We start from the raw sequence: 97,497 nt of genomic DNA on the forward strand, positions 1-97,497 counted from the left end.
GCAGCGGCACCACCAGGCCCACCAGTGGCCGCACACCGTCGTCTAGCTAGGCGTCCGCTACCGCCGGCGGGCGTCAGAGCCGCGGAGGGCCGACGCCCGGAAGCGGCTGCAGCAGCGTGGCGCGGACGACGGCCGCCACCGGCGGCGCCGGCGGGACCAGAAGGACAAGACGTGGTGGTCGAAGCCCCACTAGCAGTAGGAGCCGCTGCCGTTCGAGAGCTGGGAGCTCTGGCTCTAGATAGTCGTCCCGTAGCCGATGAAGGCCTAGGGGCTCCGCCAGACCGAGAGCCACGACGTTGACGACGACCACCAGCGGCGGGACCGTGAGTGGGCCTAAGACCGGCCCGCCGTCGCAGGCCGCGAGTCGCTGGCGCCGACCGGCGGCCGGGCGGGCCTGTGGACCGGCGAGGCCACGCGGCACCGGCGGCAGCAGCAGACCCGGGACCGGACCGACCGCTGCGGCTAGCAGAGCGACGACGACGCGAGCGACGCCGGGCCGCCGGCTACCAGGGACCGGCCGATGGCCGACGACGAGCCGCTCCGCTGGCCCGTCAGGCCCCGGCCGAGCGAGACCATGAGCCACTGGTCGCGGCAGCGGCGGTACCGCTAGCGCGACTGCCACCCGTGGCACCGCCGCCACTGGGACCACGCGCAGGCGCCTCGCCACCCGCGCGAGCGGCGGCCTGACAGCTAGGACGGCGACCCGTAGTCGCGCCAGTGCGAGCCGAAGCCGATACACGACGAGCTGATAGATCTCGGTCTCGAGGGTCGAGAGCTTGCCGTCGCCGAGGATGACGATCACCCCGAAGCTGGTGGTGCAGAACAGGAAGACCAGGGCGGCCGCGGCGGCCACCGCCGGCAGCAGGCGCGGTGCGACGACGTCGGCGAAGGCCCGCAGCCGGGAGGCGCCGAGACTGCGGGCGGCCGCCATCGCCTGCGGATCGATCTGCTGCCACACGCCGGTGACCACCCGGACCACCACGGCGACGTTGAGGAAGACGTGGGCGAGCAGGACGGCGCCGAGCCCGGTGTCCACCGGCAGCGCGGCGAGCGGTCCGTTCAGCAGCGCCCGGAAGGCCACGCCGACGACCACCGTGGGCAGCACGAAGGGCAGGGTGACCAGCACTCGCAGGGCCAGCGCCCCGGGCAGCGCGACGGTGGCGGTGAGCCAGACGATGGGCGCCGCGACCACCACGGCCAGCGCCGCCGACGCTGCCGCCTGGCCGGCGGTGACGGCCAGCAGATGCCAGGCATCGGTGCGCTGCCAGGCGGTGACCGCCGACACGGCGTCGGCGTCGGTGACCGCCCGGTGCGCCAGCGCCGCCAGCGGCGCCAGGAAGAGCAGCGCGGTGAACAGCAGTGGGATCGCCGCTCCGAGTGCCGCGGCCGGACCGCCGCGCCCGGACCGGACCGGCTGCGTCGTCATCGGCGCACGACGGAGCGCCACTCCTTGAGCCACTCTTCACGGTGATCGTTGATGTAATCCGGCGCCATCTTGACCGTGTACCGGGGCGCGGGGGTCTGCTGCCAGCTGCGCGGCAGCGGGATGTCCTTCTGCACCGGGTAGACGTACATCGAGCTCGGCAGCGCCGTCTGCACCGGCGTGCTGAGCAGGAAGTCGACCAGTTTCTTCGCGCCCTCGGTGTTCGCCGCACCGCGCAGCACCCCGACGTACTCGATCTGCGCGAAGCAGCCGGAGAGGATGGCGCTGGTGCCCGGGGTGGCGGCCGGTGAACTGGCGTAGGAGACGACGATCGGCTTGGTTCCGTGCCCCTCACCGGCGGTGAACAGCTGGTTGTAGGCCACCGACCAGCCGGAGACGATCTGAGCCCCGTTGTCCACCAGGGCATTCCAGTAGTCGGGGGCCTTGTCCCCGTAGGTGCCGATGGTCGAGAGCAGAAAGCCCATGCCGGGCGAGCTGGTGGCCGGATCGAGCAGCACGATCCGGTCCTTGTAGGCGGCGTCGCGCAGGTCGTCGAGGCTCTCCGGGGCGGGGATCTGCTCCCGGTCGAACCAGGCGTCGTCGACGTTGACGCACACGTCGCCGTGGTCGACGGCGGTCAGTTCGTTGTGCGATCCCTCGGCGGCCCAGTCGTCGGCCCCGTTCGCGGCCAGGGGCGAGGCGTACGGTTCCAGGGCGCCGGCCTCGATGGGCCGGGCGGCGAAGGTGTTGTCGATGCCGAAGACGGCGTCGCCCTTGGGCTTGCCCGGGGTGAGGGAGACGAGAGCCGAGAGCTGTCCGGCGTCCCCGGACTTGACGATCTTGAGGGTGTAGCCGGTGTCCTTCTCGAACTGGTCGATCAGCGTCGACGGCAGCTCGAAGGAGTCGTGCGTCAGCAGCGTCACCTCCGACGAGCCGTCCGACGAGCCGCTGGTGCAGGCGGCCAGGGGAACGAGCAGCGCACAGGCGGCGGCGAGGCTGAGCAGGCGGCCGGGAAGCTTCATCACGCCCAGAAATCTACCTTGGCCGGTATTGCCCTGGATATGCCCACTGTTTTCACTCTGGTAACAATTACCCCAACTGACTCAGTAGTTTCATCACCTTCTGGTTACACTCGCCACAGTCGACTGTTCGCCTACCGATTGGAAGTCACCGTGCGCTCTGCACGCACTCGCCGCGCCGCGCTGGCCGCCGTCTCGATGACCGCCGCCCTCGCCCTCGTCGCGCCGAACGCCCAGGCCGAACCCGCCGCGCCCGCCGACAACTCCCAGCTGACCCTGGCCGACCTCGGGGTGCCCACCGACGGCTCGGCCCCGAAGGTCGATCCGAACGTCCTCGAATCGCTCGGCGCCTTCGCCCCGGCCCTGATCGGCTCGATCGCCACCCGCGACGAGGACGGGAAGGTGAACACCGACCTGCTGACCCAGGCCCGCCGGCTGGCCGACAATCCCGCGCTGCCCGCCCAGGTCCGCACCACCTGGGAGTCGCTGATCGACTTCCTCGGCGAGCCCGGGGCGACCGAGGCCGCCAAGGTCCACGCCGCCCAGGACGGCGCCACTCCGGCCGCCAAGAAGAAGGACGACGCCCCGGACATCCCGTCCGGGCCGAACAAGCCCCGGATCCAGCAGTTCCTCTACCCCACCATCGGCATCGGCTGCATGCCCGGCGGCAACTCGGTGGGCATGGCCCTGGCGACCGCCGGACCGCAGCAGGCGCCGGCCCCCGGCCCCAAGCGCGGCCAGGCCGGCTACGTCTACACCAGCCTCGGCACCGGCAAGGCACTGAAGAACAGCCAGCGCTCCCTGTGGGTGTCGTGGATCAACATCGACACCGGCCGCACCGGCCAGCAGCGATTGCTGCCGAACGCCAAGATCAACGCCGAGAAGGGGCCGGGCACCTTCACGGCGATCGTCAAGACCGGCCGCGGCCGCGTGGTCTCGACCATCTACGGCGACGTGACCACCAAGACCAAGGGCAAGCGCGTCAGCTGCACCATCGCCCCGACGATCGGTACCGCGATCATCTGATCACCCGCTGAACACCGAACCCCCGTCGCCGCTCCGGCGACGGGGGTTCGTCGTCGGCGCCGTGCAGGAGCACGATCTCATCACATCTCTCGACGACGACTTGAGACTTTTCGCAAAAACTGATCTTCTTTAACATGAGTAACATCAGCCTCATCCACCACAGGAGTTTCGGCACCTCGCCGGGTCCTGCGGCCGGATCGTCTCCAGGGAGTTCGCCGTGAGCACTTCTCGTCGCCGCGCCACCGTCCGCACCGGCCTGATCGGTGTGACCGCCGCACTCGCCGTCTCGGTCGCCGTCCCCGGGCTCAGCGGTATCGCCGCCGCCGACCCGGCCGCCGAGCTCAGCCAGACCCTCTCGGACCTGCCGATCACCGAGATCGACGCCCAGCTGGCCGACGCCGTCCGGCAGGCCAAGGCGATGGGCCTGGACCAGCAGGCCGCGCAGGCGCTCTCGGCGATCCTCTCCGCTCAGGGCCAGCCCGATCTGCAGTCGCTGCTGCAGGGCGGCGTCGATCAGCTCGGCGGCGCCGCACCGGAGGGCACCCCGCAGACCACGGCCCCCAATCCGACGGCGCCCGACGTCCCGCTCGAGCCCAGCCAGGCCGACTCCCCGCTGAACCTGGGCGCCTCCGGCGATGCGCTCGACACTCTGCAGAAGGCCACCGGCGCGCAGCTGCTCACCCCGGCGCTGGCCCCCTTCTGCGCCGAACCCACCGCCGACAATCCGCTGGGGCTGAGCACCGCGAACGTGATCGCCTTCCCGGGCCCGTTCCCCGAGGCGGCACCGGGTAAGAGCTTCCGCGACACCCTCACCGACCTGAACATCCCGCTGCTGTCGGATCTGCTCGACAAGAACTCCGACATCGCCGGCGTCACCGAGGTCCTGAGCGCCGAACAGACCGCGTATGCGCTGGTCCCGCCGGCCGGCACCGCCGACTCCGACTTCCAGGTCGCCTGGTTCAACACCAGCACCCTCAAGGGCGGGCTGGTGCCGCTGACCGCACTGAGCGAGAACACCGACAGCAAGGCCCTCCGGGCCCTGCTCGGCGGCGTGAAGAGCCCCCTGCGCCTGGCCCGGGTCACCACCGAGGACGGATCGGTGCTCAGCGCCGTCTTCGGCACCACCACCACGACCACCGGCCGCAGCTGCTTCTTCCTCCCCGCCCTGGGCATCGTCGACAACCCGGCCTGACCGGCACCGTCTGACCGGCTTCACCTGCCGCGCACCCTCTGACCGCATCACCCCGACCCCCGCCTGACCCGGCCCCACCCGGCCGTTCCCGAGAGAAGACACCGCTATGAACGCCCGGCACCCCCGCCTCCGCACCAGCATGATCGCCGCGACCGCCGTCGCGACACTGATCGCCGGAGCCGTGACCGGCACCCGCGCCTTCGCCGACCCGGAGCAGCCGTCGACCACCGCGACCGCACCGACCGGACAGACGCCGGGCGCCGTGTACGCCAACCAGCCGCTGCCCGACGGCCAGGTGCCCAGCGGGGCCGCCTCCGGCGACAAGTTCAGCTTCTGGACCAACGGCGCCGACGACGCGCTGCACCTGTCGGTGGCCACCCTGCTCACCCCGAAGGGCAAGGCGCCCGCCGGCGGCTGGCCGCTGGTGGTGCGGGCCCAGTCCCCCAACGGGGTGGCCGCCCGCTGCAGCGCGTCCACCGGCACCGACCGCACCGTCGACGATCTGCTCGCGAACGGCACCGCCGTGCTCCGGCCGGAGTACGGCGCGATCGGCGCCAGCGGGTCGCCGCAGTACACCGACTACCGGGTGACCGCCCGCAATCTGCTCGACGCGGTGCAGGCGGGCCGGGTGGTGGCCGAGAACATCTCATCGCGCTGGGCCGTCGCGGGCGACGGTCTGGGCAGCGGTGCGGCGATCGCGCTGGCCCGCCGGGGCGACGGCTGGGAGCCGGCCGGACTGGACTTCCGGGGCGCCGTCGCCACCGCCGTCCCGGTCGGCTTCGACCAGACCCTCGCCGGTCTGAGTCCGCGCTCGGCCTCCGTCCCCGACCAGGTGGTCGCCGACGTGGTGTATGCACTGGCCACCCTGCCCACCGACCAGGTGACGCCGATCCTCTCGTCCACCGGCTCCTCGCTGGTGACCAAGGCCGGCAGCCTCTGCTCGGGCGACCTGCTGCGCGCGGTGCGCGGGGTCTCGCTCGGCGAGCTGGTGACCAAACCGCTGCCGGCGTCGCTGGCCTCGTCGCTGCGCAAGTCGCTGGATCTGCCGACCCGCGGCTTCAGCCGGCCGCTGATGCTCAGCCAGACCCTGACCGACGACTCGGCCGTGGTGACCTCGGCGCTGCGCTACCTCACCGACGCCCAGCTGGCCTCGAACAAGGTGCAGATGAGGACCTACCTGACCGCCGACCCGGCCGACGGTCAGCGGCAGGAGCGCGGCGCCGTCGTCGACTTCACCGACAAGCTCCTGCGCTGACGGGCCGCTCCGCGGCGGCTGCGTTCAGCTCGACTGCGCCGAGCCGCGGCAGCTGGAGTACTGCGCGTTGACCATCGGCACGAAGACCATCGCCCCGATCTTCTGGTGCACGGTGAACCGGACCGGACCGGTGCCCGGATGCAGCACCGCCTGCCATTCGGCCCGTTCGGACCGGCTCGGCACGGTCACCTTCCCGGTCCGCCCGGTCCGTTGGTTGTGCCAGGTCACGGTGGTCCGGACGGTGTAGTCCTGCAGCCCGGGAAACAGCCCCGGGGTCCGCGAGTCGTTGGCGATCAGCTCGATCGCCGGCGCCCGCAGCCCGTCCGACGGGAAGCGGACCTTGTTGTAGACGTCCACAGTGATCGGCAGCCGCGGACCGCCCCACGGATCGGCGCTCGGACAGCGCAGAGTCTTCACATAGTGGCGGAGTCCGTCGCTCGGCCCGACCGGAAGGGCGCCGGCGGTCCCGGCGGCCGCCAGCGTTCCGGTCGCGACGGCGGCGACGGCGATCAGGCTTGTCAGACGGGCAGTGGTGCGCATGGTTGTCGAGTGTGCCACCCGGCCCGGCGCGGCGCGGGCGGTTCGCGCGGGTCAGGTGCGCGGCGTGCGGAACCGGACGATCAGCAGACCGGCGAGTACGGTCACCGCACCGGCCGATGACAGCGTCAGCGCCAGGGAGATGCCCTCCCCGGTGGAGTGGCCGTCGGCGCCGAGATGGGCGGCGAGCACCACCCCGGACAGGGCACTGCCGAACGAGCCGCCGACGGTGCGCAGCACCTGGTTGAAGCTGACCGCGCTGCCGAGCTCCTCGTCGGCCACGCTGCGGGCGATCAGCGCCGGGATCGCCGCATAGGTGGTGCCCACACCGGTACCCACCAGGAACATTCCCAGCAGAATCTCCCAGAGCTCGTCGTAGGCCACCTGCAGGATCAGCGAGGCCGCGGCCACCAGCGCGGCGCCCACCGGCAGCAGTGCGCTCATCTCGAAGCGCCGGGTGAGGCGATGCATCACCCGGTTGGCCAGGAAACTGCCCACGGAGAAGGGCAGCATGACGAAACCCGCCCAGAAGACGGCCAGCCCGATCCCGTAGCCGGTCTCGGTGGGCGCCTGGGCGATGATCGAGCCGATCGACAGCACGATGTACATCACCATGCCCAGCGTGACGGCGATGATGTTGGCGATCAGCGCGTCCGGCCGGCGCAGCACCCGCAGATTGATCAGCGGATGCGGCACCCGCAGTTCGATCAGCGACCAGATCGCCAGCGCCGCGGCGGCCGCGGTGAAGCCGCCGAGGGTCCGGCCGCTCCCCCAGCCCCAGGTGGCGCCTTCGCTCACCGACAGCAGCAACGCCGCCAGCCCCAGGGCCAGCACGGCCGCACCGGGAACGTCGAACGGGGTGCGCGGCGCCCGCTCGTCGGGACCGGCCGGCACGGCGACGAGCACCACGATCAGCGCGCTGACCACGAACAGCGCCGCGAACCAGAAGGCGAACTCGTAGTCCAGCGAGCCGGCGATGATGCCGGTCAGCGGATAGCCCACGCCCATGCCGGTGGCCACGGTCACCGACAGGCTCGCGATGCCCGGGGCCGCCCGGTCCGGCGGCAGATAGCGTTTGGCCAGGGCGATCGTCACCGGCACGATCCCGTAGGTCAGGCCCTGCAGGGCCCGGCCGATCAGGAAGACCGCGAAACTGGTGGCCAGCGCCGCGATCACCGATCCGGCCAGGATGACCAGCAGCGAGCACACCAGCAGCAGCTTCTTGTGCGGGCCGTCGCTGAGCCGGCCCATCACCGGTGTCGCGACCGCCCCGACCAGCAGGTTGACGGTGAGCATCCACTGCGCGGTGCTCACCGAGACGTGCAGTTCCTGCGAGATGGTGGGCACCAGGAGCATGCCCAGCGAGCTGACCACCGCCGTCGACAGGGCCGCATAGACCAGGCACGGCAGCAGCCGTGCAGGTGTGACGCCCGGCCGTCCGGCGACGCGGGATTCCGCGGCGGGATCGGGGTCGTCAGGCATCGCCGGAACTATACCGATCGCGTCGGCGCGCACCTGCGCGGGCCGTGCGCCGGGTTAGCATGACGGGCATGGTGACGCTGCAGATCGCCCAAGACCCGGACGCCGACCGGCTGCTCTCCGCGGATCCGTTCGCCCTGCTGACCGGGATGCTCCTCGATCAGCAGTTCCCGATGGAGCGGGCGTTCGCCGGCCCGGCCAAGATCCTCGAACGGTTCGGCACCCTCGATCCGGCGGCCGTCGCCGACGCCGATCCGGAGTCCTTCGCCGAACTCTGCGCCACGCCGCCGGCGATCCACCGGTACGGGCGGTCGATGGCCGGTCGCATCCAGGCCCTCGCCCGGGTGATCGTCGACGACTACGACGGCGACACCGCGGCGCTGTGGAACACCGCCGGCAGCGGGGACGAGCTGTTCCGCCGGCTGCACGCACTGCCCGGCTTCGGTGAGCAGAAGGCCAAGATCTTCACCGCGCTGCTGGCCAAGCAGCTCGGGGTGACGCCGGACGGCTGGGCGGCCGCGGCCGGCGACTACAGCCTCGACGGGTACCGTTCGGTGGCCGATGTGACCGGCCCGGACTCGCTGCAGAAGGTCCGCGAGTTCAAGAAGGCCGCCAAGGCTGCGGCCAAGAAGTGAGGACCCGGCGATGAGCACTCCTCCGATCGACCCGCGCGAGCTGATCAAACTGCCGGTCCGGCTGGGCTTCGCCACCACCGGCATCGTGCTCGGCACCGTCGAATCGGCGGTCGGCATCGCCCGGATGGCGGTCGGCGGGGTGGAGTCCGAGGTCAACACCGCGATCGGGATCTCCGGCCCCACCGAGGTGGCTTCGGTCCGCGCGCCGATGATGGTGCTGGCCCAGGTGGCCGACCTGCTCAGCCCGGACCGCCCGTTCGGCCGGATCCTGGCGACCGGCGGACCGCTGGACCGGCTGATCGCGCCGGGCGGGGTGATCGACCGGCTCACCGCACCGGACGGGCTGCTCGAGAAGCTCACCGCGGCCGGCGGGCTGCTCGACCAGATGACCGACGACCGGGGCGCGCTGATGCGCATCGCCGCCAAAGACGGGCCCATCGACCGGCTCACCCGGCCGGGCGGGGTCATCGACATGTTCACCCAGAGCGAGGGCATCCTCGACCGGATCACGCGGCCGGGCGGGGCGCTGGATCTGCTGACCGACGAGAACGGCATCCTGATGCGCCTGGCCGCCAAGGACGGCCCGCTCGACCGGCTCACCCGCGACGGCGGGGTGGTGGACCAGTTCACCGAGAGCGAGGGCATCCTCGAGCGGCTCACCTCGCAGGGCGGGATCGTCGACAAGCTCACCGCTCCGGACGGGGTGCTCGAGAAGCTCGCGCAGCCAGGCGGGGTGCTCGACCGGGCGGCCAGCGACGACGGCCTGCTCGACCAGCTGGTCGGCGAGGGCGGGGCCCTCGAGCAGCTGATCGCGCCGGACGGCCCGCTCGACCGCTTCGCCGAGCTGTCCGAGACGCTCGCCTCGCTGCCGCCGAATCTGGCGGCCATGCAGGAGACGGTCGATCACCTCAACGAGGTGGTCGAGCTGCTCAACGCCTCGGTGGCGCCGATCGGCGGTCTCGCCGAGCGGCTGCCCAAGCGGCTCACCCGCGGCGGCGCCGGGGCCCGCGGCGCGTCCACGTCAACGGCCACCGACAATTATCTGCCCTGATCCGGGCGATACGCCGGTGGCCGTCGACGACCCCTCAGGCCTGTAGGCCCAGCTCTGTTCGGCCTAGCTCGGTGCCTTGGCGATGCGGCGCAGCCGCAGGTTGGCGAACTCGCCCAGACCCCAGCGGCCGAGCTCGCGGCCGTAGCCGGAGGCCTTGACCCCGCCGAACGGCAGTCCCGGCAGCGAGGTGCCGTGCTCGTTGACCATCGCCATGCCCACGTCCAGCCGGTCGGCCAGCGCGGTGGCCCGCTCCACGTCCGAGCTCCAGACCGAGCCGGACAGTCCGTAGTCCACATCGTTGGCGAGCTCGATCGCCGCATCGTCGTCGGGCACCGAGTAGACCACCGCCACCGGGCCGAAGATCTCGTCCCGGTAGGCCGCCATCTCGGGTGTGACCCCGGTCAGCACCGCCGGGGCCATGAAGGCGCCCGGGCCGTCGAGCGGCTGTCCGCCCACATGCAGGGTGGCGCCCTGGGCGACCGCCTCCTGCACCTGCTCGATCACCCGGTCGCGGGCGGCCACAGACGACAACGGCCCCACCTCGGTGGCCGGGTCGGTCGGATCGCCGACGGTGATCGCCGAGACCGCTGCGACCAGCCCGGAGACGAAGTCGTCGTAGATGTCCTCGTGGACGATGAACCGCTTGGGCGAATTGCAGGCCTGACCGCAGTTCATCATCCGGCCGCCGGCCGCACCGGCGGCGTGTGCGGCCGGGTCGGGGCTGTCGAGCAGGATGAACGGGTCCGAGCCGCCGAGTTCGAGCACCGACTTCTTCAGGTGGGCGGCGGCGGTCTGCGCGACCGCCGCACCGGCCCGTCCGCTGCCGGTGAGCGAGACGCCCTGCACCCGGCGGTCGGCGATCATGTCGGCGATCTGCTCGTTGCTGGCGTAGATGTTGATGTACGCATCCGACGGCACTCCGGCGCCGTGCGCGATCTCCTCCATCAACTGGGAGGACTGCGCGCAGATCGGTGCGTGCTTGAGGATGATCGTGTTGCCCAGCAACAGATTCGGCGCCGCGAAGCGGGCCACCTGGTAGTAGGGGAAGTTCCACGGCATGATGCCCACCAGGGGTCCGACGGGGCTGCGGGTGACGATCGATTCGGCCGAGCCCTGCGGGTCGAGCACCTCGGTCTCGAGCAGCGCCGGACCGTTCTCGGCGTACCAGTCGTAGATGGCGGCGGTCAGCGCCAGCTCCCCCAGTCCCTGGGCCAGCGGCTTGCCCATCTCGGTGGCGATCACCGCGGCGAGCTCGTCGGCGCGCTCCCGGTAGGCGGCCGCGGTGTCACGGAGCATCCGGACCCGGCTCTCGATCGGCGTGGTGCGCCACTCCCGGTAGGCCGCGTCGGAGCGGGCGAGCACGTCCTGCACCTCGCTGTCGCTCATGGTGGGAAAGGTGCGCTCGACCGCGCCTGTCGTCGGGTTCTCGGTCACATAGCTCGTCATGGCCGCGACCTTACGCGCCGAGAGCTTCCCACAGCAGAGAATTCAGCCGGTCGGCTCCGGCCGTCCGGATCGGATCGCAGGTGATCGCGAGCGTCACCGCATCGCCGATGCCGTGAACCCCGAGGGTGAGGGCGTGGGCGGCCGAGACGGCCGGGAAGCCGGCGGTGAAAAGCACCTCACCACCGCACAGGGTCAGGTCGGCCGGGCCCCGGTCGACCGACGAGACGACGGCGGCCCCGGTCACGGTCGCCGGCGGGGGCGCCGCGGCGCCGAGCCGGATGCCCAGCGCCGCCAGCGGTGCCGGTGTCCACGCGGCGGCGCGACGGGCCTGCACGGCCGACGGCAGCCCGTCCCGGCGGCGGGCGGCGGCCACCTCCCCGGCGATCGCCGCCGCCCGCTCGGCGCGGTCGCCGATCTCCGCATGCAGCGGTATCCCCGCGGTGTGGAAGTTGTTGCGGGCGCGGCGATCCGGTGACCGGCCGACGGCCAGCTCCACCGCCCCGGCCGGCCCGCCGACGTACTCGGGCAGTACCTCGGCCAGGACCGCCAGCGCACCGGCGGTCACCGGTACTCCCCCGCGGCGCAGCACCGCGGCCTCGACGGTGACCGTGCTCAGCTCGCGACGCCCGCTGTCGGGTCCGGCGGCCGGCGAGCCCGCGAGAGCCGGCGGCGGCTCGGCCTGCTCACGCCGTTCGCGGCGCCAGGCGGCTGCGCCCAGCGCCAGAGCGGCGGCCAGCCGGCCGCCCGCGGACAGCAGTCCGGTGACCGGGGCCACCGGTCCGGGTGCGCAGGTCGCCACTCCGGCCGGTGCCGGGGCGGCGCCGCCCAGCAGCGCGCGGGCCAGGTCGGCGGCCCGTCGGCCGTCGGCGAGGGCGTGGCTGACCTGCAGCACCACCACCCGCATCTGCGCAGCGGCGGCCGGGCCGGTGAGCCCCGGATCAGTGAGCCCCGGGGCGGCGGGCACCGGATCGAACAGGTGCAGCCGCCAGCAGGACCGGGTGGCATCGAGCCGGTCGGACATCAGTGCGGCCAGTTCGGCGAGCACCTCGGCGTAGCTGCGTGCGGTGCGGTGCCGGCGGAAGCGGCCGGCGTCGACCGGTGCCGGCATCCAGCGCGGATAGTTCAGCTCGGCGAGCACAGGCGCCACCCGCAGCCCCAGGTCCGGAATCGTCGCGGCCCGGGCGGCGAGCCCGGCCACAGGATCGTCCTGATCGTCCACGACCGCAAAGCAATACAGCAGGAACTGGTCGTTCCCGTGCAGCCGGGACTGCCAGAACATCGCCGCATCGGCGGGTGCCAGCGCGGTCATCGCACTTCCCGGCCGGGCAGTCGGACAGCTCGCATGACGCTCAGGGTAGCGTCAGCCCGGACACGGACAGGAGACCCCGATGACTGAGCAGACCGGAGCGGAGATCGATCCGCGCACCCCCGTTCTCGTCGGTGCCGGGCAGGCCGTCGAACGACTCGGCGACCCCGCCTACGCCGCCCTCGGAGAGGCCGACCTGGCCGCGCAGGCGGTGACCGCCGCGCTGGCCGACACCGGGCTGGCGGCCGCCGACGTCGCCCCGATGATCGATGTGGTGGCCGCGGTCCGCTCGTTCGAGAAGTCCAGTCCGGCCGCCCGATCGCCGCTGGGCCGGCCCGACAACATGCCCCGAGCGGTGGCGGCCCGCACCGGCATGGATCCGCGCCGGGCGATCGAGGAGGTCACCGGTGGGCAGAGTCCGCAGCATCTGGTGACCGAGTTCGCCGGGGCGATCGCGGCCGGCGAGACCGACGCGGTGGTGCTGTGCGGCGCCGAGGTGATGTCGACGGTGCGCGCCGCGCTGGCCGGCGACGGCGAGAAACCCGACTACTCCGAGCAGATCGACGGACAGCTGGAGGACCGCGGCTTCGGGATCGCCGGACTGACCTCCCTGGACGAGGTGCGTCACGGCCTCATTCCGCCGGTCACCCAGTACGCGGTGATCGAGAACGCCCGCCGGCATCGGCTCGGCGAGGATCCGGCCCGGTATGCGCGGGCGATGGGCGAGCTCTTCGCACCGTTCAGCCGGGTCGCGGCCGCCAATCCGTTCTCGGCGGCGCCCACCGCGTACACCGCCGACGAGCTGATCACGGTGACCGAGCAGAACCGCATCGTGGCGGCGCCCTATCCGCGCCGGCTGGTGGCCCGCGACCAGGTGAATCAGGCCGCCGCCGTGGTCCTGATGTCGGCGGGCGCGGCCACCGCCGCCGGCATCGACCGCAGTCGCTGGGTCTTCCTGCACGGCCATGCCGATGCCCGGGAGCAGCCGCTGATGACCCGGCCCGACCTGTCGTGCGGACCGGCCGCGGCCGCCGCGGTGCGCCAGGCCCTGGACATGGCCGGCCTGCGGCTCGACCAGATCTCGGTGCTCGATCTCTACAGCTGCTTCCCGGTCGCGGTATTCAACCTGACCGACGCGCTGGGACTGTCCCCTGACGATCCGCGCGGGCTCACCGTGACCGGCGGGCTGCCGTTCTTCGGCGGTCCCGGCAACAACTATTCGATGCATGCGATCGCCGAGACGGTCCACCGGCTGCGCGATGCCCCGGGCGCGTTCGGGCTGGTGGCGGCGAACGGCGGTGTGCTCAGCAAGCATTCGGTGGGCATCTACTCCACCACCGCCGCCCCGTGGCGCGACTCGTGGTCGGCGGCTCTGCAGGCCCGGCTCGACGCGCGCCCGTCGGTGCCGGTCTGCCACTATCCGGACGGCCCGGCCACTCTCGAATCGTTCACGGTGATCAACCCGGCACGCGACGACCGTTCGGCCGTCGTGATCGGCCGGCTCACCGCCGACGGTTCGCGGTTCATCGCCACCGTCGATGCCGGCGACACCGCCATGTTCGACCTGCTGACCGGCGACGACGACCCGATCGGCACCGGGATCTTCGCGCGATCGTCGACGAGCCACAACACGGCGACCCTGGACGAGGCCACCATGGCCGAACGGCATCCGCTGCCGCGCACCGGTTTCCGGGACGGCTACGAGGATCTGCTGGTGACCCGCAACGGCCGGGTGCTGGAGATCGTCATCAACCGGCCGCAGGCCCGCAATGCGATGCGCCCGCAGACCAACGCCGAACTCGACGAGGTCTTCGACGCCTACTTCGCCGACCCCGAACTGTGGGTGGCGATCCTCACCGGCGCGGGTGACAAGGCCTTCTCGGCCGGCAACGACCTGGCCGCGGGTATGGGGTCGATTGCGGTGCCGGCCAACGGTTTCGCCGGACTCACCTCCCGCCGGGACCTGCCCAAGCCGGTGATCGCCGCCGTCAACGGCTTCGCGCTGGGCGGCGGCCTGGAGGCGGCGCTGGCCTGTCACCTGGTGGTGGCCGACGAGGACGCGAGCTTCGGACTGCCCGAGGTGAAGGTGGGGCTGGCGGCTGCGGCCGGCGGCCTGGTGCGGCTGCCGCGGGCGATCCCGGCGGCGCTGGCCCGGGACATGATCCTCACCGGCCGCCGGATCGATGCCACCGCGGCGCTGCAGGCAGGCCTGATCTCCCGGATCGCACCGTCGGGCACGGTTCTGGAGCTGGCCCGCGAGGTGGCCCAGGAGATTCTGGCGGCCGCACCCACGTCGGTGCGCGCGTCGATCACCGCCATGGCCCGCGCCGACGCCGAACCGGACACCGTCGCCGCCGTACGGGCGGGGCTGTCGGTGCTCGACACGGTGCTGGTGTCCGCGGACACTCGGGAGGGCATGACCGCGTTCCTGGAGAAGCGTCCGCCGCACTGGACCGGTAACTGATCGCGCGGCGGAGCCGCCCGGACCGGGTCAGCCGGCGAGTTTGAGTCCGACCACCCCGGCGACCACCGCACCGATACACAGCAGCCGCACCATCGAGACGGGTTCGGCCCCGCTGACCATCGCGTAGACGACGGTGAGGACGGCGCCGATGCTCACCCACACGGCGTAGGACGTGCTGGTCGGCAGATCCCGCATGGCATAGGCGAGCCCGGCCATGCTGGCGATCAGGGCCAGGATGAAGACGATCGACGGACCGAGCCGGGACAGCCCCTCGGATCGTCCGAGCGCCGTCGCCCAGACCGCTTCGAGAGCGCCGGAGATGATGAGTACGACCCACGACATGATGGACCTCCAGCCACCGTCTTGTCGCGGTCCGGGTACGGCGGGCTCGTCCGGGTGCCGTAGTGCGGCACTGCGGGTCAGTTTATCCGGTGGTGCCGGTCAGCGCGCGGCGAGGGCCTCGGGGATCGGTGTGGAGCCGTCGTTGAACCGGATGGTGCGGCCGATGGTGGTGTCGTCGGCCAGCACCGCGGCGATCACCTGTGCCACGTTGCCGCGGGAGACCTTCCCCGAGGTCTCGGCGGTGGTGTCGATCTGCCCGGAGGGGTCGTCGTCGGTGAGCGTGGACGGGCCGAGAATCGTCCAGTCCAGATCGCTCGCCCGCAGATGCTCGTCGGCGGCCGCCTTGGCTTCGGCGTACGCGAAGAACGAATTGTCCGGTGCCACACCGTGGTTCACCGAGGCTCCGAAGTAGGAGACCATCACATAGCGCCGGACGCCGGCCTTCGCGGCCGCGTCCATGGTGGCGACGGCCGCGTCGTGGTCCACCGCCCGGGTGCGCGCCGGATTGCCGCCGCCGGCACCGGCCGACCAGACCACGGCGTCGTGGCCCGCGATCAGGGCGGCCAGCTCGTCCACCGTCAGGTGTTCGAGGTCGGCGATGAGCGGGTTGCCGCCGGCCGCGCTCACGTCGACCGCGTGGTCGGCATTGCGGATCGCTGCGGTGACCGAGTCGCCGCGCTGCGCGAGCAGGGCCTCCGCCTTCAGCGCGATCTTTCCGTGTCCTCCGAAAACAATGATGCGTGCCATGGCATCCACCCTACGGATCGTCGCGGACCGGTGGTACCGGCCGCCGAAGTCGGTTGCGGCGACGGGATAGGGGGCGCCGGGCGGGAAGGTGCTGCCGGGCGGGAGTCCCGCCCGGCGGGGGTCAGAAGGGTTTGCCGACGCCCGGGCAGTTCTGCTCGGTGTACTCGTTGACGCGCTGGGCGGGACCGGCCACCTTCATCGAGCCCATCAGACTCGAGGTGAGCCCGGCGAGCGGATTGCCGGCGTTCTCGGCAGCGGAGTCGTAGGACTTCGAATACCACTCGTCAAGTGCTTCGACGTCGGTCTTGATGTCGTCCGGGGCCACCGCGGCCGCTTCCTTCCACATCTGACTCAGGTCGCCGAGGGCGGAGAGGGCGGTGACCGATCCGGTCAGGAGGTTCTCGTCGTTGAGCGCCGCATTCATCGACTGCTCGTAGCGGTCTTTGTGCTTCTCCATGACGGCGCAGTACTTGGCGACGGACCGCTCGCTGCCGCCGCCCGAGTCGCAGGCCGTCAGACCCGCCAGCAGCAGCGGCACCGCAGCGAGAAGTGCGGCGCCGCCGGCACGGCGGCCGGGGACCCGACGGGACAGTGGTCGAGGTGCGGCAGTCATGCTCTGGGACGCTAACAGCGCGATCGGCCGCCGACAGTCGCCCGACCGGACGAAATCGGGCAGGTCACCCGATTCCGTCCGGTCGGCTCGACGGCCCCGTCGGGCCCTCACCCGGTTCGCCCGCTACTCAGTTCAGCTTGTACACCGTGGAGTTCCCGACCGTGACGGCCGTGAAGTTCTCGCTCACCCAGGCGGCGATCTCACTGGAGCCGCCCGGGCCGCCCCGGCCGCCGCCGTTGCCGCTGGTGACGTAGTAGCCGATCTTGCCCTCCTTCACCCACTGCTGGAACTGCTTCAGGGTGGGCGACGGGTCGCCGGACCAGCCTCCGATGGCCATGATCGGCTTGCCGGCCTCGAGTTGCAGTCCGGACGCCGACTGCGCACCGTTCACGGCGGCCGCCCAGGTGGTGTCGGTCTTCTTGAGCAGCGCGATCACCTCGTCGTCGACCATTCCGCCGGGACCGCCCATACCGCCGCCGCCCATGCCGCCGGGCATGCCGGAACCGGTCTGTCCGTCGCTCTGGTTGCCGTCGCTCTGGTTGCCGTCGCTCTGGTTGCCGTCGGGGCGGGCGCCGTCGGTCTGGTTGCCGTCGGGGCGGGCGCCACCGGGCCCACCGCCGCCGGGTCCGCCGCCGCCGGGTCCGCCCATGCCCGTACCGGAGCCGGTGATCACCGCGGTGGGGATGGAACCGGTGTGCGTGGTGCCAGCCGTGGCGATCCCGAAGGAGCTGACGGCGATTCCGCCGGCGACCACCAGGGTGGTGGCCAGCGACACCGCGCGCCGGCCGGTGCTGCCGTGGAGCAGGACCAGACCGATCAGGCCGATCACCGTCGCCGCACCGAGCACCCAGCCGAGCACCGGCCAGGCGTAGTCGGTGCGCGCCGCCCGGATCATGCCCCAGCCGGTGGCCGAGATCAGCAGCAGCGCAAGGAAAGCGGTGCCGGTCCAGGTGCGACGGTTGCGCCATCCGGTGATCGCGCCGATACCCACCACGGCGGCGATCGCCGGTGCCAGTGCGACCGTGTAGTACGGGTGCACGATTCCGCCCATGAAGGAGAAGACGATTCCGGTCACCACCAGCCAGGTGCCGAAAACGGTCAGCGCGACGGCGACATCGCGGTCGACGTGGCCGGCGTCGTCGGCCAGCGGGGTGCGCCGCCACTGCCGGAAGGCCTTCACGAAGCCGACGGCCATCGCGGCGACCAGCACCAGCAGTGCGGCTGGCAGCAGCCAGGAGATCTCGTTGCCGAACTCGTTGCTGAACAGCCGCGCCAGACTCGGGTCGCCGCCGAAGGAACCGCCGGTGGAGCCGGAGCCGCCGGGTCCGCCGCCCATGCCGCCGCCGGAGCCGCCGGTGATGCGGGACAGACCGTTGTAGCCCAGGACCAGGTCCATGAAGGTGTTGTCGGTGGAGCCGCCGATGTAGGGACGGGAGTCCTTGGGCCACAGGTCGACCAGTGCCGCGTACCAGCCGGCGGAGACGATCAGGGCGACGGCGGCGATCAGCAGGTCACGGATCCGCTTGAGCCAGCCGGTCTGGGCGAACAGCAGGTAGGCCAGCGCGAAGCCGGGCAGCACCAGCAGGCCCTGGAGCATCTTGGTGAGGAAGGCGAAGCCGAGCGCCACGCCGACCAGGGCGAGCCACTTCCAGGACGCTGCCTGGCAGGCCCGCACGGTGGCGTAGGCGGCCGCGGTCATCAGCAGCACCAGCAGGGCGTCGGGATTGTTGAAGCGGAAGATGAGCACGGCCGCCGGGGTCAGGGCCAGCACGGCGCCGGCCAGCAGCCCGCCGGCGGTCGCCGTGCGATCGCTGCCCGCAGAGAGCAGGACCCGCCGCACGGTGGCGTAGATCAATGCCACCGACAGCACGCCCATGATCGCCTGCGGCATCAGCACCGACCAGGAGGAGAGTCCGAAGATCCGCACGGACAGGCCGGTCACCCACAGGGCGGCCGGCGGCTTGTCGACGGTGATCGAGTTGGCCCAGTCCAGGGAGCCGAAGAGCCACGCCTTCCAGCTCTCCCCGCCGGCCTGGGCGGCCGCCGCATAGAACTCGTTGCCCCAGCCGTTACGGGAGAGGTTCCAGGTGTAGAGCAGAGCGGTGGCGGCCAGCAATGCCAGCAGCGCGCCGTGCCTCGGGGCTATACGGCGGTGCAGCGGCGTGCGCACGGCCTCGTCGGTCTCAGTCATGTCCTCTACGGTGAGCGGTCGGGCTGGCAGTACCACGCCCGGTGGCTGGGAGGTTGCTGTGAACATCCTCCCGGTGCTCCCGGCTGCGGCGCCGGGCGGTCAGAGCCCGCGCCCGGTATGAGTACTCTGCGCAGTATGCAGGCGGGGTCGCGGGTGCGGTGGTTGTGGTGGCTGCTTGCCTACACCGCACTCGCGATCGGCATGATCGGGATCGTGCTGCCGGTGCTGCCGACGGTACCGTTCATTCTGCTGGCGGCGTTCGCGGCGGCCCGCGGCTCGGAGCGCCTGCACCGGCGGCTGCTCGATGATCCTCGTACCGGCCCGATGATCGAGGACTGGAACCGCAACCGGTCCATAGCCCGGCGGGCCAAGGTGATCGCCACCGTCACCATGGTCGTCAGCGCGGTCGTCGTCGTTCTGGTCGCTCCGGCACTGTGGATTCCGCTGGTCGTCATCGCGATCATGCTCACGGTGGGCACCTGGATCTGGCTGCGCCCCGAGTCCTGATCGGCCTCCCCCGCCGGCGCGCTGGACGGCGGTCCGGCAGCTCAGAGTGGATGTCGGAGGTCGGTCGTACTCTGAAACCAAGAAAAATAGTTCGAACATTTAGGCGATATGGGAACAGAACACATCACATCATCGTTGAACTAGTAAGACAGGGCACAGCACTTCGGGGGAGGTGAGCACGCGATGACGACCAGCATCGACGACACCAGCACAATGGTGCTGCCCGACGATCCGATCGCACTCCAAGCCCTGATCACCGCCGCCGCCGCCAAGCAAGCCAAGTTGACCCGCGCCGACTACACCCGCTGCACCGACCGCCAGCTCACCGACCTCACCGAAGACCGCGAACGCGCCCGCCGCCTCATCAGCGCCGCCGACGCACCCCTCCTCGTCGAGATCAGCGACCGCGGCTCGTATCAGCAGGCCGGTGGAGCGAGCCTGGGCGGCTACCTCGTCGGCACCTTGCACCTCTCCGCCGCCGAAGCCCGCCGACGCCGTCTCCTGGCCGAAGCCGTCGGACAGTTCACCTCCATGACCGGCGAACCACTCCCACCACGCTGCCCGACCGCTGCTGCTGCTCTCGCCGACGGCACGATCGGCGCCGACCACGTCACCGAAATCTTCAAAACCATGCAGAAGATCCCGCACGCGGTCGATGCAGACCAACGCGCACGCGCCGAACGGGATCTGACCGCCGCCGCCGTCACGCTGACGCCGGAACAGACCCGGATGGTCGGACACCGACTGCTCTCCCTCCTCGACCCCGACGGCGAACTCGCCGACGACACCGACCGCCAACGCCGACGGTCCGTCACGTTGTCGCCGCAGGACCAGCAATTGATGACCACACTCCGCGGCTCGATCACCCCAGCCCTGCGCAGCCTCCTCGAGGTGGTCCTGACCAAATGGGCCGCACCCGGGATGAACAACCCCGACGACCCCGACAGCCCCACCGGTCCGGTCGACGCCGACGGCTTGGATCCCGAACTCCTCGACGCCGCCCGGCGGCGTGACCTGCGTTCGGCCGGGCAGAGGAATCACGACGCCCTGGTCGCGTTGTGCCGCTTCGCGCTCGGGCATGGGGCGCTCGGCGACCCGTCGCGGTTGCCGGCCGAATTCGTCGTCACCATCGACGAAAAGGATCTGGCCGAGTTGGCCGGGACCGGGTACACCGCCACCGGCACCCACATCCCCATCCCGGACCTGATCGACATGGCCGCCCACGCCACCTGGCACCTCGCCGTCTTCGCCCACCACAGCGCCGAAGTGCTCTACCTCGGCCGGTCACGGTTCGCCAACAAAGCCCAACGCCTCGCAATGTTCGCAAGGGATCGCGGCTGCACCCGACCCGGCTGCACCCGCCCGTTCGCCCAATGCGAAGCCCACCACGCCGACCTCGACTACGCCGACGGCGGCACCACCGACATCAACACCATCGGCGGCGCCTGCGGCGGCGACAACCGCCACGTCAGCACCACACCCGGCCACTGGGAAACCACCATCATCACCGACGGCCCCCACACCGGCCGGGTCGGCTGGCGCATCACCGGCACCGGACACGACTACACCGTCAACCCCATGCACCACATCGGACGCCGCACACCACACAACCCCCACTCACCACCAGAGGGGGCGTGACCTCATCGGAGGTCGACGACGGCGATCGCCTTTCCGAACACCCGGCGACCGTTGTGCACCGCGGTCAGGGCCAGCTCGGCCCGCTTGCGACCGGCGTCGAAGGTCTTGACCTTCCCGCCGAAGGTCACCTCGGCCGGGGCATCCGGCTGCACATAGATCGGGTTGGAGAATCGCGCGCGGTATTCACGGACCGCCGACGGATCGCCCACCAACCGGGTCAGGTAGCTGCCGCCCATCGCCATGGTGAGCATCGCCTGGGCCACCACGGTCTCCAGGCCCGCCCGGCGCGCCATCTCATCGCTGAAGTGGATCGGATTGGGGTCGCCGGCCACACCGGAGTACGCCACCAGGTTGCCGCGGCTGATCTGATACGTACGCTGATCCAGGATCTGGCCGGCCGCAAGGGTTGCAGCGTCGGCCACCGCCGGCCCCGGCGGCAGGTCTTCCAACGGCAGATGCACGGCCGACGGCTCGGGCCCCGCCGTCCTGCCGGGATCGACGGACGGCACCACCAGCATCACCTTCTCCGCGGCGGCCGCGACAGCGGGGTCCGCGGCGCCGGCCCGGGCGAGCAGAGTCACCCACACCTCCTGCAGGACCTCCCCCGATTCGTCCACGAAATCGGTTTTGATCACCAGCTGATCGGCCCGGTCCGACGGCCTGAAGGACTCCAGTCCCGACACCCGCCAGATCCGTGCCCCCACATACATCGGCCGGTGATACACGTTGCGCTGCTCCACGTGCAGTACCTGCGAGAGCGAATACTGCGGCGGGAGCAGCCCGTTCTGGGCCATCGGACCGCCCATCAGCGCCGCGAAGGTCAACGGCACCAGCGGCGCCGGATGCCCGGCCGCCCGCGCCTCCGCCGCATTCCAGCACAGCGGGCTCGCCTCACTCGCCGCCTGCGCGAACTTGCGCGCCTCCTCCCGGCCGATCTGGAAAAAGTCATCCGAGGTGGTCCGGACACCGACGAGGTCCTGCGGATCCACCAGGGAGACAGTCGCGGAGTTCGTCACCGTTGTCGCATTCACCCGATCAATGTGCCACCGGCGGTCCCCGTTCGCCAGGGCAGAGTGACCACTCTCATCTGCGCGTTCGGTCACATCGGCACTGCGCGCCGATAGGACCGATCTCCTTGCCCGCCAACGCCGCCGGGGCGTGAACGCACCCGGGCTCACAGTGCGCGCTTGAGTCCGACGTGGTCGGTCCGGTAGCCGAGCCCGGTGTAGAAGCCGCGGGCCCGCTCCCGCACCTCGTCGGTGGTCACCTGCGCCAGCGTGGCACCGTGCACCCGGCCGTGTTCGTGCGCCCAGTCGAGCATCGCCGTGCCCAGACCCTGCGAACGGTGCCCCGTGGCCACCCGCAGTCCCTCGATCTGCAGCCGGGTGGTGCCTCCGCGGCTCAGTCCGGGCAGCACGGTCAGCTGCATGGTGCCCACCGCGGCGCCCCCGTCGTCGTGCACGATCGCCAGGTAATGCGAGTGGTCCCGGGCCACCGCGTCGAAGGCTGCCTCGTAGGGCCCGTACTCGGCCACCTCCCGGTCGCCGCCCACCTCGTCGTCGGAGAGCAGCGCGACGATGTCGGGGACGTCGGTGCGCACCGCCCGGCGCAGCTGGTACCGCCGGCCGCCGGCGGTCAGCCGCCCGCCCACGGACGATCGTGCGCCCGCCCGCAACCGGGTCACCAGCAGATCCAGCCAGCCGCCGACCGCCTCACGCGCCTGCGCGGTGTCCGGGTAGCGGCACCGCAGGTGCAGGCCGGCGCCGTCGAGAATGAACCACAGCATCACCCCGTTGGTGCGGATCGCCGCCCCCACGTACTGGGCGTCCATGCCGTTCGCGTCCACCCGGACCGGCAGCCGCCGCAGGTCCAGCCACGACACCGCGAACATGCCGGGCGCCTCCGGCATGCCGCCCCACGGGGCGAGGATGTCCTCGAGCGGCCACGAACCGAGTTGCACCGCTTCCCTGACGGCGGCCGCGGCCGCCGCCGGCCCGGGCACCTCGCATTCGATCACCGAATTGGTGATGAACCAGCCGACGCTGTCGTGCCAGCGCTCGTCGTAGCGGCTGTGCACCGGGAACACGGCGCGCAACGGCACCCCGGCGAGCTCGTCGGTCACCTCGGTCATCGTCGAGATCACCAGGGCCAGCGTCGAAACGCCCTCGGAGCGGGCCTGTGCACCGAAGGCGGCGCTGTCGTCGACGTCGAAGACGTCGCGCACCTCGACCCGTTCGAGCTGGTCCTGTGTGGGCCCGAGCGGCAGCGGGAAACGCGGCATCACCTCGCCGCTGTCGGCGAGGACCTCCGCCCAGCGGCGGCGCACCGTCTCCGGCGCCGCCGGGCGATCCCGGAGCGCACGGGTGTGGTCGACGAACGGCGGCACCGGCGCGGCCGGCAGCGAACCGGACAGCGCGGCCCGCAGATCACGCAGAATCACCAGCATCGACCACATGTCGACGTGGGCGTGATCGGAGGCCACCACCACGGTGGGGCCGGTGGCCGTCTCCAGCACGCACAACCGGTGCGCGGGCGCCGAATACGGTGAGCAGGCCTCGTCGAGCACCTGCTGCAACGCCTCGTTGACGGCCTGCCCCGCGGCGACGGGATGTTCGCGCCAACTGCCGGAGCACACCCTCGTCTCACGCAGCCGCGGCTGCCCGTCGTCGCCGAGCGAGAACGCGGTCCGCAGCGTACCGTGACGTCCGACCACCGCCAGCCACGCCTGCGCGAGCGTCTCCCGCGGCACCGGTTCGGGCAACCGGAACGACAGCGCCATCCAGGATCCGGGCCGGGCCCCCGCACCGACGTGCCGACGCTGGTCGAAGGAGATCGGCAGGTCGGGGCCGGTGGGCTCGACGACGAGGTCGTAGCCGTAGAGCCGTCCGAAGTCCAGGCGCAGGTGCGCGACGTTGGTGAGCCGCATGGCGGTAATCTAGCGGCCTAAAATTTCCGCGCTGTTACACGTGAGGAGTCGACGATGAGCCGGTTCGCGGTCCCCGGGGCGGTACTCGACACCGAATTGAGCGACGAGGGCGGGCAGGCCGTGGTGCAGTTGCACGGCCTCACCTCCAGCCGCGCCCGCGACCGGGTCCTGGACCTGGACCTCGGGCTGGGTCTGTCGGGCACCCGGCTGCTGCGCTACGACGCCCGCGGCCACGGCCGCTCCACGGGCCGGCCCGTTCCCGGCGACTACCGCTGGCCCGCCCTCGCCGACGATCTGCTGGCCCTGCTCGACGACCGTTTTCCCGGCGAGCGCGTCTACGGGGTGGGCACGTCGATGGGCTGCGGCACCCTGCTGCACGCGGCCGCCGCCCAGCCCGGCCGGTTCGCGGGGCTCACGCTGCTGCTGCCGCCCACCGCGTGGGAGTCGCGGGTGGCGCAGGCGCAGGACTATCTGGCGTCGGCCGAGTTGGTCGAACGCGAAGGCATCGAGCCGTTCATCGAGGCCGGCCGCGCCGCACCGCAGCCGCCGGCGACGATCGGACGGCCCGAGACGGTGCCGGAGATCTCCGCGGACCTGCTGCCGTCGGTGCTCCGCGGCGCCGCCGCCAGCGACCTGCCCGATCTCGGCGCCCTGACCGGGATCGACGTGCCGGTGCGGATCCTGGCCTGGATCGACGATCGGTCCCATCCGCTCTCCACGGCCCGCGGTCTGGCCGGCGCGCTGCCGCAGGCGCGGCTGACCGTCGCGACGACCCGCGACGACGTGGCCGGCTGGCCGGCGCTGCTGCATCGGGACGTGCTGCAGGTCGGGACCGAACCGACCCGATAGGCTAGCCCACCATGACCACGGGCGCGAGCATCGATGCCGCGCCCGCCGCCGGCCCGGCCGGGCGCAGGCTTCCCGTCGTTCTGGTGGCGCTGGCCGCGCTGGCCGCGCTCGGCGCACTGGCGATCAACGCGGTCATCACCCCGCTGTCGCGTCCCGGCCACCTGTTCTACGTCGCGATCGACGCCGAGGTGTACCGGGCCGGCGCAGAGACTCTCTGGTCCGGCCGGCCGCTCTACGACGCGGCGGTGCTGGTGGTGCCCGACATCGACATGATGTTCACCTATCCGCCGTTCGCCGCGATCGCCTTCCTACCGCTGCTCCTGCTGCCCACGTCGGCGACCTTCGTACTCTTCTACGCCGGGAACGCACTGCTCGCCGCCGGGCTGATCGGGATGTCGCTGCGGCTGCTCGGCTACCGGCGCGACCGCAACTTCTGGGCGTTCACCGTGCTCGGCGCGGTCGGCCTGCTGCTGCTCGAGCCGGTGCGGACCACATTCGCGCTCGGCCAGATCAACCTGCTGCTCGCGGTCCTCGTCGTCGCCGATCTGGGCCGGGCGCGGCGCTGGACCGGGATCGGTGTCGGCCTGGCGGCCGGTATCAAGCTGACCCCGCTCGTCTTCGTGGTGTACCTGCTGGTGGTCCGCCGCTTCCGCGCGGCAGCAGTCGCCGTCGGCACGTTCGCCGGCACCGTACTGCTCGGCCTGGCCGTGATGCCCGGCGACGCCTGGACGTACTGGACCGACAAGGTGCTCAGTTCCGGGCGGATCGGGGTGACCGACGCCTGGTCCAACCAGTCGGTGAACGGCTTCGTATCCCAGCTGCTCCGGATCGCCGACGTGCAGCGCTACCAGGACCCGGCGACCGGGGTGTTCGCGGCGCCCGGCTGGATGTGGCTGCCGCCGGCCCTGGCGGTGGCCGTCGCCGGGCTGTGGGCGGCCGCTCGCGCCCACCGTCGCGGACAGGAGCTGCTGGCGGTGTCGCTGACCGGCATGACCGGCTGCGCCGCCTCCCCGTTCTCCTGGGGGCACCATTGGGTGTGGGTGGTCCCGTTGCTGCTGGTGGCGCTGGACTACGCGGTGCGGCGCGGCCGCTGGTGGGCGTGGGCGGCGCCGCTGACCGTGGCCGCCCTGACCTTCGTCTGGTGGTTCCCCGACGGCCGCGGCGGCCGGCAGTGGGGTCTGTTCATGATTCCGCGGCCCGCCGATCCGGACGGCTGGCACACCGCGGCCATCGTCGTGGGGGCCGGCTGCTATCCGCTGCTGCTGACCGTCGCCTGCGTCGTCCTCGGCGGCCGCGGCGGGCTCAGCCCGGCTGGGCCGCCACCAGCGCCGTCAGCTGCCCGAGCAGGGCGTCCACCTCTCCGTGATGCCGCTCCTCCGGAGTGAACTCGCCATCAGCCCAGTGCACGAACATGTTGAAGTTCACCTCGGCACGCACCACCGGCATGGAGAAGTTCACCACGATCTGCCGCCACTGCTCGATGGCGCGGACCCCGCCGACGGAGCCGTGCCCGACGAAGGCGACCGGCTTGCCCACCCATTCGGCGCCGAGGCTGTCGACGGCGTTCTTGAAGCCGCCGGGCACGCCGTGGTTGTACTCGGGAGTGACGAAGACGAAGCCGTCGAGCGCATCGATCGCCGACGACCAGCGCTACACGCCCGGATCGTCGTAGCTCTTGCCCGCCGCCATCGGATGGACCGGGCTGGTCAGCACCGGAATGTCGTAGTCGGCCAGCTCGATCAGGGAGAACTCGGCGTCGGTGCGCCGTTCGGCGACCTGCTGAACGTAGCCGGCCACCGCGCTGGTGACCCGCTCGGTAGACCCCGAGCGCCAGATACAGCGCCACGACGCCGATGTTCTCCACCAGCGGCAGCGCATCCACCCGCTCCGGGATCGCCGGCGCGCACGGCGCCACCAACGCCCAGGTGGCTCTGGCCTGGTTGTATGCGGCCGGAGAACGGGCCGGCCTGCCGGTGGTGTGGTTGGCGTCCCAGCCGTCGCCCATCCGGCTGGTCTGGTCACCACCGAGCCCCGAGTGGCGATCTCGATCAACGACCCCGATCAGCCGTACCGTTATCTGGAGGTGCGCGGGGTCGTCGAGCGGATCGACGCCGACCCTCGCGGCGCCTTCTTCCTGGAACTGGCCGACCGGTATTCGCTGCCCATCGAGGGGCCTCCCGGCGATGCCGCCCATCGGGTGGTCTACGTGGTGCGGCCGACGGCGACCAGCTACCAGTAGGACGCCCGCCTCGACGCGGCCGCCCCGGCGGCGTTCAGTCCACCGCCACGGTGAACAGATGCCGCTGATCGATCCGCTCGGCCACCCCGGCCACCCGCAGAATGTTCTCGTGGTCGTAGCCGGTCCACCGCTGGCTGCGCTGGCGCTGATACTCCGACCAGGACGGCACGACGAACTGCTCGACGTACTCGCCGGTCGTCTCCCCGCTGCGGTACAACCGCCAGGAGCGTCCGCCGGTGCGCCGCCGGGACCGCGCGAGCGCCTCCATCGCCGTGATGAACGCCGCGGTGTTCTCCGGTTCCACCCGGTAGCGGACGTTCACCTGAACAGGCCCGTCGGAGGGTTCCGGTTCGAAGACGATCGTGGGCACCGGCCAGGTGACGAACAGTGTGCGGTCGAGCCGCGCGGTGAGCGGATGCATCGGGACGACGACCGCGGCCAGCGCGTTGAGCAGCAGCGCACCACCGGCGATGCCCAGCGCCGGCCCCACCCCGATCGCGTCGCCGACCAGACCCCAGGCCAGGGCCCCGGTGCCCTGCAGGCCGGAGAAGACGAGCAGATACATCGACATGCCGCGGGCCCGCACCCACTGCGGCAGGGTCAGTTGCAGCGCCGCATTGAGGGTCGACAGCTGCGCGGTCCAGCCGAAGCCGGCCAGCGCCAGCGGGGCCACCGCGGCGGCGAAGGGCAGGAAGCCGGCGGCCAGCGCACCGCCGGCGAACAGAATCGACGAGCCCACCAGCAGCACCTCGTCGGAGAGCCGGCTGCGGAAGGACGGCAGAATCAGCATGCCCACCACCGCGCCGCCGCCGACCACGCCGAGGACCCCGCCGTATCCGGTCGAGTCGAGGTGGAACCGGGTGCTGGCGACCACCGGCAGCAGCGCCCACACCGCCGAGGCCGGCACGGCGAACAGCGCCGCCCGCAGCAGCAGCCGCCGGACCACCGGGGCCGCGGCCACATAGCGCAGGCCCACCCCCAGCGACATGGCGATGTGCTCGCGTTCGACGTCGGCGGGGCCGGTCGTGCGATGCCAGCTCAGCAGGGCGGCGAGGACCGCGAGGTAGGACGCCGCATTGATGGCGAAGACGGTGCCCGCACCGCCGAAGGAGAACAGGAATCCGGCCAGTGCCGGTCCCACCGCCCGCGCGGTGTTCATGGCCACGCTGCCCAGCGAGGCGGCGTCCGGGATCTGTTCGCGCGGAACCAGTTCCGGCTGGATCGCCTGGAAGGCGGGGGCGCTGAGCGCGGAGCCGGCGCCGAGCAGGAAGGTCAGGCACAGCATGGTCACCGGCGTCAGGTGCCCGCTCCACGCCAGTCCCGCCATCAGACCGGCGACGACGATCGCATAGCCGGTGAGCACGATCAGCAGCCGGCGCACGTTCAGCACGTCGGCGAGCACCCCGGCCAGCAGCGAGAAGATCAGCGTCGGCGCCAGGCTGGCGGTCTGCACCAGCGAGATCACCAGGGCACTCGACCCGGCGTCGACGAGGAACCATTGGGCGCCGACGGTCTGCATCCACAGACCGATGTTGGACACCAGCTGGGCCAGGAAGATGTTCCGGAACGCCGTGATCTTGAGCGGCTCGAGCCCCATCGCCATCAATGGCTCCCGGGACCGCGGTGACGGGGCGGCATGGTCATCGCTCCATCATGACCGACCGCGCGGTTCGTGACGGAGCCGCCGGCACGGCAACCGGTCGAACAGACGATGACTACGGTGGTGTGCAACGCCCTCGAACGAAAGGCCGGCGACCATGGTGATGGCAGACAGAGAAGGGGTGAAGACCGCCTCCGGTCCGGTCACCGCCCTGACGATGCTCGGACTGGTCGGCACCGTCGGCAACGGCCTGGCCCGGCTCCCCTTCGTCCACCCGTTCCGCGGCCCGGGCGGTTTCGCCGACAACCTCGGACAGTCCGCGACCCGGCTCGCGGTGCGCGCCTTCATGGGTTACACCATGTCGCTGCCGATCCCGGAGTTCCGGTCGATGGAGCGCGTGCTGGACCGTCTGTGCCGGGTCGTCATGCCGCCGGTGGTCGGCGGCATCGGCCGGGTCGAGCTCGAGCAGGCCCAGGTGGGCGGCATCGACGGCGTGTGGTGCCGCACCAAGGCCGAGGCGCAGGTGGACGACGACGGGAATCCGGTCGCCACTCAGGGCACCATCCTGTATCTGCACGGCGGCGGCTACATCGGCACCACCCCGATGATGTACGCCGCCTTCGCCGCGGCCCTGGTGCGCATCTCCAACTGCGAGGTCTTCATGGCCGACTACCGGATGGCCCCGGAGTTCCCCTACCCCGCCGGCGTGCTCGACGCCGCCGACGTCTACCAGGCGCTGCTCGACCGGGGCATCCCGCCCGAGCATCTGATCATCGCCGGCGACTCGGGCGGCGGGGGTCTGGCCACCTCCCTCATCCACCATCTGCACGAGCAGGGCCTGCCCCGGCCCGCCGCGATGGCCCTGTTCTCGCCGGAGATCGACCTGGACCTGAATCAGGAGTCGATGACGGCCAACGCCGACACCGACGTCCTGCCGTGGAGCATTCCGGTCGCGCCGTACCTGCACGGCCTGCAGCCCAACGACGACCGGGTGTCGGCCATCTACTCCACTCCCGAGCCGGACTGGTTCCCGCCGACCTTCATCTGCTGGGGCGGCGCCGAGATGTTCCGGGACAGTATCCGCACCTTCGGCGAGCGGCTCGACGAATCCGAGGTCGTTGTCCGGCTGATGGAGGAGGACGGCATGTTCCATGTCTTCCCGATTCTGATGCCGTGGGCCGAGTCGTCCAAACGCGTCTTCAAGACCCTGACCGCGCTGGCGGGCGTCCATGTCGCGCCGGAGCCGCGGACGGATGCGCCGGGCACGGCCGGCACGGACACGCCCGCGCAGGCTGCGCCGGTCCCGGCCGGCGAGACCTGATCTGGATCCGGCGGATCAGGGCAGCAGGCCGTCGCGCCGAGCGATCACCACGGCCTCCAGCCGGCCGGAGGCGCCGAGTTTCCGCAGCACCGACTTCATATAGCCCTTGGTGGTGTGCACCCCGATGCCGAGCTCATCGGCGATCCGGGGGTTGCTGTAGCCCAGCGCCGCCAGCGTCAGCACATCCTGCTCGCGGCCGGTCAGTTCCACCGCGGGTGCGGCGGCGGCACCGTCGAGCAGGTCGTCGGTGATCGCGGTGATCGACGCGGCGAGCGCGGCATCGTCCACCGACCGGGCCAGCGCGCGCAGCTGCGCATAGGCCTCGGTGACCCGCACCCGCAGCGCGTCGCCGGCGCCGTCGGCCGCGACGCTCGCGCGGGCGGCGATGATCTCGTGTTCGAGGGTGCGCGCCTCGAGCGTGAGCGCGTCGAGGGTGCGTGCGCCCAACGGCGCCGCCACCCGCAGGGCGCCGTAGATCACCGCCACCACCCGCCGGTCCACGATCACCGGTGCGGCGGCCATCGCCCGCACCCGTTCGGCGGCGATGACGGCGTTGTACCGGTGGGTGATGGTGGGACTGCGCAGATAGTCGTCCACCACGATCGGCCGGTTGACGGTCATCACCTTGCCGCCGAGGCCGTGCCCCACATCCACGGACACTCCGTCGATCACCCCGGCGGTCCGGCCGGCGAAGTGATCGAGCCGCAGCCCGCGCTCCGCGTCGACCACCGCCCCGATCGCCAGCGGGACGCCGCTGCGGCCGCGGAACCGGTGCAGGGTGTCGTCGATGCGGGCGGCGAGCGACGCCTCGGGCATCCCCCTCTGGCTCATCAGCGCTCACCTCACCGCGTTCCCCCCTCTTCGGGGGGTGGCACCGTTCCGTCATGGGCCGCCACACTGACGACCAGTTCTGTGACCCACGTTACCCATGCTGGAGGACCCCGTGCCGACCACCGTCTATCCCGTCGCCGAGACCGGCGTCGCCGAGCTGCTCGCGCGCTACGGAGCGCCCGACGCCGATGCCGCTCACCTGCTCGTCGACCGCCACGACCCCGCGGCCGTCGCCTTCACCACGGTCTCGCTCGACGGCGAGGCCCTGGTGCGCACCGACGTGACCTACGGCGAGCTCGCCGAGCAGTCCCAGCGGCTCGCGTCGGGGCTGGCCTCGCTCGGCGTGACCCGGGGCAGCCGGGTGGGCGTGCTGATGGGCAAGCGCACCGAGCTCGTGGTGACCCTGCTGGCACTGGCCCGTCTCGGCGCGGTCTACATCCCGCTGTTCACCGCCTTCGCCACCCCGGCCATCGAGATGCGGCTGCGCGGCGGTGACGCCACCGTCGTGGTCACTCAGCGCGACCAGGCGGACAAGCTCGACCCCATCGACGGACTGACCACGGTGGTCGCCGACGGCGACGGCGATCTGGCCTTCGACCGGCTGCTGGCGCAGAACGCGCCGATCGCCGAGTCGGTGGCCGTCGGCGGCGACGGTCACCTGATCCTGCTCTTCACCTCCGGGACCACGGGCACCCCGAAGGGTGTACCGGTGCCGCTGAAAGCCCTCGCGGCGTTCGAGACGTACATGCGCAGCGGCCTGGACGTGAGCGACGACGACGTCTTCTGGAACGCCGCGGATCCGGGCTGGGCGTACGGGCTCTACTACGGCATCCTCGGCCCGCTGACCATCGGCCGGCCCAATGTCCTGCTGCAAGCCGGCTTCACCCCCGAGGTGACCGCTCGGGTGATCGACGAGCTGGGCGTGACGAACTTCGCGGCGGCGCCGACGGTGTACCGCTCGCTGAGCAAGAGTCCGGCCATCGACGGCTGCGTCCTGCGCCGCGCGTCGTCGGCCGGCGAGCCGCTCACCCCGGACGTGATCACCTGGGCCGAGGGCGCCCTCGGCACACAGGTCCGCGACCACTACGGGCAGACCGAGCACGGCATGTTCATCAACAACCACTGGGCCGACGCCCTCCGGCGCCCGCTGATCCCCGGTTCGATGGGTCAGCCCATGCCCGGCTACGCCGCCGGCATCGTCGAGGGCGAGATCGCCATCGACGTGGCCGCCAGCCCGCTGTTCTGGTTCCCCGGCTACCTGGATGCTCCGGAGAAGACCGCGGCGCGCTACACCGGCGACGGCGCCTGGTATCTCACCGGCGACACCGGCCGGGTCGACGACGACGGCGACTTCTTCTTCACCGCGCGCGACGACGACGTGATCATCATGGCCGGCTACCGGATCGGTCCGTTCGATGTGGAGAGCGTCCTGATCACCCATCCGTCGGTGGTCGACGTCGCCGTCGTGGGCCGCCCGGATGCGCTGCGCGGCGAGGTTCTCGAAGCCTTCGTGGTGCTCGCGGACGGGGCGGACGGCGGCGCGGACCTCGAGGCCGAGCTGCAGCAGCTGGTCAAGACCGGTTTCGCCGCGCACGCCTATCCGCGGACCGTGCACTTCGTCGACTCGCTGCCGAAGACGCCGTCGGGCAAGATCCAGCGGTTCCTGCTGCGGCAGTGACCGATCCGCGCAGAACTTCGGCACTGAAGTGCGGCCCTGGTGCGTACTTCAGTGCCGAAGTCTCCGGCGATCAGGCCACCGGGAGCCGGCGCCGCAGGAAGTCGAGCTGATCGGTCACGTTGACCTCGAAGTCGTCGCCGACGTAGATGTCGAAGTGCCCGGCGTCGTCGAGCTTGATCTCGGCACCGGGCGCCTGCGCGGCGTACCGGCGGGTCGGCACCGGCGGGGCGATCGTGTCCTGCTCGCAGACGGCGAAGAACGCCGGGCAGGTGATGTGTTTGGCCTTCCGGCCCGGGAACGCCCGGATGATCTCGAAGGCGAAACGGGCCGCGACCTCCTGCGGGAAGGTGGTGCTGGGCGGGTTCAGCCGTTCGATACCGGCGACCGAGTCCGGCGAGGTCATGAGCGCCACCGAGCCGGGCCGGCCGGAGGTCGCAACCATCACCGGCGGACGTCCGACCAGACTGCCGGCCAGATCGGCCAGCGCCAGGCCGGTGAGCCTGACCGAGGTGAGCGGCGGGATCGGCGAAGGGGCACTGGGCGATGACTGCGGCGATGCGCGGATCGTCGGCGGCGGTGGCGATGACGTGGCCACCGCCGAACGAAGTGCCCCACACCGCCACCCGTTCCGGGTCGGCGCCGTCGATCGTCCGCGCGAAGGCGACGGCGGACTCCCAGTCCGCGCGCTGCTTCGCGATCGACAGCAGCTGACGCGGCCGGCCGCCGCTGGCGCCGAAGTGCCGGTAGTCGAAGACCAGGCACAGGTATCCCGCGGCGACGAACCGTTCGGCGAAGGCGTCGAGCCGCTGCTCCCGCACTCCCCCGAGACCGTGCGCCATCACGATGATCGGGCGGACTCCGGCCGCACCGGACTCGTCGGGCCGGTACAGCCAGGCCGCGCAGTCGGCGGCCACCACCCCACCGGCGGCGACGCGGACCCAGCGGCGGGCCGCGGAGAATCGCCGCGCCGTCGTGGACGCGGCACGCGAGATCATCGCCGAGGTGGGGGTGGATGCACTCAAGCTCGAGGCGGTGGCCGAGCGTGCGGACGTGGCCGTGCAGACCATCTACAACCGGGTGGGCGGGCGGTCGGCGGTGCTCACCGCGGTGGCCGAGCAGGCACTGGAGGAATCGCGGGTCTACATGGATGCCGCCTACGAGACGCCGGGCCGGCCCGACGAGCGCATGCTCGCCGTGGCCACCACCTACGCCCGCTTCGCCCGGGAGCGGCCGCACGAGTTCCGGATCCTGGTGGAGCCCCCGGACGAGCCGGAGGCGCTCGACCGCATCGCCGAGCTGACCCGGCACCAGAACGCGAAGCTGGCCAACGCGCTGCGCGAGGCGATGGACGAGGGCAGCGCCCGCCCCGACCTCGACCCCGACGCCGTGGCCACCGCGGCCTGGGCCGCGATGAACGGCATCCTCGCTCTAGCGTGGCGCCCCGGCGGCCTGCGGGTCGACGGCCCCGATCTCGACCGACTCATCGCCGCACACATCGGCGCCCTCACCGACGGCATCCGCCGGCCCACATCGACGGCGTAGCGTCGCACCCGACCGCCCCCGGGCGCACATCGTCGGCGTCACCGGAACACCGATGCACCTGTTGTTAAATCCACGTTGTGGATATACTGTCCTCAGTACGATAACCACATCGTGGATTTAAGAGAGTGAGCACACCGAGGATGACCGGTCGTCCTGGCCGCCACCGACGGCGCCGGCGCCGACGTGGTCCTCGACCACGTGGGCGGATCATCGTTCGGATCGCTGCCGAATGCGACCGCGATCGGCGGCCGGATTGTCAGTATCGGCCGGCTGGCCGGTCCGGCGACCGATCTCGACCTGGACACGATCGCCTTCCGGCGGCAGAAGCTGATCGGCACCACCTTCTCCATCCGCACCCGCGCCGAACTCGGCGACGTGGTGGCCGCGCTCGCCGAGCAGGTGCTGCCGGCCGTCGCGGAGGGAAAGATCACCCCGCGGCTCGACAGCGTCTACCCGGTGGAGCGGGCCGACGAGGCGGCCGCCAAGCTCCGCGACAACGCGGCGACCGGCAAGGTGGTGCTGTCCTTCGCCGATGCGCACACCCGGGATCCGGAGCCGGCGCCGATCGCGAACTTCTTCGGGACCATCCGGCAGATCGGCTACGTGGTCCGCGACATCGAGGCGTCCATGCGCGGCTTCCTCGACGTCGGCATCGGGCCCTGGTTCTATCTGAAGGGAGTCGCACCCGGCGACTTCACCTACCGGGGCGAGCCGTCGGACATGGTGATGGACGTGGCGGTGGCCAACAGCGGCGACATCCAGATCGAACTGATCACGCCCACCAACGATGCGCCGTCGATGTACAAGGACTTCCTCGATGCCGGACACGAGGGGGTTCAGCACATCGCCTACTGGGCGGAGGATTACCAGGGTCTGTACGACCGCGCCCGCGCCGCGGGCTTCACCGTCGGCCAGGAGGGCCGGATCGGCGGTGCGGACGGCCGCTTCGCCTATCTGGCCACCGAGACCCATCCGGGAACGGTCGTGGAGATCAGCGATCTCGGCGGCACGAAGGCCTTCGTCTTCGGTCTGATCAAGCTGGCGGCCGAGAACTGGGACGGTTCCAATCCGATCCAGGAGATCGACGCCGGCCTGCTCAGCGGCGATCCGGAGGCGGCCGCCGCCCTGATGGCCGAGTTCGGGTGAGCGCCGTGCGGGTCCACCACCTCAACTGCGGCACCATGCGCCCCCGGTTCACGCCCGGCGGACTGGTCTGCCATGTGCTGCTCATCGAGACCGCGAACGGTCTGGCGCTGATCGACTCGGGTCTGGGCACCAGCTACGGCAGGGCCCCGGGCGACACCTTCGGGCCGTCCCGCTTCTACGTGCGGCCGGACTACGACGAGACGCAGACGGCCGTGCGGCAGGTGCGCGCGCTCGGCTACGACCCGAAGGACGTGCGGGACATCGTGCTCACGCACTTCGACGCCGATCACGTCGGCGGGGTCGCCGACTTCCCCTGGGCGCGTGTGCATCTGACCGCCGACGAGGCCGATGCCGCGCTGGCGCCCAGGACGTTCGTCGAGAAGTCCCGCTACCTGCCGGCCAATCACGAGCCGCTGCCGAACCTGGTCCGCCACGACCCCGCCCGCGGGGATCGCTGGCGCGGTTTCGCGGCCGCCACCGAGCTCACGCAGATCGGTGACGGCATCGTGCTGCTCGCCCTGCCCGGGCACAGCCGCGGTCACGCCGCCGTCGCCGTCGAGACCGGCGACCGCACGATCCTGCACGTCGGCGACTCGTTCTATCACCCCGGTCAGATCGACGGCGGCCACGCGCCGCGTGCGCTCACCCTGATGGAGCGGGTGATCGCCTACGACTGGCCGCAGGTCCGGGAGAACCATGCGCGCCTGGCCGAGCTCTGGTCGGTCGCCGATCCCGGCCTGGTGCTGGTGAATGCTCACGATCCGAGCCTGCTGGCCCGGGCACAGGAAGGGAGAAGTCGATGAAGATCGCAGTACTCGGAGCGACCGGAAACCTCGGTACCGAGGTGGTGAACGAGGCGCTGACGGGCGGTCACACGGTGCTCGCCTATGCGCGCCGGCCGGAGGCGATCACCCCGCGCCCCGGCCTCGAGGTGGTCGGCGGGCAACTCGACGACGTCGATGCCCTGTCGGCGGCCCTGGCCGGGTCCGAGACGCTGATCGTCAGCGTCACCGGACCGATGAAGGATCACACCTTCTGCCGCAGAACGCTTCCCGGCATCCTGACGGCGGCACAGCGGGCCGGGGTGAACCATCTGGTGCTGGTCTCGGCGTTCGGCGCCGGCGACACCGCCGCACAGGCCTCACTGGGCGCCCGGCTGCTCTACCGGACCGTACTCAAGGGCTTCTTCGACGACAAGGCGTCCGGCGAGGAACTGCTGGCCACGGCGGGGCTGGCCGCCACGGTCGTCTTCCCGGTGAATCTGAAGCAGACAGCCTCGGGCGCCGGAGCCGCCGTGGAGCCGCTCGAGAACGTCGCGCGGGTTCCCGGCCTGCCGACTCTGCCGTTCGTGGACGCGGCCCGCGCGCTCGTATCCGTCGCCACGGATCCGGAGACGACGGGCCGGCGCCTGCTGATCACCACGCAGAAGGGCTGGCGGGCACGCGGCCGAGCACCGCTCCGAGCGCCAGATCCATGGCGTACTCGAACTCCAGATCGGCGTCGAAGGTTGCCAGGTGCGGTGCGGCGGCGGCGACGGCGGGCAGTCCGCTCTCCGCCAGCGCCGCCGTCCGCTGCTCGATGCCCACCGCGTCGCCGGTCCCGTAGGTGGGACCGGCGTCGACCTCGCGCAACAGCGTGCCGATCAGGGCGGCGAGGACGGCGCGCAGCAGGTGCACCGCCTCCTCGTCGCCGAAGCCGGCATCGCGCAGGACGGTCAGTACCGCTTCGACCGGCGCGAGTCCCTCGAACGACGCGAGCTGGCGGGTGAGCACCAGCGATGCGGCTTCCGGGTGCGCCAGGGCGCTCCGGCGGAACGCCCGGGCGATGGCGCGCAGATCGACGCCGGGGTCCCCGGTCCGTTCCGGAAGCTCGAGCCCGCCGAGCAACGCCTCGGCGACCGCGTCGAGCAGGCCGTCCTTGCCGTCGACATGGTTGTACAGGCTCTTGGGGTCGACACCGAGCACTCGAGCGACCGCCCGCATGCTGACCCCGGTGATGCCGTCGGCGTCGATCACGGTGAAGGTGGCGTCGACGATCAGCCCTTTGGACAGCGTCGACTCACCCTTCGGGGGACGGCCCCGGCGGGCCTTCGGTTCAGGTTCCACACCCCGATCCTGCCATAAATCCACACAGTGGGTATTTATGGTCCCCGAGTGTCGGCGCGGGCCGTCTTTCGGTGTCAGCGGCGGTACTTGGTCAGCAGTGCCGCCGGCAGGTGGCAGGAGTCGCCGGGAAACCGCGCGAGGCGGTCCTGGTGTTCGTCGGCACTGCGCAGATAGTTCTCCAACGGCCGGACCTCCACGGCGATACGCTCGGCGTCGTCGCGCGCGGCGATGAACGATCGCGCAGCGGACAGGTGCGCGGGCTCGCGCGAGTAGACGCCGGTGCGGTACTTACGGCCCACGTCCGGCCCCTGCCGGTCGACGCTGTACGGGTCGATGATCTCGAAGAGGTAGGCCATCAGCTGCTCGACGCACAGAACCTCCGGGTCGAACCGGGTGCGCACGCATTCGGCGTAGCCGTCGTACTCTCCCTCCAGGGAGCGGCCGGCGCCGTTGGCCCGGCCGGCCTCGGTGAAGGTGACCCCGGGCAGTGTCGCGACGAACGCCTGCACACCCCAGAGGCAACCGCCGGCGAGGTAGATCTCCTGCGTTCCCTGCTGCGCCTCCACGGGCCGATGGTATCGGCCGCGCCCGGCCAGAGCTGCGCCCCGGGTGTCAGGATGCGCGCACAGTGCGCCCCGGGGCGCGCCGGGCGACCGACTCGGCGACGGTGCGTCACCGACCAGCAGCATCTGATCGTTGACGGTCACCGCACTGGCCGTCGTGCACCACAGCGTGGTCAATGCGGACGGAAGCCACAGCACGCCCTCCGGGGAACACTCGGCGCCAGCAGCGGTCAGCGCCGCCGCCCGCTGCGCGGCGGTGGTCTCGCCGGTCAGCTGCTCGACGAGACCACGGTGGTCTGACTGCAGGACCGAGACGCACCACCGACCGCCGTCGAGCATCGCCGCCAGCGCTGGGCGCCGCCGGCCGACGGAGACGGCGAGTGCGAACGGGTCCACCGATGCGGTGAGCACCGAGGCGGCGACGAAGAACCGGTCCTCGTCGCCGTCGCGGACGCTCACCAGCAGCACGCCGCTGCCGTACTGCGCAAAGGCGTCGTACATCCGCCGGCTCGCGGACTGCCCGGGTGTGCTGGTCACAGCAGCACGCCCCGGCCGTCGACGGCCGCCTCGAACCGCTGCTGGGCGTCCGCCCAGTTCGCGATGTTCCAGAAGGCTTTGACGTAGTCGGCCTTGACGTTGCGGTAGTCGAGGTAGAAGGCGTGCTCCCACATGTCGAGCTGAATGATCGGCACCAGCGAGGCGGGGATGTTGTTCTGCTGGTCGTAGAGCTGGATCATCAGCAGCTTCTGCCCGAGGGCGTCCCAGGCGAGGATCGCCCAGCCCGAGCCCTGAATGGTCAGCGCGGTCTGCTCGAAGTGCGCGCGGAAGCGGTCGAACGAGCCGAACTGGTCGTCGATGGCGGCGGCCAGTTCGCCGACCGGCTGGTCGCCGCCCTCCGGGGAGAGGTTCCGCCAGAAGATCGAGTGGTTGATGTGGCCGCCCAGGTTGAAGGCGAGGGTCTTCTCCAGGCCGACCACGGCGCCGTAGTCGTCGGTGGCCCGGGCCTGCTCGAGCTTGCCGAGGGCGGTGTTCAGGCCGGCGACGTAGTTGGCGTGGTGCTTGGAGTGATGTAGTTCCATGATCGTGCCGGAGATGTGCGGCTCGAGCGCGGAGTAGTCGTAGGGCAGTTCGGGGAGCGTGTAGTCGGCCATCGGGGTTCCCTTTCGTCAGTGGTGAACACCGTCGAAGCTACGACCTCAAGTTCACTTGAGGTCAACGGTTAGAATTGAGACATGGACCACGACGGGGCGAGGCAAGACGCGAACGAGCTGCTGACCGTCGGCGAGATGAGTTCCCGTACGGGAGTGGCCGTCTCGGCGCTGCACTACTACGAGACGCTCGGCCTGATCGCCGCCGAACGCACCGCGGGCAACCAGCGGCGCTACCCGCGGCACATGCTCCGGCGGGTGGCGCTGATCGCGGTGGCCAAGCGGCTGGGCATTCCCCTCGCCGACGTGCAGGACGCCTTTGCCGAGGTGCCGCTGGACCGGCGCCCGAGTCAGAGCGACTGGGAACGCGCCTCCCGGCGCTGGAAGACGACGCTCGAGCAGCGCCGCCAGGCCATCGAGAAGCTGGAGAACGAGCTGACCGGCTGCATCGGCTGCGGCTGCCTGTCGATGAAGGCGTGCAGCCTGCTCAATCCCGACGACGAGCTGGCCAAGACCGGCCAGGGTGCGCGCCGCGTCCCGATGTGAGCACGCCCGACCATCCGACGTCACGGCCAAGTCCGGATAACACCGGCAATGACGACGGGCTACGCCCGACTCGTACAGCGACAGCCGCGACTTGGTCGCCGCGAAAAGCCAACAGGCGCAACGGCTGATCGTCGACCGCGACCGCGCTATCGACGATCGCCGGCCGCATCAGGTCCGCAACGTGCCCAGACGGGCCGGGCCGTCGCAATCGACGCGCATAATCCTTCGGCGGTCGCCGAATCCAATCCGCAATAGCCGCATGCCTTAAGCATGACGTGACAGCCGTTCACTCCGTTGCCTCCATTGACCTGCCATCTGAAGGGCGCCGCAGTCCACACCCAGCATGACGGGTAGGTCAGTGAGCACGCACACCGCATGAAGCGACCGACCGCACTTAAGGAACCAAGATGCTTGACACGTCACAGTTTGTATCGCATACTACTTTGTACAATATACAACTGGAGGAAGTATGGACTCACCGGAAGTGTTCGCGAATGCACTTCTCGCCTCATTGGCATTCGTAATGTTCGGCCTAGGCTTATCGTTGACGACAGCCGACTTCACCCGAGTGGTCCGTTATCCCGTTGCGGTGATCGTCGCGATGTTGATACAACTCCTCATCCTCCCCGCATTGTGTTTTGGCCTCGTCATCGCGTTTGACTTGCCCACGCTATTCGCGGTTGGGATGATGATTCTCGCCGCCGCCCCAGGGGGAATATCTGCGAATCTTTTCAGCCATATATTTGGCGGGAACGTGGCGATGAACATCACTGTCACCGCAGTGAATACTGTGCTTGCGATCGTAAGCATTCCACTCATCGTGAACTTCTCCATCTCCTACTTCGCAAGCAACGACGAAGTGGTTTCACTGCAATTCGGAAAACTCACCGAAGTTATTTCAATGATCATCATTCCCGTTGCTGTTGGCATGGCTGCAGGCAGACGGTTTCCTCGTCTGAGAGTTCATATGGAGCGCCCTGTCAAGATTCTAAGCGCCGTTGTTCTCACTGCAGTCGTACTGACATCTATCGCTGCAGAGTGGAGTTCCGTCGCAGACAACTTTGGTGACCTTGGGATCCCCGTACTCCTTTTCAATTTAGCAGCCCTCAGCCTAGGATACGGACTCAGCCGAGGGGTTCAACTGAATCACCGAGACGCCACTGCTATCTGCTTCGAGGTCGGAATACACAATTCCACACTCGCCATATTTGTCGCCGTAAGCGTATTTGATGACTTCAAGGTGGCACTTCCAACTGCCGTGTACTCCGTGATTATGTATATTACCGCGCCACTATTCGGCACTCTGATAACACGTTTCGCCAGACCACAAATCGCGTCGACCGACACTCACTAGCACGCCCATAAAGAGGAGTTATCGTGACCGAAGTATTCCTGCACCATGTCCATCTAGTGACCGCTGACATATCCGGATTCTGCAAATTTTTCGAAAAGCACTTTGGTGCCGAAGTAGTATTCGATGACGCGATCGATAACGATCGAAATGTATTCCTGAAGATCGGCACGGGAAGGGTTCACCTATTTGAATCGCGCAGACCACCCGCCGTCCAGCGTAATCTTTTTCACCACATAGGAATGATGGTTGATGACCTGCAGTCCTTTTCAGCATCACTCATCGCCAACGGGATTGGAGTAACTCCGATAACCGAAACCGCCGGTGGGCGATTCGCGATGACGCAAGGACCCGACGGACTACTGATCGAACTGTTTGAGGTATCAGACCCCGAAGCAAGGCGAGCGTTCGTCGAGTGATCTCTGGAGAACTCAAGTTCATAGGCACAGAGCATCCCCAAAAATTAGCCTAACTGAAAGGTACGACAGCATGACACCGCACGATGACGACGCCGTGTTCGATGACCGCCGTCGACGCGGACGCACCGACGGCGAGCGAACTCGAACAGCGATCTTGCGAGCTGCTACGCCCTTATTCCTTGAACGAGGTTTTGATGCAGTATCCGTGTCCGAGATCGCAAATGCTTCCAGAGTTTTCCCAAACCAGGTCACCTACCACTTCGGCGGCAAGGAACCTCTGTTCGTCGAGGCTGCATGTCGGGCAATTCTTCGCACTGCGCGTCAAGCGGAGGAACGCTCACGGACGAGCGTCACGGTCGAGCAGCACACCCGAACCCTGATTTCTTTTCTCCTAGGACCAGGCGCACCTTCAGTCATTTTGTTTGCCGAGGCAATGCTGGCGTCGCGGCGTCGGGAGGAACTACGAGAAATCGTCTCGACTACGATTCATGAGCTTCATGTTTCGGGTGAGTCGGCAATGGTTGACACCTTCATGCGAACAGGCTGGGTTGCCCGCACCACACCACAGTTCATCACACGCGGATTCTGGACTGCAGTCTTGGGACTGGCGCTAGAGAAGGCCGCTCTAGGCGAAGGCTTTGAGTACGTAAATGCCGAGGCCGTCGCGCTCATGATGATTCGTATGAACGGCAGTTCAGCACCGCTGGAGGAAGCTGCATCCCCCGACCCAGACCACGAAGGAGAGAAGTCTTGACCAGCCACGAATCCATATCTGCACTCTTCGAGTCCGCAGTCCGCGTCCACGGAGATCGGCCGATGCTGGCCGTTCCCGAACGAGTAGCAAGCGAATGGATGTTTCCCGTCGAAATGACCTATAGCGAAGCTGCGGCGAGGGTGGACGAGTTGACGGATATATATCAGAATCTCGGGTATGGGGACAGTGATCTTATCGCCCTGGCATTCGACTCGCGACCTCAGCACCTTCTGCACTATCTCGCACTCAACAAGCTGGGAACTTGTATAGTTCCACTCAACACCGATCTGACGGCCATCGAACTCGCCTATGTGCTGCAACACTCGGGAGCGTGCGCTGCGGTGGTTCTGTCTTCACTGCTAGACGACGTTCGTGCCGCGGCCGGCCTGATCGACGGCACATTACCGGTCGTGACCGACCCAGCTCTGTTGTCGCCCGCGTCTGCCGACCGGCCACGTCTTGAGACGCGAGCCAACCCGCTTCGCCGCGCGGCTGCAGTTCTCTACACGTCCGGCACCACCGGTTATCCAAAAGGGTGTGTGCTCGACAATCTCTATGCTCTTCTCAGTGGCGACAATTACGGTGCCAGCTCTTCGGAACTCACGCTTCGCGCGGGATTGGACCGGGTTCTTAATCCCCTTCCGCTCTACCATATGAACTCGCTCATGCTGACGTTCGGCGGTGTGATTTCTCGGGGCGCTTGCATGGTGATTCCAGGAAGATTCAGCCTTCGGAACTGGTGGGCCGACATCCGTGAGACTAAAGCGACACGTTTCCACTACTTGGGCATTATGATCCCAGCTCTGATGAGCCTGCCTCCGGGTGATAGTGACCGTGATCATACAATTACCGTGGCCTTCGGTGCCGGCGTTGACCCTGGAGTCCACCGGGCGTTCGAGGGCCGGTTCGGAATTCCTCTCCATGAGGTGTGGGGCATGACTGAGACTGGCCGGGGTCTGTTGGTTGCAGAGGAGCCTCGCTTCATTGAAACGCGCGCGTGTGGCCGGCCACAGGGAATCGAAGCGCAGGTAGTCGATGACAGGGACAACCCCGTCGCCAATGGGCAGGTCGGCGAACTGGTCATCCGACACAGTGCCTCCGAGCCACGCTATGGCCTGTTCAGCGGATACTTGCATGACGATCAAGCGACCGAGCGCGCATGGGCTGGTGGCTGGTTTCACACCGGGGATCTTGTCTGCCGTGACGATACCGATATGTACTACTTCGTCGACCGCGCCAAGAACATCATCCGGCGTAGTGGCGAGAACATATCTTCGGCGGAAGTCGAGTCCGTACTTGTCAACGACCCGCGCATCACTCAGGTTTCGGTGCTCGCTGTGCCTGACAAGATGCGCGACGAGGAGGTTCTTGCGGTGGTCGTTCCCGTCGACCCGGCCGCAGACGAACTCGTCGCCCGCTCGATCTGCCAGGCAGCACGCGAACAACTGGCATACTTCAAAGTGCCAGGCTGGATTCAGTTCGTCGATGCGCTCCCAACCACCGGGACTCAAAAGGTTCAGAAGCACCTGCTCTTTCCGGCCGGCTTCGACGAAATCCATCAAGTCCAAGGCTTGCACGACTGTCGCGATCTCAAGAAGCGTTGATGCTGACAGTCCATACGGTGCCGAGGTTGGCTGGTCCTGTTACCAAGGTCGGCTGAGCCACTGATTGATACTAGCGTTCAGAGCTCCCCGAAAGGCAGCAGACTCCCATCTGGACGCACGTCACCACCGGAACGCCGCACCCGCGCAGTGACGAGCCGCCCGCCCCGGCAAATCGGGGCGGGCGGCTCGCGGTGCCCCTGACGACGGACACCTACATTTCCCGTGTGCCTCGCCTCCAGGCTGTCAACCGCGAGAAGTACAGCTCGCCTTCCTCACTACCGCGGAGCCGAACGCTACGACACTCGGCGGATGACTGCTAATACGTGTCCGGCTGACACAGTCGACTCCGCCCCCGACCGGGAGCCTAATCGTCTACCCGTGTCACCCCGCAGCGACGGGAAACCGTGGCGCTCCCGGCTCGGGCGGGATGTCCAGAGCCCTGCAGGTGGCGGAGATGCCCAGGTACTGGGCGCTGATCGCAACGACTTCCGTCCTGGTCTCCACAGTGAGGACCTGGTCGATGCCGGCCAGTTCGGCGTCGCTGAGTTCGCGCATGTCGACCATCGCGTCAGCGAGCGCGACGATGGCGCGCTGGCGGGGTGACCACGGCTGATCTGCGTCCTCCCCCAGCACGGTGGCGGCGACCTGCACCGGCGACAGGCCCGAGGTCTTGCCGAAGTAGGCCACGTGAACGCCCCATTCGTGCTCGGCGCCGCAGCGCGCGGTGACGCGCAGAATGCACAACTCACGCTCGTCCGGCGCGAGCTGCCCGGTGTGGAGCAGTCCACGCAGGCCCAGGATCGGGCCCTCCACGTACGCGCGCAGTACGGCCGGATTGGCTGCCATCGCCCGGTACAACAACGGCGGCCGGTGCGGCGGCGGTACCACCTTGTCGAGGAGCCTTCCGGATTCTTCCGGTGTCTCCGGGATTCGCTGTGCGTACTCAGTGCTCACGTAATCGTCCTTTCTGGATCTTGCCGACCGCATTGCGCGGAAGTACCTGAACCACTTCCACACGCTTGGGCTGTTTGTAGCGTGCGAGCCTCTCTCGGGTGAACTGCAGGATCTCGTACTCTCCGATTGAGGGGTCGGCGACGACATATGCCACCGGCACCTCCCCCCACTTCTCGTCGGCGACGCCGACCACGGCCGCGTCGGCGATCGCGGGATGGCTGAGCAGGACGGCCTCGACCTCGGCAGGATAGATGTTCTCGCCGCCGCTGATGATCATGTCCTTGATCCGATCTACGACAGTGAGCATGCCGGCCTCGTCGATGAAACCGACGTCACCCGTGCGATACCAGCCGTCAGAAGTGAGCGCCTCCCGGGTTGCTCGTGGATTCCCCAGGTAGCCCGCGAAGCGTTGAGGCCCGTGACAGATGATCTCTCCAACCTGCCCGTCCGGCAGCCTGCGTTCGGTGTCCGGGGCGATGATAGCGACGTCGGCATAGAACACCGGGCGCCCCTGGCTACCCCGGTGCTCCTGACCCATCGAGGGCAGGTAGTAGGCGAGGCCTCCGGAGAACTCGGTCAATCCGTATACCACCTGCACATCGACGCCCAGGCGGGTGAAGGTGTCGATCAGACCGACCGGCACCGCCGATCCACCGCAGGTCACATTGACCAAGCTGGTCGCGTCCACCTCAGTCGTGGCGGCGGCCTGGGCCATCGCGGCGAGCATAGCCGGGACAGTCATCATCGTGGTGATCCGCTCGGCGCGGATCGTCTCCCACACTTCGACTGGGTCGAAGTCGGCCAGGAAGACCGTTGTCGATCCGCGCAAGACATTGGCGAAGAGCGGAGCCAAGCCCCCAATGTGGAACATCGGCGCGGCTAGCAGGAAGCGGTGCGCGGCTTCCCATTCGATACTGCTCGACATGCCCTGAGCCGACCAGAACAGGTTAGCGCCGGTGATCTCGGCGCCTTTGGGCCTGCCAGTGGTCCCCGACGTGTACATGATCACTGCAGTCGCGCTGGGGTTCCCAGCTGCCGGGGCCGTAACCGGAACAGCAGACGACTGCACCGTGCCGTACTCGGCGACGCTCGCACTACCCGATCCGTGACGCATCATGGCGCCGCTGAACGCACCCCGCAGTCGAGTGACCCGATCGAGCATCTCCTCGAAGGCGCTGTCGTAAAGTACTGCGCTCGGCCTCGAATCATCAACGACGTAGGCGATCTCCGCCGGTGACAATCGCCAGTTCGCCATGACCACGGCGGCCCCCAGATGAGATGCTGCGAATACCGTCGTGGCCGCGAACTCACCGTTCTTGGCCACCAGCAGGATTCTGTCACCGGGTTCGACTCCTTGCGAGGAGAGCCATCCGGCCAGCACACGGACGCGGGCCGCGGCTTCGCCGAAGGTGAAGCGCGCACCGCCGTCGACGTAGGCCGACGCTGCCGGGGTCAGCCGTGCTCGATCATCGAGAATACGTGCGGGGGTCGGCTCCTGGCGTCGCGCCGATTCCCGCGGTGAGATCGCTTCGCTGATCATGATTTCGGGGTGGCGCGCGCGATGACAGCTGCCGTGTCGATGGAGGGATCGAGGGTGCCGAAGACATTGCCCCACGATCGACCAAGCCTGGACCCGGTGAAGCCGTCGGCGACCGCCGAATCCCCGAACCGCAGGAGCAAGGAAGCTTCAATGGCGACCGCGAGGTCCCCCACTACCGTTCGCGCACGGTATTCGAGGTCTTCCAAGTTCGCGAACTGAGCCTTGAGCCTCGACAGAAACTCGTCGTACCGCCGGTCCGCTCCTGTGGCTGTCCCGAGCTCGTCGAACAGGATCTCCAGGGTCTCAGGCTGTCGACCGATCGCACGCAGAGTGTCCAGCGCTGCGACGTTGCCGCTGCCTTCCCAGATCGAGCCCAGCGGCGATTCGCGGAACAGCCGGGGCATCCGGGACTCTTCGACAAAACCATTGCCGCCGAGACACTCCAGTGATTCGGCGGCGTGAGCTGGAGCACGTTTGCACACGTAGTATTTCGAGACTGCCAGGCCGATTCGGCGCAGCGCCGCAGCTTTCTCGTTGCCGGCGCGCGCCAGGTCGGTCAGTCCGGCCAGCCACAAGGCTGCGGTGGTCGCAGCCTCGGCTTCGATCGCCAGATCCGCGATGACATTGCGCATGAGCGGCTGATCGATCAGAGTCCGGCCGAACGCGGCGCGATGAGCCACGTGGTGGGCGGCGAGCGCCACACCGTGCTTCATCAAGGTGGCGCTCCCCAGAGTGCAGTCGAGCCGTGTCCCATTCACCATCTCGATGATGGTGCGAACACCGCGTCCCTCCTCGCCCAGACGCCAGCCGATCGCATCCTCGTACTCGATCTCGCTGCTCGCGTTGGACTTATTACCGAGCTTGTCCTTCAGCCGCTGCAACCGAATGGCATTGCGCGTGCCGTCGGGCAGCACGCGGGGAAGCACGAAGCAGGTGAGACCTTCGGGCGCCTGGGCCAGTGTCAGCAGGATGTCCGACATCGGCGCCGAGGTGAACCACTTGTGTCCGACGATCCGGTACGTACCGTCCCCGAGGGGCGTCGCAGCGGTCGTGTTGGCTCGAACGTCAGACCCACCTTGCTTCTCCGTCATCGACATGCCGGCCGAGATTCCCCGCTTCTCTGTCGGCACACGCAGTTCGGGGTCGTAGACATCGGTGGACAGCAGCGGTACGAACCGTGCTGCCAGCTCGGCGTCGACCTGCAGTGCAGGGACGGCCGAGTACGTCATCGACACAGGACATCCGTGCCCGGCGTCGACGACCTGCCATGCGGAGAACTTCGCCGCGCGCAGCAGGTGCGCGTTCGGGTCACCGGATACCCACGGCGCACCGTGCAGGCCGAACTCGAATGCTCTGGCCATCAACTCGTGATAGGCAGGATCGTAGGTGACCTCATCGATACGGTTGCCGAACCGGTCATGGGTCCGAAGGACCGGCTGATTCGTCTCGACGCGGTCGCCGAGATCGATCGCCTCGGCACTGCCTGCGACGATACCGACCCGGTCGACCTCGTCCAGCGGAGCACCGGCGCGGGTCAATGCCTCACGCAGCGGCGGATAGTCCGCCGTGTTGAAGTCCACCAGGGCTGGTGCCTGATTGAAGACTGTATGAGTCTGCATATGTTCACTTCCTCATCGATCGATGCCCGGTCAGGGCATCAGCGGTTGTCGGGTTCGGAGCGCTCCGGCGACACGAGACTGCTCGCAAGACTCTCGCGGAAGTCCTCGTAGGCAATGCGCAGTTGGTCGGCGGGCCATGCCTGCGGAACGAGTTCTGGTGGCAGCACGGGATCCGTGCACAGGTGGCGCACCGCAGCCGCCGCAGCGGACAGACGGACCACCGGTTCGGCCGCCGATGAACGCAGGGCACCGATGAGGTCGTCGGCGCGTTCGGCCCAGCGCTGCACGTCCCACAGTTGATCGCACAATCGTTTCGGTTCGTCCGGCACCACCCGGAAGTACTCCAGTTCAGGACGGTCGGGACGCACGAGGTCACCGAGATTGTCCGGACGCATCCACACGCCTTCGCGAAGCTCCCCGAACCGCGCGCCGCGCATGTCCCGCCGCAACTCCTCACGTTCGGAGGCCGCCCGGCCGGCGGTCACCACGATGCCCTGCACCCAGAAGCCCCCGTACGCCCGTACAGATGGCGACACCTGGGCATCCTGCCGGGCCTGCCGCCTCCGGTGCCGCTCAGACAGGCGATACACGCCCTCGCCGGATTCAAGCTCACCAGCAGACGCCATGCGCGAGAGCGCGACCCGCATCGTCGAACCGGCCACCCCGAACTGCTTGCCGAGCCGAACGAGATCCCGGCCGGCCAGTCCGGCCGCCGGAGCACCTAGCAGCAGATTCAGCGCTACCGAACGGGCACTGAGAGAACCCTGACGGAACACATCGGCAGGCAGGCGGTCGTCAGTCACACGATGTATATTACATACAATTTTCGTTCATATCAATTTATGTAATACATAATCGCGGCTGGTCGCCGCCGATCCCCTTGCGCCACCGCTCAGCCCAACCGGCAGGGCACGCGCTACCCAGAATCGACCGGCAGTTCACCTTTGAGGACCTTCCCCGAGGCGTTCCTCGGGAGAGCGTCAAGGAACCGCACTTCCGCCGGAATCTTGTAGTCGGCGAGCCGAGTGCGGGCGAAGTCGCGGATCTGTTCGATCGACACTGCCGACCCCGCGACTCTGACCACGACCGCGCAGACCCTCTCCCCGAAGACCGGGTCCGGGAGCCCGACGACGGCCACTTCGGCGATATCCGGGTGAGCCGAGAGCACCGACTCGACTTCCACCGAGTAGATGTTCTCGCCACCGCGGATGATCATGTCCTTCAGGCGATCGAGCACCTGGACAAAGCCCTCCGCATCTACGCGGCCGACGTCTCCGGTGCGCAGCCACCCGTCGACGAATGTCTCGGCGGTCGCCTCCGGCCTTCCCCAATAGCCCGCGGTGACGACTGGGCCGCGCACGACCAGCTCGCCGACGCTCGAGGGCGGCAACTTATTGCCGACTTCGTCCCACACCTGCAATTCGACGCCGGGGACGGCCCGTCCGGCGGTCCACCTCCGACGAGTGAGGTCAGTCCGATGCGCAACTGTCACAATCGATGTCGCCTCGGTCATACCCCAGACATTGGCGACGTCGACATTCGGTAGACGCTCATCAAGAACTCTCAGCGTCGACTCACCAACAGGGGATCCGCCCAAGACCACCTGGCGAAGATCAGGAAACGCTGCTTGACCGAACGCCGGATCGAGTGCAAGCAACTCGACCATCGCTCCCACCCCAGCGAAGAGGGTGACGCGGTTATCCCGCATCACCGCCGGCACCGCCGCTCTGTCGAAGGTCGGGACCAGCACACATCTAGCCCCGAGTCCGATGAACGGAATCAGCTGCGAATTGATGGCCGTCGCATGAAACAGCGGTGCCGCAATCAACGCAACATCGTCACGGGTCAGCCCGAACTGCTCGCGGACGGTAGCGAAGTTCGCCATCAGGTTGCCATGGGTCTGCATGGCACCCTTCGGCTTCCCAGTCGTTCCCGACGTGTACAGAATGTTCGCGACATCCGAGGCCGTGCGCCGAAGGCCGGCCCACTGCTCGAACGGCGTCACATCCAATCGCGCCCGCCCCAAGTCCGAGGCCAGCGCGACAGTGCCGTCAGCGCCCGGAACCCGATCGAGCAGCTCCGGTTGGGTAACCGTGACCTTCGCACCACTGTCGCTGAGCACATGGGTGATCTCGTCGAGAGTGAGCCGGGCATTGACCAGCACCGCAGTCGCTCCCGTGGCCGCCGTTGCGAAATAGGCGACGGCATAGTCGATGCTGTTGAGCAACAACAACGCGACCCGATCACCGGGACGGACCCCCAGCTCGAGAAGTTCATCGGCGGCCGCACCGACCCGCTTGAGGAAACCGTCGTAGGTGAGCTCCCCACCTGGGTCGACCACGGCCACCCGGCGTGTGTTCGTCCGGCACGACGTGACGAGGAGTTCGGCAAGAGTCTCCGGCTCAGTCATCGTGTCCACTCCAGCACTCATTCGGCACCCCACTCATTCACAATCGCGATATCCCAGATCGGCTCGTCCCCCTCACGCAGAATCTCCACGTCCAGCCGGTACCCGGTCACCGGGCACAGGTACTCGCGCATCGACACCGACGCGCCGGCTCTGGCCTCGTCGTGGCCGAATGCCGGGTCAACCGAGTACATCGACGATTCCACTGATGCACAGTGATCGCGGTAGTTGCCCGAGACCGGGCCGAGGTCAGCACGGCCGGTCAAAGAGGCATACGAGACTGGAACGCCCCTGACATCACGCACGACCCCCAGTTCGCCGCCCACCGGTTCGATCTGCACCGTCACCCCGACCGTGCCCACTGCCGGTGGCGTCGTCGCGGCTGACAACCGGCCGCCGAGCATCTCTCGGCGGCATCGCTCGGTCGCGGCCGCGTCCGGCGTCCCCGCCCCGTCGATGACGACCCCGTAGACGCGCTCGGCCGCCTCGGTACCCAGATATCCGGCGGCGACATCCACCGCAACGAGCGCGGGATCACGTTGCAGTGGGTCGCCATAGCCGACTCCGTTGGATGCCGACCACTCATAGACGGTGTCTGCGCCCAGCAGAATCATCGGCCCCTTGGCCTCGACGGGATGATCCACCCCCGCTACATCGTCGACCGAGGTGGGCACGACACCCGATGCCAGCTGTGTGAGAACGTCGCTCCGGTGCCGCACCCGGAATCGTCCTGCAGACCCCGGGTTCGCCCCGAACAGACCCGTGGTCTTTGGAAAAGACTCGTCGATATAGAGTGCGGCGGCGAGCCCCGGCACTTTCCAGGGAATGGCGCCCTCGATGAGACTGCGACCGCCGCGGTACCGTCCCGCACCATCGGCCCCGGCAGTCATCGCCTTGCGGTAGAGGAAGAGTGTCGGCCACAGTTGTTCGAGTTCCTCGACGTTGCTGGCGATTCCCTCGGGGATCCAGAAGTGCCCGCCGAAGTCGACTCCGTCGCCGATCGGCGATGCGCTGAGCGCTCCAATCATGTTATTGGCGTTGACTCCGATGAACGGCTCGCCGGCGCGATTAGCACCGGCTGTGATCGCGCCGTAGAAGGCGGGGTGGGCCGGGCCGATTGCCAGGCGCTGGATCTCTGGCCGCCCGAACGCGAGCATCTTCGAGATCACTGAGCCCGCTAGCCCAATGAGCAGCTCCATTGTGAAGGTGCCCGAAGGACTCACCGCCGCAGGATGGTCGGCACACGAGAGGGTCCCCGGGGTGAGGTCGAAGTGAACTCGCCGATACACGCCACCATAGGCACCGGCCAGGTCGGAGGTGAGGGCCGCACACAGCGCCGACAGGAAGGCGCCGCACATCCCGGCGTAGGTGACATTGATCGACCCTGCCTGTGGGTCGGTGCCGGCGTTGTCGACATACAGGTCACCACCTGACTTACGCAGCGTCAGCTGGTACGCGTATGTCTCGCCGTCCCCGGTGTGAGCCGCTTCCGCGTACACACGGTGTGTCCAGGAACCATCGGGTATCTGCGCGAGACGGTCGGTCAGAACCTTTTCACCGGAGTCGACCACCCGGTCCATGACTGTCTTCACCACATCGGCGCCGTACCGATCAATCAACTCCTCCATGTCGTGCACCGCAACACGAGCAGCAGAAATCGCCGCGCGAAGATCCATCTGCACGTTTCCCGGTGAACGAGACTGACGTAGGAAAATCTCCTCGAGATCGGGCCGCACCTCGCCACCCTCAACGAGCTTGTAGGGCGGAAAGGCCGGCGGGTCGTCGAACATGTCCTTGGCATCCACACAGAAGCTTCCCGGGGCGGTACCGCCGATATCGGTGTGATGCAGAACGTTGGCGACCCACGCGAAGAGTTCGTCGCCGACGAATACCGGAGCGGCAATGATCGTGTCCGGTTGGTGAGGCGAGCCGACATACGGATCGTTCGACAGAAACATGTCACCTGGTCTGATTCCCGGTGCGCTGCTGCGATTCTCGCAGATCCACTTGATCGTCAGTGACTGCGCGTTGGAGAAGTACTGCAGGTACGGCCCCAAGAAGACGAGGTCCCCCGTGGCGGTCATCAGCGACGGCTGGAAATCGCGCGCCAACATGGTGACAGGAGAGACACAGAGGCGCTGAATCGTGTGCCCGTGCTCGACATTGATGTTCAGCAGCGAATAGCGCACCACTTCGAAGGTGACCGGATCGACGACGGTCGTGTTGTGCTGGTACAGAGGCAGATCCTCGCTGATGGTCAGCGGCTCCTGCGGCACATATCCGCGACTGCGCCCGTCCCACATCGGCTTGGTCATCGTGTTGCCTTTCCGTTGTTCTGGGGCGATGCGCCGACCTGAGAGGTGGCGTCGGTGCGTGAGCTGTCGTCGAGTCGGAGATGTAGTTCCCGGTGCCGACCGAGCCGGGCCCGGCCGCCGGGGGGCACCGCGATCGAGGTATGTGCGGACTCGATGAGTGCAGGCCCAAGGATCTGGTCGCCGCACTGCAAAGCGTCGAGGCGGAAGACGTCGGTGGTGAACCACTCGCGGATTCCAGGCCAATACACCTCGACCTGAGTGAAGGACTCGGGTGCTGGCGCACCCACCACCTCGTGGCCGCGCTGAGGCGACGGGATCTGCGAGGGTATCCAGGCGTGCGCTCGGAAAGCGAAGACCTCCGCAGCTTGGAAGAAGCCCGCCGCGCCCGCACCGTAGCGGTGCGCGTACTCGGCCGAGAAGTCCGCCAAGACTCGCTCGGGGGTCGCCTCGGTGATCGGCTGAACGATCGGAATCTCCAGGCTGTGCATGAGCTGTTCACCGAATCTCATGAGCGCGCTCACCTGGACGAGGGGCGTTTCGCCCGCGGCCTTCGAACTAGCCAGCGCAGTGCGCGCGGCCTCGGCCACCTCATCGACAGCGGCCGTCAGCGTGTGCAGGTCGAACGGTGCCGCCAAGCGTCGCTCGAGCTCCGCATAGGCCTTCAAGTCACCCGATCCGATTCCATATGCCGACATCGTCGAAGCTCCATCGCCCTGTGGGATGACGACATCAGCGGTGCCGATCTCGGCGGCGAATCCGAACGCATGAACTGGCCCGGCCCCGCCGTAGGCATAGAGCGCGAAGTCTCGGGGATCACGACCGCGCTCGAGCGTCTGCTGGCGGATCGCCGCAGCCGCTCGCATGTTGTTGATCTCGATGATGCCTGCGGCCGTATCCTCGATCGGCAAGCCGAGCCGGACGGCCAGCTCGCCCACCGCAGAGCGGGCCGCAGCCACATCCAGCGGCATCCGTCCGCCCAGAAACGCCTCGGCGCGCAACAGACCGAGCACTACGTCAGCGTCGGTCACCGTCGGCAGCGTACCGCCGTTGCCATAGCACGCGGGCCCCGGCTCAGAGCCTGCGCTTTGCGGACCCACCCGGAGTGACTCAGTCACATCGTCGATGCTGGCCAAGGTGCCGCCACCACAGGCAATGGTTCGGACGTCCAAGTGGGGCAGACGATAGGTGTACTGGTCGATGGTGTTCTCTTCAGCCAACTGCGCACGGCCGTCGATCACCAACCCGATATCAAACGATGTCCCGCCCATGTCGGTGGCCACGACGTTGTGATGCCCGTAGACCCGAGCAAGGTGCTCAGTGGCAGTGAGACCACCGGTCGGACCCGAGTCGATCATTCCCAGCGCGCTAATCGCGGCACGCTCCGGCACCGCGACGCCACCATTCGACTGCATGACGTACATCCCGCCGGACAAACCGCTGTCGGACAATCGTCCACGAAGGTCCGACAGGTACATACTGCTGGCCGGTCCGATGTAACCGTTCATCACCGTCGCCACGGTGCGCTCGTACTCACCGAGCCGGGGCGAGACCTCGTGCGATACCGAGACGTAGACCCCGGGCATCTCCGCAGTCAGTCGATTGCGAAGCCGACGTTCGTGGTCCGGGTTGGCGAACGACCACAGCAACACCACGGTGACTGAATCCAGGGCATACGTTTCGACCAACTCAAGGATCTGCACCATCGCGGCGTCCTCATCGAGCGCGCACACGATCTCGCCGTCACTGTCGACTCGCTCATCGATCTCGGCGATCGCTCCGTCGATGATGAGCGGTGAGGGCAGCCGCGTCTCGTGCACCGAGAACACCTGCTCCACCGGAAGGCCGGCCACCCGCCCATGACCACGCATCATGGCGAGCGAATCCCGATGACCGGCGGTGGTCACCAGACCCACCCGCGCGCCGCGGCGCTCCAGGACAGCATTCGTGCCGATGGTGGTCCCATGGCTGAACCTGCTGGTGCGCGCCAGCATGCTCGACAAGCCGATCCCTTTGCGTCGAGCGATCACGTCGAGTGCTGCGAACACTCCCGCAGGCGGATCGGCCTTATCGGACAGCGCCTTCGACCGCTCTTGGCCCCCGGCCTCGTCGACCAGAACACAGTCGGTGAAGGTGCCACCGATGTCCACTCCGATGTAATACATAGCCCTCTTTCCTGCAGACACACCCGTTGCCGAGCGATGTGAAGTGACATACTGCACATTCTTGGTTTGATGTTAACGAACTAATCCATTCGTTTCAATGCGATCTAGAACCTAATTATTCGTTTCGGTATGTCAACGTCAGAGGTGCCCTCGCCGCGGAACCGGCACATCAGGCCGATACCATCAGGGAGCAGGCCGGTGCGCGTCTGCGCCGCAAGGAAAGGGTGATGACCTGTGCCTACGCCACCGCGGAAGCGGTCCACATCGGTCCGCGAAGAAATCGCGGAACTGAAGAAGCGTCAGATCCTCGACGCCGCCGTGGACCTGTTTCTGGAGAACGGGTTCCACGGGACATCAGTCGACTCGATCGCCGACGCACTCGGCACGTCGAAGCAGTTCGTCTACTACCAGTTCAAGGACAAGTCGGCGATCCTCGAGGCGATCTGCACCAGCGGCGCCGAACTCACTTTGTCGGCGATCGACGACAGACCCGGATCGACCACCAGCCCCACCCAGCGGCTGGACGAGTTCAGCCGGCAATTGACCGAGATCGTGCTCGACCACGGCAGTTACCTCGCGGTCTATGCCGGCGAAACGCGATCCTTGCGCGAGGACGATCGCAAACGAATCCTCCGCAAACGCGCCGAGGTCGACGATCGCGTGGCCGAGCTCGTGACCGAGGGGGTCGAACGCGGAGAGTTCACCGCCGAGGACCCGCTGACCTCCGCCCGCGCGATCACCGGAATGCTCTCGTTCATGTGGACTTGGGCCAACCCAGCCACCCCCGATGAACGGAACCGTCTCGTCGATCAGATGTCGACCATCGCACTGCGCATCGTCGGCGCGGGCTGAGCCGAGCACCCGAGAGGCCACCCAGCCCTTGCTATAACGGCCATCATATGATCTTGTGAACTCCGGCAGGCGAGGCACCCGAGACCACGTTCTCGCCGGAAGCATAGGAGGCTCAGCCATGCGCGAGCTCACGTACACAGGCCGATGGCAGGCCGAGTGGCGCGACGCACCCGACCCCGTGATCGATGGCCCAGGCCAGGCCATCGTCTCGCCCGTCGCCGCCACCACCTGCGACGTCGACTCACAGATCCTCGCTGGGCACGGCCCGATTCCGGCGCCCTATGCACTCGGCCACGAGTGCGTCGCCCGCGTTGTCGAGATCTCCGAGGACGTCACCTCCGTGACGCCCGGGCAACTCGTGGTGGTGCCCTGGTCCATCAGCTGCGGCACGTGTGACCAGTGCAGCGTCGGACACACCGCGCACTGCACGGCTGTGCCGGACATGGCCATGTACGGCACGCCGATCGGTGGAAACTGGGGCGGACTGCTCTCCGACCTGGTCAAGGTCCCCTTCGCCGACGCCATGCTGGTTCCGTTGCTCGACGGACTCGACCCCATCGCGATGGCCTCGGCCAGCGACAACTGGACGCTCGCCTGGCGTTTGGTGGCGCCCCACTTGCAGCGCACCCCCGGCGCGTCGGTGCTCGTGGTCGCGCGCGGCAGTATCGGCTTGTACGTCTGCGACATCGCCCGCGCGCTCGGCGCCTCCGACGTCCTGTACGTCTCACCCAACAGCGAGCACCGGAGCCTCGCCGAGACCTTCGGTGCACGGACCGCGGCGGAGATCGCACCGATCCACAAAGGATTCGACCTCGCTGTCGAAGCCACGGGGCGGGTCGATCAGCTCGCGGTGGCAGCACAGTCACTCAAACCCGAGGGGTTCTGCGAAAGCGCCGGCAATCACTTCCGGCCCGGGGAGCTGCCGCTGTTGGCGATGTACCTCAACAGCGTGAACCTGCGCATCGCGCGCGACAACGTCCGTCCGAACATCCCGGCCGCCCTGGAACTGGCTGCGGCCGGCGAGGTCGACCCGCGGGCTGTGGTCAGCGATGTCTTCGATTGGGAAGAACTCCCCGAGCGCATCGTCGAACGGCACGCCAAACCGGTATTCACCCGCGATCTGACCTAGCCTGCCTCACTTCACCATTCGAAGGAATTCCATTGCCCACTCCGCTCAATTCGCGAGACCTGGCGTTCATTCTCTACGACTGGCTCAAGGTCGACTCGCTGACGCAGGCCGAGGTCTACGCCGATCACTCGCGTGAGACTTTCGACGACGCGCTCGAGCTCGCCGAGCGTCTCGCAGTCACCTATTTCCAGCCGGCCCTGAAGACCGTCGACACCGAGGAGCCCTTCGTCGGGCCGGCCGGCCACGTGGTGCTACCCGAAGCCACAGCCACCGCACTCGCCGAATTCGCCAAGTCCGGCCTGATCGCGGCGCGGTTCGATCCGGAACTCGGGGGCGTGGGCCTGCCCAACGTCATCACGTATGCGTGCATGGCATGGTTCCAGGCCGCCAACATCGGGATCGCGGGCTATCCCTTCCTGTCCATCGCCAACGCCAACCTCCTCATCACCCACGGAACCGAGCATCAGATCGACACCTGGGTGCGCCCCATGCTCGACGGGCGATTCACCGGAACGATGTGCCTGTCGGAGCCGGGCGCCGGCTCGTCGCTCGCCGACATCACCACTCGGGCCACACCCGCCGCCGACGGCACCCACCGCATCATCGGATCCAAGATGTGGATCTCCGGCGGAGATCACGAACTGTCAGAGAACATCGTCCATCTGGTGCTGGCGAAGACCCCGGGAGGTCCGCCCGGGGTCAAGGGGATCTCACTGTTCATCGTGCCCAAGTTCCTCGAGGACGGCTCTCGCAACGATGTCGCCCTCGTCGGACTGAATCACAAGATGGGGTATCGCGGTACCACCAACACCCTCCTCAGCTTCGGCGACGGAACCTACGACACGGGGCAGGGTGCGGGCGCGATCGGCTACCTCGTCGGCGATGAATTCCAGGGGCTCGCCTACATGTTATGAACGAGGCGAGGCTGGGCGTCGGTTTCGGAGCCTCAGCGCTCGGCTACGCGGGCTACCAGTACGCCGCCGAATACGCCCACACGCGGCAGCAGGGCCGCCGGCTCGGTGAGGGACCGACCGCTGAGCAGGTCGCCATCGTCGAACACCCTGACGTCAAACGCATGCTTCTCGCACAGAAGGCCTACGCCGAGGGAGGGCTTGCGCTGTGCCTCTACTGCGCCCATCTGCTCGACCGCCGGCGCACCGAACCGGAATCCGCGGCGGACCTCGGCCTCCTGCTCGACCTGCTGACCCCGATCGCCAAGAGTTGGCCGTCCCAATGGTGTCTGGAGGGCAACAGCCTGGCGATCCAGGTGCACGGCGGATACGGCTACACCCGCGAATACAACGTCGAGCAGCTCTACCGCGACAACCGCCTCAATCCCATCCACGAGGGGACGCACGGCATTCAGGCGCAGGATCTTCTCGGCCGCAAGGTGATCGCCGATTCGGGACGACCTCTCGTACTGCTCGGCGAACAGATCAGCACCACCGTCGCCCGGGGGAAGGAAGCGGGCCCCCAGACCACCGTTCACGCCGAAGCACTCGACGAGGCGTGGCAGGCACTGCAATCGACGACCGCCGCCGTATGGGCATCGGGCGATCCCGCCCTGGTCCTGTCCAATGCCACCGGATACCTGGAAGCGTTCGGTCACGTCGTCGTCGCCTGGATCTGGTTGGATCAGCAACTCGCCGCCACCGGCGATTCGCTGGTCGAGCGCGGCAAACACGCCGCAGCCCGATACTTCTTCACCTTCGAGCTGAACAGGATCTACCCGACGCTCGAACTCCTCCGGAATCTCGACACCACCCTTCTGGACACCCCCACCGACATCTTCTGACCTTCCGGGCTCCGCTACGGCGAGCATCGAGTCACAGCAGGAAGGAATCGTCATGACGATCCTCGACCAATTCTCCCTGGACGGCCGAGTGGCCGTGATCACCGGTGCCTCATCGGGCCTCGGCGTTCACTTCGCCAGGGCGCTCGCCGAAGCCGGCGCCGATGTCTCTCTCGGCGCGCGCCGCATCGATCGGCTCAACGACACCCGAATGACCGTCGAGAGGCTCGGGCGCAGATCGCTCGCGCTCGCCACCGACGTCACCGACCCCGGTGCGTGCGAAGCGCTGGTCGGCGCGACCATGGAGGAATTCGGCCGGGTCGACATCCTGGTGAACAATGCCGGTGTTGCCAGCGCGGTGCCCGCCACCCGCGAAACGCCCGAACAGTTCCGCGCCGTCGTCGACATCAACCTCTGCGGCTCGTACTGGATGGCACAGTCGTGCGGACGTGTGATGACGCCCGGAAGCTCCATCATCAACCTCTCCAGCGCGCTGGCGCTGACCACCGCCGGCCTCCCTCAGTCGGCGTACAGCGCCAGCAAGGCCGCCGTGATGGGCCTGACCCGGGATCTGGCGCAACAATGGGGACCACGTAAAGGCATTCGCGTCAACGCGCTGGCCCCGGGATTCTTCAAGTCAGAGATGACCGATGCCTTCGACCCCGACTACGTCGCTCTGACGGCCCACCGGATCCTGCTCGGACAGACGATGGGCGACCCCGAGCAGCTGGCCGCCACAGCGGTCTGGCTGGCGTCACCGGCCAGCGGCTATGTGACCGGACAAACCATCCCCGTCGACGGCGGTGTGACAATCACGTAACACCGTCTATGATCAGTGGTTGCGGCGCCACAGGAGGTTCATCATTCCACCCAAGTCAGATGCTCGGGACCGGATGATCGCCAGTGCCGCAGCACTACTGCCCGCCTACGGGATTCGCGGCACGTCTTTTGCGCGCGTGATCGAGCATTCTGGAGCACCGCGAGGATCGGTCGGCCACCACTTTCCCGGCGGCAAAGACGAGATGATCATCGCCGCGATCGCCGTGGCCGGAAACCGCGTGACCGGCCAGTTGCACGGACTCATCGAGTCGGGCGCGACCTTCATCCAGGCCGTCGAATCGGTCTGCGACTATTTCAGCCAGGGCCTGATGCGTTCGGACTTCCGGGCGGGGTGTCCCATCGCGGCAGCGGCCACGGATGAGGATCTCTCCGACGAGGCGCGATCGGTCGCCATCGGCATCGTCGATGACTGGATCAGCCTGCTCGCCGGGTCGGCTGCGGCTGAAGGGCTCGATGCCGAGCAAGCGCGACTGCGAGCCGAGACCGCCCTCCATTCGATCGAGGGCGCACTCATACTCTGCAAGCTGCGCCGCTCAGCCGATCCGCTGCAGAGCGCCCTCAACGGCATCAAGAGCTTCACGTTCTCCTGATGCCGCCGAGATACGAGGTCAGTCGCGGGTGCGTTCGATGAAATCGTCCAATGAGGGCTCCTTCGTCATGTGGAAGTAGTCCACGAGCCGCCAAGGCATCACCGTGCGAATCTTCCCGAACTCGTTCCGGTAGTAGGGCACCATCCCCGGATGCGTCCAGACCAGTTCCGCATGGCGCGCATCCACTCGTTCCAGATAGTCATCGTGGCGATCAGGCTTCACCTCGATCGAATCGATGCCGGCCGCGAGCACCTCGCCGATCAGCTGTGCCGCGTAGCGAGCCTGGACCTCGGAGGTGAAGAAGGCACTTCCCCCGTGGCCGAGTCCCGTCGTCGGCCCCTGAAGGATGAGCAGGTTCGGAAACGACGGGACCGTTATCCCGAGGTAGGCGCCCGTGCCGTCGGACCACCTGTCGGCAAGAGTCGTTCCCTGGCGGCCGACGATCTCCAGTTGAGAGGCGTTCTTCGACACGTCATAGCCGGTGGCGTAGACGATCACCTCGCACTCGACCAGCGATCCGTCCGCCAACCGGATGCCATCAGCCTCGATCTCCGCAATGCCCTCGACTACCAAGTCGACATTCGGCTTGGTCAACGCCTCGTACCAGCCGTTGTCGAGAAGGATTCGCTTGCCGTAGGGCGGATAGTCCGGAACGCATTTGCCGATGAGATCGACACGGTCGCCCAATTGCTCGACGATATGGGCCGTCATCTCTTGGCGGTGCTTATCGTTCACCCTGTTCAATGACCTGTCGGGATGAGGCCACGACGGGTCCTTCTGCAACGTGGCGAGGAGACCGTCGCCGTAGCGCCACATCATGGTGAACCGGTACCACGCGGAGTAGAACGGCTCGTCGGTCAGCAAGGACTTGACGTCGTCACCAATCAACTCGTGGAATCGGGGAATCGGTCGAACCCACTGCGGCGTCCGCTGCAGGATCGTCAACTCCGCCACCGAATCCGCGATCGTCGGCGCAATCTGCATGCACGAGGCGCCGGTCCCGATGATCGCGACACGTTTGCCCGTGACATCCAGCTCGGCCGGCCAATGCGCCGAGTGGAATGCCTGCCCGGCAAAACGTGCGGCACCGGGAATCGACGGCACCTGCGGCTGGCCGAAGGGCCCGATCGCGGTGATGAGAAAGCGCGCTTGCACCTGCTCGGTGCCCCCGTTGTGGGACAGCTCGATACTCCAGCACTGCGCATCGTCAAGCCACCGGCCACTGACGAACCGCGTGTTGAAGCTCACGCTTTCTCGCAGTCCAAGCTGATCGGCGGTGCGTTCGAGGTAGTCCTGAATCTCCTGTCTAGCCGAGAAGAACCGGGGCCACGGGTATCGCCGTCCGAATGAGAACGAGTACGAGTGGTTCGGTGTGTCGACCGCGCACCCTGGATAGCGGGTGTCGCGCCAGGTTCCTCCGACGGTGTCACCGGAGTCGACGACTCGATGGTCGATGCCCAGACCGTCGAGCATCGCCGCCATCGCCATCCCGCTCTCCCCAGCTCCCACCACCAAGACGGGGAGAACCCCGTCGGTGGCGTGCCCGAGTTCTCCCGGTTGGGGTGCCGAACGCAGAAGCGGAACGAAACCCATCTGCTCCGCCATCATCGGCGCGTACTCCGGCGGGACCCGCCGACCGATGGCGATACTCATCATCTCGACAAGCGTGTCATCGTCGGGAACCGTGATCGCAGGGACTGAGTCCTCGGTCAACACCCTCAGTGCCGCATTGCGGATCTCGTGCTGGACGTCCTCGGCCAGACCCGCGTCTTCGGGCGCGATCAACCGAATGTCGTTCACCGGGCGGAATCGCTCGCTGAGCCAGTATCGGTCGCCGGTGTGGTGGAACACCATCATCAGCAGTGCGCGCAGATCGGCCGCCGCAACTGCGCGATGGGCGGCATCGGTGTCCATGATGAGCCGACGATCCAGGTTCGCTTCGTGCACAGTCGGGTTCTGCTTCATCAGCGCTCTCCAACATTTCCGGCGATCATCGTCCGATGCAGACCGATGCCGCCGTCGATGGCGATGTCCTGCCCGGTGATCGAGCCACTGCCTTCGGAAGAGAGGAAGGCGATCAGGTTGGCGATCTCTGCGGGCTGGCAGAACCTGCCCTCCGGCATCGACGACAGCAGTGCCTGGAAGTCGGCTGGCCGAAGCGCATGCAAGCCGGCGGTTTCGACGAATCCCGGTTGGATGCAGTTAGCGGTGATCCCGTATCCGAGGCTCTCGATTGCCACCGTCCGCACCGCGCCCTGTAGGCCGGCTTTCGAAGCCGCATACGCTACCTTGCCGGCCAGGCCGGTGCGGCCGGCCATGCTCGAGACGGCGACGACCCGCCCGTAGCGTCTCTCGCGCATTCCCGGCAGGCACGCCTGAATCACCCGGAAGGCGCCGGTGAGATTGACACTGATGTCGCGATTCCACTTCTCAACCGACATCGAGTGCGCCGGTGCGATCGTGTCGACAATGCCTGCGTTGCTCACGCATACGTCCACGTGCCCGAAGACCTCCTCGGGCAGCGGATCATTGACCACGTCGAGAGTCAGGTCCGCTCCCGGAGTGAGATCGACGGTGACCACCCGGAAGCCGTCCTCGCGCAGACGCGCGACGATCGCCGTTCCAATACCTCCGTTCGATCCAGTGACGAGTGCAACGCGCTGAGCCATGAACTTTCCTCCTGTGGTGACTACTGGTCGGCAAGAACCGCAGATCCGGGCCTCAACCGCACAACGAGAAACACTAACATACCTATCCGTATGTTTTAATTCTGCGTGTCTTATGTATAGTCTAGGAACACTATTTGCGAACCCTAACGTCCATAAGGGGCACTCATGTTCGATACAGTCAAGGCGAGAGACCTCGAGCAGCTTCTCGAGTTCGACTTCCGCAATGCCGTCGAGGCGCTCGACCATCACGCCAGGAACAGTGGCGACCGGCGCGCCGTGACCTACGGGGAGACCGGCCTCGAACTCAGCTACGCGGAATTCGGTCGCCTCACCGACAACATCGCCGGAAACCTCGCCGCACGAGGGGTCGGCGAACGTTCCAAAGTCAGCGTTCTGACGCCCAACCCGCTGATCGCCACGCTGACGATGTACGGCCTATGGAAGCTGGGCGCAACCTACGCACCGCTGAACTTCCAGTTCACCGGGGACCTGCTCGCCTACCAGCTCAACGACATAAATCCCGAGCTCCTGCTCGTCGACCGGCAGCTGGAGAATCGGATCTCGGAACTCGGTGCCCTTCTCCCGGAATCCATGACGACGATCGTCGCCGACGATCTGGCGACCGGAGGTTTCGCGGAGCTGCTCGCGCCGGCGACCCGGCCGAACGTCCGGATCGACATCGATCTTCCCGCCAGCATCATCTACACCTCGGGCACCACAGGCCCCGCCAAGGGAGTCGTGCAATCGCATCGGTGGCTCAACATCTACACCTGGATGCCACGTAAGACGCTGACTCCCGACGACGTGCTGTACAACGACTTGCCGACGTATCACATCGCCGGTGCGCACATCTGCTTTGCACGTGCACTCTGGGCTGGAGCCGCCGTGAGCCTGTGGGACAGGTTCAGCCCAAGCGACTTCTGGCATCGGATCAACTCGACCGGCTGCACCACGGCGGTCCTGCTTGACGTGATGATTCCGTGGCTGCTGAATGCCGAACCGACGAACCACGACCGCGAGAATCCGCTCAACAAGGTCCACCTGCAGCCCCTGCCCGCCAACCATAAGGAATTCGCGACCAGGTTCGGCATCGACTTCACCACGTCCGGATTCGGCCAGTCCGAATCAGGACTGTCGCTCCTCGCCCTGACAGAGCAGTGCCCCGAAGGCCAGGGCACGCCCTCCGATCTTTACCGCGGCCACACCCACGAGCACCTGCGCGAGCTGTTCACCGAGTTCGATCTGCCGGTATTCGACGGTAAGAGCGAACTTCCCAAGGGATCGATGGGCAAGCCCCTTCCATTCGCAGAAGTGACCGTACTCGATGAACGCGATCGCGAGTGCGCACCTGGCGAGGTCGGACAGCTGGCGATTCGGCCCCGCCTCTGTGAGGCACTCTTCCAGGAGTATCTCGGCAAGCCGGCCGCCACAGTCCATGCCTGGCGCAACCTCTGGTTCCATACCGGCGACGCGGCAACCCGCGATGCCGACGGGCAGTTCTCCTTCATCGACCGATTGGGAGATCGCCTGCGAGTTCGGGGCGAGAACATCTCCGGATTCCACATCGAGGAGATTCTGATAAAACACCCGTCGGTCCAACTCGCAGCAGTGGTCGCGATACCCGGCGCCGAAGGCAACGAGGACGATGTCATCGCCTTCGTAGAGTTGTCGGAGGGCGAATTATTCGACCCCGGCCAACTAGCCGAACACTGCCGCGAACACATGCCCAAATACATGCGCCCTCGCGACTTCATCGCAGTCGACCAGCTTCCCCGGACACCCACCAACAAGATCGAGAAGTACCGACTCCGCGACGGCTACCTGCGCGAGCATCGCAGCTGACAACGGCTGTCGGCAGCAGCGCCTTGCACCCGGACCTCGACGAAGGAATGACCTTGCTCGACCCCCACATCGCCCGCTTCATCGCCGCAGTGGACGCGGCGCCCTATCCCCCGATCCATGAGAACACCGTTGACGGCGCTCGCGCAGGGCTGCGAGCACTCGTGGCCGGAGCAGAGCGTCCGCCGCTAGCCCAGGTCGCCGAGACGGCCGTAGCGGGACTCCCCGCGCGGATCTACCGAGGAGAGCACACCGGAGCGGTGCCGACGGTTCTGTTCTTTCACGGTGGTGGATTCGTCATCGGCGATCTGGAGACTCACGACCGGTTCTGCCGCAGATTGTGCATCGAACTCGGTGCGGTCGTGGTGTCGGTCGCCTATCGGCTCGCCCCCGAGAACGCCTTCCCCGCGGCCGCGCAGGATGCGGTCGCCGCACTGGCCGACACCGCGGACCGCCTGAGTGAATACGGCGGAGACAAACTCGTGGTGGCGGGCGACTCGGCAGGCGGGAACCTGGCCATCGTAGCCACACAAGCGATACCAGGCGCAGCCGCCGCCCAACTGTTGATTTACCCCGCAACCGACACCTTCGGCGCATACTCGTCGCGCGTAGCGAATGCAGCCGGCTACTATCTGGAGTCGGCCACTCTTCGCTGGTTTGCCGAGCGGTATATCCCTGTCGGCACCGACCCGCACGATCCGCGCCATTCGCCACTCCGTGCCGCGCCCGAGGTGATCGCCACCCAACCGCCCACCTTGATCGTCACAGCCGAGTTCGATCCGCTTCGCGACGAGGCCGAAGCCTACGCGGGGGCGTTGCGCGAGGCAGGCGTTCCGGTCCACGCCCACAGATACCCCGGGCTAGTACATGGATTCATCGATCTCGGCGCTGTCAGTCCCGCCGCCGAGGATGCGCTCCAGGACCTCTTCGACCGGGCGCATGCGCTCCTCGCCGCATGCGCCTGAGCACATCCAATCACCGCCCGGGTGCTCCACGGATAGGTGACACCGCATGATCGGACGTGTCCGCCGGGCCTGGAACGATCACATTGCGCTGAGGCCGTACCCGGCCGCAATGTCGCGTTCGTTCGACGATGCAGTCGCCCGACGGGGTGGCGTGACGGGCCGGATTATCCACTCGGACAGTGGATCCCCATGCGTCGGCTGGTGCCGTCAGCCGGCGCGCACCGGACGCCTCTCCAACAGCACGCACTGAGCGATGCGGCCGAGGGGCCGACCAGGCGAGTGGATTACTCCTGCCGTCATCGCGATACCGTCATCACCCATCGAGGTCTCGCATTCGAGTCCGACCCAGCCCTGTGCCGGTGGACCGAAGAGGTGAACCGTCAGTTCTGTGTTGAGAAAGGTCCACTCGAACGGATCGACTCGCGCACCAAGGCCGTTGGCGATGTCCGACACCGACATGAGCGCGGTCAGCGGACTCGGGGCCTCTCCCGCAACCAGCGGCACCTTCAGCGAAAGCCAGGCGAGCGTCGGCCCGCCAGGATTCCCGATCGGTGTCGCCACATGCCAGTTCACCGCATTGATGAACCCCACCGTCCACGCATCTGGCAACGGCAGCGGCCGGCCACCGGGGAAGCCCCTCGACGGATCAGCAGCAGCGGCCACCTCCGTGCTGTCGCCGGTAGCCAGCCGCCATGCCTGCGCGCGAGCCACTGGGCGCCACGGTCCGCCGCCGGGCGCCGGCGCCCACATCTCGGCAATGAGCAATGCGACCTTCGTACCCGGACGCTCCACCCAGGACCGCACTTTGACAGTTGTGGCCGGCACCGGTCCCAGCAGATCCACAGTCAACCGAGCAAGCCTTGTGCCCGGAATCAGTCCGCAGCGTTCGAGGGTGCGGCACAGTAAACCGGCAACGGGGCCACCGTGCTGGACGTTGAGTCCCCAAGGGCTGTGTGTAAGTTCCGTCGCATAGAACCACTCCTCGGTTTCACCCCAATCGTCGGTCGTGCGCCGCTCGAGCACGTAGCAGGCCTGCGGCGCCGTCGCGCCCGAAATTCCGACGCCATCGTCCACCGGTTCAGTCCCCCGCCATCAGTTCACGCCGCAGGATCTTTCCGGACGCCGATTTGGGAATCGCGTCGGCGAACTCGACCAGTCGTACCTTTTTATAGGGTGCGACTTTCCCAGCCACGAAGTCCATCACGCTCTCCTCCGTGAGCTCGACTCCCGGCTGGCAGACGACGAACGCCTTCGGCACTTCTTCGCCGTCGGCCCCGCGCGCTCCGACGACAGCGGCGTCAGCGATCTCCGGGTGGCTGAGAAGAATCGCTTCCAGTTCAGCCGGTGGCACCTGATAGCCCTTGTACTTGATGAGCTCCTTCAATCGATCGACGATCCGAACGTAGCCACGTCCGTCGACGGTCGCGATGTCGCCAGTGTGCAGATAGCCGTCGGCGTCCAACGTGTCGGCCGTCGCCGCCGCGTTGTCGAGGTACCCGAGCATAATGTTCGGCCCCTTGCACCAGAGCTCCCCCGGTGCGCTCTCGTCGGCACTTCCGGCAGCCGGGAGCGCAACCTCCCGGCCCGTGGCAGGATCGACGATCCGGCACTCGATGCCCGGGAGCGTCTTGCCTACTGAACTTCGTGGCGCATCCGGATCCGCACGGGCGATGCAATGGCTCACCGGGCTCATCTCCGACATCCCGAATCCCTGCCCGACAGCACAATCGAGGCGATCGGCGACCGCCTCGGCCAGCTGAGCATCCAGCGGCGCCGCGCCCGACATGATTGCACTCACCGACGATAGGTCGTAGGAATCGACGAGTGGATGCTTGGCCAACGCCACGGCCACCGGTGGCGCGATGAAGACGTACGTACAACGAGTCTCGGCGATCGTGTCGAGGAAGACCGCGAGGTCGAATCGCGGCATGGTGACCAGCGTAGCGCGCCGGTAGAGGGCTAGATTCAGCAAGACCGTCAGCCCGTAAATGTGGAAGAAGGGAAGCACGGCCAGCACTCGATCATCGCGCACGATGTCGATCACCGGAGCAGTCTGCGCCACATTCGCCACCAGGTTGGCGTGGCTCAACCGAACCCCCTTGGGGTCCCCCGTGGTACCCGACGAGTACGGCAGCACCGCGATGTGCGTCGCCGGATCGAAGTCGACGACCGGAGCGCGGTGACCGGCGGCGGTCACCGCGGCCAATGAGTCCGTACCATTGCCGTCGAGCACAATCACTCGCGTCCCACCGATGCCGAGGTCGTCGAGGATCCGCTCGAGACCAGGCAGTGCCGCCGAATGCGTGAACAGAGCGCAAGCCCCGCTAGCGGCGAGCTGCTTGCCGGCTTCCTCCGGGGTGTACAGCGCGTTGACAGTGGTCGCGGTGGCACCCGAGCGAAGAATCCCGTGGAACGCCACGGCGAACTCGGGGCTGTTCGGCGCGTAGAGGCCGACGATGTCGCCGACGCCGATTCCCTCAGCCGCCAGCGCCCCCGCTACTGCGTCGATCCGGTCGATGAGGACCCGATAGCTGATGGAGGCGCCGTCGGCCGCGAGAAACGCCGGTCGACTCAGATCCTCATCACAGAGGCTCCCGAACAAGTATTCGTATACGCCGACATCGGGAATGTCGACCATCTGATACGGGCTGGTAAATGGCATTGCGTCTACTCCTCAGATGAACCCGTCGCCGCTTCGTCGGCGGGTCGGATGATTGTCGATACCCACGGGGATGTGGATGGTCTTGGTTCTCAGAACGTCACCGGTTCTCGCCCGCGGGATCAGTCCGGTCCGCGTACTCGCTCACGTGCGGATCGGCGACGTACCTGTCAGCGATCACCACGGGCGGTGCGTGGTTCCAGGCGGGCACACCGTGCTCGGGCTTGGCGATCGGCCAGGATGCATCGCCATTGAGATATGACCAGTGCGCATGGTTGAGCTGGTGCATGGTGAATACAGCATTGAGCGAATTGACGAAGCCCATGTTGTCTAGCGAATGATTCACCGAGTCCTTGATCAACAAGGCTGCAACGGTGGGGACCTTCGCGATACGCGCTGCGAACTGCAGCGTCTTCTCCTCCAATTCGGCACGTGGGAAGATTTTGCTCACCATGCCGATGCGATGGGCTTCTTCGACGTCTATCGCATCTCCGGTGAGCAGCAACTCCTTCGCCCGGCGCGGGCCGAGCTCCCAAGGATGGGCGAAGTACTCGACCGCGTTCATTCCCAACCGAGTGCCGACGACGTCAGCGAATGAGGCGTCGTCGGCACCGACGATCAAGTCGCACGCCCACATCAGCATCAGTCCCGCCGAATAGGTCGTGCCCTGAACCTGCGCAATCGTGATCTTGCGCAGATTCCGCCACCGCTTGGTGTTCTCGAAGTAGTAGTGCCACTCCTGGAGCATCCGATTCTCGATACCTTTGCGGGTTCCGCCATTGACGGTGAAGCTCGGGTGCCGGTCCGGTCCAGACATCTCCGCCATTGCCTCCGCCGACCCCAGGTCGTGGCCAGAGGAGAACAGCGGACCGGTACCGCCCAGAATCACTACCTTGACCTGGTCGTCACGCTCAGCCCGCTCGAACGCGTCATCGAGCTCAACGAGGAGCCCACGATGCTGGGCATTGCGGGTGGTCGGACGGTCCAACAGGATCCGCGCAACTGTCCCGTCGTAGAAGGTCTCGTACCGAATGTGCGAATAATCCGACATGCTTGCTGAACTCTCTCCCTGCACCTGCACGCGCACGTCGTTCATGCCGACGCCTGACTCCGTCAGATTAATTCATACTGATTCCGTACGCAATGGCGACGGCGAGCTCGTGCCGCCCCGATAGGCTGATCGGCATGACGATCAACCCAACCGGCTCCGCCGGACCGGGACCGGACGGCCCGGCCACCAGCCCGGGCCGTCCCGGGCGCAAGCCCGACCCCCGGATCGCACCAGCGGTGTTGGCTGCGGCACTGCGCGTCTACGCCCGTGACGGATGGTCTGCGCTATCCTTCGAATCGGCGGCAAAAGAGTCCGGTGTCGGGAAGCCGGCCATTTACCGGCGCTGGTCGTCACCCGCCGAGCTACTCGCCAACGCCTTTGACGCACTGGTCAAGCTCCCCCAGGCAGAGGATCGCGGTTCACTCCGCGCCGACCTCACCGACTACGTCGCAGCCTTCGTCCATTGGTTCGGCGACCAGCAGAACGTGATGATCACTGCTCGCCTGGCCGTCGACCGGTTGATCGACCCGGAACTGGAAGCCGCCTACTATCGGATCGTCCATCAACCGCGACTGGACGCGGCTCGGCAGATCGGCCGACGCGCCCTGGCACGAGGCGAACTGAAGTCGGCGGCCGACTCGTTCATCGCTGCCGAGCTCTTGGTCGGCGCGATGACCACCCATTGGCAATTCAGCCGCCCCAGTCAGCTCGAACGATTTCGAGAGACACTTCCCACATACGGCGAACGCATCGTCGAAATCGTTCTGGCAGGACTCACGCACGCCACTGTCGTCGATACGTCTTAAGCCAGATCGAGCACCAAGCGACCGCGCACCCCGCCTCGCGCCATCCGCCGGTAGGCCTCGGCGACATCGGCGAGCGGATAGATCTGCGCCACCCGCGGTTCGATCACGCCGCCTTCCAATGCATCGGCGACGGCGGCGATCGCTTCTTTATTGCGGGCATATTCGGGGACCAGAATCGACGAATGCTCCACTCCGCGCTCGGTATCGAGTCGCGTGGGCCTCACCGACACCAGCCGACCGCCGTCCCGAATCGCAGGAAGGATCGCCGAGTTGAGCAAGGCGGTGTCCAAGACGCCCGCGACGCCGTCCGGCGCGGCAGCGCGCATACCGCGGGCCACATCTGTATAGCGGTCGATCACCGCCGAGGCACCCGCCGACCTCACCGCCTCGGCGTCGGCCGGCGCGGCTTCCGCGATCACCCGCAATCCACGTGCGCGAGCGAGTCGGATGAACATCGTCGCCAAATGCCCTGCGCCACCGGTCACTCCGACAGTTTCGTCACTGTGCAGATTCATCTCGTCAAGTGCCTGTACCGCAGTCAGCGCATTCATGGGAATCGTCGCCGCCGCCGCGAAATCGATCGCCTCGTCGAGGCGAATCACCGAGGCTTCGGGAACCACCGTGTATTCCGCTTGCGCCCCCGTATGCGATCCGTACGGAACCACTACCGCCATCACGCGCTCACCGACCGCAAACGTCGACTCGGAACCGACAGCGTCGATGACGCCGGCTGCATCCATTCCTGGAACCCAGGGTCCCTCGACTCCAGTCATCATTTTGCCCATTGTCAGCATCGCCAAGTCGGTCGGGTTGACGGCAGCCGCGTGCACCCGAAGGCGCACCTCGCCGTCCCGGGGTTCCGGAACTTCGGCCAATCCTCGGGCGACTTCGCCGTCGGTGCCGATAACGACCGCTGCCATCGCTGTCGCGCGGCTCACTGATCGCCCAACACGAAGATCGGCTTGTGACCTGCGTCCGGGCCAGTCAGCACATCCGGAATCTGCTCCCAGGGGTAGATTCCACTGGTCACCAGTTCGGGATGCAGAACCCCCTCGGCCACCGCGGCGAGGGTCGGCGTCATATTCGGTCGCGCCATACCCTTGCCGTTGTGGAAGTTCACACCTCGCTGATACAGGGCCAGCAGCGGGATGGGCACCTCGTCGAAGTATATTCCGACACTGTTCACAGTCCCTTCCGGAACCACTGACAGCAAAGCCTTGCGGAGCCGGTGCGGGTCGCAACTGGCATCCACCGCGACGTGAAAGTCCTTGTCGTGTTTGTCGTTGATGTGCTGGACCTCCGCCCCGAGTCTGGCGGCCGCTTCCATCCGTACTGGGTCGTCGTCGAAGTACACAGTGTGTGCGGCGGCGCAGTGGACTGCGACATCGACGGTGTACAGGCCGATCGATCCGGTTCCGCCAAACACCGCCACCTTGGGATCCGCGATCCCCTCGACCGAGGGCATGACAGTCTCCCAGCCGAGTGCAAGATTGTCCCCGATCGAGGCGAGGTGCACCGGATCAACGTTCGCGGGGAGCTTCACCAGATTGTAGTCAGCGTAAGGAACCCGGACCAGCTCGTCGAAGGTGCCGCCCCACATACCGTTGACAGGAAGACCGTATTGGGAATCTCCATGCTTGAGACATCGCGCGGGATGGTCGATGCTGCACTGAGCGCACGATCCACAGGCGATATGCCAGGCCACACCAACCGCATCGCCGACCTGGAACGTGGCACAGTCCGGACCAACCTCTACCACTCGCGCTACGCACTCGTGCCCCAGCGGGAAAGGTCCAAATCCCGAGAACGGGGTCTTGTCCGCGATGACATGATGATCAAGATCGCAGGTCGTCGAGGCTATCGGACGAACCAGCGCGTCAGTTCCTTCCAGGATCGTCGGCGCTTCGACCTCGTCGAACCGCAGCTCCCCTGGCTTCACGAACATCAGACTCTTCAACTTCTCACTTCCTTACAGGTTGTCGTTGCAGTTCATTCATCGACTCGAGCTGGTGATTCGATCGCGCGCCAGCACGAGTTTGGTGGTCTTCATCGCGTACGCGTTCGGCGCATCGTCGAAGTCCGCGAGCACGGTGGTGACCCGCTCGGCCGGAAACCCGGAGGCGGCGACCCAGTTCAGGAGGTCCGGCAGGATCGGCCGCGGATGAGTGACTCCGATGTGGAGGCTCATACCGGTGGCGTACATCCGCATGAGCGGCGCCGGCGTCATCGTGCCGACGTAATAGCCGACCGCAGTACAGTGCCCGCCGGGTGCGGTCGCCCTGATCGCATAGCGCAGTCCGGCGCTGCTCGACGAGGCTTCCACGACGATGTCGTACTCCTCGCCAGTGCCGGGTGCACGCCGCTTGACCGGCTGGTCGACCACCCCGGCGCCGAGGGCCTCGGCCAGGTGCAGGCGCACCGGGTCGGTGTCGAGGTAGGTGACGTCTTCCGCGCCGTGGGCCACGGCCAGGCCGGCCGCATAGAGTCCGATCGACTGCGCGCCGCCCCCGATGATCAGCACCCTGGCGTGCGGATAGGCCTCCAGGTGCGGAACCACGCATCGCCATGCATCGGCGAGATTGTCCGATGCTGCTGCGACTCGCTGCGCGGGCACCGCTTCGGGGAGGCCGACCAGCAGATGATCGGCAAAGGGAACGCGCACCAGGTCCGAGGCCATTCCGCCCCATTCACCACATGCCGAACCGAACCCGAAGGCAGCCAACTCGTCGAGCCCCGATCCGCCGGTCGCCCTGGTCGTGAGGCATTTGGTGGTCAGCCCCCGACGGCAGTTCCTGCAGATTCCGCAGGACACCGACCACGGCACGACCACCAGGTCTCCCGTCTGCCACCGGCGCACGGACGGCCCGACGTCGAGAACCTCGGCAACGCACTCGTGGCCGATGGGCAGCGGTCCGGCGAACGGCACAGGTCCGCAGATCCTGCCGACGGCGGGGTCGATCAGCCCCAGCCGCAGCCCCGCCTGCATCGCGCGGGAGACGCGTCGATGCACGGGAAGACAATCACCGTCGCACCGACCGACGACGATCGGTCTGACGATGACGTCCCCGGGATCCTCGACTCGTGGGTCTGGGGCCTCCCGCCATCGCAACTCGTTGCGCTGAATCAAGACAAGCTGACGCATCCGACCGCGCCCGCTCGCTCTGGCCCTCTACTTCGCCGACGCTGCGGCCAGCTTCTTGAGCTCCTCGAACCGGATCACGTTGCCGCCGGCGCCCCAGGTGCCCTCGGGCTGCTCGTGAATGAGGACCCACACGTGCAGGCCGTCGTGTTCGGTGAGCGCAGCGGCTGCCGACACATCGGCGGTGGCCTGCTTGATCAGCCCTTCCTTGCGGCGGTCGGACAGCGCACCTTCCGGCACGGTCACGTCCACCCGGAAGCGCGGCAGGTCGTCTTCGGCGCTGCCGAATCGACCGTCCGCCACCTCATCGATCCGGCACCAGGCCAGCGAACGAAACAGCGCATCGTCTGGAGCGCCCTCCCACTCCAGCAAGGTCGCAGCAAGGGTCTTCTGCAGGTCGGTGCGGCTTTCCGCCGACAGAACACCTTCGGGAACGGTGAGTTGAATCATGGGCACAGCGGACTCCTTGCGTTCTATGATGGTCGTTATATTTCCGCCGACCCTACGCGGTCTTCCGACCACGGGCAAGAGCCGCGGCCGCTCCTGCTCCACACGGACAGGTCAACCGACCCGGTCGAAGCAGGACTCCACCGCATTCGGGCACGGACGGCTCGGGCGATCAGGGGTACACCTGGACCTCACCGCCGTCTACGAACAGCTCACTGCCGGTGATGAAGCTGGACTGATCCGAGGCCAGGAAGAGCACGGCGTTGGCGATCTCGGCCGGATCCGCAGCGCGTCGCAGAGGTGTGCTGCTCGCCAGCGCATCGACGAACGCGCCGGCTTGCGCGGGGTTCGCGGCGAGGCCGCGGAGCCCCGGGGTGTCGGTGGGACCGGGCACCAGCGTGTTGACACGCAGGCCGCGGGGCGCGAGCTCGGCGGCCCAGACCCGGCCGAACTGCCTGATGGCCGCCTTGGTCGCGGAGTAGACGCCGAAGCCGGCGGTGCCGCGGCGCGCCGAGCTGGAACCGGTGAGCACGATGCTCCCGCCTGCGTTCAGCAGCGGGAGTGCTTTCTGGACCGTGAAGACGGTGCCCCGCACGTTGATCCCGAAGGTGCGGTCGAAGACCTCGGGGGAAAGCGTGTCGAGGGGCCGGTCCGCCTCTCCCCCACCGGCATTGGCGAAGAGGATGTCGAGACGGTTCTCGTCTGCGGCGATCCGGCCGAACAGCCTGTCGAGGTCGGCCAGGTCGGAGACGTCGCTCTGGACCGCGATCGCCCGTTCGCCCAGTTCCCGGGCTGCGGCGTCGAGAAGGCGCTTGCGGCGGCCGGTGAGATAGACGCGCGCACCCTCAGCGATGAAACGCTGGGCAGTGGCGAGCCCGATACCCGTGCTCGCGCCGGTGATCAGGGCCGTCTTGTCGGCGAGCTGACTCATACGTGTTCGTCCTCTGCAGTCTCGTGTGCGAAGCGCCGGGCGGTGTATCGGCGGGCGGCGGTCGGCATGGCCCGACAACGCGTTATTGACCGTCCGGTCCACCATAAGCGTGATGGACCGATCGGTCAATAACAGATATGGTGCAGACATGGCTCGGCCACGGCAGTTCGACGAGGAGACGGTGTTACGCGCCGTCTGCGACCAGTTCTGGCACGCAGGCTATGCGGCGACCTCGCTCCAGGACCTCATGCGAGTCACAGGCCTGGGCAAGGGCAGTCTCTACGCCGCCTTCGGAGACAAACACGAGCTCTTCCTCCGAGTGCTGCGCCGGTACGCGGCATCGCTCGACCGGGCGGTGCGCGGCTCGATCGACTCGGCTCCGCGCGCGATCGACGCCCTTCGCTCGTTCGTGATGACGCCGGTGGGCGACCCCGCAGGCCACGCCGCCCGGCGCGGCTGCTTCCTCGCCAACAGCACAACCGAACTGGCTTCCACCGATCCCGCCGTCGCCGCGGAGGCGCAGCGCGCATACGAGGGCATCACAGCGACGCTGACCGAGGGCGTGCGGCGCGCTCAGGTCGAGGGCGACCTGAGCGCCTCCGCCGACCCCGCCGGCGTCGCCCGGGCGCTACTAGCCGCTCAGCAGGGCCTGACGTACATGGGGCGCACGGGAATGGACGTCGAGATGCTGTCGGCGACTGCCGATTCGCTTGCAGCGCAACTCCTGCCCACCTCGGCCGGTCCGTGAACGGCCATCCGGTTCCGGCGCCGAGCCGGCGATGTCCGAGATTCCCGGCACACTCTCCGCATGAGTGTTGAACTGCGCGGCACAGACCTCCGGCACTGGATCATCGGCGAGGCGCGAAAACAGTCGCCGGTCTCCATCCGGATGATGATCGCTTCAGCTGCGGACCAGGGATTCTCCTTCGCAGGACGCCCGTCCAAAGTGATCTCGGACGCGCTCCGCTGTGAGCGTCGGCGTGGCCGAATCGTCAGGACCGGTCGCGGCGAGTACACGCTGGGCACGATTCCACGAACGAGCGGCAGACTGATCGATCAACGGCTGTCGCAGCTCGCCGCGGCCGCTGCGAGGTCTGGTCGACAGGAGCGACCGGCAGCCTGATCGGACAGCTATACGACAACTCTGAGCGACAAATCCTCTTACCGCTCGCGCACGGGGCGAAGTTGTCGCTCAGAGTTGTCGCATTTACTCCACTTCAACCTGTCGCGATGTGCGAGCGTCTCGCGGGCCGGTGCCCCCGACGGGCATCAGCCCACCCTCCGGCTCCCGGAGGCGAAGCCCAGCCAGGTGTGCCGGTTGTTCCACCAGCACCAACCCAGCTTCACGGCCCCTCGTCGCTCCCGGCCGTCACGGCCGGTGCCGTTCGAGATCCACAGAGCAGGCGTGCGCGAGTCGAATCCGTTCTTCTTCTGTCGGCGCGAGCCGATCGTCATGAAGCAGGCGTTGCGGTCGATCACCTCGGGAACCTGCAATGCCCAATGAACGCCTTCAGCGACGGTGAACGGTGTTCGGGACTCTGCACCGATAGCTTCCGACGCCTCCGCCGGCGACCAGTTTCGCATGCCATCACCTCGGGAGGGGTCCTCAACGGCATACACCCTGGCATCGGGCACGGCAGCTTCCACCGTCGGCAGGAACTCTTCGAGGTCCTCCATGTCGACCACCACGAAGCCGGGCCTCTCCTGCCCACGCTGCATGCGCGTCACCGACGGAACCAGAATCCTCACGGGCAGGGCCGTCTCCGAGGCGACGAGCAACGCCCCAGCCCCGGCTCGACCCTCCAGCTCAGCGGCGGCGGCACGCACGTCCGCCGCCGTGAGGCGGCTTGCCTCATGTTCGAGCACGCCGGTGGCGATCAACCGTTCCGCCTGCACCGACAGCGACGGCAGTGCACGGACTTCCTGCTCTGACGTCGCCTCAGAAGTCATCACACGTTGAACCGGAATTCCACCACGTCGCCGTCGGCCATCACGTAGTCCTTGCCCTCCATGCGGACCTTTCCGGCGGCCTTGGCGTCGTTCATCGAACCGGCCGCGTCGAGGTCCTCGAAGGAGACGATCTCCGCCTTGATGAAGCCCTTCTCGAAGTCGGTGTGGATCACGCCGGCGGCCTTCGGGGCGGTGTCGCCCTGCCGGATGGTCCAGGCGCGCGACTCCTTGGGGCCGGCGGTCAGGTAAGTCTGCAGGCCCAGCGTGTGGAAGCCCGCCCGGGCCAGCTGCCGCAGGCCCGGCTCGTCCTGGCCGATCGAGTCGAGCAGTTCCTGCGCGTCCTCCTCGTCGAGTTCGAGTAGCTCCGACTCGACCTTGGCGTCGAGGAAGACGCAGTCGGCCGGTGCCACGGCGTCCCGCAGCTGCTGCTTGCGCGCCTCATCGGTGAGCACCGACTCGTCGGCGTTGAACACGTACAGGAAGGGCTTGGCGGTCAGCAGGTGCAGCTCGCGCACGCCGGCCAGATCGAAGGAGTCCTTCGCGGAGAACAGCGTCGCCCCCGAGTCCAGGATCTCCTGGGCCTTGCGCGCCGCGTCGAGGGTCTCGACCAGGTCCTTGTTCTTCTTCGCGTCCTTCTCCAGCCGCGGCAGCGCCTTCTCCAGGGTCTGCATGTCGGCCAGGATCAGCTCGGTCTCGATCACCTCGATGTCGGCCATCGGATCCACCCGGCCGTCCACGTGCACCACGTCGTCGTCGGCGAAGACCCGCACCACCTGGCAGATCGCGTCGGCCTCGCGGATGTTGGCGAGGAACTGGTTGCCCATCCCCTCGCCCTCCGACGCGCCTTTGACGATGCCGGCGATGTCGACGAAGCTCACCGTGGCCGGCAGGATCCGCTCACTGCCGAAGATCTCGGCGAGCCGGGTCAGCCGCACATCGGGCAGCTCCACCACCCCGATGTTGGGTTCGATGGTGGCGAACGGATAGTTCGCCGCCAGCACATCGTTACGGGTCAGCGCGTTGAACAGGGTGGACTTGCCGACATTGGGCAGGCCGACGATACCGAGGGTCAGACTCACGGGAGATCAGTCTATCTTCCCCGGCTCCGGCCCCGTACCGCCGGAGTCGTCGACGACGACGGTCTCGTGCAGGACTCCCGCCGCGGCGTCCTCGGCCTGGATGGTCTCACCGGCCGCCATGCCGATCTGCTCGAGCACGTACCGCAGCAGCACGGTCAAGCACGACGCGGCCGGCACCGCCAGGAATGCACCCGTGATCCCGAACAGGGTGCCGCCGAGGGTCACCGACAGCAGCACCACCACCGCATGCAGTTCCATCGCCTTGGACTGCAGCCACGGCGAGAGCACGTTCCCCTCCAGCTGCTGCACCACCAGGATGATGCCCAGCACGATCAGCGCCGTAGTCAGGCCGTTGACCAGCAGCGCCACCAGCACCGCCAGACCACCGGCGACGAAGGCGCCGACGATCGGCACGAAGCCGCCGAGGAAGGTGATCACGATCAGCACCGCCGCCAGGGGCACGTCCAGGATGATCAGGCCCAGACCGATCAGGCTCGCGTCCACCAGGGAGACGATCGCCTGGGTCCGGATGAAGCCGCCGAGGGTGTTCCACATCCGGGTCAGCACCTCGGAGATGTGCGAGCCGGTCGGTGCACCCACGGTCCGGTTGACCCACGGCAGGAACCGCGGGCCGTCCTTCATGAAGAAGAACGTGATCACGATCGCGGTGAACGCGGTGATCGCCGCCGAGGTGGCCACGCCGACACCGCTGAAGACACCCGAGGCGATGGTGGTGGCGCTCGACTGCAGCCGGTGAGTGATGTTGTCGACCAGCGTGGAGAGCTGGTCGTCGTCGATGTTCAGCGGCGGACCCTGGATCCAGTCCTGCAGCCGGTGCAGACCCTCGATCGCCCGGTCGGCCAATTGCGGCGCCTGGTCGATCACCGACGGCACGATCCAGGCGATCACACCGGCGATCACGCCGAACGCGGCCAGCAGCGAGATGAACGCCGCCAGCGCCGGCGGCACTCCCTTGCTGCGCATCCAGCGCACCGGCGGCCACAGCACCGTCGAGAGCACGATGGCGAAGAGCACCGGCAGGATGATCACCCACAGCGCCCCGAGCAGGATCTTCATCGCCCACAGGAAGGCCAGCACCAGCAGCACCTGCAGGCACACCATCGACGTCGAGCGCAGTCCGGTGAGGAACACCCGGGACCGGCTCGGGTACGGCTTCCCGGTCCGAGGATCGAGCAGCACGCGCTCGGTGACGGTGGCCATGTCCTCGGTCAGCCCGTCGGCATCGCGGACTGCTCTCCCCTCCGGCCCGTGCTCGGCAGAGCGCTTCCGGCGCCAGTTGATCTTGCTCACCGGCTCATGGAAGCACAGAAACCGCCCACTGTCGTAGGCACACGCCATGATGTCGGCATGAGCACAACGCTGGCACTGACTGCCCTGGTCTGCCTCCTGCTCGGCGGCCTCGCGGGCTGGCTCGGACACGGCCGTTTCACCCGGTCGGCCGCGGTCGACGAGGAGCGCAGCAGCGACGCCCTCGGCCGGCAGGTCGACGACCTCGTCGCTCCCCTGCGCCAGACCCTCGATCAGCTCTCGGCACAGATGCATCGGAGCGAGAGCGGCCGCATCGCCGCGCAGGCCGGCCTGTCCGAACAACTCCGCGGCATGACCGTGACCGCCCAGCGCCTGCAGGATCAGACCGCCCGGCTGGCCGGCGCGCTGCACGCCCCGCAGATCCGCGGCCGCTGGGGCGAGGTGCAGCTCGAACGCATCGTCGAACTGTCGGGCATGTCCCGGCACTGCGACTTCACCACCCAGCGCAGCTACGCCGACGACGACCGCACCGTGCGTCCGGATCTAACGGTGCATCTGGCCGGCGGCCGCTCCATCGTCGTCGACGCCAAGGTGCCGCTGCAGGCCTGGTCCGATGCCGCCGGACCGGCCACCGACCCGGACGCCGCGCAGCAGCGGCTGCGCCGGCACGCCCAGGCCGTCCGGGCACACGTCACCGCACTCTCGGGCAAGGCCTACTGGGCCAGTCAGCGGCAGAGTCCGGAGTTCGTCGTCCTCTTCCTGCCCGGCGACGGCGCGCTCGAAGCCGCCACCCGGGCCGACCCGGCCCTGCTGGACTACGCCTTCGCCCGCAACGTCGTCCTGGCCACCCCCAGCACCCTGATCGCGCTGCTGCGCACGGTGGCGCTCGGCTGGCGACAGCACGCGCTGGCCGAGGACGCGGCCGTCATCCACGACCTCGGACGCCAGCTCTACCAGCGGCTCGACGGCGTACTCGGGCACCTCGACAAGACCGGAACCGCGCTGCGCCGTGCCGTCGAGGCCTACAACGCGACCATCGGCGCCGTGGACAATCGACTCGGGGTGACCGCCCGCCGGCTCGCCGAACTGGAGGCGCTGAGCACCGTCGAGACCTCCGGAAACCGGCTGCGAGACCGTCCCGCCGCCATCGACACCACGGTGAGAGTTCCATCACGCGCCGACTGAGAAATCGATGAGCCACCGGCCAGGCGTCGCGGTGCACCCGTCTGGACCCGGTACCGTTGACGTGTGTTTTCCCGCATGCGCAACGGAGCTGCCGTCCCCGCAGACCAGCAGTCCGTCATCCCCGCAGTGCGCGGCGTGCCCTGGTGGGCAGCGGTCGTCATCGCGGTGGCGATCACCGCGATCGGAGCGGCCATCGACGCCGACGCCCGCGGTGCGCTCGGCACCTCGTTCAAGGCGTGCTACCTGATCGGCTGCCTGCTCGCCGCGCTCGCCGTCCGTCGCCGCGCCATGTTCACCGCGGCCGCCCAGCCACCGCTGGTGGCATTCTTCGTCGGCATCATCACGCTGTACACGCTCAACCGGGACGAGGCCGAGGGCCTGCGGTCGGTGGTGCTCAAAGTGGTGCTGCCGATCGCCACCAGCTTCCCGTGGATTCTGCTGACCTTCCTGCTGACCCTGCTGGTGGTGGTGGCCCGCTGGTACTTCTCCCGCCGGGCGGTGAACGCCCAGCACGCGGCCGAGAACGCCGTCTCGGCCACCGCGAAGAAGTCCGGCAAGGCCCGCACGCGCACCTCCTCGGCGAAGTCCGGAGCGGCGGCGAAGTCCGGCGGCCGGCCCGCACGGCGTGACCAGGACGGCGACCGCGCCGCCCGGACGGTCAAGACCGGCGCCGTCGGCGCCGGCGCCGGGGAGACGCGGACCCGCCGGTCCGCCGGCACCGCCACCGCGGAGAAGCCGCGTCGTCAGGCCTCCGGCCGACAGAAGACCGCCGCCGACGAGAAGCCCGTCGAGAAGACGCCGGCCGGGAAGAGTCCCAGCCCGAAGAACTCGGCCGTGAAGCCTGCGGCCCAGAAGACCGCAACCCCGAAGAACTCGGCCCCGAAGACTCCTGCGGCCCAGAAATCTACAGCCCCGAAGTCGGCACCGGTATCGCCGGAGAAGCGGGGACCGGCCGGCGCCGAGGCTGCAGCCGGATCGGCATCATCGTCGGTGCGTAAGGCGCGGACCGCCGTCGGCGAATCGCAGGCGCGGCCGGCCCGCCGGGCGCAGCCGCAGACGGTGCCGCCGCGCCAGCCCGCCGGCCGGCCCGCCGCGCGCACCGCCGGTCAACGGCTCCGCGAGCAGGGGGCGATCGAGGACCTCACCCTCGGGGTGGACGACCTGGAGTCTGGCTCCCCGAGCTGATCTCGCCGTTCGCGGCCCCGGACACCTTGCTGATCCGCGCGAGGTGATCGAAGCGGTTGTTGGCGATGCGCATGGCGATCTCGTACGGCAGCGCGAACTTGCGCGCCCACCAGTAGCCGAACCGGGTGTCGAACGAGGTGTAGACCATGAACTTGTTCTTCTTCACCCCGCGCAGCACCGCGGCCGCCGCCTGCTCCGGCGTCACCGCGATCTTGTGGAAGCCGTCGACCTGTTTGGCGACGGTCGGGTTGTCCCGGTCGAGCCCGGCGATCTCCACGGTGTTCACCAGCGGCGTGGACACGGCGCCCGGGCACACCAGCGAGACACCGATGCCGTGCCGGCGCAGGTCGAAGCGCAGTACCTCCGAGACTCCGCGGATACCGAACTTGCTGGCGCTGTAGGCGGCGTGCCAGGGCAGCGCGAGCAGCCCGGCCGCCGACGAGACGTTCACCAGCTGACCGCCCCGGCCGCGCCGGACCATCGGCGGAACGAAGCACTCGATGATGTGGATCGGCCCCATCAGGTTGACGTCGACCATCTTCTTCCAGTGCCGGTGCTCGAGATTCTCCACCGTCCCCCAGGCCGACACCCCGGCCACGTTCATGACCACGTCCATCACGCCGACCTCGGCTTCGACGTCCCGTGCGAAGGCGGCGACCCACTCGTAGTCGGAGACGTCGCCGGCCCGGTGGTAGACCACCGACTCGCCGGCCGCGTTGAGCTGATCCACCCACGCGTCGAGCGCGGACTGCTGCAGATCGGTCAGCACCAGGCGGGCGCCTTCGTCGGCTGCGGCCTGTGCCACCGCCCGGCCGATGCCGCTGGCGGCACCGGTGATCAAGACAGTGCGACCGCGCAGCGTGGGCACCGGAGTCGGCATGTAGACCAGGTCGCGGAGCGTGGAGAACGAAGGCAGGAATCCCATATCCCGACTCTAACCGCCGGAATGTCGGATGGGCAGCATGTCAGATGGGCAGCTTGCCGCCGAAGACCGTGTAGACCACCGAGAGCATCGCCTTGAGCACCTCGGCGGACACGTCCGGTCCCAGGCTGGCCAGCAGACCGGCCGCCTCCTCCGGGCTCTTGGCGGAGGCGAGCTGGTCGAACAGCGGCTCCACCGCCTTCAGCGATGCCAGGTCGGTCAGGCCGGCGCCGGGCGCGGGCGCCTCGGCGCCGGGCGCGGCCGCTGCGGGCGCACCGGCCAGGTAGCTCTTGATCCCGTTGGTGATGGCGACGGCGTACTTGGCCTCACCCGAGGCCGAGCTGAGCGCGTTCGCCTCCTTCTCGTTGGACAGGTTGCCCATCTCCAGGAACACCAGCGGCACCTTGGTCAGGTTGGCCCCGGCGATGTCCGAGCGGGTCTGCAGGCCGTTCGACCCGGTGTAATTGGACGGCTTGAAGCCGGCCTGCACCATGGCATCGCGCATGGTCGTCGACGCCTTGCGGCCCTCGCCGGACTGGACCGAGTTCACCTGAGCATCCGGGATCGGCAGCTTGGGGACGATCAGGTGGAAGCCGGACTTGCCGTTGTCGGGTTTGCCGCTGGTGGAGTCGGCGTGCACGCTCACCGCCAGATCGGCGCGTGCTGCACCGGCGGCGGCGGCCCGCTCGTCCACGCAGCCGCCCCATCCGGTGTCGTCGTTGCGGCTGAGCACCACCCGGGCGCCCTCCCGTTCCAGGGCGGCCTTGACCAGCTGGGTCACCTCCCAGGTGATGGTGTGCTCCTTCTTCTTCTCACCGAACAGAGAGGTGGCGCCGGAGGTCTGGCAGTCCTTGGTGCCGCCGCGCCCGTCCGGGACCTGCTGGTTCAGCGCATGCCCGGCGGACGAGCCCTGATGCCCGGGATCGAGGAAGACCGTGCGTCCGCTCAGTGTCGCCGGCGCCGGGGCGGGATCGGCGAGAGCCGCTCCGGTTCCGGTCAGCGCACCGGCGGCCAGGACCGCCGACACGACGGTGCTCACTGCAGCACGCGAGGTGCCCCGCGAACGAAGAACGGATGTCATCTGTTTTCCCCTTACAGCACAAACACAACAGCAATCACACTGATCACTTCTGTAACAGTGAATCAGTGCTTTCCCGGTTCCGGCAACCCGGAGGCCGATGACCAGCGCCGATCGTTAGGAAGGTGTGACCAGGTGGCGCGTCAGGTGCGCGATGCCGTTCTCGTCGTCCGCAGGCGCCGGGGTGCAGACCTCTTCGAGCGCCGCCCGCGCTGCGGTCTCGTCGAGCCCGGCACCGATCACCACCAGAGAGGTCCGCGGCCCGCCCGCATCCCAGCGCCGCACCGAGACCTGCACGAAGCCGCCCACGGCATGGACCTCGTAGGCGTGCCCTCGATGTCCGGGCAGGTCCACCCGCACCAGCCCCTTGCACCGGTACGCCCCCGCCGGCGGCCGCTCGAGCAGGGCCGCCAGGCGGCGCGGGTCCACCGGCCGCTCGGTCTCCAGGGCCACCGAGGCGAAGGCGGCGTGCAGGTGGCCGGAGTGGTCGTCGTGCCCGTCGCACTCCTCGGCGATCAGGTCGCTGAAGCTCAGCTGGCGGGGCCCGGAATCGTCGACGACGGCCCCGGCCGGGTCGAGCAGCAGCGCCGGGTCGATCGCCGCCCGAACCACCGGCAGCACCGGAGCCGTCGGATTCAGCCCGGCCAACCGCTCCCGCAGACGGCGCGCCGCAGGCTCGTCGATCAGGTCGATCTTGTTCAGCGCCACCAGATCCGCGACCCCGATGTGCCCGGCCACCGACGGATGGTCGGCCAGCACCTGCTCGGCACCGCCCGCGTCCACCAGATAGACCAGGCCTCCGTAGCCCAGGCGTTCGTCGCGCGCGGCGACCACCAGCCGGATCAGGGCCCGCGGTTCGGCGATCCCGCTCGCCTCGACGACGATCGCGTCGACGCCGGAATCGGCGAGCGCGCGCATCGATTCGCCCAGCGAGTCGGCGTCGGTCACACAGCAGATGCAGCCCCCGGGCAGGCTGACGGTGCCCGCCGCCGTCCCGGACACCAGCAGTGCGTCGATGTTGACCGCCCCGAAATCGTTCACCAGCACACCGAGCCGGCGGCCGTCGGCGTGCGCCAGCAGGTGATTGAGCGCCGTCGTCTTTCCGGAGCCGAGGAAACCCGCCAGAATCACCACCGGAATCATCGGGCCACCACCGGAATCATCGGCACTCCGGACACAGGACGGCCAACTCCCGCCCGGACGAATCGGGGTGATTGCGCACCCTATTGGTCGGCGCCCCGCATTCGCTGCAGCGGCCGATCACCGCAGCATGATCGGAGAAGTCCACCGACATCCGCCGATCGAACACATAGAGCGACCCCCGCCACAATCCGTCGTCACCATAACGCTCGCCATAGCGCACGATTCCACCGTCGAGCTGATACACCTGGGAGAAACCACGATTACGCAGCAGTGCACTGAGCACTTCACACCGCACGCCGCCGGTGCAATAGGTGACCACCGGACGATTCTTCAAATGATCCAGCGCACCGCTGTCGATCAGCGGCAGAAAGTCACGGGTGGTGTCCACAGCCGGAACCACCGCATTTCGGAATTGTCCGATCTGCGCCTCGATCCGATTTCGCCCGTCGAAGAAGACCACCTCGTCGCCGCGCTCGTCGACCAGCTCGTGCACCTGTTCAGGAGTGAGCCGGCGGCCTGATCCGACCACGCCGTCGGCATTCACCTCGACCTCACCGGGCGCCCCGAAGGTCACCAGTTCGGGGCGGACCTTCACGCTCAGTTTGGGGAAATCGTCACCGGCACCGTCGGACCATTTGATGTCCGCATGCTTGAATGGCAGGTATTCACGGGTGGCCCGGACATAGCGTTTCACCGCACCGATGTCGCCGCCGACGGTGGCGTTGATACCGTGCGGCGAGACGATGATCCGGCCGCGCAGTCCGTGAGACCGGCACACCGCGAGCTGCCACAGCCGGATCGCCTCGGGGTCGGACAGCGGCGTGAACACATAGAACAGCACGATCTTGGGAGTGGCCACGATGCAAGCGTACGGACACTGGGCCCGGCTGATCGTGACGGGCCTGTGCGCCGTCGCAGCGCTCGGGCTGACCGGCTGCGGCCTGCTCGACGAGCCGGGAAACTCCAGCCCCATCGTCATTCCTGGCACCGACGAGCTCTCCACCGAGCGCCCGGCCTCGATCAGCGCCGCCACGTCGGCGACGCGTTCGCCGGACCGCACCGAGGTCTCCCCCGCCGACAGCCTCGACCAGGCCATTCGCCAGGCCCGCCGGGTCAGCGTGAGCAACTTCCGGATCGGGGCGGTGACCGCGACCGGCGAACGCGAGGACGGCTTGTCCGGGGTGCACTTCTCCACCCCGGACCGGGCGGTGCGCTGCTCCACCGGCAATAACGGCTCCGACGCCCTGGCCTGTGTGGGCCGCAAAGTGGACGGCCCGCGCCGGGCGCCGTCCGATGCGCCCGGCGGCTGCGACTGGGATCCGGATCTGGTGACCCTCGACGCGGAGAACATCGGTCGCGGCGGCTGCGCCAATCTTTATCCGGTGCTGTATCGATCCCGAATTCTCGAATTCGATTCCGCACTCACCGCGAATCGATTCTCCTGCCTGAGCCGGGCCGCCGGCCTGTACTGCCTGGAATCGAGTTCCGGCGACGGTTTCGCCATCACCCGCGACGGATTCGAGGAAATCAATGGCGATGATCGAGCCCCCGGAGCTTCCTCATCAAGCGCTGAATCCAGCGCGGTTCCTTCCCGTTGATGGATATGTAGAATAGGCTGGCAAAAGCACAGCCGATCATCCGATATCAGCGAGAGGCAGCCCCATGGCAAAACGCACCGTCATCAAGATCGTCGACGACATCGACGGCGCAGAGCTCGACGAGTACGAAACCGTCCGTTGGAGCCTGGACGGTAAGAGTTACGAATTCGACACCTCCCCCGAGCATGCCGAAGAGTTCCGCAACGTACTCGCCGAGTATCAGAGCATTTCCCGGTCGGTGGGCGGCCGCGCCACCCGCCGCAGCTCCGGCGCCAAGGCACCGAACACCCGGGTGGTCCGGGAATGGGCCAATGAGAACGGCTTCACCGTGAGCGACCGCGGCCGTATTCCGGCCGACGTGCTGTCGGCCTACGAAGCCGCACACTGATCGACCTGCACACGCGGCCCCGGGAGTCCCGACTTCCGGGGCCGCGTCGTATCCGGGGTCGCTGTATCCACTGCATCCGGGGCGCACCGCCGCCGATACTCCCGCCCGCAAGGATTCGACCGCGCTGATCCTTATTTTTGCGGCGGGGCCCGCCGCGCCGGATAGGCTGACCGGTCATGACGACGAGATCCGTCCGCCGCCGCGGACCGGCACTGCTGCTCCTGCTGATCGTGGGGCTCGCGCTGGCGCTCTCCGGCTGCAGTTCGTCCGGCGACGGTGACGGCGATTCGGGGATGTGCGCCCCGCAGGGACTGGCCACCGCCAGCACCGCGCCGACGAATCTGGAGACCTCTGCCACCGCCGTCGACAAATACACCACCGACAGTGTCACCCCGCTCGAGTCGATCGACGTGAGCCGGCTGAACCTGGTCGAACCCGGCACCCTGACCGTCGGCACGCTCTCCGACGCACCGCCGAGCATCTGCCTCGACTCGGCCGGCACCTACACCGGCTTCGACAACGAACTGCTGCGGGCGGTGGCCGGCAAGCTCGGCCTCAAGATCAAATTCGTCGGCACCGAGTTCTCCGGCCTGCTCTCCCAGGTGGCCAACCACCGCTACGACGTGGGCTCGTCGTCGATCACCACCACCGACGACCGCCGCAAGACCGTCGGCTTCACCAACGGCTACGACTTCGGCTACTTCTCCCTGGTGGCCCCGGTCGACGGCGCGGTGCAGAGCTTCTCGCAGCTGAACGACGGCATGCGGGTGGGCGTGGTGCAGGGCACCGTGCAGGACGACTACGTCACCAACACCCTGCACCTGGATCCGGTGAAGTTCCCGGACTACGCCACCGCCTACGCCAATCTGCGCACCGGCCAGATCGACGCCTGGGTGGCCCCGAGTCAGCAGGCGGAGGGCTCCATCCGGGACGGTGACGGCACCGCGATCGTGGAGAACACCTTCAGCGTCAACAACTTCGTCGGCTGGGCCACCGCGCTGGGCGATCAGCCGCTGATCGACGCGCTCAACAGCGGCCTCGACGCGGTGATCGCCGACGGCACCTGGTCCGAGCTCTACACGGACTGGGTGCCGCGCGAGCTGCCCGACGGATGGAAGCCCGGCTCCAAGGCGGCCCCCGAACCGCAGCTGCCCGACATCGCCGCCGCAGCCGCGGCGCATGCGAACGACGCCGCCCCGGCGGCGGCCGCCCACCAGAACACCTGGCAGCAGCTCGGCCACACCTTCTTCGACTGGGAGCTGTACCGGAAGGCCTTCCCCGATCTGTTCAAGACGGGTCTGCCCAACACCATCATCCTGGCGCTGGTCTCCGGGGTGATCGGCACCGCGCTGGGCATGCTGCTGGCGGTGGCCGGCATCTCCCGCTCGCGGTGGCTGCGCTGGCCCGCCCGCATCTACACCGACATCTTCCGCGGACTGCCCGCCGTGGTGGTGATCCTGCTGGTGGGTCTGGGCATCGGCCCGGTGGTCAAGGACCTCACCGGCGGCAACCCGTACTGGCTCGGCGCGGTGGCCCTGGCTCTGCTGGCCGCCGCCTACATCGGCGAGATCTTCCGCTCCGGTATCCAGAGCGTGGAGGCCGGGCAGCTCGAAGCGTCCCGGGCGCTGGGGTTCTCGTACCGCAGCTCGATGCGCCTGGTGGTGGTGCCGCAGGGTGTGCGCCGGGTGCTGCCGGCCCTGATGAACCAGTTCATCGTGCTGATCAAGGACTCCTCGCTGATCTACTTCCTCGGGCTGCTGGCCAGCCAGCGCGAGCTGTTCGCGGTGGGCCGGGATCTCAACGCGCAGACCGGTAACCTGTCTCCGCTGATGGCCGCCGGCCTGGTCTACCTGCTGCTCACCGTGCCGCTGACGCACCTGGTGAACTACATCGACAAGCGGCTGCGCGTCGGAAAGGCCTCCTGATGACTACTCCTGACACCGCCGCGCCCGCTGCCGTCTCGCTCACCGGCACCGGCCTGGAACTGGCCTTCGGCAGCAATCAGGTGCTGCGCGGCGTGGACATCCAGGTCGACGCGGGCACCACCACGACGGTGATCGGCCCGTCCGGGTCCGGCAAGTCGACGCTCCTGCGGGTGCTCAACCGGCTGCACGAGCCGCAGGCCGGCGACATCCTGATCGACGGCCGGTCGGTGCTCAAGGACAACCCCGATCAGCTGCGCCGCCGCATCGGCATGGTCTTCCAGCACTTCAACCTGTTCCCGCACATGACGGTGGCCGCCAACATCGCGCTGGCGCCGCGCAAACTGCTGGGGCTGAGCAAGGACGAGGCCCGGGCCGCCGCCGAGGAACAGCTCGAACTGGTCGGGCTGCGGGAGAAGGCCGATGTGCGCCCGTCCACGCTCTCCGGCGGGCAGCAGCAGCGGGTGGCGATCGCGCGGGCGCTGGCGATGAAGCCGGAGATCATGTTCTTCGACGAGGCGACCAGCGCCCTGGACCCGGAACTGGTCAAAGGTGTGCTGTCGCTGATGGCCGATCTCTCGCGGGCCGGGATGACGATGGTCGTGGTGACCCACGAGATGGGTTATGCGCGAGGCGTTTCCGACAACGTTCTGTTCATGGACCAGGGTCTGGTGGTCGAGACCGGCACCCCGGAGCAGATCTTCGACGCCCCGGAATCCGAACGGCTGCAGAGCTTCCTGTCGGAAGTCCTCTGACGTCCTCGGCAGCCGCGCCGCCGTCCGGTCAGTCGCCGGCGAGTGCGGCGCGGAACTCCGGAGAGTCGTAGAAGGGCGCCAGCCTCCGGCGGACGGAGGCCTCGAGGAAGCCGGCGGCGTGCAGCCGCTCGATCACCGGAGGCCCGAAGCGCAGCGCCTCCTCGATCAGGTCCTCGCGGTGGATCCCCAAGTCGGCCAGCACATCCGCGAGCGGGGTGCCGCCGTAGGTGTCGAAGACCTCGTCGATCCCCGCGTCGAGAAGCACCTGGAAGTATTCGGTGTGCCGGAAGGTGCGCCAGAACTCGAAGACGAGCACCACGGTGTCCTCGACGTCGTCGTCGTTCACCGATTCCCGGAAGCCCTCGATGTTCTCCTGCGCGTGGCCACGCCAGAATTCGCGGGCGGCGTCGAGGAGCAGCACGTCGGAGTCCTCGCGGGCCGCATCGAGCACCATGCCCGCACCCCAGCGGGTCATCCGCTCGAGCCGGGCGTCGAGCACCCGGCGCCATCGGCTCCGGGACGCGCCGAAGCGGTGCTCGACGGCCCGCTGGGCCATCTCGGCGGCCAGGTCGACGGTGACCGGGCTCTCGAGCACGGTGCGCACGGCCCTCCGGGAGAGGGGCATCTCGGCCAGGGTCACCGCCAGCTCGTCGAAGCTGCGGGTGTCGAGGACGTCGGCCAGCCGGGTGCCGCGGTTGACGTCGTGCCGGTAGAGGCGGGCCGCGACCCTGCCCACCAGCTCCGGGATCGCGCCCTCCACCGGGAACTGGACGGTGTACTTGGCGGCGACCGCCTTGATCAGCGCCCGCGGCATGGCCTGCTCGAGCGGCATCGTGCCGGCCTCCGCGTAGAAGCCGTCGATCTCCTCGTCGACCAGCCGGCGGAAGGTCTCCGGCCGGAGCAGCTCGTCGACGGTGTGCCGGGTATGCGCCTGCAACAGGCGCCCGGCCAGAGCGTCGGCGGAGTCGGCGTCGCTGGTCATGCGCCCCAGCATAGGCGACGGCGCCGGCGCCGCTAGAGGACCTTGATCTCCCGCTCGGCCAGCGCGGTGCGGGCGGCCGGACGGCCGAAGACGCCGCGGCGCCTGCGGCTGACGGCCGTGCCGCCGGCGGCGCAGGCGAGCAGCGCGGCGGCGATCCACATCGCCGCCGGCGCGCCGAGGCGCCAGTAGACCGTCGCGCCGATGGTCCCGCCCAGCAGTAGCGCCGCCCACAGCGACAGGTGCCGCATCCACAGCAGCGGCGGGCCGCCCTGGAACCGATCCACCAGGCGCTGACCGGATTTCACCAGTGCGCCGGTCATGTACGTCAGGCCGATGCTGGCCTCGCCGGCGGTGAGGAAGGTGGCGTTCATCGCGCCCATGGCCAGCGGCAGGCCCACCAGGACCGGTACGTCGGAGTCGATCAGGGTGGAGAGCAGCGCGGTGATCGCCACCAGCGCGGTCGTGGCGGTCAGCACCGTGGTGCGGCCGTCCCAGAACCGCACCAGCACCGCGCCGAGCACCACCCCGCAGAAGAAGGAGCCGAGCAGTGCGGCCGCGAAGCCCACCTGCCCCCACATGCCGTCGCCGAGGTGGGTGGCCAGTTCGGTGGTGTTGCCGCTCATGAACGAGACGAACCAGCCGCCCAGCGCCAGATAACCGACCGCGTCGAGGTAGCCGGCCACCGACGACAGGCCCACCGCCAGCCCCACCTCGCGCCGTGCGATCGCCTTCACATTCAGTCCCCGAGCATCGCCGACAGCACCGTGAGCACACCCTGCTCGCGGTTCGGCGGGGCCTGGAAGCGGGCCCGGCGGCGCACCTGCTCGTTGCCGTCGGCCATCGCGTACGACCAGTCGGCGGCGTCGAGCATCTGCAGATCGTTGAGGTAGTCGCCGAAGACCACGGTCTGCTCCGGGGTCACCCCGAGCTGCTCCTGCAGGATGCGCACTCCGGCGCCCTTGTCCACGCCGAAGGCCATCATGTCGATCCAGTTCCGGCCGGACACCACCACCTGGCACCGCTCGTCGAGTCCGCCGAAGAATCCGGTCGCCGAATCCGCCGCGTTCACCGGGTCGAAGACGGCCAGTTTGAGGATCTCGTCGTCGACGGCGAGCAGGTCGTCGACCGTGCTCAACCGCAGGTAGTACTTGGCCGATTCGGTCGCGAAGTCGTCGGTGTCCCGTTCCTCGACGTAGCCGCCGGTGCGTCCGCAGACCACCAGATCCAGATGGGCGCCGTCCTCGCGCGCCCCGCGGACGGTCCGCACCACCTGTTCGGTGATCGCCGGGTCGATCGTGCGGGCCACCTGGGACCGGCCCTCATGCACCACCAGGCCGCCGTTCTCGGCGATGTAGGAGATCTGCCCGGCCACCCGGGCGAACAGCGCTTCGAGGGTGTAGTACTGGCGGCCGCTGGCCGGAACGAACCGGATGCCGCGCTGCTCCATCCGCTCGAGCAGCGGCCAGAATCCGTCGGGCACCGAACCGTCGGGATCGAGCAGAGTGCCGTCCATGTCGGCGACGACCAGCCGGGGGTCGCGGGGAACGTCGAACTCAGTAGTCACCGCACCATCGTCTCACTCGCCGCGCTCACTCGGCGGCCCGGCGGCGCCAAAGCGGGAGCAGATCCTGCAGGCTGTGCAGGACGACGACGCTGCCGCCGGTTCCCGGGTCGGGATCGGGGATCACCTGGTCGGGGTCGATGAGGAAGACCTCGTGCCCTTCCAGGCTGAGCCGGCGGATCACCTCGAGCAACATCCGCCGGGCGACGTCGTTGACCGACTGCACCCGCACCAGGGCCAGCGCGATCCGGTGCTCCTCGATCGTCTTGTCCACGAAGTAGCGCAGTACCTGTTCGGCGCCGGAGAACTGGAGGGCGCCCTGCAGGGAGACCACGCGCACGTCGCCGGCCGGGGCGTGGTGGACCCGATCGCTGCGGATCACCGTGGTGGTGGCCGGCGGCACCTCCATCAGGTGCATGCCCATGTCGGCGGTGAACCGCTCGAACAGGTCCAGGCCGCGCACGCTGTTGCCGTGCCGGTCCAGCCGGGGCGAGAAGGTGGAGATGCCGACCTGCCCGGGCAGTGCACCGATCAGACCGCCCGAGACCCCGCTCTTGGCGGGCACGCCCACACGGGTCATCCAGTCGCCGGCACCGTCGTACATGCCGCAGGTGGCCATCACCGAGAGCACCTGCCGGGCCACCGCCCGGGAAACCACCGGCGCCCCACTGACCGGGTGCACACCGCCGTTGGCCAGGGTCGCGGCCATCACCGCGAGGTCCTCGGTGGTCACCGACAGCGAACACTGCCGGGTGTAAGCGGCCACCGCGACGATCGGGTCCTCGTCGATGATCCCGTTGGCACGCAACAGATTGGCCAGTGCGCGGTTGCGGTAGGCGGTGTTCATCTCCGACTCGAAGACGGCGTCGTCCACCGAGAGGCGGCGGCCGGCGAAGGCGCTCAGGCCGTCGACGATGCGTTCATGGCGGGCCGCCGCATCCATCTCGGGCGCACCGGCCAGCGAGTTGGTGGTGATCGCCCCGGCGTTGATCATCGGGTTGAGCGGCCGGCTGGTCTCCGGGTCCAGGGACAGTTCGTTGAAGGCGTCGCCGGAGGGTTCCACCCAGACCTTCTCCAGAACCGCCTCGAAACCGCGGTCGGCCAGGGCGAGGGCATAGACGAAGGGTTTGGAGATCGACTGGATACTGAACTCGACGCCGACGTCACCTGCGGTGTACCGCGCACCGTCGATGGTGCAGACGGCCACGGCGAGCCGGTCGGGGTCGGCGCCGGCCAGTTCGGGGATGTAGTCGGCGGGCGCACCGGATTCGTCGGCCGCCACCGACTGGAGGGCGCCGTCGAGGTAGTCCGGGATCGGGGATCGCACGGCCTCACCCTATCCGGGCCTCCGGGCCCGGATCACCTCAACCGAGCCGGTAGGCGCTGTCGGAGACGGTGAAGAAGTGCTCGCGTCGCTGACGAAGACGAACCGGGCCGGGCCGTCACCGGTGACGGTCACCGCATTCGGGGCGATGTCGGCGACACCGCCGCCGGAGACGTGCGGCGCACCGGCCGGCACCGGCCCGCGGCAGCCCGCCGAGGTCTGCGGACCGTCCGGCGTAATGGCGCAGTGCCACAGGCCCGACGGCGAGACGAAATAGACGGTGGAGTCGCCGGTGCCGGCGGCGGCCTGCGCGGCCAGCGGGGGCGCCCCGGCCAGGGTGAGGCCGGCGAACGCGGAGGCGGCGACGGCGAGGAAACGGCGCAGAGACCGGGCTGAAGTGTTCATGTCTCCACTGTGAGCCCCAGAAACCGCTCTGACCATGGGGAGAACTCCCCATCGTCGACCGGATCACGGATCGATCGAACGTGACGAACTGCACCCGATTCCGCCAAACGTTCGACAGTGCGGCCCGTCACGCGTAGGTTCGCCTACTGCCCAGTCAACACTGGCACCGACCTTCCACCGCGGTGGTTCGGCGCCCGCAAGAGGAAGGCAACATGACTGCTCACCAGGGCGAGACAAGCGGCTACGAGGAGCTCGCAGCGGATCCGTACACCGGCGAAGGCCGGTCGACGATCCGCAAGGCGATCGCCGGATCGGCCATCGGCAACGCGACCGAGTGGTACGACTACGGCGTCTACGCGGCCACCACCACCTACCTGACGCAGGCCTTCTTCCCCGGGGACCTCGGCGGCGTCGGCACCATGCTCGGTTTCGCGATCTCCTTCGCACTGCGGCCGCTCGGCGGCATGGTGTGGGGACCGATCGGCGACCGGGTGGGCCGCAAGGCCGTCCTGGCGATCACGATCCTGCTGATCTCGCTGGCCACCGCACTCATCGGCCTGTTGCCGACGCATGCGGTCGCCGGGATCTGGGCGCCGATCCTGCTGATCGTGCTCCGGGTGATCCAGGGCTTCTCCACCGGTGGCGAGTACGGCGGCGCGGCCACCTTCATGGCCGAGTACGCCCCGGACAAGAAGCGCGGCGGACTCGGCTCGTTCCTGGAGTTCGGCACCCTGGCCGGACTGTCGGCCGGCACCGGCATCGTGCTGCTGATGGACCTGGGGCTGAGCGACGACCAGATGCAGACCTGGGGCTGGCGCATCCCGTTCCTGCTGGCACTGCCGCTGGGTCTGGTGGGCCTGTACCTGCGCTCGCAGCTCGAGGACACCCCCGTCTTCCAGGAGGTCGCCGAATCGACCGAGTTCGAGGCGATCACCGACGATGTGCTGAACCGCTCCCCGCTGAGCCGGCTCGGGCACGCCATCGCCTCCGGCGCCGGCGAACTGGTGCGTCTGTGCCGCGAGTACTGGCAGCCGCTGCTGGTGATGGGCGGCATGGTGATCGCGCTGAACGTCGCCAACTACACGCTGCTGGCGTACCAGCCGACGTATCTGAAGACCACGATCGGGATGAGCGAGACCACCGGCTCGGTGGTGATCCTGATCGGTCAGCTGGTGATGATGGCGATGATCCCGTTCTTCGGCGCCTTCTCCGACCGGGTGGGCCGCAAGCCCATGTGGTGGGCCTCACTGGCGGGCCTGTTCGTCTTCGCTCTGCCGCTGTACTGGCTGATGGGTCAGGGCATGGGCTGGGCGATCGTCGGCTTCGTGGTGCTGGGGCTGCTGTATCTGCCGCAGCTGTCCACCATCTCGGCGACTTTCCCGGCGATGTTCCCCACGCACGTGCGCTACGCCGGCTTCGCCCTCTCGTACAACCTCTCGACGGCGGCCTTCGGCGGCACCGCGCCGCTGGTGAACGAGGCGGTCGTCGACAACGGCGGCTGGAACCTCTTCCCCGCCGCCTACATGATGGGCGCCTGCGTGATCGGCATGGTCGCATTGGCGTTCCTCAAGGAGACCGCCGGTGCCTCCCTGCGCGGCACCGAGATCCCCGAGCAGCACGCTGACTACTCGACGCTCGAAGAGGTGGATGTGACCGCCTCCCGGTGACCCGCGTCGGTCGCGCGCGGGCTCGTCGCACTGGGAAAGGCCCGCCGACGCAGAACGGAAGATAGGGTACCCTAACTTCATGTCTGCGGAGGATGTCCAGGAAACGCTGTTCTTCCCGTTGCTCGGGCGCGCGGAGGCCTCGCACCGCTGGCCGGCCCTCTTCCATGACGAGTGGGCGCACACCGCGGAGGAGATCGCGGCCGCGGAGGGCACCGCGGCCACGTCGATGGGCACCATTCCGGCCGTCGTCTACGGGCTGCGCCGCACACTCACCGTCGCCGAGATCCACCGCTACCTGGACCGTCGCCCGGGTGCGGCCGTGGTCAACATCGGCTGCGGACTCGACCGCCTCGGCCCCGACCTCGGTGACGCCGGGGCGGCGGCGACGATCTACAACCTCGACTTCCCGGAGGTCCTCGCCACCCGGGAACGCTGGATCGGCACCGCCCCCAACGAGGTTGACCTGCCCTTCTCGGTGACCGATCACGCCTGGATGGATCGGGTCGACGCCTCCCGTGGGCTGATCGCCGTGGCCGCCGGCGCCCGCCGGTCGCTGCCGCTGGGCGCTCGCGCCTTCTTCGCGACGTGCGGCGCATCCGCGGAATGTACGTCGTGGTGGTCGATTTCGTGCCGGACTCTTCCGCGCCACACCGTCGAGCCGAGGACTGAAAGCCGGATCGATGGGTGTGGTGGGCGACTGACCCGGCACCCTCGACGCTCGCGATCCACGGCGGTCACTTCACGATGATCGCGCCGGCGGCGCTGCGGCGATCGCCGACCAGGAGCGGCGCGAGTCGCACCAGCGCGACCATGACCAGCAGCTCGATCAGCGTCTGCGTGACCACGACCAGCGGGGCCAGGTCGTAGGCCGCGGGCAACGCCAGGACCAGCGGCAATACCACCAGGGAGTTGCGCGTGACGCCACTGAAGACCACCGCCCGGCGACCGGGCACGTCCAGGCGTGCGATCCGGCCCGCCACTGCGCCGACGGGCACCATCACCGCGGCGAACAGGAGGTAGACGGGCACCGCGAGAAGCAACGAGCCGAACCGCTCCCCGACCCCGGCGATCTGCGAGGCCACCACGACGCCCAGCGTCACCACCATCAGAGGCACCATCGCATCCGTCACCGCCTGTGCCACACGGCTTCCCACGACGCTGCGGCCGGCGGCGAACTGCGTGAGGCCGGCCGCCGCCAGCGGCGCCAGGATGATGACGACGAACGCCTCGACGAAGGGGCCGAACTCCACCGTCGAGACGAACTCGGAGCCGACGAAGAGCCACAGATACAGCGGCAAGGCGACCATCTGGGCGAGCATCAGCACCGGTGCAGCCGCCAGCAGCCGATCGGCGGATCCACCGGCGAGCCCGCAGAAGACGATCACGTAGTCCACACACGGGGTGAGCAGTACGAACAGCACCCCCACGAGCAGCACCCGATCGTGCGCCACGATCCGGGACAGGCCGAACACCACCGCGGGCACGACGAGGAAGTTCACCACGAGAACCGTGCCGAGGAACCGCCAGTCCCGCAGCGCACGGGCGATGCTCGCGAACGGGATCCCGAGGAACGTGGCGTACAGCTGCACCGCCAGCACCGGCAGAACGGCGTGCTCGGCCGGGCCCGCCACCGCGGGAACGGTCAGCCCGAGCACCCCGCCGACGGCCAGGCCGGCGAGGTAGAGCGGGATCTGACGGCGCTCCATCCACGCCACGGCGGCACGCACAGCGCGCTCCCTATCGGTCGGCATTCAGCCAGGCTCCGGCGATCGGCGATGTCCCGCTCCGCGAGCGGCGACGTCGACGGCGCCCGCCTGCTTCCGCGTTGATCGCCGACATGGCGCCCATTCTCGCGCACATCCCTCCGGAGCACACACAGTGAGTGGTATCGACAGACCTAGGTGAAGCCGTGCCATGCCACCAGCTCTGGGTGTCGCCGATGTGCGCCTATAGCGCTGACCAACCGGCGCACCGACGCATACGGCGGAGTCGGGCTCGGCCCTACTCTGCCCCGTCCAGGAGCAGCCACCCCGGAGAATCACACATGAGTGCAACCCAGCATTCCGGCCGCGTCGCGGTCGTCACCGGCGCGTCGTCCGGCATCAACGCCGACGTCCTGGTCAACAGCGCCGGCATGATGCTCCTCGGACCGTTCTCGTCGACGCGCCACGAGGATTACCGGACCATGATCGAGGCGAACCTGCTCGGTGCGATCACTGCCACCGAGGTGTTCTTGAACCCGCTCACGCACGGCGGCGGAGATCCGATCAACATCTCCTCCGTCGCCGGACGCACCACCCGCGCCACCAACGGCTGAATCGCCGTCGTCTTCCTTGATCTTGATGTAGTGATCGCCGAGCTCGGGGAACTGATTGATGGTCTGAGCTGCCGCCCACTTCCGGTCATCAGCGCTCGGCTGATCGATAAGGAGCTTGCCGAAGTAGTTGTTGATCTGGGCGCGGAGTTGGTCGTCCTCAATCGCCGCCGGAGGGTGGTCGTAGGTCTTGAGCATGTCGTCGCGACTGATCCATGTGTCATCGCGAGTCAGGATGTCCGTCGGGGTCAGGAGCACGTAGTCGCCGTCGAACCTCAGGAGGTAGTACGACTTCGTGGCCCACGACTCCGTCTCGAAGTTGAACTCGGCACGCGTTACAGAGAAGTCAGCGCACATCGAGGGATCGAGATGGGGACTGCTGCACGGTTAGGTGACATCTGATCTGGCTTGCCCGGGAGGGCTGGCCTGGAAGGATGACATCGTGCCCAAGCCCTATCCCACCGAGTTCCGTGACGACGTTGTGCGCGTCGCGAGGAGCCGCGAGCCTGGAGTGACGATCGAGCAGATTGCGAAAGACTTCGGTGTCCACCCGATGACGTTGCAGAAGTGG

The 97,497-nt window shown here is 68.0% G+C and carries 86 protein-coding genes, 6 pseudogenes and 1 riboswitch; of the genes and pseudogenes, 42 read left to right on the plus strand and 50 right to left on the minus strand.

Going from position 1 to position 97,497, the window contains the following annotated elements:
* Window positions 1-73: 73 nt before the first annotated feature.
* Together ACJMNC_RS04150 and ACJMNC_RS04155 are read right to left on the minus strand one after the other, a co-directional pair.
* Entirely contained in the window at window positions 74-1,426 is a 1,353-nt protein-coding gene (locus tag ACJMNC_RS04150; protein WP_408946681.1) for an ABC transporter permease subunit, read from the minus strand.
* Entirely contained in the window at window positions 1,423-2,445 is a 1,023-nt protein-coding gene (locus tag ACJMNC_RS04155; RefSeq protein ID WP_408946768.1) for a thiamine ABC transporter substrate binding subunit, read from the minus strand. The genes ACJMNC_RS04150 and ACJMNC_RS04155 overlap by 4 nt, the downstream gene beginning before the upstream one ends.
* 150 nt (window positions 2,446-2,595) lie before the next feature.
* On the opposite strand from ACJMNC_RS04155, the gene ACJMNC_RS04160 reads away from it, so the two are divergent.
* The 3 genes from ACJMNC_RS04160 (at window position 2,596) to ACJMNC_RS04170 (ending at window position 5,915) form a co-directional block, all read left to right on the plus strand.
* On the plus strand, window positions 2,596-3,468 hold the full coding sequence (locus ACJMNC_RS04160) for a hypothetical protein (protein ID WP_408946682.1): 873 nt from the start codon (window positions 2,596-2,598) through the stop codon (window positions 3,466-3,468).
* A gap of 217 nt (window positions 3,469-3,685) precedes the next feature.
* Complete coding sequence (locus ACJMNC_RS04165) at window positions 3,686-4,660, plus strand: hypothetical protein (protein ID WP_408946683.1); 975 nt, start codon at window positions 3,686-3,688, stop codon at window positions 4,658-4,660.
* 106 nt (window positions 4,661-4,766) lie between these two features.
* Entirely contained in the window at window positions 4,767-5,915 is a 1,149-nt protein-coding gene (locus ACJMNC_RS04170; protein WP_408946684.1) for an alpha/beta hydrolase, read from the plus strand.
* Window positions 5,916-5,939: 24 nt separating this feature from the next.
* Here ACJMNC_RS04170 and ACJMNC_RS04175 read toward each other — a convergent pair whose 3' ends face one another.
* On the minus strand, window positions 5,940-6,455 hold the full coding sequence (locus ACJMNC_RS04175; protein WP_408946685.1) for a hypothetical protein: 516 nt from the start codon (window positions 6,453-6,455) through the stop codon (window positions 5,940-5,942).
* A 51-nt stretch (window positions 6,456-6,506) separates the two neighbouring features.
* The gene (locus tag ACJMNC_RS04180; RefSeq protein ID WP_408946686.1) at window positions 6,507-7,934 is read right to left on the minus strand and encodes an MFS transporter; all 1,428 of its coding nucleotides are present in this window, start codon (window positions 7,932-7,934) and stop codon (window positions 6,507-6,509) included.
* Window positions 7,935-8,002: 68 nt separating this feature from the next.
* Between ACJMNC_RS04180 and ACJMNC_RS04185 the strand changes: the two genes are divergently transcribed.
* Together ACJMNC_RS04185 and ACJMNC_RS04190 are read left to right on the plus strand one after the other, a co-directional pair.
* On the plus strand, window positions 8,003-8,566 hold the full coding sequence (locus tag ACJMNC_RS04185) for an HhH-GPD-type base excision DNA repair protein (protein WP_408946687.1): 564 nt from the start codon (window positions 8,003-8,005) through the stop codon (window positions 8,564-8,566).
* Window positions 8,567-8,576: 10 nt separating this feature from the next.
* Window positions 8,577-9,617 carry a hypothetical protein gene (locus ACJMNC_RS04190; RefSeq protein ID WP_408946688.1) on the plus strand — a complete coding sequence of 347 codons (1,041 nt, stop codon included), beginning with the start codon at window positions 8,577-8,579 and terminating at the stop codon, window positions 9,615-9,617.
* Window positions 9,618-9,680: 63 nt separating this feature from the next.
* On the opposite strand, the gene ACJMNC_RS04195 is transcribed toward ACJMNC_RS04190, so the two are convergent.
* Window positions 9,681-11,063, minus strand: a complete 1,383-nt coding sequence (locus tag ACJMNC_RS04195) for an NAD-dependent succinate-semialdehyde dehydrogenase (protein WP_408946689.1) — start codon at window positions 11,061-11,063, stop codon at window positions 9,681-9,683.
* A gap of 10 nt (window positions 11,064-11,073) precedes the next feature.
* On the minus strand, window positions 11,074-12,372 hold the full coding sequence (locus ACJMNC_RS04200; RefSeq protein ID WP_408946690.1) for a hypothetical protein: 1,299 nt from the start codon (window positions 12,370-12,372) through the stop codon (window positions 11,074-11,076).
* Window positions 12,373-12,451: 79 nt separating this feature from the next.
* On the opposite strand from ACJMNC_RS04200, the gene ACJMNC_RS04205 reads away from it, so the two are divergent.
* Window positions 12,452-14,833, plus strand: a complete 2,382-nt coding sequence (locus ACJMNC_RS04205) for an acetyl-CoA acetyltransferase (protein WP_408946691.1) — start codon at window positions 12,452-12,454, stop codon at window positions 14,831-14,833.
* A 27-nt stretch (window positions 14,834-14,860) separates the two neighbouring features.
* On the opposite strand, the gene ACJMNC_RS04210 is transcribed toward ACJMNC_RS04205, so the two are convergent.
* The 4 genes from ACJMNC_RS04210 to ACJMNC_RS04225 all read right to left on the minus strand — a co-directional run bounded on the left by ACJMNC_RS04210 (window position 14,861) and on the right by ACJMNC_RS04225 (window position 18,726).
* A complete protein-coding gene (locus ACJMNC_RS04210; RefSeq protein WP_408946692.1) occupies window positions 14,861-15,175 on the minus strand; it encodes a DMT family transporter in 315 nt (104 codons plus the stop codon).
* Between the two features lie 10 nt (window positions 15,176-15,185).
* A riboswitch (guanidine-III (ykkC-III) riboswitch) is annotated at window positions 15,186-15,249 on the minus strand.
* A gap of 25 nt (window positions 15,250-15,274) precedes the next feature.
* A complete protein-coding gene (locus ACJMNC_RS04215) occupies window positions 15,275-15,922 on the minus strand; it encodes an NAD(P)H-binding protein (protein ID WP_408946693.1) in 648 nt (215 codons plus the stop codon).
* Window positions 15,923-16,043: 121 nt separating this feature from the next.
* Entirely contained in the window at window positions 16,044-16,535 is a 492-nt protein-coding gene (locus ACJMNC_RS04220; RefSeq protein ID WP_408946694.1) for a hypothetical protein, read from the minus strand.
* 127 nt (window positions 16,536-16,662) lie between these two features.
* A complete protein-coding gene (locus ACJMNC_RS04225; RefSeq protein WP_408946695.1) occupies window positions 16,663-18,726 on the minus strand; it encodes an ArnT family glycosyltransferase in 2,064 nt (687 codons plus the stop codon).
* A gap of 135 nt (window positions 18,727-18,861) precedes the next feature.
* Between ACJMNC_RS04225 and ACJMNC_RS04230 the strand changes: the two genes are divergently transcribed.
* Both ACJMNC_RS04230 and ACJMNC_RS04235 read left to right on the plus strand, forming a co-directional pair.
* On the plus strand, window positions 18,862-19,233 hold the full coding sequence (locus ACJMNC_RS04230) for a YbaN family protein (RefSeq protein WP_408946696.1): 372 nt from the start codon (window positions 18,862-18,864) through the stop codon (window positions 19,231-19,233).
* A gap of 183 nt (window positions 19,234-19,416) precedes the next feature.
* A complete protein-coding gene (locus ACJMNC_RS04235) occupies window positions 19,417-20,871 on the plus strand; it encodes a DUF222 domain-containing protein (protein WP_408946697.1) in 1,455 nt (484 codons plus the stop codon).
* 2 nt (window positions 20,872-20,873) lie between these two features.
* Here the strand turns inward: ACJMNC_RS04235 and ACJMNC_RS04240 are convergent, their stop codons facing one another.
* Together ACJMNC_RS04240 and ACJMNC_RS04245 are read right to left on the minus strand one after the other, a co-directional pair.
* Window positions 20,874-21,887 carry a MaoC family dehydratase N-terminal domain-containing protein gene (locus tag ACJMNC_RS04240; protein WP_408946698.1) on the minus strand — a complete coding sequence of 338 codons (1,014 nt, stop codon included), beginning with the start codon at window positions 21,885-21,887 and terminating at the stop codon, window positions 20,874-20,876.
* 158 nt (window positions 21,888-22,045) lie between these two features.
* A complete protein-coding gene (locus ACJMNC_RS04245) occupies window positions 22,046-23,797 on the minus strand; it encodes a GNAT family N-acetyltransferase (RefSeq protein ID WP_408946699.1) in 1,752 nt (583 codons plus the stop codon).
* A 54-nt stretch (window positions 23,798-23,851) separates the two neighbouring features.
* On the opposite strand from ACJMNC_RS04245, the gene ACJMNC_RS04250 reads away from it, so the two are divergent.
* Window positions 23,852-24,646, plus strand: coding sequence for an alpha/beta fold hydrolase (locus ACJMNC_RS04250; RefSeq protein WP_408946700.1), 795 nt, complete (start codon window positions 23,852-23,854; stop codon window positions 24,644-24,646).
* An 11-nt stretch (window positions 24,647-24,657) separates the two neighbouring features.
* Window positions 24,658-26,031, plus strand: a complete 1,374-nt coding sequence (locus ACJMNC_RS04255) for a glycosyltransferase 87 family protein (protein ID WP_408946701.1) — start codon at window positions 24,658-24,660, stop codon at window positions 26,029-26,031.
* On the opposite strand, the pseudogene ACJMNC_RS04260 reads toward ACJMNC_RS04255, so the two are convergent.
* A pseudogene (locus ACJMNC_RS04260) lies at window positions 25,949-26,524 on the minus strand (NADPH-dependent FMN reductase). The gene ACJMNC_RS04255 and the pseudogene ACJMNC_RS04260 sit on opposite strands and share 83 nt — an antisense overlap.
* A gap of 139 nt (window positions 26,525-26,663) precedes the next feature.
* On the opposite strand from ACJMNC_RS04260, the pseudogene ACJMNC_RS04265 reads away from it, so the two are divergent.
* Window positions 26,664-26,885, plus strand: a pseudogene (locus ACJMNC_RS04265) (PPOX class F420-dependent oxidoreductase); the annotation flags it as partial.
* A gap of 34 nt (window positions 26,886-26,919) precedes the next feature.
* Here the strand turns inward: ACJMNC_RS04265 and ACJMNC_RS04270 are convergent.
* The gene (locus ACJMNC_RS04270; RefSeq protein ID WP_408946702.1) at window positions 26,920-28,488 is read right to left on the minus strand and encodes an MFS transporter; all 1,569 of its coding nucleotides are present in this window, start codon (window positions 28,486-28,488) and stop codon (window positions 26,920-26,922) included.
* 154 nt (window positions 28,489-28,642) lie between these two features.
* Between ACJMNC_RS04270 and ACJMNC_RS04275 the strand changes: the two genes are divergently transcribed.
* Window positions 28,643-29,806 (plus strand): alpha/beta hydrolase, encoded by a 1,164-nt coding sequence (locus ACJMNC_RS04275; protein ID WP_408946703.1) that lies wholly within the window; start codon window positions 28,643-28,645, stop codon window positions 29,804-29,806.
* A 15-nt stretch (window positions 29,807-29,821) separates the two neighbouring features.
* Here the strand turns inward: ACJMNC_RS04275 and ACJMNC_RS04280 are convergent, their stop codons facing one another.
* Window positions 29,822-30,622: a LuxR C-terminal-related transcriptional regulator gene (locus ACJMNC_RS04280; protein ID WP_408946769.1), complete on the minus strand. Its 801-nt coding sequence runs from the start codon at window positions 30,620-30,622 to the stop codon at window positions 29,822-29,824.
* Between the two features lie 112 nt (window positions 30,623-30,734).
* Between ACJMNC_RS04280 and ACJMNC_RS04285 the strand changes: the two genes are divergently transcribed.
* Window positions 30,735-32,315, plus strand: a complete 1,581-nt coding sequence (locus ACJMNC_RS04285) for an AMP-binding protein (RefSeq protein WP_408946704.1) — start codon at window positions 30,735-30,737, stop codon at window positions 32,313-32,315.
* A 70-nt stretch (window positions 32,316-32,385) separates the two neighbouring features.
* Here the strand turns inward: ACJMNC_RS04285 and ACJMNC_RS04290 are convergent.
* Window positions 32,386-33,232 (minus strand): annotated as a pseudogene (locus ACJMNC_RS04290) (alpha/beta hydrolase).
* On the opposite strand from ACJMNC_RS04290, the gene ACJMNC_RS04295 reads away from it, so the two are divergent.
* The 4 genes and pseudogenes from ACJMNC_RS04295 to ACJMNC_RS04310 all read left to right on the plus strand — a co-directional run.
* Window positions 33,159-33,857 (plus strand): TetR/AcrR family transcriptional regulator, encoded by a 699-nt coding sequence (locus tag ACJMNC_RS04295; protein WP_408946705.1) that lies wholly within the window; start codon window positions 33,159-33,161, stop codon window positions 33,855-33,857. The pseudogene ACJMNC_RS04290 and the gene ACJMNC_RS04295 overlap by 74 nt on opposite strands.
* 153 nt (window positions 33,858-34,010) lie before the next feature.
* A complete protein-coding gene (locus tag ACJMNC_RS04300) occupies window positions 34,011-35,003 on the plus strand; it encodes a VOC family protein (RefSeq protein WP_408946770.1) in 993 nt (330 codons plus the stop codon).
* Window positions 35,000-35,806 carry an MBL fold metallo-hydrolase gene (locus tag ACJMNC_RS04305; protein ID WP_408946706.1) on the plus strand — a complete coding sequence of 269 codons (807 nt, stop codon included), beginning with the start codon at window positions 35,000-35,002 and terminating at the stop codon, window positions 35,804-35,806. The genes ACJMNC_RS04300 and ACJMNC_RS04305 overlap by 4 nt, the downstream gene beginning before the upstream one ends.
* Window positions 35,803-36,378: pseudogene (locus ACJMNC_RS04310) on the plus strand (NAD(P)-dependent oxidoreductase); the annotation flags it as partial. The gene ACJMNC_RS04305 and the pseudogene ACJMNC_RS04310, both read left to right, overlap by 4 nt.
* Window positions 36,379-36,418: 40 nt before the next feature.
* On the opposite strand, the gene ACJMNC_RS04315 reads toward ACJMNC_RS04310, so the two are convergent.
* The 4 genes and pseudogenes from ACJMNC_RS04315 to ACJMNC_RS04330 form a co-directional block, all read right to left on the minus strand.
* Complete coding sequence (locus tag ACJMNC_RS04315) at window positions 36,419-37,108, minus strand: TetR/AcrR family transcriptional regulator (protein WP_408946707.1); 690 nt, start codon at window positions 37,106-37,108, stop codon at window positions 36,419-36,421.
* Between the two features lie 74 nt (window positions 37,109-37,182).
* Window positions 37,183-37,674: a peptide-methionine (S)-S-oxide reductase gene (locus tag ACJMNC_RS04320; RefSeq protein WP_408946771.1), complete on the minus strand. Its 492-nt coding sequence runs from the start codon at window positions 37,672-37,674 to the stop codon at window positions 37,183-37,185.
* A gap of 117 nt (window positions 37,675-37,791) precedes the next feature.
* Window positions 37,792-38,172: pseudogene (locus tag ACJMNC_RS04325) on the minus strand (flavin reductase); the annotation flags it as partial.
* A 32-nt stretch (window positions 38,173-38,204) separates the two neighbouring features.
* Complete coding sequence (locus ACJMNC_RS04330; RefSeq protein ID WP_408946708.1) at window positions 38,205-38,822, minus strand: superoxide dismutase; 618 nt, start codon at window positions 38,820-38,822, stop codon at window positions 38,205-38,207.
* Window positions 38,823-38,903: 81 nt separating this feature from the next.
* Between ACJMNC_RS04330 and soxR the strand changes: the two genes are divergently transcribed.
* The 5 genes from soxR to ACJMNC_RS04355 all read left to right on the plus strand — a co-directional run bounded on the left by soxR (window position 38,904) and on the right by ACJMNC_RS04355 (window position 43,493).
* Window positions 38,904-39,365: a redox-sensitive transcriptional activator SoxR gene (gene soxR, locus ACJMNC_RS04335; RefSeq protein ID WP_408946709.1), complete on the plus strand. Its 462-nt coding sequence runs from the start codon at window positions 38,904-38,906 to the stop codon at window positions 39,363-39,365.
* Between the two features lie 469 nt (window positions 39,366-39,834).
* Entirely contained in the window at window positions 39,835-40,719 is an 885-nt protein-coding gene (locus ACJMNC_RS04340; protein WP_408946710.1) for a bile acid:sodium symporter family protein, read from the plus strand.
* A 23-nt stretch (window positions 40,720-40,742) separates the two neighbouring features.
* On the plus strand, window positions 40,743-41,135 hold the full coding sequence (locus ACJMNC_RS04345; protein ID WP_408946711.1) for a VOC family protein: 393 nt from the start codon (window positions 40,743-40,745) through the stop codon (window positions 41,133-41,135).
* A 70-nt stretch (window positions 41,136-41,205) separates the two neighbouring features.
* Window positions 41,206-41,889 (plus strand): TetR/AcrR family transcriptional regulator C-terminal domain-containing protein, encoded by a 684-nt coding sequence (locus ACJMNC_RS04350; RefSeq protein WP_408946712.1) that lies wholly within the window; start codon window positions 41,206-41,208, stop codon window positions 41,887-41,889.
* Window positions 41,886-43,493, plus strand: coding sequence for an AMP-binding protein (locus tag ACJMNC_RS04355; protein WP_408946713.1), 1,608 nt, complete (start codon window positions 41,886-41,888; stop codon window positions 43,491-43,493). The genes ACJMNC_RS04350 and ACJMNC_RS04355 overlap by 4 nt, the downstream gene beginning before the upstream one ends.
* Window positions 43,494-43,874: 381 nt before the next feature.
* Here ACJMNC_RS04355 and ACJMNC_RS04360 read toward each other — a convergent pair whose 3' ends face one another.
* The 7 genes from ACJMNC_RS04360 to ACJMNC_RS04390 form a co-directional block, all read right to left on the minus strand.
* Window positions 43,875-44,447, minus strand: a complete 573-nt coding sequence (locus ACJMNC_RS04360) for a carboxymuconolactone decarboxylase family protein (protein ID WP_408946714.1) — start codon at window positions 44,445-44,447, stop codon at window positions 43,875-43,877.
* The gene (locus tag ACJMNC_RS04365) at window positions 44,437-45,987 is read right to left on the minus strand and encodes a class I adenylate-forming enzyme family protein (protein ID WP_408946715.1); all 1,551 of its coding nucleotides are present in this window, start codon (window positions 45,985-45,987) and stop codon (window positions 44,437-44,439) included. The genes ACJMNC_RS04360 and ACJMNC_RS04365 overlap by 11 nt, the downstream gene beginning before the upstream one ends.
* Window positions 45,984-47,606 carry an acyl-CoA dehydrogenase family protein gene (locus ACJMNC_RS04370; RefSeq protein WP_408946716.1) on the minus strand — a complete coding sequence of 541 codons (1,623 nt, stop codon included), beginning with the start codon at window positions 47,604-47,606 and terminating at the stop codon, window positions 45,984-45,986. Before ACJMNC_RS04370 ends, ACJMNC_RS04365 begins: the two co-directional genes overlap by 4 nt.
* 38 nt (window positions 47,607-47,644) lie before the next feature.
* On the minus strand, window positions 47,645-48,409 hold the full coding sequence (locus tag ACJMNC_RS04375) for a PaaX domain-containing protein, C- domain protein (protein WP_408946717.1): 765 nt from the start codon (window positions 48,407-48,409) through the stop codon (window positions 47,645-47,647).
* Between the two features lie 113 nt (window positions 48,410-48,522).
* Window positions 48,523-50,016 carry a class I adenylate-forming enzyme family protein gene (locus ACJMNC_RS04380; RefSeq protein ID WP_408946718.1) on the minus strand — a complete coding sequence of 498 codons (1,494 nt, stop codon included), beginning with the start codon at window positions 50,014-50,016 and terminating at the stop codon, window positions 48,523-48,525.
* A gap of 17 nt (window positions 50,017-50,033) precedes the next feature.
* Window positions 50,034-52,328, minus strand: a complete 2,295-nt coding sequence (locus ACJMNC_RS04385; RefSeq protein WP_408946719.1) for a hydantoinase B/oxoprolinase family protein — start codon at window positions 52,326-52,328, stop codon at window positions 50,034-50,036.
* Window positions 52,325-54,490, minus strand: coding sequence for a hydantoinase/oxoprolinase family protein (locus ACJMNC_RS04390; RefSeq protein WP_408946720.1), 2,166 nt, complete (start codon window positions 54,488-54,490; stop codon window positions 52,325-52,327). Before ACJMNC_RS04390 ends, ACJMNC_RS04385 begins: the two co-directional genes overlap by 4 nt.
* A 234-nt stretch (window positions 54,491-54,724) precedes the next feature.
* On the opposite strand from ACJMNC_RS04390, the gene ACJMNC_RS04395 reads away from it, so the two are divergent.
* From ACJMNC_RS04395 to ACJMNC_RS04415, 5 genes and pseudogenes are all read left to right on the plus strand, one after another.
* Entirely contained in the window at window positions 54,725-55,342 is a 618-nt protein-coding gene (locus ACJMNC_RS04395; protein ID WP_408946721.1) for a TetR/AcrR family transcriptional regulator, read from the plus strand.
* A gap of 118 nt (window positions 55,343-55,460) precedes the next feature.
* On the plus strand, window positions 55,461-56,471 hold the full coding sequence (locus ACJMNC_RS04400) for a zinc-binding dehydrogenase (protein WP_408946722.1): 1,011 nt from the start codon (window positions 55,461-55,463) through the stop codon (window positions 56,469-56,471).
* A 32-nt stretch (window positions 56,472-56,503) separates the two neighbouring features.
* Window positions 56,504-58,266, plus strand: a pseudogene (locus ACJMNC_RS04405) (acyl-CoA dehydrogenase).
* A gap of 52 nt (window positions 58,267-58,318) precedes the next feature.
* Window positions 58,319-59,083, plus strand: a complete 765-nt coding sequence (locus ACJMNC_RS04410; RefSeq protein ID WP_408946723.1) for an SDR family NAD(P)-dependent oxidoreductase — start codon at window positions 58,319-58,321, stop codon at window positions 59,081-59,083.
* 73 nt (window positions 59,084-59,156) lie between these two features.
* Window positions 59,157-59,693, plus strand: coding sequence for a TetR/AcrR family transcriptional regulator (locus tag ACJMNC_RS04415; protein ID WP_408946724.1), 537 nt, complete (start codon window positions 59,157-59,159; stop codon window positions 59,691-59,693).
* 18 nt (window positions 59,694-59,711) lie between these two features.
* Here the strand turns inward: ACJMNC_RS04415 and ACJMNC_RS04420 are convergent, their stop codons facing one another.
* Window positions 59,712-61,658, minus strand: coding sequence for a flavin-containing monooxygenase (locus ACJMNC_RS04420; RefSeq protein ID WP_408946725.1), 1,947 nt, complete (start codon window positions 61,656-61,658; stop codon window positions 59,712-59,714).
* Complete coding sequence (locus ACJMNC_RS04425; protein ID WP_408946726.1) at window positions 61,658-62,362, minus strand: SDR family oxidoreductase; 705 nt, start codon at window positions 62,360-62,362, stop codon at window positions 61,658-61,660. The genes ACJMNC_RS04420 and ACJMNC_RS04425 overlap by 1 nt, the downstream gene beginning before the upstream one ends.
* 165 nt (window positions 62,363-62,527) lie before the next feature.
* Between ACJMNC_RS04425 and ACJMNC_RS04430 the strand changes: the two genes are divergently transcribed.
* The gene (locus ACJMNC_RS04430; protein ID WP_408946727.1) at window positions 62,528-64,204 is read left to right on the plus strand and encodes a class I adenylate-forming enzyme family protein; all 1,677 of its coding nucleotides are present in this window, start codon (window positions 62,528-62,530) and stop codon (window positions 64,202-64,204) included.
* Between the two features lie 47 nt (window positions 64,205-64,251).
* On the plus strand, window positions 64,252-65,166 hold the full coding sequence (locus ACJMNC_RS04435; RefSeq protein WP_408946728.1) for an alpha/beta hydrolase: 915 nt from the start codon (window positions 64,252-64,254) through the stop codon (window positions 65,164-65,166).
* A gap of 207 nt (window positions 65,167-65,373) precedes the next feature.
* Here ACJMNC_RS04435 and ACJMNC_RS04440 read toward each other — a convergent pair whose 3' ends face one another.
* From ACJMNC_RS04440 to ACJMNC_RS04450, 3 genes are all read right to left on the minus strand, one after another.
* Entirely contained in the window at window positions 65,374-66,240 is an 867-nt protein-coding gene (locus ACJMNC_RS04440) for a thioesterase family protein (protein WP_408946729.1), read from the minus strand.
* A 4-nt stretch (window positions 66,241-66,244) separates the two neighbouring features.
* On the minus strand, window positions 66,245-67,828 hold the full coding sequence (locus ACJMNC_RS04445) for an AMP-binding protein (protein ID WP_408946730.1): 1,584 nt from the start codon (window positions 67,826-67,828) through the stop codon (window positions 66,245-66,247).
* A gap of 97 nt (window positions 67,829-67,925) precedes the next feature.
* Window positions 67,926-68,876 (minus strand): enoyl-CoA hydratase, encoded by a 951-nt coding sequence (locus ACJMNC_RS04450; protein WP_408946772.1) that lies wholly within the window; start codon window positions 68,874-68,876, stop codon window positions 67,926-67,928.
* A 134-nt stretch (window positions 68,877-69,010) separates the two neighbouring features.
* Between ACJMNC_RS04450 and ACJMNC_RS04455 the strand changes: the two genes are divergently transcribed.
* The gene (locus tag ACJMNC_RS04455) at window positions 69,011-69,682 is read left to right on the plus strand and encodes a TetR/AcrR family transcriptional regulator (RefSeq protein ID WP_408946731.1); all 672 of its coding nucleotides are present in this window, start codon (window positions 69,011-69,013) and stop codon (window positions 69,680-69,682) included.
* On the opposite strand, the gene ACJMNC_RS04460 is transcribed toward ACJMNC_RS04455, so the two are convergent.
* The 5 genes from ACJMNC_RS04460 to ACJMNC_RS04480 all read right to left on the minus strand — a co-directional run bounded on the left by ACJMNC_RS04460 (window position 69,679) and on the right by ACJMNC_RS04480 (window position 74,199).
* Window positions 69,679-70,602 carry a zinc-binding alcohol dehydrogenase family protein gene (locus ACJMNC_RS04460; RefSeq protein WP_408946732.1) on the minus strand — a complete coding sequence of 308 codons (924 nt, stop codon included), beginning with the start codon at window positions 70,600-70,602 and terminating at the stop codon, window positions 69,679-69,681. The genes ACJMNC_RS04455 and ACJMNC_RS04460 overlap by 4 nt on opposite strands.
* 14 nt (window positions 70,603-70,616) lie before the next feature.
* The gene (locus tag ACJMNC_RS04465; protein ID WP_408946733.1) at window positions 70,617-71,639 is read right to left on the minus strand and encodes a zinc-binding dehydrogenase; all 1,023 of its coding nucleotides are present in this window, start codon (window positions 71,637-71,639) and stop codon (window positions 70,617-70,619) included.
* Between the two features lie 36 nt (window positions 71,640-71,675).
* Complete coding sequence (locus ACJMNC_RS04470; RefSeq protein ID WP_408946734.1) at window positions 71,676-72,824, minus strand: zinc-binding dehydrogenase; 1,149 nt, start codon at window positions 72,822-72,824, stop codon at window positions 71,676-71,678.
* A gap of 27 nt (window positions 72,825-72,851) precedes the next feature.
* On the minus strand, window positions 72,852-73,271 hold the full coding sequence (locus ACJMNC_RS04475; protein WP_408946735.1) for a 4-oxalocrotonate tautomerase: 420 nt from the start codon (window positions 73,269-73,271) through the stop codon (window positions 72,852-72,854).
* A 169-nt stretch (window positions 73,272-73,440) separates the two neighbouring features.
* Window positions 73,441-74,199, minus strand: a complete 759-nt coding sequence (locus ACJMNC_RS04480; RefSeq protein ID WP_408946773.1) for an SDR family NAD(P)-dependent oxidoreductase — start codon at window positions 74,197-74,199, stop codon at window positions 73,441-73,443.
* A gap of 112 nt (window positions 74,200-74,311) precedes the next feature.
* Here ACJMNC_RS04480 and ACJMNC_RS04485 point away from each other — a divergent pair, with 112 nt between their 5' ends.
* Window positions 74,312-74,947 (plus strand): TetR/AcrR family transcriptional regulator, encoded by a 636-nt coding sequence (locus tag ACJMNC_RS04485; protein ID WP_408946736.1) that lies wholly within the window; start codon window positions 74,312-74,314, stop codon window positions 74,945-74,947.
* Between the two features lie 60 nt (window positions 74,948-75,007).
* Window positions 75,008-75,322 carry a hypothetical protein gene (locus tag ACJMNC_RS04490; protein ID WP_408946737.1) on the plus strand — a complete coding sequence of 105 codons (315 nt, stop codon included), beginning with the start codon at window positions 75,008-75,010 and terminating at the stop codon, window positions 75,320-75,322.
* A gap of 146 nt (window positions 75,323-75,468) precedes the next feature.
* Here the strand turns inward: ACJMNC_RS04490 and ACJMNC_RS04495 are convergent, their stop codons facing one another.
* The 3 genes from ACJMNC_RS04495 to ACJMNC_RS04505 are packed head-to-tail and all read right to left on the minus strand — an operon-like array spanning window position 75,469 to window position 78,449.
* Window positions 75,469-76,149: a DUF5701 family protein gene (locus ACJMNC_RS04495; RefSeq protein ID WP_408946738.1), complete on the minus strand. Its 681-nt coding sequence runs from the start codon at window positions 76,147-76,149 to the stop codon at window positions 75,469-75,471.
* A complete protein-coding gene (ychF, locus tag ACJMNC_RS04500; RefSeq protein ID WP_408946739.1) occupies window positions 76,149-77,228 on the minus strand; it encodes a redox-regulated ATPase YchF in 1,080 nt (359 codons plus the stop codon). The genes ACJMNC_RS04495 and ychF overlap by 1 nt, the downstream gene beginning before the upstream one ends.
* A gap of 6 nt (window positions 77,229-77,234) precedes the next feature.
* Entirely contained in the window at window positions 77,235-78,449 is a 1,215-nt protein-coding gene (locus tag ACJMNC_RS04505; protein ID WP_408946774.1) for an AI-2E family transporter, read from the minus strand.
* Between the two features lie 147 nt (window positions 78,450-78,596).
* Between ACJMNC_RS04505 and ACJMNC_RS04510 the strand changes: the two genes are divergently transcribed.
* Together ACJMNC_RS04510 and ACJMNC_RS04515 are read left to right on the plus strand one after the other, a co-directional pair.
* Complete coding sequence (locus ACJMNC_RS04510; protein WP_408946740.1) at window positions 78,597-79,682, plus strand: DNA recombination protein RmuC; 1,086 nt, start codon at window positions 78,597-78,599, stop codon at window positions 79,680-79,682.
* Window positions 79,683-79,757: 75 nt separating this feature from the next.
* Window positions 79,758-80,867 carry a DUF6542 domain-containing protein gene (locus ACJMNC_RS04515; protein ID WP_408946741.1) on the plus strand — a complete coding sequence of 370 codons (1,110 nt, stop codon included), beginning with the start codon at window positions 79,758-79,760 and terminating at the stop codon, window positions 80,865-80,867.
* On the opposite strand, the gene ACJMNC_RS04520 is transcribed toward ACJMNC_RS04515, so the two are convergent.
* The 4 genes from ACJMNC_RS04520 to ACJMNC_RS04535 form a co-directional block, all read right to left on the minus strand.
* Window positions 80,824-81,747: an SDR family oxidoreductase gene (locus tag ACJMNC_RS04520; protein WP_408946775.1), complete on the minus strand. Its 924-nt coding sequence runs from the start codon at window positions 81,745-81,747 to the stop codon at window positions 80,824-80,826. The genes ACJMNC_RS04515 and ACJMNC_RS04520 overlap by 44 nt on opposite strands.
* Before the next feature lie 85 nt (window positions 81,748-81,832).
* Entirely contained in the window at window positions 81,833-82,870 is a 1,038-nt protein-coding gene (locus tag ACJMNC_RS04525; protein WP_408946742.1) for an N-acetylmuramoyl-L-alanine amidase, read from the minus strand.
* A 114-nt stretch (window positions 82,871-82,984) separates the two neighbouring features.
* A complete protein-coding gene (locus ACJMNC_RS04530) occupies window positions 82,985-84,010 on the minus strand; it encodes a CobW family GTP-binding protein (RefSeq protein WP_408946743.1) in 1,026 nt (341 codons plus the stop codon).
* A gap of 16 nt (window positions 84,011-84,026) precedes the next feature.
* On the minus strand, window positions 84,027-84,869 hold the full coding sequence (locus ACJMNC_RS04535) for a rhodanese-related sulfurtransferase (RefSeq protein WP_408946744.1): 843 nt from the start codon (window positions 84,867-84,869) through the stop codon (window positions 84,027-84,029).
* On the opposite strand from ACJMNC_RS04535, the gene ACJMNC_RS04540 reads away from it, so the two are divergent.
* The 4 genes from ACJMNC_RS04540 (at window position 84,862) to ACJMNC_RS04555 (ending at window position 88,673) form a co-directional block, all read left to right on the plus strand.
* Window positions 84,862-85,608: a hypothetical protein gene (locus ACJMNC_RS04540; RefSeq protein WP_408946745.1), complete on the plus strand. Its 747-nt coding sequence runs from the start codon at window positions 84,862-84,864 to the stop codon at window positions 85,606-85,608. The genes ACJMNC_RS04535 and ACJMNC_RS04540 overlap by 8 nt on opposite strands.
* Window positions 85,609-85,672: 64 nt before the next feature.
* On the plus strand, window positions 85,673-85,996 hold the full coding sequence (locus tag ACJMNC_RS04545) for an Lsr2 family protein (RefSeq protein WP_408946746.1): 324 nt from the start codon (window positions 85,673-85,675) through the stop codon (window positions 85,994-85,996).
* 176 nt (window positions 85,997-86,172) lie between these two features.
* Complete coding sequence (locus ACJMNC_RS04550) at window positions 86,173-87,921, plus strand: ABC transporter substrate-binding protein/permease (protein ID WP_408946747.1); 1,749 nt, start codon at window positions 86,173-86,175, stop codon at window positions 87,919-87,921.
* Window positions 87,921-88,673, plus strand: coding sequence for an amino acid ABC transporter ATP-binding protein (locus ACJMNC_RS04555; RefSeq protein WP_408946748.1), 753 nt, complete (start codon window positions 87,921-87,923; stop codon window positions 88,671-88,673). Before ACJMNC_RS04550 ends, ACJMNC_RS04555 begins: the two co-directional genes overlap by 1 nt.
* Window positions 88,674-88,701: 28 nt before the next feature.
* On the opposite strand, the gene ACJMNC_RS04560 is transcribed toward ACJMNC_RS04555, so the two are convergent.
* From ACJMNC_RS04560 to ACJMNC_RS04580, 5 genes are read right to left on the minus strand one after another with little or no spacing between them, the layout of a single operon-like run.
* On the minus strand, window positions 88,702-89,655 hold the full coding sequence (locus ACJMNC_RS04560) for a hypothetical protein (protein WP_408946749.1): 954 nt from the start codon (window positions 89,653-89,655) through the stop codon (window positions 88,702-88,704).
* A gap of 32 nt (window positions 89,656-89,687) precedes the next feature.
* Window positions 89,688-90,389, minus strand: coding sequence for a YoaK family protein (locus ACJMNC_RS04565; RefSeq protein ID WP_408946750.1), 702 nt, complete (start codon window positions 90,387-90,389; stop codon window positions 89,688-89,690).
* Between the two features lie 2 nt (window positions 90,390-90,391).
* Window positions 90,392-91,219, minus strand: a complete 828-nt coding sequence (locus tag ACJMNC_RS04570; RefSeq protein ID WP_408946751.1) for a Cof-type HAD-IIB family hydrolase — start codon at window positions 91,217-91,219, stop codon at window positions 90,392-90,394.
* A gap of 25 nt (window positions 91,220-91,244) precedes the next feature.
* Window positions 91,245-92,543, minus strand: coding sequence for a glutaminase (locus tag ACJMNC_RS04575; protein ID WP_408946752.1), 1,299 nt, complete (start codon window positions 92,541-92,543; stop codon window positions 91,245-91,247).
* A 9-nt stretch (window positions 92,544-92,552) separates the two neighbouring features.
* Window positions 92,553-92,945 carry a hypothetical protein gene (locus ACJMNC_RS04580; protein ID WP_408946753.1) on the minus strand — a complete coding sequence of 131 codons (393 nt, stop codon included), beginning with the start codon at window positions 92,943-92,945 and terminating at the stop codon, window positions 92,553-92,555.
* 212 nt (window positions 92,946-93,157) lie between these two features.
* On the opposite strand from ACJMNC_RS04580, the gene ACJMNC_RS04585 reads away from it, so the two are divergent.
* Together ACJMNC_RS04585 and ACJMNC_RS04590 are read left to right on the plus strand one after the other, a co-directional pair.
* Window positions 93,158-94,612: an MFS transporter gene (locus ACJMNC_RS04585; protein ID WP_408946754.1), complete on the plus strand. Its 1,455-nt coding sequence runs from the start codon at window positions 93,158-93,160 to the stop codon at window positions 94,610-94,612.
* A gap of 79 nt (window positions 94,613-94,691) precedes the next feature.
* Entirely contained in the window at window positions 94,692-95,360 is a 669-nt protein-coding gene (locus ACJMNC_RS04590; protein WP_408946755.1) for a hypothetical protein, read from the plus strand.
* Here ACJMNC_RS04590 and ACJMNC_RS04595 read toward each other — a convergent pair.
* Window positions 95,347-96,318 (minus strand): arsenic resistance protein, encoded by a 972-nt coding sequence (locus ACJMNC_RS04595; protein ID WP_408946776.1) that lies wholly within the window; start codon window positions 96,316-96,318, stop codon window positions 95,347-95,349. The two genes, ACJMNC_RS04590 and ACJMNC_RS04595, sit on opposite strands and share 14 nt — an antisense overlap.
* Window positions 96,319-96,749: 431 nt before the next feature.
* Between ACJMNC_RS04595 and ACJMNC_RS04600 the strand changes: the two genes are divergently transcribed.
* Both ACJMNC_RS04600 and ACJMNC_RS04605 read left to right on the plus strand, forming a co-directional pair.
* Window positions 96,750-96,929 carry an SDR family NAD(P)-dependent oxidoreductase gene (locus ACJMNC_RS04600; RefSeq protein WP_408946777.1) on the plus strand — a complete coding sequence of 60 codons (180 nt, stop codon included), beginning with the start codon at window positions 96,750-96,752 and terminating at the stop codon, window positions 96,927-96,929.
* A 439-nt stretch (window positions 96,930-97,368) separates the two neighbouring features.
* A partial coding sequence (locus tag ACJMNC_RS04605; protein ID WP_408946778.1) for a transposase occupies window positions 97,369-97,497 on the plus strand: 129 nt, incomplete at its 3' end.

The sequence above is a fragment of the Gordonia sp. VNK21 genome (assembly GCF_046098115.1).
GTDB lineage: Bacteria > Actinomycetota > Actinomycetes > Mycobacteriales > Mycobacteriaceae > Gordonia.

Excerpts from the sequence above, each read along its gene's own strand:
- ACJMNC_RS04150 (WP_408946681.1), bottom strand. The coding sequence starts at position 1,426 with ATGACGACGCAGCCGGTCCGGTCCGGGCGCGGCGGTCCGGCCGCGGCA.
- ACJMNC_RS04155 (WP_408946768.1), bottom strand. The coding sequence starts at position 2,445 with ATGAAGCTTCCCGGCCGCCTGCTCAGCCTCGCCGCCGCCTGTGCGCTG.
- ACJMNC_RS04170 (WP_408946684.1), top strand. The coding sequence starts at position 4,767 with ATGAACGCCCGGCACCCCCGCCTCCGCACCAGCATGATCGCCGCGACC.
- ACJMNC_RS04175 (WP_408946685.1), bottom strand. The coding sequence starts at position 6,455 with ATGCGCACCACTGCCCGTCTGACAAGCCTGATCGCCGTCGCCGCCGTC.
- ACJMNC_RS04180 (WP_408946686.1), bottom strand. The coding sequence starts at position 7,934 with ATGCCTGACGACCCCGATCCCGCCGCGGAATCCCGCGTCGCCGGACGG.
- ACJMNC_RS04185 (WP_408946687.1), top strand. The coding sequence starts at position 8,003 with ATGGTGACGCTGCAGATCGCCCAAGACCCGGACGCCGACCGGCTGCTC.
- ACJMNC_RS04190 (WP_408946688.1), top strand. The coding sequence starts at position 8,577 with ATGAGCACTCCTCCGATCGACCCGCGCGAGCTGATCAAACTGCCGGTC.
- ACJMNC_RS04195 (WP_408946689.1), bottom strand. The coding sequence starts at position 11,063 with ATGACGAGCTATGTGACCGAGAACCCGACGACAGGCGCGGTCGAGCGC.
- ACJMNC_RS04200 (WP_408946690.1), bottom strand. The coding sequence starts at position 12,372 with ATGACCGCGCTGGCACCCGCCGATGCGGCGATGTTCTGGCAGTCCCGG.
- ACJMNC_RS04205 (WP_408946691.1), top strand. The coding sequence starts at position 12,452 with ATGACTGAGCAGACCGGAGCGGAGATCGATCCGCGCACCCCCGTTCTC.
- ACJMNC_RS04210 (WP_408946692.1), bottom strand. The coding sequence starts at position 15,175 with ATGTCGTGGGTCGTACTCATCATCTCCGGCGCTCTCGAAGCGGTCTGG.
- ACJMNC_RS04215 (WP_408946693.1), bottom strand. The coding sequence starts at position 15,922 with ATGGCACGCATCATTGTTTTCGGAGGACACGGAAAGATCGCGCTGAAG.
- ACJMNC_RS04220 (WP_408946694.1), bottom strand. The coding sequence starts at position 16,535 with ATGACTGCCGCACCTCGACCACTGTCCCGTCGGGTCCCCGGCCGCCGT.
- ACJMNC_RS04225 (WP_408946695.1), bottom strand. The coding sequence starts at position 18,726 with ATGACTGAGACCGACGAGGCCGTGCGCACGCCGCTGCACCGCCGTATA.
- ACJMNC_RS04230 (WP_408946696.1), top strand. The coding sequence starts at position 18,862 with ATGCAGGCGGGGTCGCGGGTGCGGTGGTTGTGGTGGCTGCTTGCCTAC.
- ACJMNC_RS04235 (WP_408946697.1), top strand. The coding sequence starts at position 19,417 with ATGACGACCAGCATCGACGACACCAGCACAATGGTGCTGCCCGACGAT.
- ACJMNC_RS04245 (WP_408946699.1), bottom strand. The coding sequence starts at position 23,797 with ATGCGGCTCACCAACGTCGCGCACCTGCGCCTGGACTTCGGACGGCTC.
- ACJMNC_RS04250 (WP_408946700.1), top strand. The coding sequence starts at position 23,852 with ATGAGCCGGTTCGCGGTCCCCGGGGCGGTACTCGACACCGAATTGAGC.
- ACJMNC_RS04255 (WP_408946701.1), top strand. The coding sequence starts at position 24,658 with ATGACCACGGGCGCGAGCATCGATGCCGCGCCCGCCGCCGGCCCGGCC.
- ACJMNC_RS04270 (WP_408946702.1), bottom strand. The coding sequence starts at position 28,488 with ATGGCGATGGGGCTCGAGCCGCTCAAGATCACGGCGTTCCGGAACATC.
- ACJMNC_RS04275 (WP_408946703.1), top strand. The coding sequence starts at position 28,643 with ATGGTGATGGCAGACAGAGAAGGGGTGAAGACCGCCTCCGGTCCGGTC.
- ACJMNC_RS04280 (WP_408946769.1), bottom strand. The coding sequence starts at position 30,622 with ATGCCCGAGGCGTCGCTCGCCGCCCGCATCGACGACACCCTGCACCGG.
- ACJMNC_RS04285 (WP_408946704.1), top strand. The coding sequence starts at position 30,735 with ATGCTGGAGGACCCCGTGCCGACCACCGTCTATCCCGTCGCCGAGACC.
- ACJMNC_RS04295 (WP_408946705.1), top strand. The coding sequence starts at position 33,159 with ATGATCGGGCGGACTCCGGCCGCACCGGACTCGTCGGGCCGGTACAGC.
- ACJMNC_RS04330 (WP_408946708.1), bottom strand. The coding sequence starts at position 38,822 with ATGGCCGACTACACGCTCCCCGAACTGCCCTACGACTACTCCGCGCTC.
- soxR (WP_408946709.1), top strand. The coding sequence starts at position 38,904 with ATGGACCACGACGGGGCGAGGCAAGACGCGAACGAGCTGCTGACCGTC.
- ACJMNC_RS04340 (WP_408946710.1), top strand. The coding sequence starts at position 39,835 with ATGGACTCACCGGAAGTGTTCGCGAATGCACTTCTCGCCTCATTGGCA.
- ACJMNC_RS04350 (WP_408946712.1), top strand. The coding sequence starts at position 41,206 with ATGACACCGCACGATGACGACGCCGTGTTCGATGACCGCCGTCGACGC.
- ACJMNC_RS04365 (WP_408946715.1), bottom strand. The coding sequence starts at position 45,987 with ATGATCAGCGAAGCGATCTCACCGCGGGAATCGGCGCGACGCCAGGAG.
- ACJMNC_RS04370 (WP_408946716.1), bottom strand. The coding sequence starts at position 47,606 with ATGCAGACTCATACAGTCTTCAATCAGGCACCAGCCCTGGTGGACTTC.
- ACJMNC_RS04380 (WP_408946718.1), bottom strand. The coding sequence starts at position 50,016 with ATGACTGAGCCGGAGACTCTTGCCGAACTCCTCGTCACGTCGTGCCGG.
- ACJMNC_RS04385 (WP_408946719.1), bottom strand. The coding sequence starts at position 52,328 with ATGACCAAGCCGATGTGGGACGGGCGCAGTCGCGGATATGTGCCGCAG.
- ACJMNC_RS04390 (WP_408946720.1), bottom strand. The coding sequence starts at position 54,490 with ATGTATTACATCGGAGTGGACATCGGTGGCACCTTCACCGACTGTGTT.
- ACJMNC_RS04400 (WP_408946722.1), top strand. The coding sequence starts at position 55,461 with ATGCGCGAGCTCACGTACACAGGCCGATGGCAGGCCGAGTGGCGCGAC.
- ACJMNC_RS04410 (WP_408946723.1), top strand. The coding sequence starts at position 58,319 with ATGACGATCCTCGACCAATTCTCCCTGGACGGCCGAGTGGCCGTGATC.
- ACJMNC_RS04415 (WP_408946724.1), top strand. The coding sequence starts at position 59,157 with ATGATCGCCAGTGCCGCAGCACTACTGCCCGCCTACGGGATTCGCGGC.
- ACJMNC_RS04420 (WP_408946725.1), bottom strand. The coding sequence starts at position 61,658 with ATGAAGCAGAACCCGACTGTGCACGAAGCGAACCTGGATCGTCGGCTC.
- ACJMNC_RS04425 (WP_408946726.1), bottom strand. The coding sequence starts at position 62,362 with ATGGCTCAGCGCGTTGCACTCGTCACTGGATCGAACGGAGGTATTGGA.
- ACJMNC_RS04430 (WP_408946727.1), top strand. The coding sequence starts at position 62,528 with ATGTTCGATACAGTCAAGGCGAGAGACCTCGAGCAGCTTCTCGAGTTC.
- ACJMNC_RS04435 (WP_408946728.1), top strand. The coding sequence starts at position 64,252 with ATGACCTTGCTCGACCCCCACATCGCCCGCTTCATCGCCGCAGTGGAC.
- ACJMNC_RS04445 (WP_408946730.1), bottom strand. The coding sequence starts at position 67,828 with ATGCCATTTACCAGCCCGTATCAGATGGTCGACATTCCCGATGTCGGC.
- ACJMNC_RS04450 (WP_408946772.1), bottom strand. The coding sequence starts at position 68,876 with ATGTCGGATTATTCGCACATTCGGTACGAGACCTTCTACGACGGGACA.
- ACJMNC_RS04455 (WP_408946731.1), top strand. The coding sequence starts at position 69,011 with ATGACGATCAACCCAACCGGCTCCGCCGGACCGGGACCGGACGGCCCG.
- ACJMNC_RS04460 (WP_408946732.1), bottom strand. The coding sequence starts at position 70,602 with ATGGCAGCGGTCGTTATCGGCACCGACGGCGAAGTCGCCCGAGGATTG.
- ACJMNC_RS04470 (WP_408946734.1), bottom strand. The coding sequence starts at position 72,824 with ATGCGTCAGCTTGTCTTGATTCAGCGCAACGAGTTGCGATGGCGGGAG.
- ACJMNC_RS04475 (WP_408946735.1), bottom strand. The coding sequence starts at position 73,271 with ATGATTCAACTCACCGTTCCCGAAGGTGTTCTGTCGGCGGAAAGCCGC.
- ACJMNC_RS04480 (WP_408946773.1), bottom strand. The coding sequence starts at position 74,199 with ATGAGTCAGCTCGCCGACAAGACGGCCCTGATCACCGGCGCGAGCACG.
- ACJMNC_RS04485 (WP_408946736.1), top strand. The coding sequence starts at position 74,312 with ATGGACCGATCGGTCAATAACAGATATGGTGCAGACATGGCTCGGCCA.
- ACJMNC_RS04490 (WP_408946737.1), top strand. The coding sequence starts at position 75,008 with ATGAGTGTTGAACTGCGCGGCACAGACCTCCGGCACTGGATCATCGGC.
- ACJMNC_RS04495 (WP_408946738.1), bottom strand. The coding sequence starts at position 76,149 with ATGACTTCTGAGGCGACGTCAGAGCAGGAAGTCCGTGCACTGCCGTCG.
- ACJMNC_RS04505 (WP_408946774.1), bottom strand. The coding sequence starts at position 78,449 with ATGGCCACCGTCACCGAGCGCGTGCTGCTCGATCCTCGGACCGGGAAG.
- ACJMNC_RS04510 (WP_408946740.1), top strand. The coding sequence starts at position 78,597 with ATGAGCACAACGCTGGCACTGACTGCCCTGGTCTGCCTCCTGCTCGGC.
- ACJMNC_RS04515 (WP_408946741.1), top strand. The coding sequence starts at position 79,758 with ATGCGCAACGGAGCTGCCGTCCCCGCAGACCAGCAGTCCGTCATCCCC.
- ACJMNC_RS04520 (WP_408946775.1), bottom strand. The coding sequence starts at position 81,747 with ATGCCGACTCCGGTGCCCACGCTGCGCGGTCGCACTGTCTTGATCACC.
- ACJMNC_RS04525 (WP_408946742.1), bottom strand. The coding sequence starts at position 82,870 with ATGACATCCGTTCTTCGTTCGCGGGGCACCTCGCGTGCTGCAGTGAGC.
- ACJMNC_RS04530 (WP_408946743.1), bottom strand. The coding sequence starts at position 84,010 with ATGATTCCGGTGGTGATTCTGGCGGGTTTCCTCGGCTCCGGAAAGACG.
- ACJMNC_RS04545 (WP_408946746.1), top strand. The coding sequence starts at position 85,673 with ATGGCAAAACGCACCGTCATCAAGATCGTCGACGACATCGACGGCGCA.
- ACJMNC_RS04550 (WP_408946747.1), top strand. The coding sequence starts at position 86,173 with ATGACGACGAGATCCGTCCGCCGCCGCGGACCGGCACTGCTGCTCCTG.
- ACJMNC_RS04555 (WP_408946748.1), top strand. The coding sequence starts at position 87,921 with ATGACTACTCCTGACACCGCCGCGCCCGCTGCCGTCTCGCTCACCGGC.
- ACJMNC_RS04560 (WP_408946749.1), bottom strand. The coding sequence starts at position 89,655 with ATGACCAGCGACGCCGACTCCGCCGACGCTCTGGCCGGGCGCCTGTTG.
- ACJMNC_RS04580 (WP_408946753.1), bottom strand. The coding sequence starts at position 92,945 with ATGAACACTTCAGCCCGGTCTCTGCGCCGTTTCCTCGCCGTCGCCGCC.
- ACJMNC_RS04585 (WP_408946754.1), top strand. The coding sequence starts at position 93,158 with ATGACTGCTCACCAGGGCGAGACAAGCGGCTACGAGGAGCTCGCAGCG.
- ACJMNC_RS04590 (WP_408946755.1), top strand. The coding sequence starts at position 94,692 with ATGTCTGCGGAGGATGTCCAGGAAACGCTGTTCTTCCCGTTGCTCGGG.
- ACJMNC_RS04595 (WP_408946776.1), bottom strand. The coding sequence starts at position 96,318 with ATGGAGCGCCGTCAGATCCCGCTCTACCTCGCCGGCCTGGCCGTCGGC.
- ACJMNC_RS04600 (WP_408946777.1), top strand. The coding sequence starts at position 96,750 with ATGCTCCTCGGACCGTTCTCGTCGACGCGCCACGAGGATTACCGGACC.